Raw genomic sequence first — 94,589 nt, 5'->3', positions numbered from 1 at the left:
CAGGTTATGCTGAACAATTTGTCCAAAAATTCGGATTAAATTTGCAATCTACCATTGAGCGAAAATAACTATTGATGTTATCTGGCCGCTGGCGATGCAGTATAATCAAACTTAAAGTGAGGTGGGAATCATGCGGGTCATTAAAACATTTATCGCGGCCTACTTACGGGGCGCGCTTATTTTTATCTTGAGCTTTTATGCGTTGACGGCTCAACCAAACGGCCACATGCTTTGGCGGTTGACGTGGGCTAATGGGTACTTGTTAGTGGCTTATTTATTGGCGTATCCGTTAATTTTATTATGGGCGCCGCGGTTTAGTAAAAATCCACTGGCAATTAAGTCGTGGACTAGTCAGTCGTTTGCTTATAAGGATGGGTTAGGCCACACGCTTGAAAAGCAGCAGTGGGCGGCGAATCATCAGGTGGCAACGCGTGATAGTTTAGCCAGTTATAGCGCCATGAATGATGATTTTCTCAATATGATTGGTAGTTTTCTCACCCAAAGTATTCTGATGTTATTGGCTGGGCCCGTGCTGATTGGGGTGCTCATCGGTCGTTGGTGGTTACGACGAAAATTATAATAGCGCATAAAAAAAGTTCTCGCTTAGGCGAGAACTTTTTAGTCCTACTGATTAACGATGATGCCGTTGCTGTTTACCAGCATTCCGACCTTTACCGTTGTTACGTGGTTGAGAAAGCTTGCCATCACTAGCAGGTTTTTCAGTCGCGTTAACTTTTTTAGCCCCGACCGCGGTTGGGGTTGGGGTCTTAATTGGATGTTTCTTTAATTCAGCTTCAACTTCGCGACGAATCCGTGGACGGAAGTAGTTGATAATCAACGTTTGCAAGCAGGCGAATAACCCACCAACGAAGAAGTACAACCCTAAACCAGCGGGCGCGGACATCGAAACGAATAAAATCATGACGGGGCTCATAATGAGCATCATTTGCATTTGTTTCTTTTGTTCCTTAGGAATCCCAATCATCGATAAGTAACCTTGTAACAAGTACGATAAGAAGGCCAAGATTGCTAAGAGCAAACTGGATTTCCCTAAGGCGATCCCCATGAACTTCGCACTGGAAAGTTCGGGTGAGTAACGGATGGCATAATACAACGCCGAGAAGATTGGTAATTGGATCAATAATGGTAAACAACCAATCCCACCAGTCATACTAATACCGTTGTCACGGTAGAGTTGCATCATTTCGTTACTGATAGCTGCTTTTTCTTCTTGGGTCGTGGCGGCTTTTTGCCGTTTTTGAATATCGTTTAATTGTGGCTTAACGGCTGCCATTTTTTCTTGTTGATACGTTGACTTACGTTGTTGACTGACCATCATTGGTAACAAGACTAACCGTACCAACACCGTCAAACCGATGATCGCCCAGCCGTAGTTATTGCCGAATAAATGTGACAACCACTGCATGACCGCTTGCCCAGGTTGGGCTAAGTACGTATAGACAAAGCCATATGGTTTACCAGACTTTGTCGTCTGAACACAGCCACTCAAGAATAACGCAAGCGTTGATAACGTCAGCGTCAGAGTGAGGCCTTTTTTACTTTTCACTGGTTAATAATCCCCTTTATATTAAATCATATAAACTAGATGATACTAAAGACGCCGGGGGATTTCAATTAGTTATCCGAAAATTATGGTAGTTTTGCGGCTCAACGTCTTTAACGATCAGCTTGTCAACGCGGCCAAAATCGGTCGGTGATTGCCGAATAACGTCGATAAATACTTGGACGCGTTGATCTTCGCCCTCGGCTTCAATGAAAACGGACCCATCCATCAAATTCCGAACGATACCATTGACGCCACATTTGTCAGCGGCGACTTTAGTAGCCCACCGAAAGCCCACGCCTTGGACGCGACCACTAGCTTGTAAGGTAACTGCGCGCATTTGCTCACTTCCTGTTCACTTAGATATAAGTAAGAGTTCGATTAATACTTATATAATATCACGAAAGCGGGGTGCGGTGATATGCTATACTATTCCTAAATATAGACGGGATAAGGTAGCGATTAGATGGAAAAAATTAACTCATTACAAAATGTGCACGTCAAGGCGTGGAAAAAGCTCCAAACTAAAAAAGGGCGTAAACAACAAAGCTTGTATTTGCTGGATGGTTGGCATTTGGTCAACGAAGCTGTAAAAGCCCATGTGAGTATCAAGACATTACTCATTACGGAAAAACAATTAGCCAGTCAGCCTGATTTAACCAAGTTCCCGGCCGTCATTGAGATTTCCGATGAAGTGGCTAACCATATTAGTGCCACAGTCACGCCACAAGGGGTCTTTGCGTTAGCCCAGTTACCTAAAGTTGACGATGATCCGTTGGCTAACCTTGATTTGAGTCGGCCCTGGTTACTCTTAGACAACGTGCAAGATCCTGGTAACATTGGGACAATGGTCCGGACAGCCGATGCGGCTGGTTTTGCCGGCGTGGCCTTTGGAACTGGGACCGTCGATATTCACCAACCCAAAGTTGAACGGTCGATGCAAGGCAGCCAATTCCACTTACAACTGATTAGTACGGATTTGACCGCCTTAGTGGCCCGGTTGCACGCGGAAAACTTACCGGTCTATGGGTCCGAATTGAATCCGGAAGCGGCGCAATATTTAGATATTGACGCGCCAGCGAGTTTCGGGTTAATTATGGGTAATGAAGGCAACGGGATGAGTGCAGAATTGTTAGCCCAAACGGATAAAAATCTTTATATTCCGATCAAAGGGCGCGCCGAATCACTGAACGTGGCGATTGCGGCGGGGATTTTGATGTTTGGCTTATACCGCTAAATGACGGGCCAGCGTCGCACTTTATTGGACAAAATACTTTCAAATTCACTTACTTTTTGGTAGGATAGCGTTAGATATTATAGTAAAGGGAGCTTTCAATGAAAACCAATGCATGGAAACAAGATTCTGAGTATGTGGCAATTGTGGCCGATTTATTAGCCCAACCAGCCGTTCAACGGTTAGCTGATTTTACCCAACATCACCATTCGAATCGATTGGATCACTCAATTGCAGTTTCTTATGACAGTTATGTGTTCGCGAAGAAGTGGCACTTAAACGCGACCGCGGTTGCCCGTGGTGGTCTTTTGCATGATTTGTTTTACTATGATTGGCGCGAAACTAAGTTTGACTTAGGGTCGCACGCCTTTATTCATCCGCGCGTTGCTTTACGGAATGCTGAAAAGCTGACCAAGTTAACGCCGATGGAAAAAGATATCATTTTAAAGCACATGTTTGGCGCAACGTTAGCCCTGCCCAAGTATCGTGAAAGTTTGTTAGTCTCTTTAGTCGATGATTATGAAGCAGAACATGAATTTTTTGGACCATTACGTAATAAAGTGGCCAAGCAATTAGATCGGATCCGGGGCAACAAGGTCTCCGCCGGTTAATAGGACTTATGGAGGTCATGCTTATGTCAGAAATGATGCTAGATACGGTTGATAACACGACCGTGGATTCCCAATTCGAACTGTGTCCCAAATTTGAAAAGACATTCTCAATCTTAGGTAAGAAGTGGAACGGCCTAATTATTGACGTCTTACTTGAAGATGGCCCGCAACGCTTTAAAAACTTAGCGCGTCGGATTCCTAAATGCAGTGACCGCGTGTTAGTGGTGCGTTTGAAGGAATTGGAAGCTAATGGCATCGTGAGCCGCGTGACCCACTGTGATTCCGCGTTGATCGAATATCGCTTAACCGATAAAGGTGCGGACTTGCGTCAAGTTATGACGACCGTTCACAACTGGTCGGATAAGTGGTACAGTCCTAGTCAATCTTGCTAATAAAGCTTGACGGTGTGCTTAGTTTGCCCTAAACTAAAAAAGTAGACAAAGGCATAGACGAGAACTAGTAATTAGTAGCGGCGTCCCAGGAACGAGTGTCAGCGACTGGAAGCACTCCGACGACTTAAACTAATGAATTCACTCTCCGAGCTGAAATTGGGCGTTTAGATAACAAATAATTTTCCGGTACCCGGCCGTTATCCGGTGAAAGTGCGTTGACACCTAGACTTGCTAGGTTCAACGAACAAGGGTGGTACCGCGATGACCTCGTCCCTTTTTAGGACGAGGTCTTTTTGTGTCTAAAAGTGTTCAAAACGATGGTTAGTCACCAGTAAAAAATGGAGGAATATTAATGAGCTTACAAGATCGGTTAACTGAATTACGCGATCAAGGCTTGGCTGACATTAAATCAGCCGACGTCTTGAAAAAAGTCAATCAAGTTAAAGTTGATTTGCTTGGTAAAAAAGGCCCCATCACGGAAGTCTTGCGCGGTATGCGCGATTTAACGCCAGAAGAACGGCCCAAAGTTGGGGCCTATGCTAACGAAGTCCGGGATCGCTTGCAAGGCGCGATTGACGAACGGCGCGAAGAATTGGAACAAGCGGCGGTCAACAAACAATTAGTCGCCGAAAAATTAGACGTGACCTTACCGGGTCGTGAAGTCCCTCAAGGCCAACCCCATGTGATTACCCAAATTATCACCGAACTCGAAGATTTATTTATCGGGATGGGTTATCAAATCGTCGATGGGGATGAAGTTGAAGAAGATTACTACAACTTCGAACGTTTGAACTTACCCAAAGACCATCCCGCCCGTGATATGCAAGATACGTTCTATATCACCAAGGATGTCTTGTTGCGGACGCAAACTTCCGCGGACCAACCACGCTCATTGGAAAATCATGATTTCTCCAAAGGCCCATTAAAAGTGTTATCACCTGGCCGTGTTTATCGTCGGGATACTGATGATGCGACCCATTCACATCAATTCCATCAAATCGAAGGGCTAGTCGTCGACAAGCACATTACGATGGCCGATTTGAAAGGGACCTTAACGTTAGTTGCCAACGAATTATTCGGCGACCAATTCGAAGTCCGGTTACGGCCAAGTTACTTCCCATTTACGGAACCATCCGTGGAAGCTGACGTTACTTGCTTTAACTGTAATGGTAAAGGTTGCGCCATTTGTAAGCAAACCGGCTGGATTGAAGTTTTAGGGGCCGGCATGGTGCATCCGCACGTCTTAGAAATGTCAGGGATTGACCCCGAAGAATACGGTGGCTTTGCCTTTGGTTTAGGGCCGGACCGGTTTGCAATGTTGAAATACGGTGTGGATGATATCCGGAACTTCTACTTAAACGATGTCCGGTTCTTATCACAGTTTTACAAGAAAGGTTAGGCGGATCGAATGAAAATTTCTTATGCATGGTTACGCGATTATTTGAAGCTGGACCTGCCAGCCGATGAATTAGCAGAAAAAATTGAACGCACGGCCGTCGAAGTTGACGGCGTGATTCGGCCCAGTGAAGGGTTGAAAAAAGTCGTCGTCGGGGATGTTTTAGAATGCGTTGAACATCCTGATTCAGACCATTTACACATTTGCCAAGTAGATGTTGGCGAAGAAGACCCGATTCAAATCGTTTGTGGCGCGCCGAACGTGGCGGCCGGCGAAAAAGTAATCGTTGCTTTACCAAACTCTTGGATTGGTGATCACACTAAAATCAAGCGTAGTAAGATGCGCGGCGTGGTTTCAAACGGGATGTTATGTGCCTTAGACGAATTAGGCTTCGACGAAAAACTCGTACCTAAAGAAGTCGCCGATGGTATTTTCATCTTACCAGCCGATGCTAAACCCGGTGAACCGGTCTTCTCATACATCGGAATGGACGATGAAATTATCGACATGTCCGTGACACCGAACCGTGGCGACATGTTGAGCATGAACGGCACCGCCCATGAATTAGCCGCTATTTATGACCAAACGCCGACGATGCCCACGGTTGATTTACATGAAGCAACTGATGATTTAGCCGACGATGACTTAGATGTCACCGTAGAAGCTGACGAACAAGCCGTTCCGCAATACAAGATGCGCTTAATCAAAAACGTAACGGTGGCACCAAGTCCATTGTGGTTACAAATTCGCTTATGGAACGCGGGCATGCGGCCCATCAATAACGTGGTCGATGCGACGAACTACATCTTGATGCAATATGGTCAACCGCTACATGCATTTGACTATGATTCATTAACGGCGGGCAAAGTTAACGTGCGTTTTGCCAAGGCGGGCGAAACGTTGACGACCTTAGATGGTGAAGAACGCGATTTACTTGATTCTGACTTGTTGATTTGTAGCAACGACCAACCAATTTGTTTGGCCGGCACGATGGGTGGCTTAGACAGTGAAGTCACTGATATGACCACGTCGATTGCCTTAGAAGGCGCGGTCTTTGATGCGGTCAAGATTCGCAAAACGGCGCATAACCATAACTTGCACAGTGAAGCATCGATGCGTTATGAACGTGGCATCGATCATGGCGCCACTCAAACGGCGTTAGATGCTGCCGCCGCCATGATTGCCGAATTAGGCAACGGGACTGTTGCTAACGGGACCGTGATTGGTCGTGATGAAGACGTCGAACCAGTAACGGTTAAAATCACGTTATCACGAATCAACCACGTCTTAGGGACGGAATTAAGCGCTGAGACGGTCGCTGATATCTTCCGGCGGTTGGACTTCCCAACCACGGTTTCGACCGACAACGAATATACGGTAACGATTCCTTCGCGCCGTTGGGATATTCACATTCCGGCTGACTTGATTGAAGAAGTCGCTCGTTTATATGGTTACGATAACTTGCCATCGACGTTACCAACCGGGCAACCAACGATTGGTAAGTTAAACGAAACGCAACAAATCATTCGCGATTCCCGGAAGTTAATGGAAAGTGCCGGCTTAACCCAAGCCATCAGTTATTCCTTAACGACGGAAACCAAGGCGCGGGCCTTTGCGTTACATGCCAGTGATGTCACGAAGTTAGACTTCCCAATGAGTTCAGAACGGACGACGTTGCGTTTAAGCTTAATCTCTGGGTTATTAGATGACTTAGCTTATAACAATGCCCGTAAAGAACATAATGTGGCCTTATACGAAGAAGGCCGCGTCTTCTTCAGCCAACCGGAACAAGTTCGCCCTAAAGAAGTCGAACATATTGCCGGCGCGATTACTGGTTCAATGGTTGAAAAGACTTGGGGTACCGCTGAAAATCCCGTTGATTTTTATCAAATCAAAGGGATTGTCGAAGGCTATTTGAAGAGCTTGGCTTTAGCCGAACCAGTTCGGTATGAAGCGACGACGGACCATCCCGAAATGCACCCTGGGCGGACGGCTAACATTTACGTTGGCGACGACTTAGTTGGGTTCGTCGGGCAAGTTCATCCAACAACCGCGAAAGCTTACAAGATTCGTGAAACTTATGTTTTCGAATTAGACTTAGCTGCATTGATTGCCGCACCAAAAGCGCATCAACAATATCAACCAATCTCGAAGTTCCCAAGCATTACTCGCGATGTGGCGATGTTAATTGATGACCAAGTGTCAAACGCCGCTATCGTGGCCTTGATCAATGATAAGGGTGGGGCCCATTTACAAAAAGTCCAACTTTTTGACGTCTACAATGGCAAGAACGTGCCAACTGGTAAGAAGTCCTTAGCTTATACGTTGACGTATCAAGACCAAAACGCGACCTTGGTTGACGATGATGTGACCAAAGCCTTTGAAAAGGTCTTAACGGCCTTGACGGATGACTTAGGCGCTGAAATTCGCTAATTTGTGCGGTGCCGCCGGTCGCAACTAGCTGGAATGCCCAAGCGATAGTTGAGCGGTTTTAACGGTTTATCGGATAATGTCCATGGCGGTTTGATGGCGTGAAACTTTCGGTAGACCTATTTTGAACGATTAATTAGTGATATACGCGCAATAAAACCCCGGGCTTTGGTACCGGGGTTTTGTGCGTGATGAGTTTGATAGGCAAAATGAGTGTTGATTGGAAGGCTGACGTTTTTGTAGGTAACAAAAATTATTGACGATAATTGGCTAAATACTAAATTAAATTGGTGTAAAATCCGGTAATCATCAATAATTGTAATTACCAATCATTTGTAAATCGCCTGATTCCTATTTTTCATAAAACTTACTAATAAAGCATAATTAGTCGGCGGTATTTGTGAGTTCGGGTTCTAATCGACTGAAAACGGTAAGTTTGGTCGTGGGACTGAACTTAAAAAAGCCTAAAACTATGCTCAAACTAGTGCAAACTAGGCTTGATTTTTGTATAATTGGTAGGATTAATCAATAAATGGAGGGGCGAAAATTGAATAACGACCAAGATAACCAAGATCCAAAGGACCAAAAAGACCATCGGACGGCCACTGAGCCAAGTCCCGTGGTACAAAAAGAACGTAAGAAGTTTTCTAAGCGCGTCATTGGTGGCGTGATTGGGATTTTGGTAGCTTTGCTTGTCATTATTGGGGTACTCGGTTATCGTTACTTTGATAACGCGACGCAGCCATATAACAAGAACGACACCCAGGTCGTACAAGTAGATATTCCTTATGGCTCGAATGTCAAAAAGATTGCGGAGATTTTACAATCTAAGAAGATTATCAAGAGCGGTTTTGTCTTTGAATATTGGACAAAAGCCCATAACTTGTCGAACTTCCATGCGGGCTATTATCAATTGAAGCCATCGATGAGCTTGTCGCAGATTGCCAAAGCCTTGAATAAAGGTGGGTCATCTGAGCCAGTTCAAAGTAAGAGTGGCCGAGTATTAGTCGTTGAAGGTAGTCAGATTAAGACAATTGCCACGACGATTCAAAAACAAACGGACTTTACGTCGAAAGAATTTTTGACGTTGATGAAAGATAAAACATTCATTAACTCCTTAGCCAAGAAGTATCCAGAACTGTTAGGTTCAGCGATGAAGGCCAAAAATGTGCGCTATCGCTTAGAAGGTTACTTGTTCCCAGCAACTTATGAAGTTGGTAAGAAGACGACCTTGAAGCAATTAGTCACGCAAATGGTTCAAAAGACCGACCAAGAGTTGCAACCATACTACACGACCATCAAGAAAAAGAATTTGACGGTGCAACACATGTTGACGTTAGCTTCGTTAGTTGAACGTGAAGGTAGCACCACGAAAGATCGCCGGATTATTGCGGGGGTCTTTGAAAACCGGATTGCCGACCAATGGCGTTTAGATTCGGATATTTCGGTGCTTTATGCCATTAATTCAACGAAGACCACGTTGACGGCCAAAGACTTACAAAACAAGTCACCATATAACTTACGGTTACATTTAGGCTATGGTCCAGGACCGTTTAACAGTCCGAGCTTGATTTCCATCAAGTCCGTCTTGAAACCATCCGAACGTAGCAAAGGTTACATGTACTTCGTCGCTGATTTGAAGACCGGTGATGTGTACTATGCGAAGACCGCAGCGCAACATGCGGCGAATATCCAGAAAGTTTCCAAGCACAACGAAGCAGCGGAAAAATAAACGAGGCTACCTTTTAAATGAGTGAACAACAACATCGACGGCCCATCGTCATCGGCGTAACCGGTGGCTCAGGCAGTGGTAAGACGACCGTTAGTAAAGCCATTTACAATCAGTTGTCTGGCCAGTCATTATTAATTTTGCAACAAGATTCGTATTACAATGATCAAAGTGAGATGACCATGGCGGAACGCCGAGAAGTCAATTACGATCATCCCTTGGCATTTGATACGGACTTGATGATTCAACAAATCAAGCAATTGATTAACTACGAAGCGATTGAAAAGCCGGTTTATGACTATGAACAATCGACGCGGAGTACGAAAACGATTCATCAAGAACCACGCGACGTCATTATTGTCGAAGGGGTGTTGATTTTAGACGACCAACGCTTACGCGACTTGATGGACATTAAAGTGTTCGTTGATACCGATGACGATATTCGGATTATTCGCCGCATTCAGCGCGATATCAAAGAACGTGGGCGGACCTTAGATTGGGTCATTGAACAATATTTAGCGACCGTCAAACCGATGTACCACCAATTCGTTGAACCGACCAAGCGTTATGCGGACATCATTGTGCCCGAGGGTGGCGAAAACGAAGTCGCGATTGACTTGTTAACGACCAAAGTACGATCGATTTTATAAACTAACTTAAAGGACAGCCTATTTTTCGGATTTGACAGTTTACAAAAAAAATCCGACATGGTAGGCTGTTCTCTGTTAACTATTACTAGCAATAGAGGAGTGGAAACATTGGCTGAAGAAAAAACTTATCCAATGACGCAAGCCGGCAAAGAAAAGCTGGAACGCGAAATCGAAGATTTAAAATTAAACAAACGTCCGGAAATTATTAACCGAATTAAGATTGCCCGTAGTTACGGGGACTTATCTGAAAATTCTGAATACGAATCAGCAAAAAATGAACAAAGCTTATTGGAAAACGACATCAAGTCGAAAGAACACATGTTGCAATACGCTGAAATCATTGATAGCGAACAAATTGATGATTCTGAAGTTTCCGTTGGTAAAATTGTGACGTTCCAAGAATTACCTGATGAAGAACCAGAAAGCTATACCATTGTTGGGGCGGCTGAAGCGGATCCGATGAGCGGTAAGATTTCTAACGATTCACCAATCGCCAAAGGCTTAATCGGTCACAAGGTGAATGAAGAAGTCAGCATCAACATTCCGGCTGGCTCGATGAAAGTTAAGATTTTAAAGGTTGAAAACGCTGAATAATTTTTGCGTTTTAAGTGCGAGTCCTAAATTAGGGCTCGCTTTTTTTATTCAGGTGAAGATTGCTAGTAGCAGCTGGTTATTGGCACAGTTGGCTGACTATAATTCCATCGTTTTTGGACCTCGCTTTTGGGCACTCAAGTCTCAAAAGGCGTCCGTGGTGTAAACGGTCAATAAATGTCCGTTAACGCCACTTTCAATACACAGTGAGTTAATAAGTACAATTACTGTGATACCTTCATAACGGGATAAGGCGGCGTTTTCGGTAGGTTTTTAACTCAAATATCAGGGTTACGGTTATTGCGACTTACACGTTGGTATCTAAATAAACCACCTAATGAATTAAGCTCATCAGGTGGTTTATCGATGTTTAAGTGGCAAAATTTCTCAATAGCATCAATTTATCCGAAAAACGATAAATATCTAATATTTGCCATTACACACATCAACGTTCTTGGTAGCGGAATGCTTGGAACGTGCTTAAATATAAATAATCGTTAATTCACCAAGCGAGACACTTCCAATCAAAGTAACCGCTGGACCAGCACTTTCGGCGTGGCCGGTTTCGGTGATATGGCCGAGATTGTTGTTGAGTTGGCAGTCGAGTTGCCAAGTCTTGGGGACATATAGTTCCACGCCGCTTAATGAGACGTCGATGTTAAAGGTTGCTTGTTGATTGTGCAATTGGACATCGTCGAAGTACAATTTAGCACCAGCCATATTAACGTGAATATTAGCGGTTTGTAAGTCATTACTGTGGATATAGCGAATACTATTGGCCATGGATAAGTCTAAGTTGACGTTGGCATCATCAACGGTGGCGGTGTTAGTTTCTTCAAAGCCATCGCCGCGCCAATGTTCGTGAAAATGATGGTGTCGATAGCGCCGTTCCCAATTGCGATGACGGGGGTGAATCAATAAGCCTAGTCCCATGCTGAGCAGGACCGCCGCCCCGAGAATCGTCCACGGCACTAGTGCGGTAATGTGGAGTGGTCGCGCGTAGATAATGGCCATAAACGCCACGCTAAAGACGACGCCTGGCATGTTTAATTCGCGAAGACTGCCTAGTAAAGCAGCGACTAACGCAATCGTCATAATCAAGGTGAAGAAGCCAATCCGATATTCGAAAATACCGAGGGCGTTTGTTACTAAGATGACGGCGCTTAAAATAAAGAAGCCGCCCCAAAACCAACGTGTTTTCATAAATGATGATCCCTTTCGAGTGCTAATTTTAATGGTTGCACATAACGTCTGGAGACGTACAACTGTTTATGCGATTGATTGAATGTCAACAAGTTGCCAGTTAAGGTCTTACTCAATGCGTAAATCGCAGTGCGGTTAACGATAGCTGATTTGGAAATCCGCGAGAAGTTGGCCGGTAACGTCTCACTTAAACTTGTCAGTGATTGATTAATCCGATACGCTTGGTCGATTGTATGGACCATCACTAAGTGGCCCGCAGCTTCAATAAATATCACCGCGGTTAACGGCAGCTGAATGGTCTGGTCTTGCTGGGTGACCGTCAAACCAGTCGGGGTCACACTGAGCGCTTGTAGCGCGGCTACCAGGGCGTCGCGGTCCGGATAATCGACTGGTACGGTTAAGTTAATAATGGGTTCCGCTAGCTGAGCGTCCGTGTGGATCTCGACCTCCAAATTTCCCAACTCCTTTCATCAATGTTTACAGTAGACCATACTTAACCGGTGCTTGTAAATCAGAATCGCCTAAGTGGTCATGAGCGCAACCTAAGTGGTTAGCTGGTTTGTTCAGTGAGTTGCAATGTTGATTTTTGCCAAAGAAACGGGCACAATGAGTTGTAATCGATTACAACAACGAGGTGAAACGTGATGAAAATTATAATTACGGATGCGGCTAGTAAGTGGTTCCATGACGACATGGGTGTGACAGCTGGCAATGGTGTGCGCTTTTTTGGTAAGACCTATGGCAAGACGGCCGTTCACAGTGGTTTTTCCATCGGCTTAATGCGTGATGACGAACCCCATAAACCGATTGCCACGACGGAAAAGGATGGCGTTAACTATTACGTCAACGACCGTGATGAATGGTTCTTCAAAGGCTACGACTTGACTGTAGACTTCGATGCAGAAAATGACGGGCCTAAATATGAGTATTTACCTAATCAAGAATAAACATGGCGTTGCCGTTGGACGTCAGCGATAATTCCAATTGCCGCAGTTGGCTGACCGTAATTCCATCGTGCTGGGACCGGTCCAAGCCTGAGAAGCGGTCTTGGACCTCGCTTTTGAGCCTGAAAAGCAAGTCTCAAAAGGCGTCCGTGGTGTAAACGGCCAAAAAACGCCCGTTAACACCACTTTCAGGACGATTCCATTACGGTTAGCACTGCTAATCTTAGCTCGGTTTCAAAATAACGTAAGTATATTAAAATGTGGTTGAACATTTTTGATGGTGGTTGTTCGCATCAAAAATTAGCCATTAATAACCAGAACCTTCAAAGATGTCGGTGGCGTAAGCTCGGCCAAACGGGGACTTCCATTATTGCTGACGTCCAACTGAATGAGTTCTTGACTAAAAATGGCAGGGGTAGTCATCATTTGAATTGAAAAGTAATTTTGTGGTAGTAACTAACTTAAAGAAAGCACTCAAGTAAGTGTTGTAGGGTGTTTGGGTTGATTATTAGCTGACCGACACTCATTAGCTAGTGGACCAAAATCTGATTGGCACTCGTAAGTTTGCAAGTTTAATAGCGCGCAGTACTCAAATAACACAAAAAACGGTCATCACCAAGAAAAAATTGGTGATGACCGTTTTGCTTATTGCAATGATAGAACCATTCGTGCGGCTAATTAAGCATCTTGACGGCGTCGGCGTTTAACGACAAACCAGCCAACTGTTCCAAGCGCGGCGACACCAGTAATAATGGAACCGGTGACCATGAATGGTGGGCGATACGTTAACGTAACCGTATGCTTGCCTTTGCTGAGTGGGACGGCCACGAAAGTATTGATGACTTTCTTAGTGGATACAGCCTTACCATCAACGGTGGCATGCCAGCCCTTTGAGTACGGAATCGTCGTCATTAAGACTTGGTGCTTTTGCTTAATGTTGATGGTCCCCGTAATCTTCCGGCTGGAATGTTTCGTAATGTTCCAAGGTGATTGTTGTAACTTCGTCGCCGACTTCTTAAATTGCGTGTTATTCAATTTATAGAGGGTGAAGTTTTGCAACCACAAGGACGTTTTCTTCATTTGAATCCCAAAAGTAATCGTCTTACCTTTAGCGTGACTGGCAACGTTAACCGCAATCGTATGGCGATAAGTTGGGTATTGCTTCAGCTCTTTACCATTGATGTAGTAACTCGCGTTGGCGGACGATAAGTTGGCGCCTAAGGTAATGTAATATGAATCATTCGTCTTAGGCGTGAACTTAAAGTAAATCGACCCCGTTTTCGCTAAGTTTTGCTTGTTAACGACCGATCCCGTCAAAGTAGTGACTTTTTTAACATTTTGGAAAATAACTTCATCAAAGTTTTGCGCGGAAATCAAACCCGAAGTTGACCGATTAGCTAACGTTTGGTAAATCAATTCTTGACGCGCAATCGGATCACCGGTGGTTTTAGAAACTTTGAGTTTGGTAATCTTATCCGAAGCCGCAAAACCTAAACCAAGCGCGTACGGATTCTTGTACGTGGTAACTTTGCTATTGCTGAGCTTCGAAGACTTCTTATAGTTCACCAAGTCTGTCCGAGTACTCGTAACAGGAATATAACTATTATAGTTGGCATTGTTTTGTTGGGCGGTTGGGACTTTCTTATCCATGAAATATTGCATATCTAAGAGGGAATCCGTAATTAGCGTCCCATTCGTATAAGTGACGACCCCGTCACCATCCGGTTGGCCAATTGACCCAAAGAAGTTTGGAATAATACTTTCAAAGGTCGAACTGAAGTGGTCCGCACCATTGTAGGAGGCTTGCATCGGATCATCTTTAGTTCGCGTGAAGGTCTTACCGATACGATAAAAGCCACTGTTGCTACTTTGAATCTTCTTAACAGTTTTGTCTAAAATACTGGTGTAGTTACCAAATTCGCTTTGCGACACGTAGGAGATATTATTTAAAGAAGATACAGCATACGTGGTCATATCGACAGCGACGAGTAAGAGGGCGATGATTTGATAAATCAATGCGTTACGTTTTGGTACTAACAATAAGACGAGTGACACACCGGCTAAACCAATTGTAATGGCCAAGTTGGCGGTCGTCACGTAACTGACGTGTTTCAAGTTAAGATAAACGGTGCCGAAGATACCCGTTAAAATGACGAGCATGACGACGCCTTGCCACCACTTGATGGTCAGTTTCTCAGTTAAAGCTTGCGCGCCAATCCAGACAATCCAGAAGCAGAAGACAAACGAGAAACGGTACGGGTACCAGACTGGAAATTGGCCCGCGTGCCAAAGTAAGTCCAAAGGTTCGTAACAAAATGACAGTAACAAGACGCCGGTGACAATTAAAGCACTCACCTTAACTGGCCATTTTGGCCGGCGACGCAAGAAGAATAAGATGAACCCTAAAATGGCAATCCAAGCAATGTAGAAGTTCGGTTGCCCAGAAGGCATCTGGTTAAAGTTAAAGGTGCCAGTAACGAATTTCGCCAACATTTTCCACGGCGCGTATTCAAGCTTCCAGTGAATTTTTGTGACATTATACTGGGCTTTACTTTGCGATAACGCCCAGATGGTTGGGAGTAGCAACCAAGCAGAGAGGCAAAAGGCTAAGAAGCCGCCCCAAGCAAATTTGCCAACGTGAATCCAGAAAGTCTTGAAATTTTCCCAATACTTGGTAGCACCATAGACCCAATATAAGCAGGCGAATATGACCACCATATAACCCATGTAGTAGTTATCAATCAGCATGACAGCTAACCAGCCGGCGAACCAACGCACTTTACCGGTCGTGAAGAGGCGTTCAAGTCCTAAAATCACTAACGGTAAAATGGCAGTGGTGTCTAACCAAATCATGTTTAATTGGTTGGCAATCATCCACCCCATCATGGCATAAGCGGTACTGAAGACTGGCACGAGCCAGCCTGATTGAGTCTTTGTTTTGGTGAGTAACCACCCGAAAGCCCAGCCCGCACAACCATATTTTAAAACGGTGACGATGAAAATACCGGTTGTAATCGACGTGCCTGGAAACAGCAAGTAAATTAAGTTGAATGGACTCATTAAGTAGTAAGCCCAGACCCCGACCATTTCACCACCAATGGTTTTAGAAAAGGAATAGAAGAATGCACTTGGATCATGCAGCAAGGTATGCCGGAAATAGGCGAATAAATCAACATATTGTTGGCCTAGATCGACCGTCAGCAAACTGCTGGAACCAAACGGCGCCATGTGACGATAAATAAAGTAGCCAGTCATTATTAATAATGGTAGCCAAAAACTTATCCATAGCGGCCAAGTTTGTTTGTCAAAAATACGACGGATTTTCAAAAATGCCACCTCAATCTCTATTGAATTACTAACGGTTAGCCGCTTAAAACTAATCGCTGAAATTTTATGTCTATCGTCTAGGATAGCATAAGTAGTGCAACACTTGTATTAAACCTTTTTTATGAAAAATTTAAGGCCGGCTTTCCACTGGAATCGGTTGGCCAAGTATGATTGTCGCTGAACTAATCGGGATGGAGTAATGCCGATGACAATTTGATCAAAAGGTTATTTGCCAATTGAGTTGATCTTAATGGTAGTTATTTGACCGACAACGATGATTACCGCAATTAATCGCAAGCTAACGAATTGGGCATTTTAAACTTCAATAAAAATTTAAAATTGCGGCTAAAGCGTGACCTAACGCGTAAAAAAGTCGCATAAACACCCCACAAAAGGCCTGCTAAATACAAATATTCTTAAAGATGCTTATAAATTCGTTTCGTCAAGAATGCGAAAACGCTTGAATTATAGTAGACTATTGATTGGTAAATGCACGTAGGCTAAAATAGCATAAGTAGCGCAATTATCTAGGATTGTTAGTAACGTCTGGCAAAACTTGTAAAAGGTTTGCCAAATTAAGAACGGGAGCCTGAGATTTGAAACTGTTTAAGAAAATAGATGTGAAAAGTGACACCAATAAGTCACACATTCCATTTCGATTAAATTTTTTGTTTTTCATCGTTTTTTTGCTGTTTGCGGCACTGATCGCGCAGTTAGCTTATTTACAAGTTGACTATGGTGGCAAATTTGCTTCCACGGTTAACTCGGCTAACAACACGACGGCGACAGCGAACGTGCAACGGGGGTCCATCTATGATTCTAAGGGCCGGGTCCTCGTCGGGAATAAATCCCATCAAGCGATTCAATATACAAAAGGTTTGAGTGTAGCTTCTTCAAAGATGTACTCCGTTGCAACGAAGTTGAGTGATTACATGACCATTTCAACTTCGACGTTGACTGATCGTAATATGGCTGATTATTACTTGGCAAGTGCTAGTAATTTGAAGGCTGTTGCTAAAAAGGTCAAGACGTCTACCGATTCTGATGTATTGTATGCGCGTGAAGTTGCTTATACGGAAAAGCACTTAATTAGTGACTTTACCGATCAGCAAAAAGTGGCTGCAGCCATCTACTATAAGATGAGTTCAGCTTATTCGTTATCAACCGTCAACTTGAAGTCGACGGGGGTCACGAGTACCGAATTAGCGGAAATTGGTGAACACCAATCCGAAATGCCAGGTGTTAAAGTCGGGACTGCGTGGACGCGGAGTTATCCTAACGGGACGAGTATGAGTAGTGTGCTCGGGACCGTTACGACTGAAAAGGCTGGGTTACCTAGTGATTACATTAAGACGTATTTGGCAGAAGGCTATTCACGGAATGATTCCGTCGGGTCTAGTCAAATTGAAAAGCAATACGAAAACGTCTTAAAGGGAACAAAGTCACAAACCGAAGTTAAAACTCAAGATGGCGTCATCAAAAAAGAAGTTAAGAAGTATGGTGGCCAAAAGGGTGATAACGTCGATTTGACGATCAACTCCAAGTTCCAAGCGAAAGTTCAAAGTATTATGAAGTCCGTTGTTAATTCTAATGCCAGTTCGAACCCTTACATGCCCGGAGCCTACGCCGTGGTCATGAATCCTAATACGGGGGCGGTTTACGCCTTAGCCGGTGTTTCGCGGAACATTAGTACCGGGAAAATCACCGAAAACGCCTTAGGGACCATCAACCAAACCTTCGTTATGGGGTCGGTTGTTAAGGGTGCCACGGTTATGGGGGCCTTGCAAGATGGGGTCATCACGCCAACGAACAGTACTTTGACCGACCAACCAATCAAGTTAGCCGGGACGGCTTCTAAGACGTCATGGTTCAATAAGACTGGTTCCGCCAATTTGTCACTGAATGCCTCAACTGCGATGGAAGTTTCTTCTAACTCGTACATGATGCAATTAGCGATGAAGGAAGGTAACTTCAACTATGCTTCGGGGAAAGCGTTGACGATGTCGACGTCTGTCTTCTCGAAGTTACGGGGTTACTTCAACGAATTCGGGCTCGGGGTTAAGACCGGGATTGACTTGCCAGGTGAAGCGTCCGGGTATCAAGGTTCTTCTACCCAGACTGATATTGGTAAAGCGTTAGACTTGTCCTTCGGTAACTACGACTCGTATACGACGTTGCAAGTTGCTCAATACATGTCGACGATGGCCAATGGTGGTCGTCGGATCGCGCCGCACGTGGTGTCCGCTATTACGGGGACCAACGCGGACGGTTCGCAAGGTAAAGTCAAGACGAATGTTACTTCACGTGTGTTAAATACAGTTTCGGTACCATCATCATACTGGGATGTCGTGCACACTGGTTATTGGGATGTGGTCCATGGGACGAGTAGTTATAAGACTGGTTCTGAATTAGCCAGCTTAACGCCATCCGTGGCGGCTAAGTCTGGGACTGCCCAAACTTACCATGGGACGACGGAAACCGAAACGATGAGTTTAGCAATGTATGGACCTTACAAGAATCCGAAGGTCGTCATCGCGATTGCCTTTCCTGGGATGAGTACGACGGCAAGTTCAACTGCCAACTACACTGCCGGTAAGGAAATTTACAACGCCTTTTGGAAGTACTACTCGAAATAATAAGATTTGTTATCAAAATGCCAGTATCTTAATTGATACTGGTATTTTTTTACAGTTAATGGTATAGTAGTTCAAGTTAAGGGCTTTGGCCCTGTATTATGCGAATGAGTTTGGAGGGTCAACACCATGCGGGTACACATTACACTTGAATGTACAGAATGCCATGAACGTAACTACTTATCTTCAAAAAACCGTCGGAACAATCCTGATCGCGTTGAATTTAAGAAGTACTGTCCACGGGAACACAAAGTAACTTTACATCGTGAAACCAAATAACAACGGGGTTACCTGTTGTTATTTGTCACATTGTCATCTATGGACAATGGGTATCTCATTTGTTGGCAACAGCATGATTTTTTTATCATGCCTGTTAATGAATGAGATTTTTTTATTACTCAGTAAATGAGAGTGGGACGAAAGGCGGGTTGCTACCGAGCATAGCCTAGAAAGATGAATGATTGTGGGCTTTCAATCGTTTGTCTTTCGTAGCTAAGCGGAGGGAGCAGCCTTTTGTCCCACGTTTCGGCCATAAATATTCGGAGACACAAAAAGAGTTTGGGGTTTTGCCCCAAACTCACTTAGCAAGTTATTTTGGCATCAAAAAGGGAGGGCGTCCCGTGGAGAAGAAAGCATTTCGACAACAACAGCTGGCACGGTTGCAACAAATGACACCGGCTAGTCGGCAAGTCCAGACGGCGAACTTATTAGCGCAATTAACGCAACCGTCGGCTTGGCAGCAAGCTCAAACGATTGCGGTGACTATCAGTAGTCCGATTGAAGTCAACACGCAACCGATTATGGCCGCGGCCTGGGCGGCGGGGAAAAACGTTGTGATTCCGCAAACCTTGCCGCACCGACAGATGGCCTTTTTGCCACATACGGCCACGAGTCCGTTGGCGCGGACCAAGTTTGGTATCTTGGAACCAACGACGGGGACGCCAGTGGATAAATCAAAAATTGATTTGATACTCGTGCCGGGTCTTGGTTATAGTCTAGACCGGCACGCCCGGATTGGTTTTGGTGGCGGGTATTACGACCGCTACTTAGCCGACTTCACCGGGACTAAACTGACGTTGGCCTACCGCGAGATGGCCTTTAAAACGGCGCAGTGGCCGGTGGATGACTATGATATTTTATTAGACACACTATTAGTAGCAGAGGATGGTGTTGATGACAAAGATTAAACGATGGTGGCAAATGGAACCGGCGATTACCCAAATTTTATTGGGTATCACGGTCATCATCTTCTTATTAGAGTGGTTATTGGGTGGCGATACCTTAGTCGCCATTGTCAACTTTTATGGGGCTAAAAATAATGCCGCCATTGTTGCTGGTCAGTGGTGGCGGCTAATCACCCCTATGTTTTTGCACACGAACTTGTCACATATCGCGTTAAATGCGGTTGTGATTTATTTCATGGGGATTCAGATTGAAGCCTTATACGGCCATTGGCGGATGCTAGCCATCTATTTGTTGGGTGGTATCAGCGGGAACTTAATGAGTTTTGCACTATCTAGCAGTCAGTCGGTCGGGGCCAGTACCGCGTGTTTTGCGTTATTTGGCGCGTTTTTAACGGTTGGCGAGTCTTTCTGGGAAAATCCCGTGATTCGGCAATTAACGAGCCGATTCTTACTGTTAACGGTGATGAATCTGGTCTTTGATATGTTCGGCAGTGGCATTGATATTTGGGGCCATGTCGGCGGCTTATTGGGCGGGTTTTTAATCGGTTACATCGTTGGGGTACCACGCATCGGTAAGATTTCAACGGCTAAACGGATTGTGGCGGCCATTACGCTAGTTATTGTCTGGGTGGCGTTTGCAAAAATGGGTTTTACAAATGTTAAATAAACTGTATAATTAATCGAGGATATGCACATGAAAACACTTTACGACGTACAACAATTACTTAAAAAGTTTGGTGTTTACGTTTACGTGGGCAAGCGCATTTGGGATATCGAATTGATGGCCATTGAGGTCGATCATCTTTATCAGGCGGGGGTTTTAGACGCTAAAATGTATGCCCGCGTAAAACTCGTATTGGCTCATGAGCACCGGCTAGAAGCAGAACATGCAAGTGCAACGCACACGCATGATTAATGGAGGGATTTCGCAACATGGATCGCAAATTAATTGGTGTCGACCTTGGTGGGACGACGACTAAATTCGCCATTTTAACTGAAAATGGTGACATTCAACAAAAGTGGAGTATTGAAACGACGATTTTAGACGAAGGTGCGCACATCGTACCTAATATCATCGACTCAATTAACCACCATTTGGACTTATACAAGATGGAAGCTTCCCAATTCGTTGGTATCGGGATGGGAACTCCTGGGACCGTTGATTTGGACAAAGGTACCGTTATTGGTGCTTACAACTTAAACTGGAAGACCTTACAACCAGTTAAGCAACAAATCGAAGCTGGTACGGGTATCAAGTTCATCTTGGATAACGACGCCAACGTCGCTGCTTTAGGCGAACGCTGGAAGGGTGCCGGTGAAAACGGTAAAGACGTGGTCTTCGTTACATTAGGTACTGGTGTTGGTGGCGGGGTCATCGCTGATGGCCGCCTCTTACATGGTGCTGCGGGTGCCGCTGGTGAAATTGGTCACGTGACTGTTAAGCCAGATGGTTACATGTGTACTTGTGGCAAGCGCGGTTGTTTGGAACAATACGCTTCTGCTACGGGTGTCGTTCACGTGGCTCGCGACATGGCTGAAGAATTCTCTGGTTCTTCTAAGTTAAAGGAACTCTTAGACAACGGTGAAGAAATCAGTTCTAAGATTACGTTCGACTTGGCCAAAGAAGGCGATGCCTTAGCTAAGAGCGTCGTTGACCGCGTGTCATTCTACCTTGGTTTAGCTTTAGCTAACGTTGGTAACACGATGAACCCTTCATCAATCATTATTGGTGGTGGCGTTTCAGCAGCCGGCGACTTCTTATTGAAGCAAGTTGAACACTACTTCAAACAAAACACGTTCCCAACTGTTCGGAACTCGACTAAGTTGAAGTTAGCTGTGTTAGGTAACGATGCCGGTGTCATTGGTGCCGCATCATTAGCGCAAAGCTTCATCTAACGTAAATTAAGATAATTATATTTGGAAGCTGCCATTTTGGCGGCTTCTTTTTTGGTCTTGATGCTTGCCGCAATTGGCCGACCGTAATTCCATCGTCCTGGGACCGGTCCAAGCCTGAGGAACGTCTTGAACCTCGCTTTTGAGCCCAAACACCAGGTCTCAAAAGACGTCCGTGGTGTAAACGGCCAAAAAACGTCCGTTAACGCCACTTTCAGGACGATTCCATTACGGCCAGCCAATTGCTAGTCTCGGCTAGGTTTCAAAATAGCGTTAAACATGTTCGATGGTGGTTGTCCTAATCAAAAATATAGCCGTTAATAACCTACTTTAAGAAAAAACCAGACTAGTTTTACAGCGCCGTTCCAACTGACTGGCGGCTAGATGGTGTTACCGTTTGCTGAGTGCAAAGTTTATTATTAGTGGCTGGATTGTGCTTGGATTTAGTATGCAGTTATGGCGATTTGAGTGATTGGCTAATTATCGCAGGTTGTTAGGATGACTTAATCTATGCCTGAACTTGATAGAAATATTCTGATAACGTGCTAACCTAACCTGTCATTGAAGCATTAACTTGGTCATGATAAGTTATGCGATATAGTATATTGCGCAACTGTGGGGATATTCGGAATTTGCTGTTACTTTGGTAATATTCTTAATGGATTAAGTTGTGGAATCTAGCTGAATTTTTGATGTGTAAGCGTGCTAATAAACGGTTTATATATAACTGTGATGAGGAATTAGCCGGAAGTCAGTGGCAACGTCGTCGTGAAAATGTTCTTAGCGCGCGTTTTTGGCACGCTTAGAACATGGGTCGTGCTAGGAGACTTGCGGGGTTTGCAAGGCTCCTAACCGCCTGACAAGACCGCTTTTTGGCTTGGCAGGGTTGCCCCACGACGATGCTGCCACTGGCTGGAGGCGGAAAACTTCCTACAAATCACGAAACAAGCGAAACCAGCACTAGTCAAAGTAAGCGGTTTTGTGTAGAATATAGAAGTAGAAATTAGGAGGGATAGCGTGGTTTTAGGTGCGATGACGGTTTGGAATTATATTAACATTGTGTTGATTATTCTGATCGCGGCTTATTTTATTTACGAGTTTTATTGTTACATTCGGCGCAAACAAGTGTCGACCATGTTGGAAGAAGAAGATTTTCAAGCTGGCATGCGGAAGGCGCAATTGATTGATTTGCGTGAAAAGAAGGATTTTGATGCGGGTCATATTTTAGGGGCTCGCAATATTCCGTACAATTCATTAAAACCCCGTATGGGCGAATTGCGGACAGATATGCCAGTTTACGTTTATGACCAAACGCATACCTTAAGTGTGCGCGCTGTGATGACGTTATACAAAAACGGGTTTAAAGATCTTTACATTCTCAAGACGGGTTATGCCAAATGGGAAGGTAAGACCAAAAAAGCGAAGTATTAAAAAAATGGTGGCCGCAACAAAAGTTATTTTGTGCGAACCACCATTTTTTAATTATTAACCGTTATGAGCAGAACGGCTCTTACGTAAAGCCTTTTTACGGCTTTCTTCGAACTTGTTTTCTTGATCTTCGATTGGATCAACGACTTGTTTCTTGAATGATAAAACGGAACCAATCACGGCTCCAGCCGTTGCAACGACTCCGAATAAGAAGCCACGTGTAAATGATTTCATGTTTTGACCCTCCTAGTAACTTGATTAAGTTCATTATGATTGTTTTCGCACGAGATATCAATATTAAAAGCTTATAATTATTATGAAGTGAGGTGGTTGACATGTTAACGCAAATTATTGCGCATCGTGGCAGTAAAGGGACGCGACCGGAAAATACGTTACCGGCGTTTTTGGCCGCGTTACAAGATGGGGCGGATGGCATCGAAACGGATGTCCATTTATCAAAAGATGGCCAACTAATTATTATGCACGACGAACGCGTCGACCGGACAACGGATGGGACGGGTCGCATCGTGGATTTGACGTTAGCGGAACTCAAGCAGCTGGATGCGGGCGCCAAGTTTGACCCCGTGTATGCTGGTACCCGTGTCCCGACTTTAGATGAAGTCGTCCAATTACTGATTGATCAAAAGTTTACCGGTATTTTTAATTTAGAAATTAAGACCAATAAAATTCATTATGATGGCATTGAGACGTTGGTGGCGGATTATTTCAATCATCACCATGTGCCGTTTAAACTAGTGTATTCGAGTTTTTATGGCAAATCCATTGAGCGCCTGCACGCGTTACAACCAGAAGCGGAATTTGACAGCTTATTTCAAGCGAAGTTCCAGACGGCCAAACGCTTACATGCTGAACACGTGATTATCGGCTACCATCCGGATATTCGCTGGGTCCGGCGGCACTGGTTGTTGTTACCGAAAGTGCAGTTGCGACCATGGACGGTCAATACGGAACGCGATATGAAATTTTGCTTTCGGCACCGGTTTGCGGGACTGATTACGGATTATCCCGGATTAGCGCACCGCTTGCGCTTGAAAATGCAAGGAGGGTAATATTTTTTGAGCACCAAAAAAGTATTATTGATTGCGGGTCCGACCGCCGTTGGCAAAACGGCGTTGTCGATTGAACTCGCGCAACAACTAAATGGGGAGATCATTTCTGGTGATTCGATGCAAGTTTATCGGCATTTAGACATTGGTACCGCCAAAGTCTTGCCGGTTGAACGCCAAGGGATTCCCCATTATTTAATTGATATTAAAGATGTGCAGCAACGGTTTACGGTCGCCGAATTCGTGACCCGGGCGACGGCGTTAATTAACGAGATTCAAAGTCACGGCAAGTTGCCAATCATTGCTGGGGGGACCGGCTTTTATTTGCAGTCGCTCTTAGCGGGCTTCCAGTTTGGCCCCACGGACGCGGACCCCGATTTGGCTTATCGCCAACAGTGGTTTGATTTGGCGGCTGAAAAGGGCGCTCAGGCCGTCTGGGACGAACTGAGTCACATCGACCCCCAAGCGGCCCGTACCATCGAGCCACAAAATACGGTGCGGGTCGTGCGGGCGTTGGAATATTGGCATACGAGCGGCGAATTGTTTTCCGACCAAGCGGACCAAGCGCAGTCGGCTTTAGATGCCTACACGATTTGTTTGACGGCTGACCGTCCGTTGTTATATGACCGTATTAATCAGCGGGTCGACTTGATGTTAAAGGCCGGCCTGGTTGACGAAGCACAATGGCTGTATGACCAAGGTGGCCTAAGTCTCTCAGCCGGTAAGGGGATTGGCTACCATGAACTTTTCCCATACTTTGAACAACAAACCGAACTCGCGACAGCGGTGGAACTCATCAAACGCGATTCGCGCCGGTATGCCAAACGCCAACTGACGTGGTTCCGCAACAAGATGCAAGTCAATTGGTTTGAACTATTGGAACACCCCGACCAACGGGGCGCTATCGACGACCAGTTGGCTAGTTGGCTAAACTAAAATATAAATTGGTATACCTTTATAAATGATGTGATATTTTCTTACATGAATTGTTGACATTCGCTAATGAGATTGCTAATATTAAGTCTGTATTAAAGAGGAGGGTCGTTATGAAAGAGAAGGAATTACGTCGTTCGTTAGCCGTACTGCCGATTGGTACAGTTATGAAGCTGACGAATTTGTCTGCCCGACAGATTCGCTACTACGAGGAACAAGATTTGATTCATCCGGAACGCAACGCTGGTAACCGGCGCATGTTTTCGTTAAATGATGTGGATCGCCTCTTGGAAATCAAAGATTATTTAGCTGATGGGATTAATATGGCCGGCATCAAAGCCATTTATGCGCAACAAGCGCAGGAAGCCCAGCAAAAAGAAGCTGACCGCGCTCGGCCGTTGACTGACAACGATGTTCGCCGAATCTTGCATGACGAGTTCCTCAATCTCGGGGGCTTAACGTCCAATCAAGGACCGCAGTATCCGACTCATTAATGCAACAGCATCCATTAGTCAATCAATTTAAGGAGCGATTCGCATGGCAAAACAGCAGTATACGAAAGACGATATTCGCAACATCGTCAAGGAAGAAAACGTTAATTTCTTACGTTTAATGTTCACTGATTTATTTGGGACCATCAAGAACGTGGAAGTACCAGTTTCACAATTGGACAAGTTATTAGATAACAAGTTGATGTTTGACGGTTCTTCAATTGACGGTTTTGTGCGGATTGAAGAAAGTGACATGTACTTATACCCAGACTTATCAACTTGGTTGATCATGCCTTGGAATACGGAACATGGTAAGATTGCTCGGATCATTTGTGAAGTTTACACCTCGGACCGTAAACCATTCGAAGGCGATCCCCGTAACAACTTGATTCGCGTCTTGAGTGATATGCGTGATGCTGGCTATACCGCCTTTAATATTGGGACGGAACCAGAATTCTTCTTATTCAAGATGAATGAAAAAGGCGAACCAACGACTGAATTAAATGATAAAGGGAGCTACTTTGACTTAGCTCCAATGGACTTAGGTGAAAACTGCCGTCGTGATATTGCGCTCGAACTCGAACGCTTAGGCTTCAACGTTGAAGCGAGTCACCACGAAGTTGCCCCTGGCCAACACGAAATTGACTTTAAGTATGCTGATGCATTAACTGCTGCGGACCACATCCAAACGTTCAAATTAGTCGTTAAGACGATTGCGCGTAAATATAACTTATGGGCAACCTTCATGCCAAAACCACTCAATGGGGTTAACGGCTCAGGGATGCACGTGAACATGTCCTTGTTCCATGATCAAGGTAACGCGTTCTACGACCAAAGTGAAAAAGATGAATTACAATTATCAACGGACGCTTATCATTTCTTAGGCGGCTTAATGAAACATGCTCGCAGTTACACTGCTGTTACGAATCCAACGGTTAACTCATACAAACGTTTAGTCCCTGGCTACGAAGCCCCAGTTTATGTGGCTTGGTCTGGTTCTAACCGCTCACCAATGATTCGGATTCCAAGTGCGCGGGGCTTATCAACGCGTTTGGAATTACGGAGTGTGGATGCATCTGCTAACCCATACTTGGCCTTTGCTGCTGTATTGGAAGCTGGGCTTGATGGGATTAAGAATGGCATCGAACCACCAAAGAGTGTCGACCGGAATATTTACGTGATGGACGAAGACGAACGCCGCGAAGCCGGTATCGCCGACTTACCATCAACGTTACACAACGCCTTGAAGGAATTCCAAACTGATCCAACGATGAAGAAGGCGTTAGGGCCACATATTTATCAAAGTTTCTTGGAAGCTAAACGACTTGAATGGGCTTCATACCGTCAACAAGTTAGCGAATGGGAACGCGAACAGTATATGGAACTCTACTAAAACTTAAAGATTACAACGAAATAAGCCGGTTAGGACGCCAAATGGTCGTGCTAATCGGCTTATTTGTTTAAAAATTGGAAAATTGGTAACAGAAACCTTTATTAATCGTTTAATTTTCGGTAACATTAACAACAGAAGTGCAATGCACTAATTTGCCAATTATATCAATGATTGCAAGGAGATTATCATGGAAAAACAAAATCAGCCTGATCTTGAAAACCAGGATCAACCTACGCGCGAGCTAACGGATAGCTTACAGCAAAAACTGGACTATTTAACCACGCTGCGCCAAGCAATTACGGCTGGTGACGACCGTTTGATCTACGAATTGATCGATGGCGACCACTATCATCAAGCCTTATTAAATGAAGATCCCAACCCAACGCGGAATGCCCAAGTTGGCTTAATTACGGATGTTCATCCCGCTGTCAGTCATTACCTTAGTACAAAATTGATTGATTATTTGGCGCATGAATACCCATTCTTCTACTACGAAGAAACCCAACCCGGCGAATTCCAAATTTACTTTGGGAATTGGTGGGACCGCCGTAAATTCGGGAAACTTAACGTGTTAGACGTCAAGTTTGAATTTAGCGCGGAAGAATTTAACAAATTACAAAAAACTTTTGAACTCGCGCATGCGCATAAACGTTTTAACACGGACGCGATTCAAAAAATCTCCGCTGCTAGTGATCAATTACAAAAATTAATTGATGCGCAAGACGACCGTGATGCCCAAAAAGACGATTTGCGGCAACAATTAAAAGAAAACGGCCAACGCAACTCCTTATTCGACTCCGGTCGTATCAAGGAAGAACGTCAACAAATCATCGACGAATTATCCAAACTCGCCGATGAAGATGAACAAGCCAATAATGCCCATGCCACGATGAAAGATAACGAAGCCAAGATTTTAACGTTATCCAAAGAAGACACTATTTTAGCTTACGAAAAACAAGCAATTGAAAACGCCTTTAAGAGCTTTGAGAATTTTAATGAGCGTAATCGGAGTCTATATGTCGACTACTTGACCACGCTTATTGGAAAGGCGCAGGTAGCCTCAGATGACGAATGATAATAAAAAAATTGACTCCGCAACGTTGAGTACCCACGGCAAGTTGTCAATGTTTAACGAAGGCCTTAAAAGTGGCTTAGCCAATGGGCAAAAGTTCACCGCTTTGATGGATGAATTAATTGACACGAGTGATGGGGAAGTCTTATTAAGCGCGGCCCAAAAGTTAGCCGACTTTAAACTCGACTCGGCCTACGTGACGTTCCCCCACCAATATAAAAACGCCGATTATTATTTGATTTTTATGAGTCGCTTACTGAGCATGCATCAAGATGAAAAGGCCATTTTAAATTCGCGGGCGCATAGTGAATCGTTGTATCACGTGTTTGACGCAATTACCGATGACTATACGTTCTTATATCAAGTCGTAACGAACGATAACGGCGGGGCCTACTATACGGAACAAACGACTGGTGAAAGCTTGTTTTATATTCATCTCGAACGGCGGTTGTTGCGTTTCAATAGTCGCGCATTTACCAACTTGTTCATTAACAAGTTATTGTTAAAAGGGACCGGCGTTGACCAAATCAATAGCGTCTTAGCGACTTTGATTGCGTTTGGCCATTATTTACGCGATGATTTCGGTTTTAATGTCGACTTCAATATCTTAGACGTTGATAATGCCGCTAAATACGAATTACGTGAAGCTAACTTAAACGGGGAAGTCGTTGATAAGCTATTCGTGACGGCGGCTCAAAACAACCACATGTTGCGTAATTCACCGAAAGGCCATGGTGCGGAAATCGAATTACAAAGTGGTTTAATCGTTGATATTTTTGATGCTGGTAAACCCGGCAGCGCCAAGTGGGTCTTAACGGTCCGCGACCAAGGTCAACGGGTGTCATGGTTTGATGTCTTATTACACTTCGACTTTATGCGCAATTGGTATTTAGCTAATATTGATGCCTTAGAAATCAAAGCCGATCCATTAGTCTTTGCATAGGGGGCTACAATGTTAGATTTAACGAAGTTATTACAACAATCGATTCGGTTGGACCAAGATATTACTACGCGCCAACAAATTCATTGGCAACAACCCGAACGATTACAAAACGCGATGGTGTCATTGGATGTTGAACTGGCCGAAATGGCGAATACGTCGGAATGGTTCAAAGTCTGGAAGATTCACAAAGGTAAAGCCGATGCCGGTAAGACCAAGCGGGAAACGTTATTGAACGAATACGTCGATGCGATGGACTTTTTCTTCTTAGTGAGTGCCATTCAACAGTGGACGCATCTGATTCCACTAACACCTGTGCAACTGACGGATTTGAGCGAAAAAAAGCCGACTGATTTGAATAAGCAATATTTAGCAATTAAGCACTTATTGTATAATGCTTATTTTGACCATCAACAGGAAGCTTATCGCCATGCTTGGCATGTCTTCCTGAAGATTGGGTTAGTCGACTTCGGTTTCAGTCAAGACGAGATTCAAAATGCCTTCACGGCCAAGAATCAAGTCAATGAAACGCGTCAAGAAAATAATTATTAAGCTGTAATGCGACTGGTGTGGGGACTAGTTGCATTTTTTATTGCGCTAAAATAGTGACTGAATATTTTCGATGGCAGCTGATTAGTTTTATTGCTCATCGGGAGTCGCATTGATGAAAAGTCAGAGTGCTATTTGATACGGTTCATCCGGATTATAGGGGTTAGTCGATTTGATAATCATCTGATTAGCAGCAAGTGGGGATTATCAAATATTGGTGGGCATTGTTTTTGGTAACTATTCATAACGACTGTGCACGAATTGCATAAGTTTTGCATGACTTCTACAGGTTATGAATTGAGAGATGATGATTACAACAAGGTTGATGACATGCAAATATCGTGCAATACACTGCAACTGAATGATGTTGGCCGGTCATTGTTTGTATAATAGACTAATTATGATAACGTTAACATTCATTTACCTATTGCGAATATGAAAGCGCTTGCATTATGCTGTGATTAACGAAACTAGTTTTTGAGGCTAGTGACAAGTTTTTGAGGGGGATCAACAAATGCAAACAAAAGAAGTAGTTCAAAAAAATTGGCGGATGTGGAAACATGGCAAACAGTGGCTTTTTAGCGCTAGTGCAATGCTGGGATTAGCGGTTGGCGCTGGCCTTTCGGGGATGGTGGCCAATGCGGATACGACGGTTACTGCGGCTAATACGCCGACAAGCTCCGTTGTTGAAAATGTGTCGGTTAAACCTGCCACGGCGCAGCCAACAATGGCCCCAACCGTTGCACCAACGACCGCTCGAACCGCAGCGCCAACTGTTGCGCCAACGACTGCGCCGACCGCTACACCCACAACGGCGCCAACTGCGGCTCCAACTGTTGCACCGACAACCGCGCCAACTGTAACCAGAACTGCCAAGATACAAGCAACGGCCGTAGTTGCTGCGGTACCAACCGCCAAAGTGACCACGACGTCAACTAGTGTGGCACCAGTTAAGGATAGTACCAAAGTTGTAATTCACTATGCCGGTGATGGCACGAAATGGGTCCCCTATGTTTGGGGTGCTAAGCCGAACGGTAACGGCCAACAATATAGTTGGACTGGGACCGATAGTTACGGCAACTATGCCGATATTGATTTAGACCAAAATTATCAACAAGTTGGAATTTTGTTGAAAGGGGCCGACAGTTGGGATAAAGATGGGGCTGGTGAGAATCGGATGGCAACCGTGGATGATAGTGGTAAAGCCGAAGTGTGGTATCAAGCGGGTAGCGATGATGCCCAGACGGTAACCCCGACTTTTGATAATGCGACCGTCAATGTCCATTATCACAGTAAAGTTGCCAACGGCGTTACCGCTTATCAAGTCTGGACGGATCAAACGGCTAAACAAACGGTTAATTTAGACCAAACCGATGTGTATGGCAACCAATTAGGGACCGCTGCTTTGACGGGCAAGGCGTTTTCGAAAGTTTACGTGCAACCTGTGGGGGCCGATGCGACGGTCCGGGAGTTTACGCCGTTACCAGATAATCAAGGCACCGATATTTATTTGGTAGCCGATGATGACCAAGCTTACTACACACCCAGTTTTGCGTTAGCCACGGAAACCGTGACGTCGGCGGCAATGAATACGGACCATGAATTAACGGTTACAGTTGGGAAAAAGCTCACAACGGCGGAAGCCCAACAACAAATCACGGTTGGAAATAATCAAGTGGCTAGTTTAACAGCGGTCGCCCCGGACAGTGCTGGCCTTAGCAAGACCTTTACGGTGACGACCACGAATCCGATTGATATTTTGCAAAACAATACGGTCGCTTTTGATGGAAATACCAAAGCCGTTGATATCGGCAATTATGTGCGTTCACAAGCTTTTGATGATAAATATTATTATGCCGGCGATGATTCAGGCGCCACGTATACTGAAAATCGGACGCAAATTAAATTATGGGCGCCGACTGCTAACAAAGTTACGTTACGGTTGTATGCGTCGACGGCCAATGATGCCTCCGCAACTAGTGTGATGACGATGACTCGTGGGGATAAAGGCGTCTGGACGAGCGTTTTAGATGGCAATTATCAAGGCTGGGCTTATGATTATGCGCTGCAATTTGGTAATGGCACCACGACCACGACGGATGATCCATATTCCAAAGCGGTCACGGTCAATGGTAATCGCAGTGTGATTGAAGATGTCAACGCGGTTCAACCAACCGACTTTAACCGGATGCCGACGTTCAGTAATCCGACTGATGCGGTGATTTATGAAACGAGTGTCCGTGATTTTACGAAAGATGCTAATTCGGGCGTCACGGATAAAGGTAAATTCTTAGGAATGGTCGAAAGTGGGACGCAGACTGCCAGTGGTCAAGTTACCGGGCTCGACTACTTGAAAGACTTAGGCGTCACCCACGTTCAACTGATGCCGATGTATGATTTTAGTAGCATCGATGAAACGAGCAGTGACCCGAGTTATAACTGGGGTTATGATCCGAAAAACTATGACGTTCCCGAAGGCAGTTATTCAACTGATGCCACTAATCCGACGACGCGGATTATGGAAATGAAAGAAATGATCAATGGGTTCCATAAGGCGGGGATTCGAGTCATTATGGATGTCGTTTACAATCATGTGTACTCGATGGATGAACAGGCGTTTCAAAAAGTCGTGCCAGGGTACTATTTCCAATACGATGCGGACGGTCATGCCACTAACGGCACGGGTGTCGGTAACGATATTGCCAGTGAACGCAAGATGGTGCGCAAATATATTTTAGACTCCGTCAAATATTGGGCAACTGAATACAATTTGGATGGCTTCCGCTTTGATTTAATGGGCATCTTGGACGTGGACACGATGAACGCCATTCGTGCCGAACTCAACGCAATTGATCCCGGTATTTTAGTTTACGGTGAAGGTTGGGATATGCGTGCCACCGATAAAGAAATCGGGGCGGCCCAATATAACGCGGATAAGGTCGACAAAAACGTGGGCTTTTTCAGTGATGATATTCGCAATGCGATTAAAGGGAGCGAATTCGGTGGTATTAATCCGGGATTAGTTGAAGGCAATACTAAAGAAACGACTTATGACAATGATGCGCAAGCCTTTGTGGCAGGTTTCTTAGGTGGTCAAGGTTATGCAGATGCAACGACTTCCCATCCGTATCAGGCCCCATCACAAACGATTAATTATGTGGCTTGTCATGATAATCGGACGCTTTACGACATGTTAAAAGCCTTAATGCCCGATGAATCTGAAGCCAACTTAATCAAGCGTGATAAATTAGCAACGTCGATGGCAATTTTAGCGCAAGGGGTCCCATTTATTAACGCCGGACAAGAGGCTTTACGGACGAAGGATGGTAATGATAATAGCTATAATTCATCCGATGCGATTAACGATATTGATTGGAATCGCGTCCAAGCTAATGCGGAACTCGTCAATTATTTCAAGTCGTTGCTGAACTTGCGTAAATCGGAAAATGTCTTCCGGTTAAACGATTATGACCAAATCAAACAAACGATTAAAGTCTTGAAATCCGGTGAAAATGGCATTTTTGCTTTCGAATACGCAGCCGGTGGTCATAAGTTGTACGTCTTATTCAACGTCAATGATCAAGCGGTGAATTTCGATGCGGTTAACTTAGGGTTAGGTCGCATCCTGTTATCTAGTGATACTGCCACAAAGCTTGGTAGTATGACGAGTTTAGCCGGTTTGAGTACCTTGGTAGTTCGCGAAGACTTGCCACAAACAGTGACGATTAATTATTGTGATGCGCAAGGTCAAATCGTCAAAACAACCACGGTAACGTTAATCAAGTTTGGTGACCAAGTGGTATTGAGTGCGCCAACGGACTATCGAATGATTGGTGGTGAAAGTGCGGTCACATATGACGATGACAGTACCGCAACGACTTGGACTTTGAATGTGCCAGTTGAAAAGGTTGCGACGAGTAATCCTGATGATAATGGCAATACGACAAATCCGGAAAATGGTGGTAGTACAACCAATCCAGATAATAACGGCACTTCGACGAATCCGGACAACGGTGGTAGCACGACCAATCCAGATAACAATGGAAATACAACGAATTCGGATAATGGTGGCGCCACGACTGATCCAGATAGTAATGGCAACACAACGAATTCGGACAACGGTGGCAGTACCACGAATCCAGATAGTAACGAGAATAATGTTACAAATTTGGATAACGGTGGCAATACTACCGATTCAACGGGCAAGGCCGTGACTACTCCGGTTGAATCAACTAAGGTCACGCCAACGCCGGCAAATGGTCAAGCTGCAGTATCAACTAAGTCAGTAAATGGTCACCGAGCCGCTACAACGACTGGTTCAATAGCTAATGGTGATCAGGTGACGACACCAGCAACTGCTAAGACAACGGTTAAGGCCGCAACGACGGTGGCACCAGCCAAAGCTGCTATCGGAAACCACGCTTTGCCACAGACCGATGAAACGCCTGCTCAATCCGCGACGTTGCTAGGTGGGTTATTATTGATGGCTGCCGGGGTACTCGGAGCCGTCGCACCAAAACGGAAACGTCATTGATAAATTAAATTAAAATATTTAGGTGACTAAAAAGTCCGCTCACGATAATGATAATTGTGGGCGGATTTTTTGTCTTAACTTTGACAAGAATGATCATTAACCACAAATTGATGCCTGGCGTCGCGATTTAGTGAACCAGTTTTGCATGACCCACGTAATGATAACTGATGGCGACTCAGTTAGATAGTCTATGAATGATGTTGGCCGGTCATCAAAGTTAATAGGCAGGCCGGCGCTGACCCGGTATGCTAGTAGTATAAATGAATTATGAACGCAGGGGGGCACCGACTTTGAAAACACAATCGGACTGGTCAGCCACCAATTTAACCCGCACGTGGTCGGGGCCAATAGTTTCTGCCAAACGATTATTTGGGCAATTATTTACGCCGGATGCGCGCTGTTTGCGAGGGGATTATTGGTGGTTCACTTTAGAAGTGACCATTTTGGCGTTAATTGTCGACTTGGGTTTGTTATTAAGCCCGGTTAGCTGGGGAACGTGGCCGTGGACAATCGTTTTAATTGTCCCGTTATTTGGGTGGCTAATAGCGACGATACAACGGTTGCACGATGTCGGGCATACCGGCTTCTATCTAGTTTGGTTGCTAGTCCCAATCTTCGGCTGGATATTGGTGATTCGCCAGCTAGCCCGGCCGGCAACGTACGCGCCGACGCCGACTAAAAAACGGTCATCTTCATTGGCGTTAATCGCATTGATAGTTGTTTTAATATCGCCAATCAATCAGGCGTTAACTTGGCAACAAGCCTGGTTAAAAGTCGCCGACAACGTGCTTGCTCATGGGGGGAAATCAAAGGTGACAGTTCAAACGCCAACATTAACCTTTTCTGAGCTGAAGTTGGCGGATGATACCATCAGGATTCGGCAGCAAGCTGACTATCCGGTAACCGTTAATAAAACGAGTGCTCACACCCGGGTGGCCGTCAGTAAGGTAACCATCTATCAAACGGCTAAAACATACGGTAAGGACGTTTTAAGTGACCATGACAAACGATTTAACGGTGTCATTGAAATCGCTGTTAAAATCACAGCTAAACAGCCATTGGAGATGTATCCGACTCAAGGGGTCTTAACAACTGATCAAGGCACTAAGGTTACCGCTGATATTATTAACAGCGCGTTACTTGATGGTAAGTACCGTAAGAATCAGACGAAACAGGGCAATTTAGTCTTTCTATTGCCGAAACTGACGGATGTACGGTCATTTAAGACGCTGAAACTGGTATGGGACATGTGGTCGAGTGCCGATACGGCCAATAGCTTTGAACAAAAATTGACGATTCCGTTAACAAAATAATGATTGACCTCGCTGATACGGATATATATTCAGGAGGTCTTTTTTTACGGAAAAATATTTGGCAATCAAAGCTGGGTGACAAACATTGGGGGATGTTAATCGCATGAGTGATAAGTGGCCGCATTTCGCGCAATTGAATGACGGTGAAGAAGCGCTAGATCATGTAGAAACACAGGAACAGGTGAAGATTACTAAAAAACTTTGAGTAATAGTTATTCCGTCAATTGCATCTCAGTAAATTCTAAAAGGTATCATGACAAATTTTTGGCATTATCGTTGCCCAAGCCGGTCAAAGAATCGTTATATTTGCATGCACTGCAAATGCTTAAACATCGTGATGGCACCAACTATGAAGATTGGTACGTTATTGATCAACGGACGGGGGCGTTAGTTGTCTCACAAATTACTTCAACCCAAATTGGACCGGACTGGGTTAATCTACGCTCAGTATCAAGCGGTGCAGGCTTATCCAGGAGCAGGGGTACTGTTGCACAATCATCCGAATAATTCGCGACCTTCGATTGCTGATGTTTTGACGTTGTGCCAACATTCAAAGACTACACAGAGTATTGTTGTCGGTCATGATGATAGGATTACTTCAATTCAGCGTAGTTCACGAATCATTAATGTGGGCGAAGTGTTTCGTTACTGATATAATCGCTACATTAGCAAGGGTAATTCTAAGTTAGAAGCTAATTTATTGGCAACAGACAAAGTGTATGCATCTGGGGTGATTGCGTATGTTCGAAACTAGCGATGATGAATTTTATATGTTAATTGATGATAGTAATAATCGGCCATTAACTGATGAAGAGAAAGAACATATGAAATGGGTCGAGAGTCAGCCGGGATACAAGGAAAGTATGGCCGAAGCCGAAGCGAAAGCTAAAAGATTATTTGGACTTTAAAACTAGTCATATACTGGGTGTGAGCACTGCGCTTAGTGTATGATTTTTATTTGTTTTGAGGACTGTTTTGCAAAATGCTTGTAAGTCTAAACGGTTTATAGATATCATGCACTCACGTGGCTAAAGCGAAGCAGGCTAAAACTCATAGCTTTTTCAGCAACTGATAAAACTTGTGTGTTAGGAGCGATTATCTATGTTTGAAACTAGTGATGAAGAGTTTTACTTGTTAATCGACGATACTAATAATGAGCCATTAACTGAAGCGGAACGGAAAACAAAAGCGGAGTTTGGGTTATATGCATATAAAGATGGTTTGTTATTGTGTCATGAACACCGGAATTCGGCTGATGACAGCAAAAAGGCAAGATTCAATTAACTGAATCTTGCCTTTTTGGATCTGATGAATAAATTATGTCACGAGTGAGACTTGAACTCACAACCCTCCGCTTAGAAGGCGGATGCTCTATCCAGTTGAGCTACCATGACAACAACAAGAAATATTATAGTTAATAAAAACCGGTGTGTCAATGCCTTAAGTAGTGTTGGCATCAGGATTACAAATCTTGAAGTGGTTAATAATTATGACAAAACTCCTTGTGTCGTTGAATAGCACGTAAAAAAACTAGTTAGCAGTTGTAAATAACTGGACGAAACTGTCAGCAATAATCAGGGCAGTCAAAAAATTAATGCCAAGCACGTATAACCAGGTTTTTTTCGCGCTGATACTGTCCAGCAATCTTTTGGCCGTATCTTGACGGAGCATTAAACGGGCGTTACCCATCGTCAGTAACAGGCACACAACCGCTAAAATGCTTAATAGCCATGAACCGCCATTTGGCCAGAGCACGAATAGAATCAACGTCAAGTTGCTGATGCTATCCATGATATAGGATTTGATGGCTAAGTTAGGTTGCGCTTCTGCCAGTGCTTGTTTATGTAAAGATCTGGCGAAGAATGAACCGACGATGAAAATGAGAACTAATAAAATTTGCATCTAAAATAACACCTTTCAGATTTGCTCAGTGTGTTGAGCGGAGTTGTTTGATAATTATGTGATTGTTCAGTGTTGTTTGACTAGAAAACGGCAGGCGTCCGAATGATTAGTCTTGAAGGTGAAGCGAGTCAGCCAAGTATTCAAGCTTAAGTCGCTGCCGTAAATATTTGAATAAAACTCTTCGTAACAATGAGAACGGCGATAAAGTTAATCCCAATCACAGCGCATAAAGTTTTCTTAGCAGCAGCGGTGTCCAACAAGCTATTGAACGAGTCCACCATGAGTATCGACCAAGTGCTGGCTAAGTTCAATAGGATACAAAGAATGGCTAAAAAGCTCATTGCCAAGGTATTATGGCCCGGCCAAAGGATTCCTAAGACTAAGGTTAACGTGCTGATGCTATCGGTGATGTACGATTTGACAGCCAAGGAAATCTGTTTTTCCGATAAGACATGTTTGTGCAGATGTCGAGCAAAAAGGTTACTAAAGATTGCAACGACTAAGACTAAGAGTTGCATAAAAAACACCTTTCGAATGAATTATTAGTTAACTAACAGAGTTAATTATACTGGAGTAACGCTCAGAAAACAGACGAAAATTAGTTAAATGGGTTGCATATATTAAGAAAGTTTAAAGAAGCACCTTAATTTTGATAATTTCGAACATTTCACTTGAAATATTTCTGTAACCTTACGATAATGTAATTGTAACAGGGAAGGAGAAACGCTTATGGGTCCAGTATTAGCTATTGTTGGTATCCTCGCAATTGCCGGGGGCGTTCAGTATTATTCAAATTTTGTTGCCAAGGAGAATGCAGCCAGTAAACACTTTACTGCATCCCGTGACAACCGTTAGTTAACGGGTTTCTTGCAACTCAACCAACACGTATTATACAATCAAACAATCAAAAAAAGCGTTTGACCGCCAAGTGCAGTCAAACGCTTTTTTTTACAGCTTTGTAACAATCATGATACAAAAAAAGAACTGACCAGTACTGGCAAGTTCCTCTTTATAAATTACTTGATTTTTGGTGTGGCTTCGATCGTTTCAGTCTTGCCAGCGGCCCAACGTTGGATAGCTGCGGTTTGCTTTTCGCGACGAACGCGTTTTTGCTTACCAGCAACTGGACGACGTGATGCCCATGTATTGTAAGGTTTTGCTACAACAGTCATGAGAGTATTCCCTCCTTTGATTAGTCCAATAACAACTATAATAAACCTAGGATAGCATATTTCGCAACCAATTTTAATGAAAACGACGATTTTTTTGTCATTAATTGTTTTTTTATATACGTTTAACTACAAAACGTCTTGATTATCTCGATAATTAGACAGCTTTCGGAATTGATGTTATATTAATTCCAGAAAGTAGGGAAGATAAATGAGCCACGAAGTTGACCCCCGGGTAGACAAAACCCGTCGGCGTTTACGCCAAGCATTAATAACATTACTACAAAGTGAGACGGTTGAAAACATTTCCGTGCAAGAACTTACTGCCACGGCTGATGTGACCCGCGGCACTTTTTATTTGCACTATAAAGACAAACCGGCCTTTGTGGATCAGGCTTTAGAGGATTTAGTAACGGAACTGTTTGAACAAGCTATCGTGACGGTAGCGATTGGCGATGTCATTACGAATCCGGCTGATCCGTTGAAACGGGTGCAAGTGTTGTCTTTATCTAAGGCGCTCGGTTACATTGACCAGCACGCCGAAGCCTTTAAGACGTTGCTCTTAAATCAACGTCAATTAGCCGTTAATGGCCGCATCAACCAACAATTAACCGATTGGATGCAACGCTTTTACCACGATTTCGAAGACCAGTTTGCGGATTTAGAAGTCCCCGTCAGTATCCAAATTGCGTACTATGTGTCTGCAACTGTGGGCTTGATTACCGATTGGCTTGAAAACGACATGATTTACACGCCACGGTACTTAACCAAGTGTATCAAAAAAATGCACCACTTAATGACTGCTGGCAACATCACTTTTACGGACTTTTTCGTTCAATAGTTGATTATTGCCGCAGTTGGCTGACTGTAATGCCATCGTCCTGGGACTGGTCCAAGCCTGAGAAGCGGTCTTGGACCTCGCTTTTGAGCCTGAAGCCCAAGTCTCAAAAGGCGTCCGTGGCGTAAACGGCCAAAAAACGCCCGTTAACGCCACCTGCAGGACGATTCCATCACGACCAGCCGACTGCTAATCTCAGCTCAGTTTCAAAGCAATGTAGAGTATATGAACATTGTTGCTGGCTGTTGGTCCAATTAAGGTTCAGCTGTCGCCAGTTGACGATTGGACATGGTGAACAGATATGTCGGCCGCAAAAGTTAAACTGGTGGTTGTTGGCTATTCATATGGTAAGAATGCGATTTTATAATAGTAATAATAAGCGTGAAGTTTGGCGAAGCTTGCCAAACTTTTTCTGCTTTTAGGAGTGAGTCCAACGCAGTTAGTGGATGAATGGTTGTCCGTAGTCGCAATAATGACAGTTTAATCAAAATTATTCAAAATCTATGAAATTAACGGTGGCGAGTCGGATTAGAAAAAATAATGATTAATATACTGCCAATTGGTGAGTTGTATGATGACAATAAAAAATGTTAGTACAGTCTAGCCGGTTGGTCACGGAAATGACGCCGTGTCGATGTACTTAGCGGGTGTTTTTTGGCCGCTTAGTACATGCGCCGAGTTTGGTGACTGACGAACTTTGTCGGGCACCAAACCGCTCGCAAGACCGCTTTTTGGCTTACGAGGTTGCGCCACCGCGTCAATTTCCGTGACCAACCGGCGGCCCCCAACACCCAATATAAAGAATTATTACTTGACGCAACCAAGCTAATTTGATATTATTTTCCTGTTGTATTTGTGGACTTCTACAGCTACAACCGCACGAGTTGAGTATTAAGTTCTGCAAGGGCGCTTAACTTGGCGAGTCTAAGTGATTCATAATTTAAGGAGGTGCACAAACGTGTACGCAATTATTGTAACTGGTGGTAAACAATATAAAGTTGAAGCAGGCCAAGCTATTTATGTTGAAAAGCTTGATGCTGCTGCAGGTGACAAGGTTACTTTTGATCAAGTAATTTTTGTTGGTGGCGACTCAACTAAGATCGGTACCCCTACTGTTGATGGTGCGACGGTTGAAGGTACTGTTGAAAAACAAGGCCGTGACCGTAAAGTGGTTACTTTCAAGTACAAGGCTAAGAAGGGCCAACATACTAAGAAAGGTCATCGCCAACCATATACTAAGGTAACGATTGACTCAATTAACGCATAATTAGAAAGTAGGCATTAACATGATTCAGGCAACGATTTCGCGCAATGGGGCTGGCTTAATTACTGGTTTTAAATTGACGGGACATGCCGATTCAGGTGCTTATGGACAAGACATCGTTTGTGCGGCGGTCTCGGTGTTGGCAATTAGTACAATCAATGGGATTGAACAAGTTGCCCATCTCCAACCGGCTATCCAAAGTGATGAAACTAACGGCGGTTTGTTAATTGCTGATTTTACTAAGCTCGACTTAGCAAATGACCAATTACAGACGTTGTTAGCCAGTTTCACCCTTGGTTTAAACGATGTTGCCGCGAATTACGGATCTTATATCCGGGTTCACGAACAAACAAAATAACCACATTTCGGAGGTGGACTTACTATGAAAATGGATTTACAATTCTTCTCTCACCATAAAGGTGGCGGTTCTACTGCCAACGGTCGTGACTCAGCTGGTCGTCGTTTAGGCGCAAAGCGGGCTGACGGTCAAACTGTTAAGAGTGGTAACATTCTTTATCGTCAACGCGGGACTCATATTTACCCAGGGGTTAACGTTCGTCGTGGTGGTGACGATACATTATTTGCTGTTGCTGATGGTGTTGTTCGTTTCGAACGCAAAGGTCGCGACAAGCGCCAAGTATCAGTTTACCCTGCAGCTAAATAATAATTAATTAGCTCAAAAAGAGTCTCTTCGCGAGGCTCTTTTTTTAAGCACGTAAGTCGTTTTTTATAAAATTTGGTATAATGGGACTCAAGGAACGATGGGAGTGACAATATGCCAAGTCGAATTGAACGGTTACAACAAACATTTGATCAGTTAAAAATTGATGCGTTTTTAGTTTCTAGCGAAGGTAATTTGCATTATTTGACCGGAATGGCGGATATGGCCGGGGATGGGTATTTACTCGTGTTAACCAACACGGTGTATTTAATTACCGACGCCCGTTACCAAACTGCTTTTGCCAATCAATATGATGCTGACCATTTAATCATTACGCGCGATTATTTAGGGGCGGTTTGTGACCTCGTGGCCCAAACTAAAACCACGGTATTAGGCTTTGAAGATGAAATCCCGTATACCGCATATAGCTACCTCGATGAAAACCTCGTTAGTGATTTAGTGGCATTACCAGCAGTAGTGGAACAAATTCGTATCGAAAAAAGCAGTGACGAACTCGCCAAGCTCAAAGCATCCGCTAGCTTAGCCGATGCGGGCTTTGAATACGTGACGAGTATCGTGCGTCCCGGGATGCGTGAAATTGATGTCAGCAACTTGCTAGATGCCTTTATGCGCACCCATGGCGCCAGTGGACAATCGTTTACCACGATTGTCTTAGGGGGCGCACGGGCGGCCTTACCTCACGGAACTGCTTCGGCCGCATTACTGAGTGCCGGTCAAATGGTAACTTTAGATTTTGGCTACTTCTTGAATGGGTACACGTCTGATATGACGCGGACCTTTGCCTTGGGGCAACCGGATGAAAAACTCGTCAACGCTTATCAAGCGGTGCAAGCCGCGCAACAAGCCGTGGTCGACCACGTTAAAGCTGGGGCCAATACCGCTGACTTAGATGCGGTTGGCCGTGATTTGTTGACGGACGCTGGCTATGGTGAAGCGTTCAATCATGGCATGGGTCATGGTATCGGGCTGGAAATCCACGAAGGGCCCTTGATTTCTAAAAATACGACTGGTCAATTAGTTGAAAATAGCGTCGTAACCGTGGAACCCGGGGTTTATTTCCCGGATTTAGGCGGGATGCGGATTGAAGATGATGTCTTGGTCACTAAGACTGGTCATCAACGCTTGACGCAAGCGACGCGTGATTTACTTATTTTATAGTTAAGACAGTTGCCACCGCGGCGCCGTCTTGGTATAGTTATAAAGATATCTTCATAGGAGGACTTTACATGATTTCTACAGCAGATTTTAAAAATGGATTAACAATTGAAGTTGACAACGCAATTTGGCGCATCGTGGAATTCCAGCACGTTAAGCCAGGTAAGGGTGGCGCATTCGTCCGTTCAAAGCTTAAGAACTTGCGGACTGGTGCCGTTCAAGACAAGACTTTCCGTGCCGGCGCCCGGATGGAACAAGCTAACATCGTTAAGAGTACGATGCAATACCTTTACGAAGATGGTGGCAACTACGTCTTCATGAACACAGACACTTACGAACAAATCGAAATTCCTGGCGAAAACATTCAAAACGAATTGAAGTTTTTGAAGGAAAACATGGAAGTTCAAGTAACCATGTTCGATGCTGAAGTCTTAGGGATTGAATTACCTAACACCGTTACTTTGGAAGTTACGGAAACAGAACCAGGCATCAAGGGCGACACTGCTTCTGGTGGCTCAAAACCAGCAACGTTAGAAACTGGTGCGATTATCCAAGTACCATTCTTCGTTAAAGCGGGCGACAAATTGATCGTTAACACCGTCGACAGCACTTACGTTTCGCGGGCTTAATTAGTTAACCGACCAACATGGAATTGGAGGAATGTCAAAATGGCTGAAAGTAGCAACATTACGTTACAAAGTAAAGAACCCAGCTTAGGGCAAATTCAAATTGCACCCGAAGTGCTTGAAATAATCGTGGGTATCGCGGTAAGTCAAATCGAGGGCGTTAACCGGATGCGCGGGACGATTTCTTCCAGTGTCAATGAGTTGTTCGGTCGTAAGAAGAGTCTCGGTAAAGGGGTCAAGTTGACCATCGTTGACGACCAAATCAGTGTTGATATTTATGCTTACTTGGATTACGGCGTGGCCGTACCTAAAGTAGCGTTAGCGATTCAAGACAAAGTTAAACAACAAATTTTGTTTATGACTGATTTAGCGTTAAGCGAAGTTAACGTCCACATTACCGGGATTGTGACTGAAAAGACGGAAAGTGCAATCGATCCGAATAATCTTTTTGGTGACGAAGACCCTGAAACCGATGAAAATGAAGATGGTGAAGAATCTTGAGTTTAACGCGGCATGAAATTCGGGAAAAAGCCTTCCAAGCATTATTTGCTTTGAATGCCAATCCGGAAGCTGATGAAAATGAATTATACCAACAGTTACTAAATCCTGACGAAACCGCGGAAGTTGAAATTCCTAGTTACCTCAGCACGTTAGTTACGGGGGTATTAGAACATCAGACTGAATTAGACGAGATGATTCAACCATATTTGAGTAGCACTTGGTCGTTGGATCGGTTAGCCAAAACTGATTTGATTATCTTGCGTATCGCTTTTTATGAATTGAATTATGTCGATGACGTACCGTCAAAAGTCGCCGTCAACGAAGCCATCGAATTAGCGAAAGCTTTCAGCGATGACCGTTCTCGTAAATTCGTCAGTGGGGTCTTAGGTAAGGCCGTCACGAACGAAGCATAATAATGAATATCCGAACATTAAAATGTTCAATTGAAAAGCCTAGCGGTCGCTAGGCTTTTTTTTAGAACTTCTTAGGAATCCCGCTACTTATCCGCGCACGTTATATGCTAAAATGAAAAAAGACAACTAAAGGAGCGTGGCATAAGTGACAACGATTATTGATGGGAAAGCAGTCGCCAAAAAAGTTAATGCAGCAATACAAATCGCAGTGGCCCAATTAGTTGAACAAGGTGTTCAACCGGGTATTGCGGTGATCATTGTTGGGGAAGATCCTGCTAGCAAAATTTATGTGCGTAATAAGAATCGCAAAGCCGAAAAATTGGGGATGCATTCAGTGGTTCGCCAATTACCGGCAACCACCACGCAAGCCGAACTACTAGCCATTATTGCCGAATATAATGCGGATAAAAGTATTCATGGTATTTTAGTCCAGTCACCATTGCCCGAACAAATCAATGAGCCACTGATTACCATGGCCATTGATCCGAAAAAAGATGTGGATGGTTTTCATCCGACCAATGTTGGGAAGTTGATTACGAATTTCCCAGGTAAGTATCCGGTTGCCAATACCCCCCGGGGGATTATGACGATGTTGCATGAATATGGCATCAACCCGGCTGGTAAGACGGCGGTAGTCATCGGCCGTAGCACGATTGTTGGGAAACCGATGGCGGCGTTGTTAACCAATGCCAATGCCACGGTCACGGTCGCCCACAGTCGTACGAAGCATTTGAAGGCGTTAGCCAAAACAGCCGATATCTTAGTCGTGGCGACCGGGATTCCGCACTTAATTGATGGCAATGATATCAAACTGGGTGCCACCGTCATTGACGTTGGGATGGACCGCGACGAAAATGGCAAGTTAGTCGGCGATGTCGACTTTGATTCTGCTCAAGAGGTGGCGGGCTTCATTACGCCGGTTCCGGGTGGCGTTGGCCCAATGACGATTGCCACTTTAATGCAAACGACAGTGGAATTAGCAAAATGGAGTGATTTAGGTGAGTGACAGTCAACAATATTTGACCGTTTCCGCATTAACGCAATATATTAAGCGTAAATTTGAAGTTGATCCGTATTTAGGCAAGGTTTATTTAACCGGCGAAATTTCTAACTACCGGCCGCGGCCAAATACGCATCAATATTTCAGTTTAAAAGATGACCATGCTAAGATTTCGGCGATTATGTTCAAATCCGCCTTCGCTAAGGTGAAATTTCAACCCGAAGTGGGGATGAAAGTTTTGGTGGTAGGCCGGATTAGTTTATATGAACCAACTGGCAGTTACCAAATTTATGTGGAACGCATGGAACCCGATGGTATCGGGGCCTTATATCAAGCATATGAACAATTAAAAGAAAAATTAGCGACAGAAGGGCTCTTCAGTGCGCCGAAAAAACCACTACCACGGTTTCCGAAGCGGATTGCAGTCGTTACTTCTCGCAGTGGAGCGGTTATTCGTGATATTATCACGACGGCACGCCGGCGCTTTCCGATTGCGCAAATCGTTTTATTCCCGGCACAAGTCCAAGGTGATGCCGCAGCGCCCGAGATTGCGCGCCAAATTGAACGCGCCAATGCGACGGGCAATTTTGACACGTTAATTATCGGGCGTGGGGGCGGTTCGATTGAAGATTTGTGGCCGTTTAACGAAGAAGTCGTGGCACGCGCGATTGCCGCGAGTGACTTACCAGTAATTTCTTCGGTTGGTCACGAAACGGATACCACGATTGCCGATTTAGTCGCCGATGTGCGGGCCGCGACACCAACGGCTGCCGCGGAATTAGCCGTACCAGTCTACAACGACGTCTTATTACAACTGAATCAAGACCGTACCCGGGTATTTAACGCCTTTCAAAATTACGTTCAACGCGACCGGCAACGGTTGAACAAATTGAGTGGGTCGTACGTGTTTACCCAACCCAATCGCTTATATGAAGGCTACTTGCAAAAGTTAGACTTTTTGAATGAGCGCTTACGGCAAGCGGGCCAAAATAATGTGAATGCGGCGAGCCAGCAACTCTTGCAATTGAATCAACGGCTGCAACAACAAACGCCGATTCACCGCGTCCGCCAAGCCCAGACCCAAGTGGCAAACTTGCAACAGCGGCTTGTGCGTAACACGCAGTTAGTCTATCAAAATAAGCAGCAGCAGTTAGCACGAACGGTGCAATCGTTAGACTTATTAAGCCCGTTAAAAATCATGAGTCGCGGGTACGCGTTCGTGACGGCCGATGAGCAGATTGTCCACGGCACCAAGCAATTAAAACCAGATCAGACTGTGGCCATCCATTTTAGTGATGGAGAAGCTACGGCTCAAATTACAAAGATCGATGGAGGCAAGCAAAATGGCTGACCAACCAACTTTTGAAGATAACTTAAATAATTTAGAAACAATCGTAAATCAACTGGAACAAGGCGATGTTCCGTTAGAACAAGCTTTGGATCAATTCCAAAAAGGGGTCGCTTTGAGTAAGCAACTCCAAGCAACTTTAGAAGGGGCCGAAAAGACCTTAACTAAAATGATGGACGAAAATGGCAATGAAGTGCCATTTGAACAAGCTCCTGATGCTAATGAATAAGGATTTATTAACTGACTTTGAAGCGCAATGGGTCCCACAAATTAATACCTATTTGGACGAAAATATGCAAACGGTTAGTAACCAAGCGCAACTGACCGCCGCCATGCGGTATTCCGTGTTGGCGGGTGGTAAGCGGCTGCGCCCGATACTCTCACTGGCGGTACTGACAGTTTTTGGTTGCGAAATTACGCCAGCCAATTTGCGGGCTAGTGTTGCGTTAGAGCTGATGCATACTTATTCGCTGATTCACGACGATTTACCAGCCATGGACAATGATAACTTGCGCCGCGGCCAGCCAACGAGCCACGTTAAATTTGGTGAAGACTTGGCGATTTTAGCAGGAGATGCCTTGCAACCACTCGCGTTTCAATGGCTAGCTGACAGTGACTTGCCAGCCGACCAAGTCGCGGCGATGACGCTGGGCTTGGCGCAAGCCGCCGGACCCACAGGCATGGTTGCCGGGCAAGTAGCTGACGTTAAAGGTGCCGGGCACCAATTACCGCTAGCCGCCTTGCAACAGTTACATCGTGAGAAGACCGGCGCTTTGATTCACTATGCGGTGTTATCCGGGTTGATTCAAGCGCAAGTCCCAACAAACCAACGGGCGGCATATTTGGAATTTGCGGATGCGTTTGGATTGGCGTTTCAAATATATGATGATATTTTAGACGTCACCAGCACGCCGGCACAACTTGGGAAACAGACGCACAAAGATGCTGGTGAGCATAAGAACACCTATCCGGGATTGTTGGGATTAGATGGTGCTAACGCCGCCTTAACCGCTGCGGTGACCCATGCCCAACAGGCGCTAGCGCAAGCAGCTGGTCCGGATAACACGTTGTTAGCCGCATTTTTAACGTATTTTACGAATTAGAGGAATTAATTAGATGGAAAAAGAACGGGTGGACGTTTTATTAGTCCAACAAGGATTATTTGATACACGTGAAAAAGCCAAGCGGGCCGTCATGGCCGGTGAAATTTTAGGTGTCAATGAAGAACGGTTGGATAAACCCGGGATGAAGATTCCCGTTACCACTGAGTTGCACTTGAAAGGCAAGCCGATGCCTTACGTCTCGCGGGGCGGTTTGAAATTGGAAAAAGCTTTAAAGAGCTTTGATATTGATGTCACCGATAAAACGGTGTTAGATATTGGGTCGTCCACGGGTGGCTTTACCGACGTGATGTTACAAAGTGGCGCCAAAATGAGTTATGCCTTGGATGTTGGGAGTAATCAGCTTGTCTGGAAGCTCCGGAGTGATCCACGGGTAGAAGTGATGGAACATACGAATTTCCGTTACAGCAAGTTAGCGGACTTCAAACGCGGCCAACCGAGCTTTGCCTCGATTGATGTCTCGTTTATCTCATTACATTTGATTTTGCCACCATTACATGGCATCATCGCTGACGGCGGCGAAGTCGTGGCGTTAATTAAGCCGCAATTCGAAGCTGGTCGGGAAAATGTCGGCAAGCACGGTATCGTGCGTGAACCGAGTGTGCATACGGAAGTGTTGACTGATATTGTCAATTTTGCGCAAAGTGCCGGTTTTAACGTCTTGGGGTTGGATTATTCACCAATCAAAGGTGGCGAAGGCAACATTGAATTCTTAGTACACTTGCAAGCCACGGCCGCCGAAGCCACGATTGCACCCACCGTATCGATTGAAAAAACACAACAAGCCGCGTATGATCAATTGAATAAGTAATAGATTTCAAATCCAGTCTTTCATATTTATGCAAAATAGCTTATGATGTGTTTAAATAGATATGACTAAGACGCCGGGGGTGATCGGGTGAAAAAGCAAGAACGCCAACGCTACATTAAACGATTATTAAGTTCAAACGAAATTGAACGACAAGAAGACTTTGTCAGATTATTACGTGCCGAAGAGATTGATGTGACCCAAGCCACGATTTCTCGTGATATTAAGGACATGCAACTGGTAAAAGTTCCCTCGGCAACGGGTGGTTATCATTACAGTATGCCGGTCCAAAAACAAATGGATACGGAAAAGAAACTGAAACGTACCTTAAAAGACGCTTATGTGTCCTATGCGACACAAGATAAGTTCGTATTGATCAAAGTACTCCCCGGTAATGGACCGGCGCTCGCTAGTTTGATTGAAACGATGCACTACGATAATGTCTTTGGCACGCTCGGTGACGATAGCACCGTACTCATTATTTGTAAGTCGTTAGATGCGACACTTGAATTACAACAAATGATTCAACGACTACTAAGCGATAACTAGGTGACTAGTTATTTTCGACCTGGGCACCTCGTGTGACAGGTCGCTTTTTTTAGGGAGGAATTTAGCGGTGCTACAAGAATTATCAATCACCAACTTTGCGATTATTGAACATTTAGATATTGCCTTTGAAAAGGGCATGACGGTGCTCACCGGGGAGACCGGCGCTGGGAAATCCATCATCATCGACGCGGTCGGCTTACTTGCCGGTGGTCGCGGATCGCAGGAATTTATCCGAACGGGCGCCGACAAAGCGGTGCTGCAAGGCATGTTTATTTTGCCAGCGGATGGCGTGACGGCCCAATTGCTAGATGAAGTAGGCATTGAGCATGCGGATAATACGGTTATTTTGCAGCGGGAGATTGCGAAAAGTGGTCGGAATACGTGTCGGATTAATGGTATGTTAGTCAACACGACGACTTTGAAGCAAATTGGCGAAACCATTGTTGATATTCATGGTCAAAACGAACATCAAGAATTAATGCAACCGGAAAAGCACTTAGGTTTACTCGATGAATTCGCCACGCGTAAAATTCACAAGCTCAAAAAGCAATATACGACGCAATATGAAGCTTATCAGCAGTTAAACCAGGAACTCCGGCAAAAAAATGCCAATGAAAAAGAATGGGCCCAGCGCTTGGATATGCTGAATTTCCAAGTCGAAGAAATCGCCGCCGCCCAAGTGCGGGTCGGTGAAGAAGCAGAACTGGCGGCCGAGCGTGACCGCTTGGATAACTATCAGACTATCAGTCAAGCATTGCAACAAAGTTATACGTTGTTGGCGGCTGGTGAAGATACGACCGGGGCCGTGGATATGGTCGGCACCGCGATGAATGCGCTGGAACCGATCGCCAATTTGGACCCGGCGTTCAATGAAATTACGATGAATGTCAAAAATGCCTTTTATGGTTTACAAGATGCTGCCGGTCAAATTTCTAATCAATTGGATTTACAAGAATTCGATGAAGGCCGGCTCGATGAGATTGAACAACGGCTAGAAGTATTGAGTCAATTAAAACGTAAATATGGTGATTCGGAACAACAAATATTGGATTACTACGCTAAAATTTCCGCTGAACTGGCGAAAATGACCGATTCGGAAGAAAATAGTGAAGATTTAGCCGACCGGGTCGCTGCTAAAAAAGCCGACTTATTGCAGACTGGTGAAGCGTTATCCGACAAGCGCCGGGCGAGTGCCAAGACGTTGCAACGGCAAATTCATCAGGAATTGAAAGACTTGTATATGGACAAAGCGGTCTTTGAAGTGCGTTTCAAACCAACCAATGGGCAAATCTTCCGTTCAGGCTTAGATAGTGTCGAATTTTATATCCAGACGAACCCGGGCGAACGCATGCGGCCGTTAGCCAAGATCGCTTCGGGTGGGGAATTGTCGCGGATGATGCTTGCGCTCAAGACGATTTTTTCAGAGTCGCAAGGCATCACCAGCATCATTTTTGACGAAGTTGATACTGGGGTTAGTGGTCGGGTCGCCCAAGCGATTGCCGAAAAAATCAGTGGCATTGCCCAATTCTCGCAAGTCTTATGTATCACGCATTTGCCACAAGTGGCGGCGATGAGTGATCACCATTACTTTATTGCCAAAAAGATTACTGGCAAACGGACGAAGACGAGTGTCACGAAATTAGCGCCAGAAGATCGCGCGCAAGAATTAGCGCGGATGTTAGCGGGGACTAAAGTGACGAAATTATCGTTGGAACATGCCGAAGAACTATTGCGGTTAGCCCGTGAAGCGAAAGACGAATAATTATTCAAGAGCTTGGGTTTTATATCTAAGCTCTTTTTTGGCGATAAACGCCGGTAAATCAAGAAATAACGGCAATTTTTTACTGAGTAAACGATGAGTTAGATTGCGTGTTGTTTGCAATTAGGTTTCAAAGTAAGTTATCATTTATTGTGTACTGCTTTAAAATGAATTAAATGAACACTAAAAAATGATAGGAGTGATGAGCTTGTTTCTGACAATGGAACATTTGAATAAAACTTATCCCGGGGGCAAGGTTGCCGTCGAAGATTTCAATCTGGAAATCGAGAAAGGTGAATTTGTCTGCTTTATCGGGACGTCTGGGTCTGGTAAAACGACGACCATGCGGATGATTAATCGGATGTTGAGTCAGACTTCAGGGACAATTAAGTTGAATGGGGAAGACATCGGTAAGATGGATCCCGTCAAATTACGCCGTCAAATCGGTTATGTCATTCAAAATATTGGCTTGATGCCACACATGACGATTCGTGACAATATCACCTTAGTACCGAAACTATTAAAATGGCCGCAAGATAAGATGAACGAACGGGCTAAAGAAATGATCAAGTTAGTTGAATTACCCGAAGATTACTTGGACCGTTATCCATCCGAACTTTCTGGTGGGCAACAACAACGGATTGGGGTCGTCCGGGCCTTAGCTGCCAACCAAGATTTGGTCTTGATGGATGAACCTTTTGGGGCCTTAGACCCGATTACCCGTGAAGCTTTGCAAGACTTAGTTAAAGATTTGCAAGAACGGTTGGGTAAGACCTTCGTCTTCGTAACCCATGATATGGATGAAGCGTTGAAGTTAGCGACCCGGATCGTCGTCATGGATGGCGGTAAGATTATGCAAATCGACACGCCTGATGGTATCTTACGCCATCCCGCTAATGAATTCGTTGAGAACTTGATTGGTAAGGAACGGTTGATTCAAGCCCGGCCAAGTATCACCACCGTTGGCCAAGTCATGTTGAAAAATCCGATTGCAACGACGCCCGGCAAGTCTTTGACCGATGCGTTGCGGTTAATGCATGACAAACGGGTCGATTCGCTATTAGTGACGGACGAAGCCGGCATCCTAAAAGGGATGATTGGTATTGAAGATGTCGATTACAGCTTCAACTCGGCAACGAGTGTCGATGACATTATGAAACGAGATATTTTCTACGTTCAATCGAACTCTTTGATTCGCGATACCGTTGAACGGATTTTGAAACGGGGCTTCAAAAATATTCCGGTCGTCGATGACCAGCATCGGTTAGTCGGGATTGTTACCCGGGCGACCTTGGTCGATATCGTGTACGATGCCCTCTGGGGTGATGAAGAAGAAGACGAAGAAACTAACAACATTCACCATGAAAACCCCAATGCAGCGGCATCAGCAGCTACTAAGGGTGGTGAATAAGTATGATTGCGTTCTTACAAACATACGGCGCGCAACTCATCCTAAAGACGTGGCAACATTTATACATCTCCGCCATTTCCTTAGCGTTGGGGGTCTTGGTCGCCGTCCCGCTCGGTATTTTACTGACGCGGGTTAAAAAGATTGCTAATGTCGTCATGGCGATTGCTAGTATGTTACAAACGATTCCGGCGATGGCGTTATTAGCGTTAATGATTCCGTTTTTCGGGATTGGGGCCATTCCCGCGATTATTGCCCTCTTCATCTATTCGTTACTGCCAATTTTACGTAATACGTACTTAGGGATGGAAGATGTTAATCCATCCTTGATTGATGCGGCTAAAGGGATGGGGATGACGGGCTGGCAATCCATCATTAAAGTTGAAGTGCCGATGGCGGCGCCGGTAATTATGGCCGGGATTCGCTTGTCAGCGACTTACGTCATTGCTTGGGCGGCCTTAGCGTCATACATTGGTGCTGGTGGCCTAGGGGACTTCATCTTCAATGGGTTGAACTTGTATCGAACTGACTTGATTTTAGGCGGGTCGATTCCTGTAATTATCTTAGCTTTAATTGTCGATTGGTTGTTAGGGAAGCTCGAAGCTGCCGTCACACCAAAGACGACCAACGCGTAAGGAGGGAAACGACATGCGAAAATTTAAAAAATGGTTACTTGGGTTAGTCGCCGCCGCTTCCAGTGCATTACTGTTGGCCGGCTGCGGGTTCCCTGGGTTGTCAGGGACGAGTTCGGATACGATTCGAATTGCGTCACAAAATACGACGGAACAACAAATCATGGCTTATGTGATTCAAGACATGATTCAACATTACTCGAATTTAAACACGACGATTATTAATAACTTAGGGTCGGGGACGGTTAGTTTCAATGCGTTGAAAAATGACCAAGCTGATATTTCAGCGATTCGGTATACCGGGACGGATTTGTCCACGATTTTGGGTGAAAAGGTTGACCGGAACAACGTGAAAGCCACCGATGCTAAAGTTAAACGTCAATTTAACTCGAAGTATAATATGCATTACTTCCCATCATATGGGTTTGCCGATACGTACGCCTTCATGGTGACGCAACAAACGGCGAAGAAGTATAACTTGAAAACGGTTAGCGATATGAAAAAGGTCTCGTCGAAGTTGACGGTCGGGTTAGACCAAACCTGGATGGAACGTAAAGGTGATGGGTACAGCGCCTTCACTAAGATTTACGGGTTCTCATTTGGGAAGACTTATCCGATGCAAATTGGGCTAGTCTATGATGCCTTGGAAAAGGGTTCAATGGACGCTATTTTAGGGTATTCCACTGATGGTCGAATCAGCAGTTATAATTTGAAGATTTTGAAGGATGACAAGAATTTCTTCCCGCCATATAACGCGAGTGCGGTGGCGACGAATAAAGTCTTGAAACAACATCCACAATTGAAATCAATTTTGTCTCGGCTGAACGGCAAAATCAGTTTGAAGACCATGCAAAAATTGAATTACCAAGTGGATAACAATTTAGTTGAACCGGAAGTAGTGGCTAAACAATTCCTTGAGAAAAATAATTACTTTGAAGGGAGTGGCAAATAATGGCTAATATGAATATGATGCAACAGTTGATTTATTACTATCAACAAAATGGCGCTTACGTGTTAAGCCAGTTTACGCGTCACTTCTTGATTTCGATTTATGGGGTCTTGTTTGCGGCGTTGATTGGGATTCCAATTGGGATCTTTATTGCCCATCATAGTAAGTTGAGCAGTACCGTCATTGCGATTGCGAACGTGATTCAAACCGTGCCATCGCTGGCGATGCTGTCGATTATTATGATTGGTCTCGGTTTAGGGGTTAATACGGTCATTGTGACCGTGTTCTTATACGCCTTACTCCCAATTATTAAAAACACGTATACTGGGATGCTCAATGTTGATCCGAGTGTGCTTGATTCTGGTAAAGGAATGGGGATGACGCGGCTACAAGTTTTACGGATGGTCGAATTACCACTCTCCTTATCGGTGATTATGGCTGGGTTACGGAACGCTTTAGTCTTAGCGATTGGGATTACCGCGATTGGGACTTTCGTGGGTGCCGGTGGTTTAGGTGATATCATTATCCGGGGGACCAATGCGACGGATGGTGGCGCCATTATTTTAGCGGGGGCCTTGCCAACCGCGTTAATGGCAATCATCTCCGATACAGTCTTAGCTTGGATTGAAAAGAAAGCTGATCCAACGCAGAAATAAGCTAACAACTTGAATAGAATTAGCACTAATGGATTCGTGTATGCAAATATGCGAATCCATTTTTTAGGTCAAGGGAGTGAAAAAATGGAAAACAAAAAGATTGATTCACCGGTATCAAGCACTGCGCATTCAGGGACGTAGGTTGAACGATAACATCAATCTTTTTAAATTGCGTTAACAACACTCCGGGGATATGCAAGGTTTTATAGCCCGGAATTTCATCTGCTAACGCAAGAATTCAATTTTTATAAGTTAGACACGTTTAATATAACGAATATGATTTTGGTCGATTAAGTGGGTGACATGTTGGTAACGATTGACTAAGGTCAACTGCCCACTCGGTAACAACTTAAGGAAACCCGTAATATTATACGGATGGGATTCTGTCAGGCTCGGTTGCATTTGCAACGTTACGGTGTAGTGGTTAGCCTGGGCTTGGTTTAAAAACAAATCGATTTGAAAGGCCGGCATCTGCGGCAACAACGGTGCGACAACTTGCACTTCAGCCGTAAAGTCATCCATAAATTGACGGTACGATGCGTGTAAGCTTTGAGAAATATATTTTAAATTGGATTGCTTGTTTTGCATGATAGCCACCTCGAACATTTGTTTGTGTTTATATTATACGAACAGGCGTTCTGAAATGCAAGCAATATTTTCGAATTCTTTGTTGAAAAAAATGAGCATTGTATGAAAATCCGCGCTACCATTGCGATAAAACTTGCAATCTAGGCGTAAAAAGTGCAGAATAATTGTTAAAACATATTTAATAAGGGGAATTTGCGATCATGGCGAAACAAGGCATGTTAATCGTCTTATCAGGTCCTTCGGGCGTCGGCAAGGGTACCGTCCGCAAGGAAATCTTTGACTCAGATGATAACGATTTTCAATATTCAGTCTCAATGACCACGCGGACCATGCGGCCGGGTGAAGTTAATGGGAAGGATTACTATTTTGTAACCAAAGATGAATTTGAGGCGGAAATCAAGAGCGGCGGTATGCTTGAATATGCTAAGTATGTTGACAACTACTATGGAACGCCCTTAAAATATATTAAGCAATCATTAGCCGCGGGCAAAGATGTTTTCTTGGAAATCGAAGTTAACGGGGCGATGCAAGTGCGCGAAAAGATGCCCGATGGGGTCTTTATCTTCTTGACACCGCCTGACTTGATGGAATTAAAGCACCGCATTATTGGTCGCGGAACCGACGATATGGCTGTTATTAATAAACGAATGGCCAAAGCGGTCGATGAAATCAAGATGATGCGTAACTATGATTACGCCGTTGTCAATGATGAAGTACCGTTAGCAGCTGAACGGATCAAAGCGATTATTCGTAGCGAACGTTTTAGCGTTAAACGGGTGATGCCAGAGTATGAAGAAATGTTAGGAGATGCGGAATCTTGATCTTATATCCATCAGTTGATGATTTATTAAAACAAGTTAATTCACGTTACTCATTGATTATGTTAGCTAGCAAGCGCGCCCATGAATTAGATGCCGGCGCAGCACCAATGCTTAGCGACTACAAATCAGTTAAAACGATTGGTCGGGCGTTAGAAGAAATTGCTGCTGGCGATTTGATGATCGACCCTGACGAAACTGACGAAGACTAATTCGTTAAATTGTGTTGAGCCACTCGGGCTTGGCACTTTTTTTTTGCCATAGTCGCAGACCGCGTGCTTCACGTTGTCAATTATTCTTGATACAATTAGAACATTAATGTAAACGTAAAGGGCGTGAAAATGTGAGTATTTGGAAGCACCGCCATGTCACGGTAGTGGTTAGTGGTGGAATTGCCAGTTATAAGGCGGCTATGTTGATTCGGTTATTGATGAAACAAGGGGCCACGGTACGCGTCGTGATGACCGTTCATGCGACTGAGTTTGTCACGCCGTTAACGTTTCAAACGTTGACCCAACAACCGGTTGTGACCGATGAATTTACAATGACCGACCCGCAACACGTGGTTCACGTGGAATTGGCGGATTGGACGGAGCTAATGTTGGTCGTACCAGCAACGGCCAACCTCATTGCCAAAATGGCCCAAGGTCTCGCAGATGATGTCGCCACGACGACGATTTTAGCGACGACCGCGCCGAAGTTAGTGGTCCCAGCGATGAATTCCCACATGTTTGCTAATCCGGCGACGCAACGCAATTTAGCGCAACTAACTGCGGATGGGGTCCGGGTTTTAGACCCCGCCACCGGGATGTTAGCAGAAGGCTACGCTGGTAAAGGGCGGATGCCCGAACCTGATGAAATTTTAAACTGGGCGACAACGGTATTTTTAGCGCAGCAAACGGACTTGCCACTACATGGTGAGCGGGTCTTAGTGACGGCTGGTGGAACGCGTGAACCGATTGATCCAGTGCGCTATATCTCGAATCGTTCCTCGGGCAAGATGGGCTATGCGATTGCTGAAGCCGCTCGTAATCTCGGGGCAACGGTCACGTTGATTAGTGCGCCCAGTGCGTTAGCGACACCGGCGGGGGTGACGCGAATTGATGTCACGACCGCCCAGGATTTATTAACCGCAGTCGAAGCTGAGTTTAAAACGACGGACATGTTAGTGATGGCCGCCGCAGTTTCGGACTACCGACCAGCGACAACTGCTATGCAAAAAATTAAGAAGCAAGCTGACCATGAACCGTTAACGTTACACTTGACGGAAACGGCCGATATCTTAAAAACGCTGGCTACAGTCAAACAGCATCAATTTGTCATTGGTTTTGCAGCGGAAACGCAGGCGTTGTTAGCTAATGCCAATCGCAAGCTGGCGGCTAAAAAGCTCGATATGATTGTTGCAAATGATGTTTCCAAGCCGGGCGTCGGCTTTAATGGTGATACGAATCAAGTCACCATGTTGCGCCCCGAGCATGAACCAGTAACGACGCCTTTATTATCAAAGGCGGCCGTGGCTGAACAAATTTTGTTGACCGCCTTACAAACGAGAGAGGAAGAGTAGCGTGGCGCAAATTGCCCAAGTTTTAGTGGATGTACCGACGATGCAAACGAATCGCCCGTACAGTTATCAAATTCCAACAGCGTGGCAATCGCAAGTGACCCCTGGAATGCGGGTCGTGGTCCCGTTTGGTCGCGGTAAGCGGCGCGTGCAAGGCTTTGTCTTAAAGACAAGTGATGTGACGAATTTTGATGGCGACTTAAAAGCCATCGATGCGGTCGTTGATTTGGCCCCCGTGTTAAATACGGAAGCCTTAAAGATGACTGCTTGGCTGGCCGCCAGTACGTTCTCGTTTCAAATTACATGTGCCCAAACGATGTTGCCAGCTGTGATGCGGGCCAAGTATGAAAAGCAGTTACGGCGTACGGCCACGACCTCACCGACCGTGGCTGAACAACTCTTTCACGGGGCGGCTAGCGTTGATTTTGACAGTGTTGCGACCACCCCGCAACAAGTCAGTGAGCTATTGCGGTTACAAGCCGCGGGTGAAGTTGAAGTTTATTATCAAGTAAAAAATCAGGCTCGTCATAAGACCCAATTAGGCGTTAAGACGACTTTAACGGCGGCCGAACTTACCTCTGCCACCGAAACAGTGCGTGGTGGTGCTAAAAAGCAGTTGGCACTATTGAAAGGCTTGGCGACTTTAAACGGTGAAACGATGACGCAAAAAGCCTTTTGCGATGAGTTTGATGTCAGTGAAGCGGTTATTCGCACGGGTGAGCAAAAAGGCTGGCTTCAAAAAGTGGCCTTAGAAGTTTACCGTGATCCGTATGCGACCAGTGACATCGAAGCCACTAAGCCATTGAAATTGAATGCTGAACAGCAAGTCGCCACGGATCGCATCACCCAAGCGGTCAATGGCAGTGAAACTAAGACGTTCTTATTAGAAGGTGTCACTGGTTCGGGCAAGACCGAAGTCTATTTGCAGTCGATTGCGGCGGCGTTAGCCCAAGGTAAGACCGCCTTGATGCTTGTGCCTGAAATTTCATTGACCCCGCAAATGGTCCGGCGGGTTAAAGGGCGCTTTGGGAAGGCAGTTGCCGTCTTACACAGTGGCTTGTCCAATGGTGAAAAATATGATGAGTGGCGCCGCATCAAACGGCAAGAAGCCCAAGTCGTCGTTGGCGCCCGCTCAGCCGTCTTTGCACCGTTAGATAAAATCGGTTTGATTATTATGGACGAAGAACATGAAAGTAGTTACAAACAAGACGATGCGCCGCGCTATCATGCGCGACAAGTAGCCTTGTGGCGTAGTCAGTATCATGATTGCCCAGTTGTTTTAGGTTCGGCGACCCCGTCATTAGAAACGCGGGCCCGCGCTGAAAAGGGCGTTTATGAACGGCTCGTGTTAGCGGACCGGGTCAATCGCCGCCCGCTACCGGAAGTTTCGATTATTGATATGAAGACCGAATTACAAAAACACGCCGAAAGTAACTTTTCGGCCCCCCTGTTAGTTGCCTTACAAGATCGGTTGGACCGGCATGAACAAAGCGTATTGATGTTGAATCGCCGTGGTTATTCATCATTTGTCTTGTGTCGCGATTGTGGGTTCGTGTTGAAGTGCCCCAACTGTGATATTTCGCTAACATTGCATATGGATACGCATACGATGAAATGTCACTATTGTGGTCATGAAGAACCGATTCCGCGGACTTGTCCGAATTGCCATAGTCGCCAAATTCGGTATTATGGAACGGGAACCGAAAAAGTCGAAGAAGAGCTGCAAGACTTAATGCCTGACGCGCGCATTATTCGCATGGATAATGATACGACCCGTAAGAAGGGCGCCCATGCGAAATTATTGGCCAAATTTGGCAGTGGTGAAGCCGATATTTTGATTGGAACGCAAATGATTGCTAAAGGGCTGGACTTTCCGAATGTGACCTTAGTTGGGGTTTTGAATGCCGACACGGCGTTGGGACTGCCGGACTTTCGAGCTAGTGAGCGCACCTTTCAATTGCTGACCCAAGTTAGTGGTCGCGCCGGACGTGCGGAAAAGACGGGTCACGTTTACATTCAAACGTTTAACCCGGATCATTACGCGATTCGCTTTGCCAAGCATCATGACTACGAAGGCTTTTTTAAGTATGAAATGGCGATGCGTCATCAAGGTGGTTATCCACCGTATTATTTTACGGTCCAAATAACTGCCAGTGATCTCGACGAAGGAATCGCTGCCAAACGCATGTACCAACTGTTACAATGGTTACGGCCGCGTTTGGACCCGCAGACGATTTTGCTCGGGCCGACGCCTAAACCAATCGCGCGCGTCAATCGCCGCTATTATTATCAAATTGTTATTAAATATAAACGAGAACCCAACTTGGAAAAAACGTTAACCACGTTATTACACGAAACCCAAGCACAGCAACGCCAAGGCTTACAAATTGGGATTGATGTGGAACCATTGCACTTTATGTAAACCAAGTGGGTTAGGAGGAATTTTTTAGATGACATCAATTGTTTTTATGGGGACGCCGCAATTTGCTGCGCCGATTTTAGCTAGTTTAATCGATACCGGTTACGATGTATTAGCCGTCGTGACCCAGCCCGACCGCCGTGTGGGTCGTAAGCACGTTTTGACGGCTTCTCCCGTCAAACAAGTTGCAGTCGAACATGGTATTGAGGTGTTACAACCAGAAAAAATCGGTGGCAGTGCCGAAATGCAACGCATCATCGACTTACAACCGGATTTGATCGTGACGGCCGCCTTCGGTCAATTTTTACCAACGAAGTTACTCAAAGCCGCTAAGTTGGCAGCCGTGAACGTGCATGGCTCGCTATTGCCTAAATATCGTGGCGGGGCACCAGTCCAATATTCCATCATTAACGGTGAAAAAGAAACTGGGATTACCATTATTTATATGGTCAAGAAGATGGACGCCGGGGATATGTTGGCGCAACAAGCAATCCCGATTGAAAAAGATGATGATACTGGGACCATGTTTGACAAGTTGAGCGTGGTTGGTCGCGATTTACTCTTAGCAACCTTGCCTAAATTAATTGCGGGCGAAATTACCGCGACGCCACAACCGGAAGATGAAGTGACCTTTGCACCAAATATCCAACCGGAACAAGAAGTCTTGGATTTCTTCAACAAGACCGCTGAACAGATCGATAACCAAGTTCGCGGTATGCGGCCAGCGCCGATTGCCTACGCCATGATGGACGGCAAACGGACCAAGTTCTGGGAAGTAACGCCATTGACGGAAACAGTCAGTCAAGCTGCCGGACAAGTGGTTCGCAAAGCGAAACACGAATTAGTGATTGCCGCTGCAAATGGGACCGCCTTAGCTGTTAAAACTTTACAACCCGCCGGTAAACCGAAAATGACGATTACCGACTATTTAAATGGGGCTGCTGATAAATTTGCGACCGGAGAGCAGGTAATTACGAAATGAGTTCAGTAGACAACACCCCCCGCTGGTTAGCGGTCGCCGCGTTAGCGAAAATTAAAGATGGCGCTTATTCTAATTTACAATTGAATCAAATTATTAACCAACATTCGATGGACCGCCGTGACATTAACTTATTAACGAATATGGTCTATGGGGTCATTCAACATCGGTTGACCTTGGAATATTGGCTCAAACCATTTGTGCGCCATCCTCATCAGTTAGATCCATGGGTGCACGAACTGTTATTAAGTGCGGTTTATCAGTGGCAATTTTTGGATAAAATTCCCCAACGGGCCGTTTTTAATGAAACGATTGAAATTGCCAAAGTCAAAGGACACCCCGGCATTCGGCGTTTTGTAACTGGCGTCTTGCATCAAATGGACCGTAGTGGGTTGCCAAGTTTTGACGCGATTGAAGATGCTGATGAACGCTTAAGTGTGATGTTCAGTATTCCAGTTTGGCTTATTCAAACGTTACGGGACCAAGTGGGCGATGCAAAGATGCAAAGTATCATTGCCTCATTGAACCAACCCGCCAAGCAATCCTTACGGGTCAATACGGCGGTTTCCGACTTAGCTGATGTGACGTCCGCGTTGACTAATGAAGGCTTAACGGTTGAACCAAGTGAAATTTCACCATTAGGGTTAGTGGTTACTGAAGGCCAAGCGGTGACGACTGAAGCGATGAAGTACGGGATGTTCACTATTCAAGACGAAAGTGCCCAACTGGCCGTGGCTGCCATGGATCCGCAACAAGGTGACCAAGTGCTCGATGCGTGTGCGGCACCGGGGGGCAAAACAACGCAGATTGCGGCGATGCTAGATGCCGATGATGGTGGCGAAGTTGTGGCATTAGATATTCATGCTAATAAAGTCCGTTTAATCGGGCAAAATGCAGCCCGGATGCATGTGGCTGACCGGGTCGCGGCGACTGAATTGGATGCTAGAAAAGTTGGCGAAGAATTTGGTGATCAGCATTTTGACCGCATTTTAGTCGATGCCCCGTGTTCTGGATTAGGTTTGATTCGCCGCAAACCAGAAATTCGTTATGAAAAGCAACTATCTGATAGCGAGAATTTACAACGGATTCAGTTGGCGATTTTAACGGCCACTGCCCCAACCTTGAAAAAAGGTGGTATCATGACGTATAGCACTTGTACGATTTTGCAACAAGAAAACCAGGACGTCGTCGATCAATTCTTAGCGGCCCATCCTGAGTTTGAATTGATTAAAACGGCAACTAAACAAAATTTAAAAGCCGACCGTACGACCGACACCTTATCGATCTATCCGGATGATTACTTATCAGATGGCTTTTTCATTGCTTGTTTACGAAAAAAATAACAGTGGAGTGGTGAACGGTGGATTTTGCATATCGGTCGGATATTGGCCAACAACGCAAAGAAAATGAGGACTATGTCGGCGTCTTTAAAAATGCGGCGGGCATTAACTTTGCCATTGTCGCTGACGGTATCGGTGGCCATCAAGGTGGCGACGTGGCGTCGGAAATGGCAGTCTCTCACATGGGATATCGCTTTGAAAACACGACGTTTAGTGAACCAACCGACGCGGTGAAATGGTTAGCTGCCGAAGTTCAAGATGAAAATCAACATATTATTGATAAAGCGCGTGAATTTTCGGATTTAAACGGGATGGGAACGACGATGGTCGCGGCCTTAATGTTTAATGACGAATTTTTGATGGCTAATATTGGTGACAGTCGCGGCTATTTATTCCGCGACGGCCAGTTGCAACAGTTGACCGAGGACCATTCGTTAGTCAACGAGTTAGTTAAGCGCGGCGAAATTTCTACGGAACAAGCACGGCAACACCCGCAAAAAAATATTATCACCCGGACTTTAGGTATCTCACCGGATGCGGATATTGATACGAACTTGTATCACATGCAACCGGGCGACCAATTATTATTGTGTTCCGATGGTTTGACGAATATGGTCACGGATGAACAATTGTCCCAAGTTTTGCAAGCCGATGATTTAACGGCGACGCAAAAATGTGAACAGTTAATTAAGCTTGCCAATGCGGCGGGTGGTTTCGATAATATCACGGCCTTAATTGTCGCCGTTGATGGCGAGGTGGCCAGTAAATGACACCCAACTACACACTTAGCGGACGGTATCGGATCGTCCGGTCCTTAGGTGAAGGTGGGATGGCCAATGTTTACTTGGCGCATGACTTAATATTGGATCGCGATGTTGCGGTCAAATTATTGCGATTGGATTTGCGCGATGATCCTAAAACCATCAAACGATTTCAACGTGAGGCTTTAGCCACAACCGAATTAGTGCACCCGCACATCGTTAGTTTGTACGATGTCGGTGAAGAAAACGGGATGCAATACTTGGTGATGGAATACGTCAAAGGGATGGACTTAAAGAACTACATTAAGAAGAACTTCCCGTTGCCGCTCCAACAAGTGATTGACATCATGGAACAAATATTAAGTGCCGTGGCAACGGCGCATGCGCATAACATCATTCATCGGGACTTAAAACCGCAAAATATTTTAATAGATGAACAAGGCAATGCTAAAATTACGGACTTTGGGATTGCGGTGGCCTTATCCGAACACTCGATGACCCAGACGAATACTATCTTGGGTTCGGTCCATTACTTGTCGCCGGAACAAGCGCGCGGCAGTATGGCGACCAAGCAGTCGGATATTTATTCGTTAGGAATCATATTGTACGAAATGTTGACGGGCTCCGTACCTTTCAAAGGTGAAACGGCGGTTTCGATTGCGTTAAAACATTTCCAAAATGAAATTCCGTCGGTCCGCGACTTTGACAGTGCCATTCCACAAGCGTTAGAAAACGTCGTCTTACAAGCAACGGCTAAAGATCCGCGCGACCGTTATGCAACGGTTGAGGATATGGCCAATGATTTGTTGACGACATTGTCGAGTACCCGCGTCGGTGAAAAACGGTTCGTCCCCGACGACCTCGGCAATGACGAAACGAAAATCATGCCGAGTGCGGAAATTGCCGCCGCCATTGACGCTCACCGTGATTTAGAAAAAACTCAAGCGATGCCCAAGTCACAACCGGCACCAGCGACGAGCACTGCCACGCAACCAACAACGGCACCAACGAGTGCGCCGGACCCGGAACCATTACCAACGCGGTCGTGGTCCAAGCGCCATCCGCTGCGGCGGCGACTGATTATCATTGGGGCGATTGTTGTCTTGTTCTTAATCGCAATTGCGGTTGGCTGGGAACTCAGTCGACCACAATCCACGACCGTCCCCAAAGTAACGGGACTGAGCCAAGTGGTGGCAACGACCCAACTGGCTAAGAAACACTTGTCAGTGGGGACCATCAAGCGTGAAAAAAGCAATAGTGTGGCTAAGAACCACGTGATTAAAAGTACGCCGGGTGCCAAAACGACGGTTCAAGAACGTTCACGCATTAACTTAGTCGTCAGTAGTGGGGCCAAAGCGATTAGTTTTGGCAACTATGTCAACGAAAGCTATACTGGGGTCGCTAAGTCCCTCAAAGCGGCGGGGTTTACCGTCAAAAAAAAGTATAGTACTTCGGCCGTGACGGAAGGCCAAATTATTAGCCAAGATGTCTTAGCTGGCAGTCAAGTTTTACCGACGAATACGACGGTGACGTTGACGGTCAGTGCCGGTAGTCGTTACGTCGACTTAAAGGATTTGACGGGCGAAAGCAAAGCCGATATTTTGGATTATGGTAATGCCAACGGTTTGAATATTACTTTCAAACAAGGGTATTCGGACGAGCAGAAGGCCGGTTACTCGTACGATCAAGATCCGGAAGGCGGTGGCGCCGTTCGGGCGGGCTCAACGGTCACAGTTTACATGTCTCGTGGGAGCCAGCCTAGTTCAGCGACGACCCAGAACTTTTATGTTAAGATAAAAGTGCCCTATAAGTCGATGACTTCGGTAGCGGGTCAAGCAAATGACGTGAAAGTTTATCTCCAAGATGACACGCATGTCTTTGACTCGGTCTATCGCGACATCGGGATTACTCACGACACGACGGTTAGCATTCCAGTGCAACTTACCGGGAAGGGCGATGCGAAATATCGAATCGTGCGCAACGGCGTGGTGTGGAAAGAAAACTTAAAAGTAACGAATAACGATGCAGCAAAATAAAAAAAGAAGTCATGCGCACACATGACTTCTTTTTGGTACAATGGACTTGTTAACACAAGTGGACCGTACCAAATTAAAAATAAGGTGGTGCTAATTTGAAAATTGGACAAATTCGACAATCGCTGAGTGGTTTTTACGATATTTACGCTGACGGCCAACTCTATCGAACCCGCGCGCGGGGAAATTTCCGTAAACGTAAAATTACGCCGTTAGTCGGTGACCAAGTAGAGTTTGAAAGTACGACGCCGCAAGAAGGTTATTTATTAAAAATTTTGGATCGGGAAAATGAATTGGTGCGCCCACCAGTTGCCAATGTTGATTTGGCAATTGTGGTCACCGCAACCACTGAACAAGAATTTTCGACGAACTTGTTGGATCGTCAGTTGGTGGCCCTAGAAGTTGCCGGCGTTCATTCGGTCATTTATATGACCAAAACCGACTTACTGTCAGATGAAATCTACGCTGAGCGGCAAAAATTGGCAGCGGCCTATGAAAAAATCGGTTATCAAGTGATTATGGGTCGTCACGCCTTTGAAGCGGATACGCTAACGGCGGTCAAGCAAGCGCTCGCTGGTCACGTGGCAGTTGTCATGGGGCAAACTGGGGCTGGCAAGTCGACGTTGTTAAATCATTTGCAACCAGGCTTGGATTTGGCGACTGGTGAAATTTCACAAGCTTTAAATCGTGGGAAACATACGACGCGTAAAGTGAGCTTAATTGAAGTGGCTGACGGCCTAGTTGCTGATACGCCGGGCTTTTCTTCGTACGAAGTCTTTGATATTCCGGCGACTGATTTGACCCATTATTTTCCGGAGTTCGTCCGCTTGAGTGTTGACTGTAAGTACCGCGGTTGCGTGCATATCAATGAACCACATTGTGCCGTCAAGGAAGCTTTAGCTGCTGGCGAAGTTTTAGCCAGTCGCTACGACAATTACTTACAATTTTATGAAACGATTAAAAATAAAAAAGTCATCTATAATAAGAAAAAGTGAGTGAATAAAAATGATTAAAGTGGCGCCTTCAATTTTGAGTGCAGATTTTGCAAATTTACAACGCGATGTTCAAATGGTTGAACAAGCTTGTGCGGACAGCTTGCATATTGATGTCATGGATGGGCAATTTGTGCCGAACTTGTCCTTTGGGATGAGCACCGTGGCAGCATTACGGCCGTTAACTTCATTGACCTTAGATTGTCATTTAATGATTGTGGATCCGGAACGGTTTGTGGAACAATTTGCGCAGGCCGGCGCGGATTTAATTGGGGTCCATGTGGAAAGTACGCAACATATTTATCACGCGCTTCAATTAATCAAACAAGCCGGTGCTAAAGCGGAAGTAGTCGTCAACCCCGGGACCCCGTTGAACATGATTGAAGGGTTATTGCCATTAGTTGATCAAGTCTTAATCATGACCGTTAACCCTGGTTTTGGTGGGCAACATTTCTTAGATGCGATGGTCACCAAAATTGCCGCCCTCGATGCCTTGAAGCAAAAAAACGGTTATGACTTTGATATTGAAGTTGACGGTGGCGTTAACGATGTCACGGTTAAAAAATGTTATGATGCGGGGGCAACGGTCGCGGTTGCTGGCTCATATATTTATGACAGCGATGATCCGGCGCAACGGATTGAAGACTTGAAGGTGGCGACTAACTAATGACCACGATAAATTTACTTGTGGGGGGACCAACCGAAAATTGGCCAGTAGATTTAATGCAAATTCCCGGGCCGTGGGTCGGCGCTGACCGCGGCGCGTTGCGGCTCGTTAAAGGTGGCATCAAACCAGTGATGGTCGTGGGGGACTTTGACTCGATTGATGCTGCGGAGTTGGCGCTCGTTAAAGACTCGTTAGACGGCGCGGTTATCGTGAAGCCGGACCAGGACCATACCGATACGCAATTAGCGGTTAAATCAATTTTTGAAACGTATGCGCCGGACGAATTACACCTTTATGGGGCGACGGGTGGCCGGTTAGACCACTTGTTAGCCAATTTGTGGCTCGTCTTAGACCCGTTTTTCCGGCAGTTGGCGCCGAAAATTAAAATTATTGACCGGCAAAATACGGTCCAATACTTTTTACCCGGGACGTACACGCTCGCTAAGGAAGCGGACAAACGTTATTTGGCGTTTGTGCCGTTGATGCCGATGCACCTGACATTACCCGACGAAAAGTATCAACTACAAGCCGCGCACAATGACTATCCCATTTCATGGGCGTCAAACGAATTTGTCGGGACGAGCGGGCAGTTTAGCTTTGATACGGGCGTTTTAGCGGTGATTCAAAGCCGCGATGCTTGAAATCCCATAAAATCATCGGCCGGGTGGCAACTGGGCAACAACTGCCGGTGATGCCACTTTTAGAACGAGTCAACCAGATAAAACATTGATCAAAACATACTAAGATTAGCTCTGTAAGATCAAGTGGTCTTCGAATGTTGACCTCCAGCAAGTTAACCTGTTTCCGGGATGTTTTTCTTAACGGCACATATTTTTTGAACAGTATAACTAAGGAGTCACCACTATTTTATGTGCTAGTGGTGACTCCTTAGTTGTGTCTAAACGATAGTCGTAATTTAGCTGTAGGTCAGCGGCAATTGACCAGTATCCGAAAGTTTTTCCCAGAATCTTGCTTACCAATGAAGTGCTGCAATGATGTTGGGTGTTTAGCCATTAATATGCGGTTCGTTAATGTAGTTGGAACATATCGGTAATGTGATCATTCTTGAATTCGAAGCCCACTTCCCAAGAATCTGCTTGTTGTTCATTTTGATATAGAAATTTCAGGGTGCGGGTGGTGTTGCCGTTTGGTTGAAGAGTAATTTGTTCGGCACTCGCCATCCCGAACTTGGCCAACACCGCCTGAGCCGTGTCGCCCTTTTTGAAGCTCCGCGCTTTATCTTTAAGCACTTGCGGGTCGTTTTTGATGGTCAGCGTTTCATAGCCTTTGGCAACCACACGATTGTTGTGCACGATTAGGCCGACATCGACGAAATGACCGCCCATTTTGATGTTTTTCCAATGATAATCGGTTTCAGCGGATTGGTCATCGGCTGGTAGCGTTTGACTGAGCGTGGGTGCGCCGTATTTGGCTTTGACCTCTGCCAAGGTAGTTTGGTTCAGCTTGATTTGATGATAAGTATCTAGTGGTTCGGTTGGGTCGGGTGATTTAGTCGGATGCTGGGCAACTTTGGTCACGGTGGCTTTTTTCGTGGTAACTGGTGACTGTTTGGTAGTGGTGCCACAGCCGGCGAGAGTTAGGGCCGTGAAACTTGTGAGGGTGGTTAGTGTTAGTAAGGCTTTCAAAAGAGTTCCTCCAAAAAATGAATTTAGGTCACACTTATTAAGTACGGTAAAATGGCCGGTTTTCATTTTTTTTGAGAAAATTCTGATCTGATTTTGGTGGAGATTTGGGTCGGGCCTAGCTTGATTGTCGAAGCGTGGTCCCAAGGGCAGTTTGTTCCGCTTAACCCGGAATCAGCAACCATGCCCAAAAACCGGGCATAATTGCCGATTCCACGTTAATGCTCGCAAACTAACCGCCCTTGGGACCACCCTTGTTTTATAAACTTTATAAAAAAAGCACCAGTTTTTATAAAAAAAGGCAACAAAAAACGCCACCCGCAAAATAAATTTTGTGGTGACGATTTGCTGCGCTAAACGCGCGTTACTTTACCTGATTTCAAAGTCCGAGCTGAAACCCAAACCTTCTTTGGTTTACCATCAACTAAAATGCGAACTTTTTGCAAGTTAGCTTTCCAGCTGCGGCGGCTGTGGTTTAAAGCGTGTGAACGCGTGTTACCAAAATGCGTCCGCTTGCCTGTAACGTAGTCTTTTGCCATGTTGATCTGCCTCCTTCGGTAATCATTGATAAAAGGTCGTTGCTTTATCATTCACTAGAATAATTTATCATAGATTAATAAAGGTTGCAATACATTTCTATCAAGTAATTTTACTTTACTGCTGAATTCCGTCAGCGTGGGCTTCGTTAAGGGCAGTCGTGTAATTTTTCTTTCATGATACGTTGTGCTATGATAAACTATCGTAAATGAGCGCGTTAAAACAAGGAGGCTATTTTCATGGCTGTCAAAATCAAAACGCAATTTGGAACGATTGATATTGATAATGATGTCATTGCGACCGTCGTTGGCGGTGCCGCAACTGATAATTATGGGGTTGTCGGCATGGCTAGTCGCAACCAAATTCGCGATAACTTAAATGAAATTTTACGCCGCGAAAACTATGCGCGGGGTGTGGTTGTCCGCCAAGAAGATAATGGGGTGGCGATCGAAGTCAACATTATCGTTAGTTATGGAACTAAAATCTCAGAAGTATCACGGAATGTCCAAGCCAAGGTCAAATATAATTTACAAAACATGCTTGGCGTTGCAGCCAATTCAGTCAACGTCATTGTCCAAGGTGTTCGGGTAATGAACGACTAAGCAAATTGGCGGTCAGCCAAGGAGGAATTTTGAAATTGAAAATCACCACGATTACTAATCTCGAATTCGGCAAAATGGTGCAAGCCGCTTCACAAAAGCTGAACCAACGTGCTGAATTCATTAATTCTTTGAACGTTTTCCCAGTACCAGATGGTGATACCGGGACCAATATGAGTTTATCCATGGCCAGTGGTGCCAAATACGAACGTGAAGAAACGAGCGAAAAGGTTGGCGACTTAGCGTCCGCTTTAGCAAAAGGCTTATTAATGGGCGCGCGGGGTAACTCCGGCGTTATTTTGTCCCAAATTTTTCGGGGCTTCTCTAAAAACGTGGCCGATAAAGACACGTTAGATGCCAAAGATTTGGCTGAAGCGTTCGCTGCCGGTGCTCAAACGGCGTATAAGGCCGTTATGAAGCCCACAGAAGGGACGATTTTAACGGTTGTGCGTAAAGCTGCCGGTGCGGGTAAAGAAGCCGTTAAATCGACGAATGATATCAATGAAGTAATGGCCCAAATCGTCACCGCGGCCGAAGCTGCTTTAAAATCAACGCCAGATTTGTTACCCGTTTTGAAACAAGTCGGGGTCGTTGATTCTGGTGGTCAAGGGTTGACCTTTGTTTTGGAAGCCTTTAGTGACGCCTTAAGTGGTAAAGTCGACGAATCTGAAGACTACAAACCAGACGATGCGGAAATGGATTCGATGATCGATGCCGCCCATCACCAAAGTGTCCAAGGTAAACTGGACCCCAATGATATCAAGTACGGTTACTGTACTGAAATCATGGTCCGGATTGGTGACGGTAAGTTAGTTGATCAAAAGTTCGACTACGATAAGTTTTATGACTATTTAGCTAAACTTGGCGACTCCTTACTTGTGATCAATGATGATGAAATCGTTAAAGTGCATGTTCATACGGAACATCCAGGCGATGTCATGACTTGGGGGCAACGCTTCGGGGCTTTGATTAAAGTCAAAGTCGACAATATGCGTTTGCAACAAGAAACGATTATGGAACATGACGAAGAAGCCCAAGATGCACCCGTTGCCGTGGCCCAAGCCGATGCCCAACCGAAACCAGATATGAAGGGTTATGCAATTATTTCAGTGGCTTCTGGTGACGGGATTGGCAAGTTATTCACTGGTTTAGGAGTCACCAACATCATTGCGGGTGGTCAAACGATGAATCCAAGTACCGCGGATATCGTGAAAGCCGTCAATGAAAGTGGCGCCGACAAGGCTTTAGTTTTACCAAATAATAAAAACATCTTTTTAGCAGCGGAACAAGCCGCTGATGTGGCTGATATTCCGGTAAAAATCGTGCATAGCAAGACGATTTCTCAAGGGATGACCGCGATGTTAGCGTTCAATCCAGATGCTGATTTGGAAGAAAACCAAAGTGCGATGGAAGACACGTTAGATACGGTTATCAGTGGTCAAGTGACGCATGCGGTGCGTGATACCACGATTGACGGCATGGCCATCAAAAAAGATGACTACATGGGCTTAGTTGACGGCGATATCGTGGTCACTAACCCTGACCGTGAACAAGCAACTATTGAAATGGTCAAGCACATGCTTGACGATGACAGCGAATTAGTGACGATTATTTATGGGACGGACGCTACCCAAGCCGATGCCGATAAATTATCTGACCAAATCCAAGCGTTAGACGACGAATTAGAAATTGAAATTCACGAAGGTGACCAACCAGTCTACCCATTCTTGATTTCAGTGGAATAATCGGGTCTAATGCCGCTGGCGGTTTGGCCTAATTCCAGTTGCCGTGGCGAACGGCCTGAGCCTGAAAAGCGGTCTCAGGCCTCGCTTTGATGCTCAGCAAAGTGCGCTAATCATCAAAGGCGTCGGTGGCGTAAATGCGGGAAATCACCACATTTACGCCACTTTCACGGTAACTTCCATTAGGCCAAACCGCCTGCTAAATTTGATTTCAATGTTAAAGGATCTACGACAATAGTTTCATGTCGTGGATTTTTTATTTTAAAGATATTTGATTGCTATCAGGCGGTGACCTTTTATTTTGTGTTTTTCCAAAATAGCCAGACCGATACAGTTACAGTCGAGTACATGCGGCCAAGCGATAGGTCTTTCTTAAAGTCGGTTATTAACAACCAATTTTTGATTGTAACAACCACTATCGAAAATGTTCAATTACCATTTCATATACTTAAAGTTCTTTTGAAATTGAGCTGAGATTAGCAGTTGGCTGACCGTAATGGAGTCGTCCTGAAGGTGGTGTTAAAGGGCGTTTTTTGGCCGTTTACACCACGGACGTCTTTTGAGACTTGTTTTTTAGGCTCAAAAGCGAGGTCCAAGACCGCTTCTCAGGCTTGGACCGGTCCCAGAACGATGAAATTACGGTCAGCCGACTGCGGCAATAACTAGCTTCAAGAAAGAACGGTACTGTATCCCAGCGCTTTTTGGGCAGTTCAGGGATTGTTTGGTATAATTAGACTATTAATGATTGGAAAGGGGTGGCGAGATGGTGCAACAATTATCGGATGCAGTTGGTGAATTAGCTGGGGTTGGACCGGCGCGGCAAAAAGCGTTGGCGGAGCTTGGTATTAATACGGTCGCCGACTTATTAACGTATTACCCCTTTCGCTATGATGATTTACAAGTCAAGGATGTCAATGAGATTGCCGACCAAGAAAAAGTGACGTTGAAAGGGACCGTGGCGTCGGAACCGGTCTTAGCGCGCTTTGGTCGTAAGAAGAGTCGGCTAAATTTTCGGTTATTAATCGATCATGATGTTTACATGGTGACTTTTTTTAACCAACCATATTTGATGAAACAAATTGAAACGGGCCAACCAATTGCCGTTTATGGCCGCTGGGATGCCAAGCGTAGCAGTATTTCCGGGATGAAAATTATTAACCCGAATAATAAAGAAGCCGCGTTTGGTTCGATTTATCCGGCTAGCAAGTCGATTAAACAGCCGACGATTCGCAAACTCATTAAACAAGCGTATGATGAGTACGGCGATGCCATCGTCAATATCGTGCCACCGACGTTAATGGCCAAGTATCGGCTGTTGTCACGGCGGCAAATGATTCACGATATGCATTTTCCGGCGAGTCAGGATGCCTCGACGGCGGCGCGACGTTCGGCAACGTATGAGGAATTTTTACTTTTCCAAATGCAGATGCAACAATTAAAGCAAACCGATGCGACGACTGATGGGATTGCGATTCATTACGACAATGACCGTCTCAAAGCGTTTATCAAGACGTTACCGTTTGAATTGACGAAAGCACAGAAACGCGTCGTTAATGAAATCTGTCTCGATTTGAAGTCGGGCAAACACATGAATCGCCTGTTGCAAGGGGACGTTGGTTCTGGGAAAACGATTGTGGCCGCCATTGTGATGTATGCCGCCATTACGGCTGGCTATCAAGCAGCGTTAATGGCGCCTACTGAAATTTTGGCGGAACAACATGCCAACAACTTGGCACAAGTCTTTGCGGATACAGACGTCAACGTGGCCTTGTTGACCGGTTCAACGAAGCCAGCCGCCCGTAAAACATTGTTGGCGGCTTTGGCGAAGGGTGATATCAATTTATTGATTGGGACGCATGCGCTGATTCAAGATGGTGTCGACTATGCTAATTTAGGCTTAGTCATCACCGATGAACAACATCGTTTTGGCGTCAATCAACGGGCTGCTTTCCGTCAAAAAGGTGGTCAACCGGATGCGCTTGCGATGACGGCCACCCCGATTCCACGGACGTTAGCGATTACGGCTTATGGTGAAATGGATGTTTCTGAAATCGACGAACTACCGGCCGGCCGGCAACCGATTCAAACGACATGGGTCCGTAGCAACCAAGCCAACTCCGCGTTACAATTTGTGCGCAAACAGTTGGCGAGTGGGTCGCAAGCCTATGTGGTAACGCCGTTGATTGAAGAATCCGAAACGCTCGACGTTAAAAACGCCGAAGCTTTGTCGGCGAATTTACAAGAATATTTTGCGCCGGATTATACGGTTGGATTATTGCACGGCCGGATGAAACCGGAAGAAAAAGAAGCCGTGATGGCTGACTTTAAAGCTAACAAGACTCAATTATTGGTCTCGACGACCGTCATTGAAGTCGGGGTCGATGTAAAAAATGCCACGATTATGATGATTTATAACGCCGACCGTTTTGGCTTAGCCCAACTGCATCAGTTGCGGGGCCGTGTTGGCCGGGGCAGCAAGGCGTCGTATTGTATCTTAGTCGCTGACCCCAAGAATCAACAAGGCATTGAACGCATGCAAATCATGACGGAAACGACAAACGGCTTTGTTTTGGCACAAAAAGACTTGGAACTGCGTGGTTCTGGGGAAGTCTTAGGGGTCAAACAATCTGGGATGCCGTCATTTAAAGTCGGTGATCCGATTGCGGACTTGAACGTATTACAAGTGGCACAACAAGATGCGCACGCGCTCGTCCAACAGCCGGATTGGCAAAGCCAACCGGATAACGTGGCGTTAGCACAATATTTAAAACAGAAACTGGCAGCGATAGGCACGCTCGATTAAGCCCGCTGACGAGAGGATGGTACAAACTAATGGTTAAAATTGCAATTGATGCCATGGGTGGCGATTATGCCCCCACCGCAGTTATTGAAGGGGTCGAACAAGCCCGCGATTTATTTGAAGATACGGTCTTTTTACTATATGGCCAACGCGATGTTATCAACCAACATTTAAAAAATCGTGATCGTATTCAAGTGATTAATGCAGATGAAGTCATCACCATGGAAGACGAACCAGTCCGGGCCGTGCGACGTAAAAAGCACTCTTCAATCGTGATGGCGGCTCAAGCCGTTAAAGACGGGCAAGCCGACGCCTTTTTCTCAGCCGGTAACTCGGGCGCAGTTTTAGCGGCGGGGTTATTTATCGTTGGTCGGATTAAAGGTATCGACCGGCCGGGATTAGTGACGACTTTACCCGTCGTGCGTAATGCCAACCAATCGAACTTTGTCATGATGGATATTGGCGCCAATGCCGATAGCAAGCCGTTGAACTTGCAACAATATGCCGTTTTAGGAACGTATTACGCAGAACGCATGATGCAAGCTAAACAACCACGGGTCGCATTGTTAAACAATGGGACGGAAGATGACAAAGGCAACAAAGTCCACAAAGCCGCGTTTGAATTATTACAACAAACCGCTGATATTAACTTTGTTGGTAACGTGGAATCCCGGGACTTATTAAAAGGGGTCGCGGATGTGGTCGTGACGGATGGCTTCACTGGTAATGCGGTTTTGAAGAGTATCGAAGGCACGGCGCGGGCGATGTTAGGCTTAGTTAAGGATGCCGTTTATAATACGGGTGTCAGTGGTAAATTAGGTGGCTTATTGTTGAAGAATGGCTTCAATCAAATCCGGTCACAAATGGATTATTCACAATACGGCGGGGCGGTCTTATTAGGCTTACAAGCACCGGTTGTCAAGACGCATGGTTCCAGCAAAGCACCAACTATCGTCAACACGATTCGCCAGATTCGTCAAATGGTCAACACTGATTTAGTGCCGGGGGTGGCGGATTACTTTGCCAACCAGCAAGCAAATCAACAAGCAAGTGTAGACAAGCCCGCTGAAAACGATTAGAATACTTTAGTGAATTCAAGTTAGTGAGGGATATTTTACATGACGAAAGAAGAAATTTTCAATAAGATTGCGGCCATTATTGCGGACCGTTTCGAAGTTGAACAAAGTACAGTAACCAATGAAATGAACTTACAAACCGATTTAGATGCTGATTCAATTGATTTCGTTGAATTTGTTTTGGAATTGGAAGACACCTTCGGCAGTGAAATCTCTGACGAAGATGCCGAAAAGCTAAACACGGTCGGCGAAGTTGTGGACTATGTTGCCGAACATCAAGCTAAATAATTTAATCGGACGCTTTGTCTGATTTAAATCAACGATGATCATATGATGATGGTCATCGTTTTTTTTCGGCTTTTTTAACGGTTTATGAATATGGACTTGCCGCTGGCGGCTGATCGTAATTCCATCCGCAATGAGGACCGGTCCAAGCCTGGGGAGCGGTCTTGGACCTCGCTTTTGAGCCTATACCCCAAGTCTCAAAAGACGTCCGTGGTGTAAACGGGATGAAAAACAATCCCGTTAACGCCACCCGCATGGCGGATTACATAACGGTTAGCCGCCAGCTAGATTGATTTTTGAATAATGACGATGGTTTGACCATGATTTGTGGTTGCACCGTGTATGCTAGTCGCATTTTTTTGTTGTGATGGCAAAAAGTGACTTCGGGGAATATACAACTTTGAAAGGATTTAGGGATGAAATTATATATAGCTATTTTGATTTCGGTGGCACTTGTCTGGGGTGTGTTTGCATTCTTGATGTTAGTTGCACAATTCCGAGTTGCATTGGGCAATTCAGTTAGTAAGGCAACGGTCGCAGAAATTACGGCGGCGGAAGCAGCATACTACGAGCAGCACCAATCGGCACGTCGGGTTAAGACACGGGCACAAGTGTGGTATCGGATGTTTCGATATTTATCAGCCCTTACCATTGGTAGGATGAATTTTTGGTTTGCAATCGGGGTTCAATATACGCAAATTAAATTATTCGTGGCTGTGGTGGCCGTTTTAGTTGGGCTGACAACGATTAGTTTTGTGAGGGTTCAACAAACTGATCGCCAATTTAAGAAAGTTTTGGCCGCAGCGGAACTTAAACTGACTTTGCCAGAGAGCACCCGTCTGGATGTTTATTCGACATGGCTAGCTTGGATGACTATGGCGCTAATGGTTGTCTCCATGAGTGGCATCGTGTACGTGTTGATGGTTTTGGGGTAATCATCAGAAATTAGGGAAAATGATTGGCTTTAGGGGTGTGAGAATGAGATTATATGTAGCAGTGATTTTTTCGACAGATATTGTGTTTCTTCTTTTTGCAGTTTTATATTTGGTTGCAAACGTGCGTGCTTTGATGGGGAAATCAATCAGTAAAACTGAGATGGGAGCAATCCTAAAAGCCCAAAAATCATTTATTAAGAGCGATTCGGTTGGTGCACGGTTACGTAAAAAAAGCCGATTTTGGCTTAACTTATGTATGTGGCTAAGCGCGTTAATCATTGCCAGCATTTTTGGATGGTTCTTTTTCCCGGATGTTTTTGGGACAAACTTTGAGAATGCATTATTACTGGCGATAGTTGCCGTGATTGGAACGATAATTGTCACCGCGGCCTTTATCTGGTCATTAAAATTAGCTGCCAAAGCCATCGGTTATATGGCAGCGGCGCAGGCCTTAATCCCGGCTAAAACACATATTCCACTTTATTTGAACTGGTTATATTATATTGGCCTATTACTGCTTTATGAAGTTGTATTTGGACTATGTTGGTTGGTTTATCTGGGTATATAAAAAATAAACATCCTAAAATTTGTTAGAAAATTGGTGCCTGATGAAAGTTTACTTTCATCAGGCACCAATTTAGTTTTTTACTATTTTGATGGTCGAAACGTGTGAAAAAAGGCAGTTTGTTCCGCTTAACCCGGAAGCGGCAACCATACCCAAAGCCCGGGCATAATTGCCACTTCCACGTTAATGCTCGCAAACTAACCGCCTTTTTTCACACTCTTTATGGTTGGACAAGTTGCTGTAACACATCAGTAAACGCCATATCGGCATTTAACGCCGGAATAGTCGTAAAAGTGGTACCGCCGCTTTCCGTGAAGTAACCGCGGTTTTCGATGGCTAATTCATAATTGGTTTCTAAACAGTCGGCGACGAAACTAGGCGCGATTACTAAAACTTTTTTGATCCCTTGTGCTGGGAACTGTTGCAAGACATCACTTGTAGCTGGCTTCAGCCATTCTTGGGGGCCAAATTTGGACTGGAAACTTTCCGTATAAGGAATATCTGGCAACGCTTGGGTGATTAATTTGGTCGTGAGCTGGCAACGTTGTAAGTACGGGTCGCCTTTTTTAACATAACTAGTTGGGATACCGTGATATGAAAATAATAATTGGTCGTAATCACCGGCGTCCCAAGCGGCTTTAATCTTAGTGGCCATGGTTTGAATATAGGCGGGGTGCTCACAAAAATCAGTGATGATATGTAAGTTCGGCACTTGCGCCCGCCGGTAGTAAAAACGATTAATATCATCGACGACCGAACCGACTGTCGTAGTGGAGTATTGCGGATACATTGGAATAATAGTCAAGTCGGTGATGCCGGCCGTTTCAAAGGCCGTCAATTGGGTCGCAATGTCGGGATCACTGTAACTCATCGCGAACTTGACGGCGTAATCGGCACCGAGTTTGGCTTGTAACTGCGCGGTTTGTTGTTGCGTGTAGTGCAACAAGGGTGAGCCATACTCATCCGACCAAATTTTTGCGTATAGTTGCGCTGATTTTTGGGGCCGTTTTGGTAAAATCATTAAATTTAAAATCGGTAACCATTGCCAGCGGGGCATGTCAATGACGCGCGGGTCACTTAAAAAGCGGTGCAAGTATGTGCGCACGTCCGCGACGGCTAGACTGTTGGGGGTACCGAGGTTAATAAGTAAAACACCTTTGGACATGGTAAAAAACAACTCCTAATCATAAAAAGTAAGGGGACTAAGTGGGCATTGATTGTCAATGCTTTTAACAATTGATGTGGCTAAAAATGCCTTAACCACAGCATTTGTTAAAGGTTAACGGTAGCATAGCATAACATTTATAAATGTTCTAATATTATTTTTATTGGTGTTTCAGAGTGATGATTGCGAGAGAAGCCTACCGTACCGGGATTAAGACGCTATTTTGGTGGGATATTGGGCGAATTTATAGTATAATGTTGTATTGTATCGATATTTTAAAACCAGAAAGGATTGCACAAATGATAACTGAATTAGCAGCGATGTTGAAGGAACGTTTTGGGATTGTCTTTAATAACGAAGATTTATTAGCGGAAGCCTTTACCCAAGCCTCTTACGTCAACGAACATCAAGAACAAAATTTAAAATTTTATGAACGGGTCGAATTTTTGGGAGATGCCGTCTTGGAATTAGCCGTTTCCGAGTATTTATACAAACGCTATAAAGACATGCCCCAAGGTAAGTTGACTCGCCTCAGAGCAGCGATGGTCTGTGAAGACAGCTTCGCTAGCTTTGCCCGCGAGTGTGACTTTCCCAAATATATTCGTTTAGGTAAAGGGGAACAAAAAGCTAAGGCTTGGGAGCGTGATTCCTTACTGTGTGATATTTTTGAATCCTTTGTCGGCGCTTTATATTTAGACCAAGGTCGCGAGCCCGTATTGAAGTTCGTCCATCAAGTGATCTTTCCTAAGTTGGACGAAGGCCGTTTTGACGGGGTTTTTGATTATAAGACGACTTTACAAGAATACTTACAACGTGATGGCGACGTGCAAATTGATTACAACTTGATCGAACAAGACGGTCCCGCCAACGAACGTTCGTATGAGATTGCCGTGTTAGCCGATGGGCAAAAAATCGGTGAAGGTTGGGGTCATTCGAAAAAAGAAGCGGAACAAAGTGCGGCGCGCCAAGCGTACAGCAAATTGCAACAAAAGCAAGATTAAACTAGTTTAACGGACTAAGACTATTTACAGGAAGTTTGTGTCGAATGCAACTTAAATCATTAGAAATCAGCGGCTTTAAATCATTTGCCGATAAAACGAAAATTGATTTTCAAGCCGGTATGACTGGCATTGTCGGCCCAAACGGTAGTGGTAAGAGTAACATTATCGAAGCGATTCGCTGGGTTTTGGGTGAACAAGCCGTCAAAAGCTTACGGGGGACAAAAATGTCCGATGTCATCTTTGCCGGTTCGGCGCACCGTAAGCCGTTAAATATGGCGAAAGTGACGATTACGTTTGATAACAGTGATCACTTTTTACCACTCGACTATGCCGAAGTCAGTATTACGCGGAAACTATTCCGCAATGGCGACAGTGAATATTTGATTAATAATCAAGCTTGTCGTTTAAAAGATATTACGAATTTAATGGTCGATACCGGTTTAGGTAAAGATTCATTTTCCGTAATCTCGCAAGGCCGGGTTGAAGCGGTGTTTAACGCCAAGCCGGAAGATCGCCGTAGCATCATTGAAGATGTTGCCGGCGTTTTGAAGTATAAAAAAGATAAAATCACGACGGAAAATAAATTAGTGGAAACGACGGACTATTTGGACCGGGTCAACGATATTATCGCCGAACTCGAACAACAAAAAGGCCCGCTGGAAGAACAAGCTAGTTTGGCACGTGATTATCAAGACCAAAAGCAAAAATTTGATTATTTAGACCGCTCGCGCCTAGTCAAAAAAGTCACGATTGCGCATGACCAATTAGTGACCGTTAACGAAAAGTTGGCGCAGGCGAAGACGTTAGTCCAGCAATATCAAACGGCGGCTGATGCCGATGCGACCAAGATGGCCGAGCTCAAAAAAGCGCAAGCGGAACAGCTCCGCCTAAAAGATGAGTTAGCCACTAAAAACTTGGCGTTGACCAAGACGATTGAAAATACGCAAGGTCAACAAGGGGTCGATGCGGAACGCCAGCAAAATCAGCAAGCAACCCAAAAACGGCTGCAAGCGGAGCTAGCGGCCGCCGAACAACGCTTAGTGGAACTGGCCGACCAAAAGGCTCAGTTAACCAAACAGTTGGCGGACCAAAAAGCGCAAGTTGCGGCGTTACAAACGTCGGTTGATGACTTGACCACGGCGACCAGTGAAGCCGGTCGCCAACAATTGGCCGACCAGTTGACTAAACTGCGTAATGCATTTATTGATGAAAAGCAAACGCAGGCCTCGTTAAATAACGAAGCGAAAAACTTAGTCAAACAGCAGCAACAAACTGGCTCACAAACAGATGCTTTAGCCCAACGCTTGGCGACGGCGCAAGCCAGTTTGAAACAAGCTGAAACGCAAGTTGATGTGCAAAATCATGACCAAAGCGAACTCAGCAATCAAGTGGCGCACCAACAAGCCGTTTTACAGCAACAACGCCAACAGCTAAAAACAACTGCCAAAAATATCGATACCCAACAACAACGGTGGTTCGATGCGGCTGGCATGATGCAAAAAGCCAAATCGCAACTGGAAAGTATTCAGGCGGTCCAAGAACGTTACACGAATTTCTATGCTGGTGTCCGGATGATTTTGCAGCACCGCAGTCAGTTGCCTGGAATTGCCGGGGCCGTCTCAGAATTACTGACGGTACCAGCTGACTACACTAAAGCCATTGAAGTTGCTTTAGGTGGCCAGTTGCAAAACATTGTCTGTGATACGCAAGCGTCGGCGAAGGCCGGCGTCAACTTCTTGAAGCAAAACCATGCGGGTCGGGCGACATTTTTACCGGTTGAACGGATTCAGTCCCGCCAACTGGCAGTTAATACTGAACAGGATTTGCAACAACAAGCTGGGTTTCTCGGGATTGCCAGTGAACTTGTGAACTGTGACCAACAATTTGTTGGTATCAAACGTTACTTGCTGGGGACGACTGTGGTGGTGGATACCTTGGACCACGCCATGGCCATTTCACGGACGCGGCGTTTCCGGTGTAAATTAGTCACGGTCGGCGGTGAAACGATTGCCGCTAGCGGGGCCATTACCGGTGGGGCGACTCGCCATGATGACAATGGCTTATTGCAACAGCAACAGCAAGCCGAAAAGTTGGCGGCCGACATTGAACAAATGCAAGCCGCGTTAGTCACGAGCGAACAAGCCTTAGAGAAGTCCAAACAAGCTAGCCAAGATTTAACGGCGCAAATTGAGACGAGCCAACAGCGTTTGAATACGCTCAATGGTGACTTGAGTCAGGCCCAGGCGGAACTAAAGGCGGCGCAGAGTGAACAGCAACGTTTGGCCCGCCAAGTTAAAGCCTTGGGTTACGAGCAACAACAACGCCAAAATGCTGACGATAGTTATGACGATCAAGTGGCTGCCAACCAAAAGGCTCTGGCCGCCAATGCTAAAAAGCTCGCAGATTATCAACAGCAGATGACGGAAATCGAGCAGCAACAACAAGACTATGAGCGCTACCAACAAACCCAAGCGGGTAAGTTGCAGACGCAGCGTGAACAGTTAGTCACCTTAAAAGAACGTTGTAAGCAAGCTCAACAGCAGTTAGCCCAATGTGACGCGGAAATTAAGCAACAACAAACGACGCAGACGACGGCAACGGCTAGTTTAGCGGAAGTCAAAACGAACCTTGCGAGTCAACAATTGTCGGTGCAAGAACGGACGACTATCTTGACGAAAGCGCGCGCGGAACAACAAAGTGTGGAAGCTAAGCAAGCGGATGCGCAGGATCAATTGGCGGACTTAAATGACGCCATTGAAGACTTCACGGATAAGCAAAAGCGGACGCAACAACTCGCTGCGGCGGCGACTGATGATTATCGCCGTTTAGAATTGAGTCAAACGAAGCTGACCGGTGAAGTGGACCATGCGACAGCCGACTTAGCTGAAAAGTATAGCTTGACCTTAGCGGCGGCTGAGACGGATGTCAGTGAGTTAGACTTGCCAGCCATTACTGAACAATTGAAGCTCTTGAAACGGGGCTTAGATGAGATTGGGACAGTCAATTTGGGCGCTATTGAAGAATTTGACCGCGTTTCGGAACGGTATAATTTCTTGAATGACCAAGCCGTGGACTTGAAAGCCTCCAAAGAACATCTGTTACAAACGATGGCTGACTTGGATACAACAGTTGCTAGCCGCTTTAAGACGGCTTTTGACCAAGTTGCGGAACAGTTTAGCGGTATCTTTAGCCAAATGTTTGGTGGGGGTCAAGCGCAATTAATTTTGACTGACCCAGAACACTTACTTACGAGTGGGGTCGATATTATGGCACAGCCACCGGGCAAGAAGTTCCAACGGTTGAGTTTGTTATCCGGCGGTGAACGCGCGTTAACGGCAATTACGTTGTTATTTGCCATTTTAGCCGTCCGACCAGTACCGTTTAGTATTTTAGATGAAGCCGAAGCGGCCTTAGATGACGCTAACGTTGACCGTTTTAGCCAATATTTGCACGATTTCCAGACGGGCACCCAGTTCGTCATCATTACGCACCGTAAAGGGACGATGATGCATGCGAATGTCTTATATGGTGTTACGATGGAAGAGTCTGGGGTCTCCAAGATGGTTTCGGTTTCCTTAGACGATTTAAAAGCTGATCAAAATATTGAACCATAAATAAAGGAGTGGAACCTATGGGATTATTTAGTCGCCTCAAAAAAGCCTTTAGTCTCCCTGAGTCCGACGAATCCGCAGCTGCTGACACGAGTCAAGCCGCGGAAAGTACGGCTAGTCAAGCCGAAGCTGGTACTAGTGATAGTACGGCGACTGCGACGACTAGTGAACAACCAGTCGAAAGTACCGCACCCGCGGCTGAAAGTGACGCACCCGTTGAATCGGCCGCAACTAGCACAGCCGTTGAAAGCAGCGCCAGTGAAACGGTGGCTGCCAGTGAACCAGCCATTAGTGAAGCGACGGCCAGTGAAGCCGCAGTGAGTGCGGCTGCCGATTCTGAAGTTGATGCGGTCGCTTCAGAAGCGCCAGTCACCAGCGAAGCACCGGTAGCCGAATCTGAGACTACCAGTGAAGCGCCTGAAACTGTAACTAAAGAAGCAGCCTCCGTGGCTGAAAGTGAAGCTCCCGCGGCGGAATCAACTGCGACGACGGACGATGCGGCAACGACTGATGACGAACCAACTGAAGCTGAACGTTATGACCAAGGCTTGAAGAAGTCACGGAAAACGTTTGGCGATCGCATCAATGCGTTTTTAGCGAACTTCCGCCATGTCGATGAAAACTTTTTCGACGAACTGGAAGATACGCTAATTGAATCCGATGTCGGTTACGAAACGGCGATGCGTATCAGTGATGAGCTACGCGACGAAGTTAAACTTAAAAATGCGAAGAGTAAAAAAGAGATTTCGAGTGTCATTGTTGAAAAATTAGTTGATATGTATGGTGAAGCTGGTGAAGGCGAAGATAATTCGATTCATATGGCGAAGTCTGGTCCGACTGTGATTTTATTTGTCGGCGTCAATGGTGCCGGTAAAACGACCACGATTGGTAAAATGGCGAATATGTACAAGCAACAAGGCAAGAAGGTCTTGTTAGCGGCGTGTGATACCTTTAGAGCCGGCGCCATTCAACAATTACAAGTTTGGGGTCAACGTGACGGCGTGGACGTCGTGGCGGGTCCTGAAAAGAGTGATCCAGCCTCAGTTTGTTTTGATGCCGTTAAGAAGGCGAAAGCCGAAGATTACGATATCTTGTTTGTTGATACCGCCGGACGCTTACAAAATAAGGTTAACTTGATGAACGAACTTGAAAAAATCAAGCGGGTCATCACGCGTGAAATTCCGGATGCCCCACAAGAAGTCTTGTTAGTCTTGGATGCGACCACCGGGCAAAACGCCTTGAATCAAGCTAAAATCTTTAACCAATCGACCGATGTGACGGGGATTGTGTTAACGAAGCTTGATGGGACAGCCCGTGGTGGGATCGTATTAGCCATTCGTAACGAATTACACTTAGTAGTGAAGTATGTGGGTCTCGGTGAAAAAGTGACCGATTTACGGCCATTCAACGCCAACGACTTCGTTTACGGCTTATTCAAAGATATTATCGCCGGCTAGTCAGGTTTGAAACGTTGAGACGATGCTATTGATTAGCAAATAATTGCCGCAGTTGGCTGACCGTAATTCCATCGGTCCTAGGACCGGTCCAAGCCTGAGGAGCGTCTTGAACCTCGCTTTTGAGCCCAAAAGGCAGGTCTCAAAAGACGCCCGTGGTGTAGACGGCCAAAAGACGGCCGTCAACGCCACCTTCAGGACGGATTCCATTACGGTCAACCAACTGCTAAATTCAGCTTAATGAAAGAAAACGCTCAGCACACATTGTTGCCGGGCGTTTTTGCTTATTTTTGATGAGCATTGACTAGCTTAAATGAGAACAAAAACGGGTTCTTTCTTGAAGCTGGTTATTGTCGCTGCCAGCAAGTTTGATTCTGGGATGATAATGGCGTTAGGCTAATTCAGTTTGATGGTCGGTACCATTCTGTTTGTTTGCTATCGTGAAATACGGTTAACTCACAGTCATAATAACCACTTTTGAAAAAGAACCCCAAAACGTCTTAGCGATGTAAGATGCGCTCAAAAACGAAGTCAGCGTTTACCATTTGGCATCGGCTGATTTCAGCACGAGCGCACTTATTCATTGGATGACGGCTAACATTCGACGATTATCGTAAACTCTTTCATTTTTTACCTGAAAATGGCGGCTGAGAGTTGACGTATCAAGAAAAAATCGGTACTCTAAATTAGTATGTAGTCAAACCGTTAGCGTAAGGAGCTACCACATGGAAATCGAAAAAAATTATCGCATTAATTCGTTATTTGAGTTTTATGAACCATTATTAACGAATAAGCAAAAAGCTTATATTCAATTATATTATGGGGACGATTACTCATTGGGCGAAATCGCGGAAGAGTTTTCGGTTTCCCGCCAAGCCGTCTACGATAACATTAAACGGACTGAAAAAATTTTAGAAGGCTATGAGAGCAAGCTGAAATTATATCAGGCGTTTGTGGCGCGCAATGAACAAGTCGACGCCATTTCTGACTATATTAAGACCCATTATCATGGCGATGCAGCATTAATAAAAATGATTCAACAACTAGTCAACTTAGAAGCTGACTCAGAATAATATAAAGGTTAGGTGAAACTAATGGCATTTGAAGGCCTAACGGAACGTTTACAAAAAGCAATGACGAATCTCCGACGGAAAGGGAAAGTTTCCGAAAGTGATTTGCGGGACACGATGCGCGAAATTCGCTTGGCATTACTGGAAGCCGACGTTAACTTTACGGTCGTTAAAGACTTCGTTAAAACCGTACGGGAACGTGCTTTGGGGGCCAAAGTCCTCGAAGGATTAAATCCGGCCCAACAAATCGTTAAGATTGTTAATGAAGAATTAACTAAGACGATGGGTGAAAAAGCGGTACCGCTCAATAAATCCGACAAGATTCCAACCGTCATTATGATGGCTGGGTTACAAGGGGCCGGGAAAACGACCACTGTTGGGAAATTGGCATTAAAGCTCAAAAACGAAGAAAACGCGCGGCCATTAATGATTGCGGCCGACGTTTATCGGCCCGCCGCTATCCAACAATTACAACAAGTTGGTGAACAAATCGATGTGCCCGTTTTCCAAATGGGGACCGATGTTGACCCCGTTGAAATTGTGCGTCAAGGGATGGCGGAAGCTAAAGCTAATCATAATGACTATGTCTTTATTGATACGGCTGGGCGGTTGCAAATCGATGAACAATTAATGGATGAATTGGCTAATATTAAAGATTTAGTCCACCCGGATGAAATCTTGTTAGTCATTGATGCCATGACCGGGCAAAACGCCGTCAACACCGCTGAAGGGTTTGACCAACGGCTCGATGTGAACGGGGTTGTTTTGACCAAGTTAGATGGGGATACCCGTGGTGGGGCCGCGTTATCAATTCGCGCCGTCACTGGCAAACCAATCAAGTTCGTTGGTCAAGGTGAAAAGATGACCGATCTCGATGTCTTCCATCCGGACCGCATGGCGGATCGCATCTTAGGCATGGGTGACATGTTGACCTTGATTGAAAAGGCTCAACAACAATACGACGAAAAACAAGCTGAAGAAATGAACATGAAGATTCGTGAAAACACGTTCGACTTCAATGACTTCATTGACCAACTTGACCAAGTCGATAAGATGGGGAATATGGAAGATATCATGAAGATGATTCCCGGGATGGCGAACAACCCGGCGATGAAGAACTTCAATATGGACCCGAAAGATATTGCTCATATCCGTGCCATTGTGTATTCAATGACCAAGCAAGAAAAAGAAGATCCGGATATTTTGAATCCTTCGCGACGCCGGCGGATTGCGGCCGGTTCTGGTCGCCCAATACACGAAGTTAACCGCATGATCAAACAATTCAACCAAACGAAAAAGATGATGAATCAAATGTCGAAAGGCAATTTCGCTGGGATGGAAGGTTTGATGGGCGGTGCTGGCAACGGTGGTGGCGGTATCGGTGGCAAGATGCAACAGATGGCCATGAAACGCATGGTTCGCCAGACCCAAAAGAAGAAAAAGAAGCGCTTAGCCCAAGCTATGCGCCGGCGGAAACGCTAATTTTAAACATTTTTTAGCCTGTCAAGAAAAAGTCCTTTACAAGCTATTGAATTACTGGTATATTATTATCTGTTAAAGAATTCGGGAGGTGTTTAAATGTCAGTCAAGATTCGTTTAAAGCGGATGGGTTCAAAGAAAAATCCATTTTACCGGATTGTTGTTGCGGATTCACGTTCACCACGTGATGGTCGTTTTATCGCCCAAGTCGGCACATACAACCCACTTACAGAACCAGCCCAAGTTAAACTTGAAGAGGAAGATATCCTCGGTTGGTTAAACAATGGTGCCCAACCTTCAGATACGGTTAAGAATATCTTATCTAAAGCCGGTATCATGAAGAAGTACCACGAAGCTAAGTTCACTAAATAATAAAGCGGTAATAGATCATGGCAGATATTAAAGCTTTAATCACCACGGTCGTCACCCCATTAGTTCAATATCCGGACGATATCACGATTGATTTCAAAGAAACCAATCGATACTTGGAATATAACTTAACGGTTAATCCCGAAGATATCGGTCGTGTTATTGGGCGACAAGGACGAGTTGCTTCGGCAATTCGGACGATCGTGTATAGTGTCCGAGTTTCAGGACCTAAACGTGTTCGTCTTACGATCGAAGATGGACAATCAAAAAACTCTTGAGCGAAGCAGTGATGTTTTGTTCGAGAGTTTTTTATTAGACTTAAAAGTTGTGTATTTGTGGTGGTTGGCTGATAATTAAACCCAACTAAAAAAGTTAATTAAAGTTAAATTGCAATTTGAGGAGGTACCAATGGATTACTATCGAGTCGGAACCTTAGTGAACACCCACGGCATTCGCGGTGAAGTGAAAGTGGTGGTGGTGACGGACTTTCCTGAGAAGCGTTTTGTAAAGGGCCAAGAATTGGTCTTGTTCAAAGATATTAATGCGACAACCGGGGGCGTACCTGTCACGATTGAAAAGGCCCGTGCCAATAAGGGGTTAGTTTTTCTGACCTTTAAAGGGCTCAATAACATTAATGATGTTGAAAAGTATAAAACTTGGACGATTAAAGTGCCGGCAGAAGCTTTGCAAGACTTACCTGAAGGCGAATATTACTACCATCAAATCATCGGTTTAACCGTGGTAACGACTGACGGTGAAACTTTGGGCACGATTAAAGAAATCATGTCACCGGGCGCTAATGACGTTTGGGTTGTCCAACGTGACCATGGTCAAAGTGATGTCTTGTTGCCCAAAATTCCGCAAGTTATCAAGACGGTTGATTTAGCGGCTGGTCAAGTGACGGTCGAATTGATGGAAGGGTTGATCGACTAATGCGGATTGATATTTTAAGTTTGTTCCCGCAGATGTTTGAGGGCCCGTTGCATGAATCAATGATTGGGAATGCCGTTGAAAATAACGTGATTGACGTTGGCGTGACCAACTTCCGCGATTTTACGACTGATAAGCATAATCACGTTGATGATTATCCTTATGGTGGTGGTGCCGGGATGTTACTGCAACCACAACCGATTTTTGACGCGTTAGCGGATGTTAATGCCAAACATCCCGAACCGGGACGGGTTATTTTACTCGATCCGGCCGGCTATCAGTTCAATCAAAAGGTCGCTGAAGACTTTGCTAAAGAAGACCACTTAACGTTTATCTGTGGCCATTATGAGGGCTATGACGAACGTATCCGGTCACTCGTGACTGATGAAGTGTCCTTGGGCGACTATGTCTTGACCGGGGGCGAATTAGGGGCGATGGTGATGATTGATGCGACCGTCCGTTTGATTCCAGGGGTGTTAGGCAATTCAGAATCGGCGCCCGGCGATTCATTTTCATCGGGATTATTAGAGTATCCCCAATACACCCGTCCGGCCGATTTTCGTGGCATGACCGTGCCAGACATCTTATTGAGCGGGGACCATGGTAAAATCGATGACTGGCGCTTAGAACAAGCTTTAAAGCGGACCTATGAACGTCGACCAGATATGTTAGCCAAAATGCAGTTATCTGGCAAAGAAAAACAAATGTTAGCGGATATTAAATCGGACGCTGAAGGCTACTAAGGTTTTAATTAAAAAATTCTTGCATCTGTCGTGGCGGATGTGGTATTCTATTTATTGGCTATTATGCCCATTAACGACATTCCGCTGACCAAGCTGTCACGAATATCGGCGAAAGGAAGAAACATATTATGCGTCAAAACTCATTGATCGAAAAGATCACTAATGAACAACTCCGGACAGATATCCCTGATTTCCGTGCCGGTGATACGATCCGCGTTCACGCCCGTGTCGTTGAAGGTACTCGCGAACGGATCCAATTATTTGAAGGTGTCGTTATTAAGCGTCACGGTTCTGGTATCAGCGAAACTTATACTGTTCGTAAGATCAGTAACGGTGTCGGTGTTGAACGGACTTTCCCATTACACACTCCTCGGGTTGCAGCGATTGATATCGTTCGCCAAGGTCGTGTACGTCGCGCTAAGTTATACTACTTACGTGAATTACATGGTAAAGCTGCTCGTATCCCAGAACGTCGTCGCGGCTAAATCAACGCAATTTAAACTTAATCAGGTGGCTTAGGTCATTGATTGAGTTATGGCAGTCAACCGATTTTTCGGTTGGCTTTTTTTTTCACGGCTGAAAGAGAAAGTGAGTGCTTAAATGACTGATAAACTAGATTTACGGCAAACGGCGTTAGTGATCGTTGATTTGCAAGATAATATTTTGGATGCCCAACCATTATATCCCCGCGATGCGCAACAAGTGTTGGCGGCTAATAATCAATTGGTAGCGGCGTTAAAGAACACCCCAGCTTTAATTGCCTTAGTTGGTGTTAAGATGGCTACATTTCGACAATTGTATCCGTTTGTGAGTGGACCAGATGAACGGGACTTGGACCATGCCGGGGATGATGGCAAATTAGCGCTGGAGATTGCCAATGACGCTGATGCGACTAATGTGGTCAAGATTACTAAGCACAATCCGGGGGCATTCTTTGGCACCGACTTGGACTTACAGTTACGCCGCCACGGCATTCAAAATATTATTTTAACGGGCGTCTCTACGTCCAATGGGGTATATGCGACCGCGTTGGATGCGTTTCAAAATGCCTATCAGTTAATTGTTGTCGAAGATGCATGTGCGGACCGTAAATTAGTTCGGCATCAATTTTTCTTTGATGAAATGTTTGACCGGTTAGGAACGGTGACGACGCTGGCGGAATTGTTGCCGCGGTTGCAATGATTTGGAAAGTGCTAATCGACGCTATTGATAAGCGATTGTTGCTATACTAGTGGCAAGAGGTGGCGTTATGATTAACGATGAACACAAGTATCCTGACATCTGGAATGATGATCCTGAACAAATTGCTGCTTTTAATCGTGAGATTGGCTCACAAGATGACGGTGCTGACTATGGACGCGAAGCTGCTGATGCGATGGATGAGCAAATTACCGACAAAAACTAAGCAACGTTGACCGCTGGCCATGTTGCTTAGTTTTTTTGTTGCAATGAATCGTAACGTTGAACTTGTTTGATGAATTTTAATGCAATTGGGGCGGGATGGTCGGCTAAGGTGGCGATGCCATAAGCGAGTGGCGTGGTCACGTTGAGGGGAACAATCTTGAAGCTGGCTTGACTGGCACAAGTAATAAAGTTGGGCATGACGCAGCTCCCCAGACCCGCGGCTACCATGGTTGTAGCGGTCGTGACATTATCAGCGTAAGTCAAATCGGCATCCGGACAAGCTTTTTTTAGTTGGTCTTGCATTTGTAATTGTAATGGTGGACACCAATCATTAGTCAACATGATTAGGTTTTGCTGGTCAAGATTGTACAAATCAAGTTGTTGCGCAGCACTTAATGGGTTTGATTGAGGAATTAACGCACAAAAGTAACCTGTGACTAGCGGGGTGAAATGAATCTGCGGTGTATCGGCGACGTCATCTTGAGTCGTAAAGATCAAATCACATTCTTGGTTAAGTAGATGTTGCTTGAGTTGGTTGTGATTAAAAGTCTCCAAGTAAAGTTTAATTTGGTCATCAGTATCACAAAAGTTACGAATAATTAGCGGCAGTAGGTGGGCTTCAAAAGTCGTGCCGGTTGTACCAATCGTGAGATTGCTGCGTTCACGTTGATAAATTTCCCGGCTGTCAATGACTGCTTTGTCGAAGTTGGCAAGGACGGCTTCGATGCGTTGTTCAAACGCGGCGCCACTTCTAGTGAGACTAACTTGCCGTTTCGTACGATTAAATAATGTGAATCCAAGTTCGTTTTCAATTGACTTGATTGCTTGGGAAACGGCAGACTGAGAAATGTTCATTGTTTTGGCCGTCAATGAAAAATTCAAAGTTTGTGCCAAATTGGTAAAGATTTTTAAGTGATCAATATTCAAAAAAGTCACCTTCAATTTAGTTATCAGTTTTCCTTATTAATAATAACATTTTTGCGTTTCACGGGCGCTTTTTATCGTGATAACATGAACAATGTAAACGATAACAATCTAGCCTTGACTAATCAGAGATGACTAAGTAAGGATTAGTCAAAGTCAGATGATTGATTTATTTAATTAAGTGTTCACAAATTGGAGGGTTAATTATGAGTAATCAATGGAACGTTGATCATTTTGATTTTGACGGTACGGTCAGTGCAACCGTCACGACTGATGTGCTAGTGGTTGGAGCGGGAAATGCCGGTATGATGGCGGCCGCGGCTGCGGCAGAAAAACACGCGCAAGTCATGGTGATTGAAAAAGAAGCCACCATTAATTTGTTGCGCTTAGGCTTAGGTGCGGTTGGGACAAATGCGCAAAAGCGCGCCGGCTTAACGATTAACAAGTATGATTTAGTGGAATATTTGGCGGCGTTTGCGCAACATAACGTTGACGAAGGGTTGCTCTACCATTGGGCGAACCATAGTGCGGAAGCCGTTAATTGGGTCGAAGATAATATTTTGAAGCCACACGGGGCCCATTTACGTTCTGAACCGGATGCAATGGTCACTAGTAGCGCTTATGAAGGCTTTCCAACTGAAAATGATCCGACTATTGATGATCAGACCTTTGCCTCTTACGGTGACTGGTTCCAAGAAAAAGTTACCGATATGGGTGTTGACTTGAAGTTTAACACAGCGTTAGTTGAATTAGTCAAGACGGATGATGTCGTGACCGGAGCAATTGTTAAAGATTTGACGACGGGGGCCTATTTGCAAGTTAATGCTAGCAAAGGTGTTATCTTATGTACGGGCGGTTATTCGGCCAATAAAGACTTGTTGAAGGCTTGGAATCCGTTAGCATTAAAGAAGAATGTTTATAATGATAGCCCACGCAATAACGGTGCCGGGATTACGTCGGCGTTAAACGTGGGTGCTATTAAGGATGAAGAACCGGCAGAATGTATTTTTGACCGCGGCTTAGTTCCCGTTGGCACTAAAACTGATGATATGTTTGTTCAAACGGCGACCTATCAAGATTGGCTCTGGCTGGGAAGTCATCCGTTACTGAAAGTCAACTTACGTGGGCAACGCTTCGCCAATGAATCCGTCCCATATCAATTCATTGTTAATGCGGCCAGCAAACAACCAGGCTACTTATATGCCATGATTTGGGATGCCAATTACGGTGAGTATGCGAAACAATTCCACACATTAGGTTGTGCGCGGGTCGGTTTTCCAGGGTACATGGCCAGTGCTGAAAAACTGGAAGCCGATACGCAACAATACGTTGATAAAGGTTTAGTCGTTAAAGCCGATACGATTGAAGAACTCGCCGAAAAGTTGCAGCTACCAGTTGATGCGTTGAAGACAACCGTGGCCCGGAACAATGAACTTGTTAAAGACAACATTGACCAAGACTTTGGTAAAGAAGCTTATCGCTTAACGCCAGTGGAGCAAAAGCCTTATTATGGCTGTATTCTTGGCGGCCGAATCTTGTGTACTTCCGATGGCTTACGGGTCAATAAGCAAATGGCTGTCATTAATGAAAAGTATGAACCAATCAAGCATTTGTACGCTGCCGGTAACGATAGTGGGGGCTTCTTCTTTGGCAGTTATCCTGACCGAGTACCGGGCTTGGCGGCAAGCCACGCGCAGACGTTTGGTCGTTTAGCGGGTCAACAAGCTGCAGCAAATTAAAAAAATGAATAAGCTAATCACACAAATTCAAAAAGGCTGCGGTATCTCTTCGATATCGAAGCTTTTTTGTAACGAATTAGTTTTTTTGCCGAAGTATTAAAAATAAATGGCATTCAACACATCTTTTTTTAATAATATACTAATATTTAGCGTGAATCTCATCCATTATGAAGAGGACTATTATTGATTTTTGCGGAATGCGGTGTAAATTCGAACGAGACGACTGCCTGCGTGGGTTAATAAATTAAGAACGAAGGTAGTCGTCGGTATACATTCGGTAACAATGGTTCAATATATTGTATCCGAGCACTATGTACTATTCGGTGAGCTTTAAGTATGTTGGTGAGGGCCGGCAAGCAGTGAAAAAGCATTCCATGGTAGCTCAGACGGCCTGAAAATTATATTTTAATTTGGAAGTGGTTTTGATGTTAGTGGCATTTGAAGGTATTGATGGTGCATGTAAGACAACTGTCATGAAGTTATTGAAGCAAAGAAAAAATGTTTCTCAGTATGAATTTTGTGAAATGTTTGAATCTCCGTTAGGTGGAGCATTACATGAAATATTAGAAAATAAGGGCGCAAACTTAGCAAAAAAATATTCTCTTGCAGCGGATTGGGCTTGGATATACGAAAATAAAACCATCCCGGCACTTAAGGCGAATAAGATTGTTATTTGGAACCACTATGCTGACTATGCATTAGCTTATCGTTATGCAGAAGAAAACTCCGAAGACAGTGATACTCATGACTTTGTTCATAAAATCAATATTCCCTTTAAAAAGCCTGATTTGACTTTTTACTTTCATATAGATGAACAAACTTCTAGGAAGCGCACTTCGTCACAGAATCGTAAATGCTTACATACCACCGAATTTCTTAGGCGAGTTAACAAGTTTTATGAAAACAAAGTTCAAGTAGATTCTACATATATTGAAATTGATGCTTCTCAACCCATCGAACAGGTCTATGAGTTTGTGAATAGCATTCTGCAGACTTTTGAATTTCATAAGAGTAGTCTTTTGAAAATCAATCACGCACGAGCAGATATGTTAGTTAGACTACTAAATAAGCAGTACTATAATGATTCATTCTTCTTAGGAGCTCAGGCTAATTTAATCGGCAATCAGGTCCCCAAAGGTGTCGAAAAAGGTTCAAAATTTCATGCTCGTTTTTTGTATTACATCGCTTGTAACGATCATGGGTTAAAATCCAATAATATGTATGAGAAAGCTAAACGATTGTATGAAGAACACTCAGAATACTTTGACCCAAACACGATTATTAATTTAAGCGAAGATGATATCTTTAATGCTATCGTTAAAAGGTTAGGTGCCAGGTATCCCAATGCGCTACTACGCTCATGGATAGAAAACACAAACTTCATCATTCAGAACTATGGCGGTGAACCAATTAATTTATTTACCAGTACTAATGATGCCTATGAGCTACTGAAAAACATTAAGAAATTAAGAGGGTATGGCCCGAAAATCAGTGGGATGCTGGTGCGGGCTATTCATGGTTTGAAATTTAACCCGGCGTTGAAAAATATGGCGGCAGTTCTAGTTCCAGTGGATATACATGATGCTAGAATTCTGTTCAAAACCGGTGTATTTTCTGTACCGGAGTCCCCAAAATTTGATTATTACGATTATGTCTTACCGGCCCAAAAAGAACTTTTATCGGCATGCAATCGGAACAGATTGGACTGGACGATTGTTGACAAGGCCCTGTGGCTAATCGGGTCTCATAATAAAACTGACAGCTTAGTAAGGGCAGTTATGAAAGCCAATGGATAGTTACTTAAATGTGCGTTACTATGTTTTACAATGATGCAGTGTATAATTATGTGTTCCATAATTTTATTCATTAAGAATCTAGTGGATTTCGGCACACCAATCTGAGAATTATTATTGATTGCGGTTCTTGGCAACACTATTTTTTAATTCGAGTACTGGGCAACAAAATTCGTTGGTTCAAAATATGATTAATTCTCATGAAAAAAATACCGAATACCAATATTTAGTAACAAGGTAGATTGTAAAATTAATCCGAACGCTGTTCGGACAAAAAAGATCAGCT

The 94,589-nt window shown here is 45.0% G+C and carries 94 protein-coding genes, 1 tRNA gene and 1 other annotated feature; of the genes, 80 read left to right on the top strand and 15 right to left on the bottom strand.

The genetic code is table 11. The features are described from left to right. Positions 1-130: 130 nt before the first annotated feature. Positions 131-580, top strand: coding sequence for a hypothetical protein (locus DY78_RS06135; RefSeq protein ID WP_024625539.1), 450 nt, complete (start codon positions 131-133; stop codon positions 578-580). Between the two features lie 51 nt (positions 581-631). On the opposite strand, the gene yidC is transcribed toward DY78_RS06135, so the two are convergent. Further along, a complete protein-coding gene (yidC, locus tag DY78_RS06130; RefSeq protein WP_024625540.1) occupies positions 632-1,567 on the bottom strand; it encodes a membrane protein insertase YidC in 936 nt (311 codons plus the stop codon). A 64-nt stretch (positions 1,568-1,631) separates the two neighbouring features. Continuing rightward, positions 1,632-1,904, bottom strand: coding sequence for an acylphosphatase (locus DY78_RS06125; protein ID WP_024625541.1), 273 nt, complete (start codon positions 1,902-1,904; stop codon positions 1,632-1,634). A gap of 126 nt (positions 1,905-2,030) precedes the next feature. Here DY78_RS06125 and DY78_RS06120 point away from each other — a divergent pair, with 126 nt between their 5' ends. From DY78_RS06120 to greA, 8 genes are all read left to right on the top strand, one after another. Then, entirely contained in the window at positions 2,031-2,801 is a 771-nt protein-coding gene (locus DY78_RS06120) for a TrmH family RNA methyltransferase (protein ID WP_024625542.1), read from the top strand. A 98-nt stretch (positions 2,802-2,899) separates the two neighbouring features. Then, positions 2,900-3,409, top strand: coding sequence for an HD domain-containing protein (locus tag DY78_RS06115; protein WP_024625543.1), 510 nt, complete (start codon positions 2,900-2,902; stop codon positions 3,407-3,409). 23 nt (positions 3,410-3,432) lie between these two features. Beyond that, positions 3,433-3,801, top strand: a complete 369-nt coding sequence (locus DY78_RS06110; RefSeq protein WP_024625544.1) for a winged helix-turn-helix transcriptional regulator — start codon at positions 3,433-3,435, stop codon at positions 3,799-3,801. A 352-nt stretch (positions 3,802-4,153) separates the two neighbouring features. Then, complete coding sequence (gene pheS, locus DY78_RS06105; protein WP_024625545.1) at positions 4,154-5,200, top strand: phenylalanine--tRNA ligase subunit alpha; 1,047 nt, start codon at positions 4,154-4,156, stop codon at positions 5,198-5,200. A 9-nt stretch (positions 5,201-5,209) separates the two neighbouring features. Beyond that, complete coding sequence (gene pheT / locus DY78_RS06100) at positions 5,210-7,630, top strand: phenylalanine--tRNA ligase subunit beta (protein ID WP_024625546.1); 2,421 nt, start codon at positions 5,210-5,212, stop codon at positions 7,628-7,630. A 529-nt stretch (positions 7,631-8,159) separates the two neighbouring features. After that, positions 8,160-9,359: an endolytic transglycosylase MltG gene (gene mltG / locus DY78_RS06095; protein WP_029779087.1), complete on the top strand. Its 1,200-nt coding sequence runs from the start codon at positions 8,160-8,162 to the stop codon at positions 9,357-9,359. A gap of 17 nt (positions 9,360-9,376) precedes the next feature. Beyond that, positions 9,377-10,006 carry a uridine kinase gene (gene udk / locus DY78_RS06090; RefSeq protein WP_024625548.1) on the top strand — a complete coding sequence of 210 codons (630 nt, stop codon included), beginning with the start codon at positions 9,377-9,379 and terminating at the stop codon, positions 10,004-10,006. A gap of 108 nt (positions 10,007-10,114) precedes the next feature. After that, complete coding sequence (greA, locus tag DY78_RS06085; RefSeq protein ID WP_024625549.1) at positions 10,115-10,600, top strand: transcription elongation factor GreA; 486 nt, start codon at positions 10,115-10,117, stop codon at positions 10,598-10,600. 477 nt (positions 10,601-11,077) lie between these two features. On the opposite strand, the gene DY78_RS06080 is transcribed toward greA, so the two are convergent. Both DY78_RS06080 and DY78_RS06075 read right to left on the bottom strand, forming a co-directional pair. After that, the gene (locus tag DY78_RS06080) at positions 11,078-11,800 is read right to left on the bottom strand and encodes a LiaF transmembrane domain-containing protein (RefSeq protein WP_024625550.1); all 723 of its coding nucleotides are present in this window, start codon (positions 11,798-11,800) and stop codon (positions 11,078-11,080) included. Beyond that, entirely contained in the window at positions 11,797-12,252 is a 456-nt protein-coding gene (locus DY78_RS06075) for a LytTR family DNA-binding domain-containing protein (RefSeq protein ID WP_024625551.1), read from the bottom strand. Before DY78_RS06075 ends, DY78_RS06080 begins: the two co-directional genes overlap by 4 nt. A 192-nt stretch (positions 12,253-12,444) precedes the next feature. On the opposite strand from DY78_RS06075, the gene DY78_RS06070 reads away from it, so the two are divergent. Then, entirely contained in the window at positions 12,445-12,747 is a 303-nt protein-coding gene (locus tag DY78_RS06070) for a HesB/YadR/YfhF family protein (protein ID WP_024625552.1), read from the top strand. 675 nt (positions 12,748-13,422) lie between these two features. Here DY78_RS06070 and DY78_RS06065 read toward each other — a convergent pair. Continuing rightward, positions 13,423-16,071: a YfhO family protein gene (locus DY78_RS06065; protein WP_024625553.1), complete on the bottom strand. Its 2,649-nt coding sequence runs from the start codon at positions 16,069-16,071 to the stop codon at positions 13,423-13,425. Positions 16,072-16,667: 596 nt separating this feature from the next. Here DY78_RS06065 and DY78_RS06060 point away from each other — a divergent pair. The 7 genes from DY78_RS06060 (at position 16,668) to DY78_RS06035 (ending at position 23,212) form a co-directional block, all read left to right on the top strand. After that, positions 16,668-18,707 carry a peptidoglycan D,D-transpeptidase FtsI family protein gene (locus DY78_RS06060; protein ID WP_024625554.1) on the top strand — a complete coding sequence of 680 codons (2,040 nt, stop codon included), beginning with the start codon at positions 16,668-16,670 and terminating at the stop codon, positions 18,705-18,707. 126 nt (positions 18,708-18,833) lie between these two features. Then, on the top strand, positions 18,834-18,983 hold the full coding sequence (rpmG, locus tag DY78_RS15760; protein WP_003638573.1) for a 50S ribosomal protein L33: 150 nt from the start codon (positions 18,834-18,836) through the stop codon (positions 18,981-18,983). A 341-nt stretch (positions 18,984-19,324) separates the two neighbouring features. Further along, positions 19,325-19,891: a 5-formyltetrahydrofolate cyclo-ligase gene (locus DY78_RS06055; protein WP_024625555.1), complete on the top strand. Its 567-nt coding sequence runs from the start codon at positions 19,325-19,327 to the stop codon at positions 19,889-19,891. Next, a complete protein-coding gene (locus tag DY78_RS06050; protein ID WP_029779089.1) occupies positions 19,878-20,555 on the top strand; it encodes a rhomboid family intramembrane serine protease in 678 nt (225 codons plus the stop codon). The genes DY78_RS06055 and DY78_RS06050 overlap by 14 nt, the downstream gene beginning before the upstream one ends. A gap of 27 nt (positions 20,556-20,582) precedes the next feature. Next, a complete protein-coding gene (locus DY78_RS06045) occupies positions 20,583-20,804 on the top strand; it encodes a YqgQ family protein (protein ID WP_024625556.1) in 222 nt (73 codons plus the stop codon). Between the two features lie 17 nt (positions 20,805-20,821). Beyond that, positions 20,822-21,784 carry an ROK family glucokinase gene (locus tag DY78_RS06040; protein WP_024625557.1) on the top strand — a complete coding sequence of 321 codons (963 nt, stop codon included), beginning with the start codon at positions 20,822-20,824 and terminating at the stop codon, positions 21,782-21,784. Positions 21,785-22,798: 1,014 nt separating this feature from the next. After that, positions 22,799-23,212 (top strand): rhodanese-like domain-containing protein, encoded by a 414-nt coding sequence (locus DY78_RS06035; RefSeq protein WP_024625558.1) that lies wholly within the window; start codon positions 22,799-22,801, stop codon positions 23,210-23,212. Between the two features lie 54 nt (positions 23,213-23,266). On the opposite strand, the gene DY78_RS15755 is transcribed toward DY78_RS06035, so the two are convergent. After that, complete coding sequence (locus DY78_RS15755; RefSeq protein WP_024625559.1) at positions 23,267-23,443, bottom strand: DUF3042 family protein; 177 nt, start codon at positions 23,441-23,443, stop codon at positions 23,267-23,269. A 101-nt stretch (positions 23,444-23,544) separates the two neighbouring features. On the opposite strand from DY78_RS15755, the gene DY78_RS06030 reads away from it, so the two are divergent. The 11 genes from DY78_RS06030 (at position 23,545) to DY78_RS05985 (ending at position 36,785) form a co-directional block, all read left to right on the top strand. Continuing rightward, positions 23,545-24,279: a glycerophosphodiester phosphodiesterase gene (locus DY78_RS06030; protein ID WP_024625560.1), complete on the top strand. Its 735-nt coding sequence runs from the start codon at positions 23,545-23,547 to the stop codon at positions 24,277-24,279. 6 nt (positions 24,280-24,285) lie between these two features. After that, entirely contained in the window at positions 24,286-25,212 is a 927-nt protein-coding gene (gene miaA / locus DY78_RS06025; RefSeq protein WP_024625561.1) for a tRNA (adenosine(37)-N6)-dimethylallyltransferase MiaA, read from the top strand. A gap of 110 nt (positions 25,213-25,322) precedes the next feature. Continuing rightward, a complete protein-coding gene (locus DY78_RS06020; RefSeq protein WP_024625562.1) occupies positions 25,323-25,703 on the top strand; it encodes a MerR family transcriptional regulator in 381 nt (126 codons plus the stop codon). A 43-nt stretch (positions 25,704-25,746) separates the two neighbouring features. Next, positions 25,747-27,093, top strand: a complete 1,347-nt coding sequence (glnA, locus tag DY78_RS06015) for a type I glutamate--ammonia ligase (protein WP_024625563.1) — start codon at positions 25,747-25,749, stop codon at positions 27,091-27,093. Between the two features lie 187 nt (positions 27,094-27,280). Then, entirely contained in the window at positions 27,281-28,168 is an 888-nt protein-coding gene (locus DY78_RS06010; RefSeq protein WP_024625564.1) for a hypothetical protein, read from the top strand. Continuing rightward, positions 28,158-29,108 carry a hypothetical protein gene (locus tag DY78_RS06005; RefSeq protein WP_024625565.1) on the top strand — a complete coding sequence of 317 codons (951 nt, stop codon included), beginning with the start codon at positions 28,158-28,160 and terminating at the stop codon, positions 29,106-29,108. The genes DY78_RS06010 and DY78_RS06005 overlap by 11 nt, the downstream gene beginning before the upstream one ends. A gap of 9 nt (positions 29,109-29,117) precedes the next feature. Beyond that, positions 29,118-29,657 (top strand): dUTP diphosphatase, encoded by a 540-nt coding sequence (locus DY78_RS06000; RefSeq protein ID WP_024625566.1) that lies wholly within the window; start codon positions 29,118-29,120, stop codon positions 29,655-29,657. Between the two features lie 511 nt (positions 29,658-30,168). After that, positions 30,169-34,188: a type I pullulanase gene (pulA, locus tag DY78_RS15750; protein WP_024625567.1), complete on the top strand. Its 4,020-nt coding sequence runs from the start codon at positions 30,169-30,171 to the stop codon at positions 34,186-34,188. Positions 34,189-34,478: 290 nt separating this feature from the next. Further along, complete coding sequence (locus DY78_RS05990; protein WP_024625568.1) at positions 34,479-35,501, top strand: DUF805 domain-containing protein; 1,023 nt, start codon at positions 34,479-34,481, stop codon at positions 35,499-35,501. Positions 35,502-36,241: 740 nt separating this feature from the next. Beyond that, entirely contained in the window at positions 36,242-36,409 is a 168-nt protein-coding gene (locus DY78_RS16400) for a hypothetical protein (protein WP_169817070.1), read from the top strand. 193 nt (positions 36,410-36,602) lie between these two features. Further along, positions 36,603-36,785, top strand: coding sequence for a hypothetical protein (locus tag DY78_RS05985; protein ID WP_024625569.1), 183 nt, complete (start codon positions 36,603-36,605; stop codon positions 36,783-36,785). A 36-nt stretch (positions 36,786-36,821) separates the two neighbouring features. Here DY78_RS05985 and DY78_RS05980 read toward each other — a convergent pair. From DY78_RS05980 to DY78_RS05970, 3 genes are all read right to left on the bottom strand, one after another. Next, positions 36,822-36,895, bottom strand: a tRNA-Arg gene (locus DY78_RS05980). A gap of 136 nt (positions 36,896-37,031) precedes the next feature. Beyond that, the gene (locus DY78_RS05975) at positions 37,032-37,403 is read right to left on the bottom strand and encodes a hypothetical protein (protein WP_024625570.1); all 372 of its coding nucleotides are present in this window, start codon (positions 37,401-37,403) and stop codon (positions 37,032-37,034) included. A gap of 146 nt (positions 37,404-37,549) precedes the next feature. After that, positions 37,550-37,921 carry a hypothetical protein gene (locus tag DY78_RS05970; RefSeq protein WP_024625571.1) on the bottom strand — a complete coding sequence of 124 codons (372 nt, stop codon included), beginning with the start codon at positions 37,919-37,921 and terminating at the stop codon, positions 37,550-37,552. Positions 37,922-38,132: 211 nt separating this feature from the next. On the opposite strand from DY78_RS05970, the gene DY78_RS16790 reads away from it, so the two are divergent. Next, on the top strand, positions 38,133-38,258 hold the full coding sequence (locus tag DY78_RS16790; protein ID WP_268872500.1) for a hypothetical protein: 126 nt from the start codon (positions 38,133-38,135) through the stop codon (positions 38,256-38,258). A gap of 161 nt (positions 38,259-38,419) precedes the next feature. Here DY78_RS16790 and DY78_RS16105 read toward each other — a convergent pair whose 3' ends face one another. After that, positions 38,420-38,575 (bottom strand): hypothetical protein, encoded by a 156-nt coding sequence (locus tag DY78_RS16105; RefSeq protein WP_156093432.1) that lies wholly within the window; start codon positions 38,573-38,575, stop codon positions 38,420-38,422. A gap of 208 nt (positions 38,576-38,783) precedes the next feature. Here DY78_RS16105 and DY78_RS05965 point away from each other — a divergent pair, with 208 nt between their 5' ends. From DY78_RS05965 to DY78_RS05875, 19 genes are all read left to right on the top strand, one after another. After that, entirely contained in the window at positions 38,784-39,413 is a 630-nt protein-coding gene (locus tag DY78_RS05965; RefSeq protein ID WP_024625572.1) for a TetR/AcrR family transcriptional regulator, read from the top strand. A gap of 860 nt (positions 39,414-40,273) precedes the next feature. Beyond that, positions 40,274-40,346 (top strand) — a sequence feature (ribosomal protein L21 leader region). Between the two features lie 22 nt (positions 40,347-40,368). After that, positions 40,369-40,677, top strand: coding sequence for a 50S ribosomal protein L21 (rplU, locus tag DY78_RS05960; protein ID WP_024625573.1), 309 nt, complete (start codon positions 40,369-40,371; stop codon positions 40,675-40,677). A 19-nt stretch (positions 40,678-40,696) separates the two neighbouring features. Further along, on the top strand, positions 40,697-41,032 hold the full coding sequence (locus tag DY78_RS05955; RefSeq protein ID WP_024625574.1) for a ribosomal-processing cysteine protease Prp: 336 nt from the start codon (positions 40,697-40,699) through the stop codon (positions 41,030-41,032). Between the two features lie 24 nt (positions 41,033-41,056). Beyond that, positions 41,057-41,338 (top strand): 50S ribosomal protein L27, encoded by a 282-nt coding sequence (gene rpmA / locus DY78_RS05950; protein ID WP_024625575.1) that lies wholly within the window; start codon positions 41,057-41,059, stop codon positions 41,336-41,338. 111 nt (positions 41,339-41,449) lie between these two features. Next, positions 41,450-42,514 (top strand): aminopeptidase P family protein, encoded by a 1,065-nt coding sequence (locus DY78_RS05945; RefSeq protein ID WP_024625576.1) that lies wholly within the window; start codon positions 41,450-41,452, stop codon positions 42,512-42,514. A gap of 68 nt (positions 42,515-42,582) precedes the next feature. Beyond that, the gene (gene efp / locus DY78_RS05940; protein WP_024625577.1) at positions 42,583-43,140 is read left to right on the top strand and encodes an elongation factor P; all 558 of its coding nucleotides are present in this window, start codon (positions 42,583-42,585) and stop codon (positions 43,138-43,140) included. Between the two features lie 39 nt (positions 43,141-43,179). After that, positions 43,180-43,638: an Asp23/Gls24 family envelope stress response protein gene (locus DY78_RS05935; protein WP_024625578.1), complete on the top strand. Its 459-nt coding sequence runs from the start codon at positions 43,180-43,182 to the stop codon at positions 43,636-43,638. Next, positions 43,635-44,051: a transcription antitermination factor NusB gene (nusB, locus tag DY78_RS05930; RefSeq protein WP_024625579.1), complete on the top strand. Its 417-nt coding sequence runs from the start codon at positions 43,635-43,637 to the stop codon at positions 44,049-44,051. The genes DY78_RS05935 and nusB overlap by 4 nt, the downstream gene beginning before the upstream one ends. Before the next feature lie 145 nt (positions 44,052-44,196). Next, positions 44,197-45,057, top strand: a complete 861-nt coding sequence (locus tag DY78_RS05925; protein WP_024625580.1) for a bifunctional 5,10-methylenetetrahydrofolate dehydrogenase/5,10-methenyltetrahydrofolate cyclohydrolase — start codon at positions 44,197-44,199, stop codon at positions 45,055-45,057. Then, positions 45,050-46,402 carry an exodeoxyribonuclease VII large subunit gene (gene xseA, locus DY78_RS05920; protein WP_024625581.1) on the top strand — a complete coding sequence of 451 codons (1,353 nt, stop codon included), beginning with the start codon at positions 45,050-45,052 and terminating at the stop codon, positions 46,400-46,402. Before DY78_RS05925 ends, xseA begins: the two co-directional genes overlap by 8 nt. Then, positions 46,395-46,628 carry an exodeoxyribonuclease VII small subunit gene (locus DY78_RS05915; RefSeq protein ID WP_024625582.1) on the top strand — a complete coding sequence of 78 codons (234 nt, stop codon included), beginning with the start codon at positions 46,395-46,397 and terminating at the stop codon, positions 46,626-46,628. The genes xseA and DY78_RS05915 overlap by 8 nt, the downstream gene beginning before the upstream one ends. Further along, positions 46,621-47,502 (top strand): polyprenyl synthetase family protein, encoded by an 882-nt coding sequence (locus DY78_RS05910; RefSeq protein WP_024625583.1) that lies wholly within the window; start codon positions 46,621-46,623, stop codon positions 47,500-47,502. The genes DY78_RS05915 and DY78_RS05910 overlap by 8 nt, the downstream gene beginning before the upstream one ends. A gap of 13 nt (positions 47,503-47,515) precedes the next feature. After that, the gene (locus DY78_RS05905) at positions 47,516-48,331 is read left to right on the top strand and encodes a TlyA family RNA methyltransferase (protein WP_024625584.1); all 816 of its coding nucleotides are present in this window, start codon (positions 47,516-47,518) and stop codon (positions 48,329-48,331) included. A gap of 87 nt (positions 48,332-48,418) precedes the next feature. Next, complete coding sequence (locus DY78_RS05900) at positions 48,419-48,877, top strand: arginine repressor (protein WP_024625585.1); 459 nt, start codon at positions 48,419-48,421, stop codon at positions 48,875-48,877. Positions 48,878-48,944: 67 nt separating this feature from the next. Further along, positions 48,945-50,639 (top strand): DNA repair protein RecN, encoded by a 1,695-nt coding sequence (gene recN / locus DY78_RS05895; protein ID WP_024625586.1) that lies wholly within the window; start codon positions 48,945-48,947, stop codon positions 50,637-50,639. 217 nt (positions 50,640-50,856) lie between these two features. Continuing rightward, positions 50,857-52,047, top strand: coding sequence for a betaine/proline/choline family ABC transporter ATP-binding protein (locus DY78_RS05890; RefSeq protein ID WP_029779091.1), 1,191 nt, complete (start codon positions 50,857-50,859; stop codon positions 52,045-52,047). A gap of 2 nt (positions 52,048-52,049) precedes the next feature. Beyond that, positions 52,050-52,679, top strand: a complete 630-nt coding sequence (locus DY78_RS05885) for an ABC transporter permease (RefSeq protein ID WP_024625588.1) — start codon at positions 52,050-52,052, stop codon at positions 52,677-52,679. Between the two features lie 13 nt (positions 52,680-52,692). Beyond that, positions 52,693-53,628 carry an osmoprotectant ABC transporter substrate-binding protein gene (locus DY78_RS05880; protein ID WP_024625589.1) on the top strand — a complete coding sequence of 312 codons (936 nt, stop codon included), beginning with the start codon at positions 52,693-52,695 and terminating at the stop codon, positions 53,626-53,628. Then, complete coding sequence (locus tag DY78_RS05875; protein WP_024625590.1) at positions 53,628-54,281, top strand: ABC transporter permease; 654 nt, start codon at positions 53,628-53,630, stop codon at positions 54,279-54,281. The genes DY78_RS05880 and DY78_RS05875 overlap by 1 nt, the downstream gene beginning before the upstream one ends. A 252-nt stretch (positions 54,282-54,533) precedes the next feature. On the opposite strand, the gene DY78_RS05870 is transcribed toward DY78_RS05875, so the two are convergent. Next, entirely contained in the window at positions 54,534-54,869 is a 336-nt protein-coding gene (locus tag DY78_RS05870; protein ID WP_024625591.1) for a hypothetical protein, read from the bottom strand. 200 nt (positions 54,870-55,069) lie between these two features. Here DY78_RS05870 and gmk point away from each other — a divergent pair, with 200 nt between their 5' ends. The 11 genes from gmk to DY78_RS05815 all read left to right on the top strand — a co-directional run bounded on the left by gmk (position 55,070) and on the right by DY78_RS05815 (position 67,080). Next, a complete protein-coding gene (gmk, locus tag DY78_RS05865) occupies positions 55,070-55,690 on the top strand; it encodes a guanylate kinase (RefSeq protein ID WP_024625592.1) in 621 nt (206 codons plus the stop codon). Next, on the top strand, positions 55,687-55,899 hold the full coding sequence (rpoZ, locus tag DY78_RS05860) for a DNA-directed RNA polymerase subunit omega (protein WP_024625593.1): 213 nt from the start codon (positions 55,687-55,689) through the stop codon (positions 55,897-55,899). The genes gmk and rpoZ overlap by 4 nt, the downstream gene beginning before the upstream one ends. Before the next feature lie 131 nt (positions 55,900-56,030). Beyond that, complete coding sequence (coaBC, locus tag DY78_RS05855) at positions 56,031-57,251, top strand: bifunctional phosphopantothenoylcysteine decarboxylase/phosphopantothenate--cysteine ligase CoaBC (RefSeq protein WP_024625594.1); 1,221 nt, start codon at positions 56,031-56,033, stop codon at positions 57,249-57,251. A 1-nt stretch (position 57,252) separates the two neighbouring features. Beyond that, a complete protein-coding gene (gene priA / locus DY78_RS05850) occupies positions 57,253-59,670 on the top strand; it encodes a primosomal protein N' (protein WP_024625595.1) in 2,418 nt (805 codons plus the stop codon). Between the two features lie 28 nt (positions 59,671-59,698). After that, a complete protein-coding gene (gene fmt, locus DY78_RS05845) occupies positions 59,699-60,649 on the top strand; it encodes a methionyl-tRNA formyltransferase (RefSeq protein WP_024625596.1) in 951 nt (316 codons plus the stop codon). Then, entirely contained in the window at positions 60,646-61,989 is a 1,344-nt protein-coding gene (gene rsmB / locus DY78_RS05840) for a 16S rRNA (cytosine(967)-C(5))-methyltransferase RsmB (RefSeq protein ID WP_024625597.1), read from the top strand. Before fmt ends, rsmB begins: the two co-directional genes overlap by 4 nt. A gap of 17 nt (positions 61,990-62,006) precedes the next feature. Further along, positions 62,007-62,756, top strand: a complete 750-nt coding sequence (locus tag DY78_RS05835) for a Stp1/IreP family PP2C-type Ser/Thr phosphatase (RefSeq protein ID WP_024625598.1) — start codon at positions 62,007-62,009, stop codon at positions 62,754-62,756. Beyond that, the gene (pknB, locus tag DY78_RS05830; RefSeq protein WP_024625599.1) at positions 62,753-64,783 is read left to right on the top strand and encodes a Stk1 family PASTA domain-containing Ser/Thr kinase; all 2,031 of its coding nucleotides are present in this window, start codon (positions 62,753-62,755) and stop codon (positions 64,781-64,783) included. Before DY78_RS05835 ends, pknB begins: the two co-directional genes overlap by 4 nt. 95 nt (positions 64,784-64,878) lie before the next feature. Then, positions 64,879-65,775 carry a ribosome small subunit-dependent GTPase A gene (gene rsgA / locus DY78_RS05825; protein ID WP_024625600.1) on the top strand — a complete coding sequence of 299 codons (897 nt, stop codon included), beginning with the start codon at positions 64,879-64,881 and terminating at the stop codon, positions 65,773-65,775. A 10-nt stretch (positions 65,776-65,785) separates the two neighbouring features. Further along, positions 65,786-66,439, top strand: coding sequence for a ribulose-phosphate 3-epimerase (gene rpe, locus DY78_RS05820; protein WP_024625601.1), 654 nt, complete (start codon positions 65,786-65,788; stop codon positions 66,437-66,439). Next, a complete protein-coding gene (locus tag DY78_RS05815; protein WP_024625602.1) occupies positions 66,439-67,080 on the top strand; it encodes a thiamine diphosphokinase in 642 nt (213 codons plus the stop codon). The genes rpe and DY78_RS05815 overlap by 1 nt, the downstream gene beginning before the upstream one ends. A 387-nt stretch (positions 67,081-67,467) precedes the next feature. Here DY78_RS05815 and DY78_RS05810 read toward each other — a convergent pair whose 3' ends face one another. Then, a complete protein-coding gene (locus DY78_RS05810) occupies positions 67,468-68,085 on the bottom strand; it encodes a hypothetical protein (RefSeq protein ID WP_024625603.1) in 618 nt (205 codons plus the stop codon). A 350-nt stretch (positions 68,086-68,435) separates the two neighbouring features. Beyond that, positions 68,436-68,621, bottom strand: a complete 186-nt coding sequence (gene rpmB / locus DY78_RS05805) for a 50S ribosomal protein L28 (RefSeq protein WP_003638622.1) — start codon at positions 68,619-68,621, stop codon at positions 68,436-68,438. A 237-nt stretch (positions 68,622-68,858) separates the two neighbouring features. Here rpmB and DY78_RS05800 point away from each other — a divergent pair, with 237 nt between their 5' ends. The 7 genes from DY78_RS05800 (at position 68,859) to DY78_RS05770 (ending at position 76,624) form a co-directional block, all read left to right on the top strand. Then, positions 68,859-69,221, top strand: a complete 363-nt coding sequence (locus DY78_RS05800) for an Asp23/Gls24 family envelope stress response protein (protein ID WP_024625604.1) — start codon at positions 68,859-68,861, stop codon at positions 69,219-69,221. 35 nt (positions 69,222-69,256) lie between these two features. Beyond that, positions 69,257-70,963, top strand: coding sequence for a DAK2 domain-containing protein (locus DY78_RS05795; RefSeq protein ID WP_024625605.1), 1,707 nt, complete (start codon positions 69,257-69,259; stop codon positions 70,961-70,963). Between the two features lie 760 nt (positions 70,964-71,723). Continuing rightward, positions 71,724-73,763, top strand: a complete 2,040-nt coding sequence (gene recG, locus DY78_RS05790; RefSeq protein ID WP_024625606.1) for an ATP-dependent DNA helicase RecG — start codon at positions 71,724-71,726, stop codon at positions 73,761-73,763. Positions 73,764-73,792: 29 nt separating this feature from the next. After that, positions 73,793-74,839: a phosphate acyltransferase PlsX gene (gene plsX, locus DY78_RS05785; protein ID WP_024625607.1), complete on the top strand. Its 1,047-nt coding sequence runs from the start codon at positions 73,793-73,795 to the stop codon at positions 74,837-74,839. A gap of 39 nt (positions 74,840-74,878) precedes the next feature. Then, positions 74,879-75,124 (top strand): acyl carrier protein, encoded by a 246-nt coding sequence (acpP, locus tag DY78_RS05780; RefSeq protein ID WP_024625608.1) that lies wholly within the window; start codon positions 74,879-74,881, stop codon positions 75,122-75,124. A 413-nt stretch (positions 75,125-75,537) separates the two neighbouring features. Continuing rightward, positions 75,538-76,056, top strand: coding sequence for a hypothetical protein (locus DY78_RS05775; protein ID WP_024625609.1), 519 nt, complete (start codon positions 75,538-75,540; stop codon positions 76,054-76,056). Between the two features lie 43 nt (positions 76,057-76,099). Beyond that, on the top strand, positions 76,100-76,624 hold the full coding sequence (locus DY78_RS05770; RefSeq protein ID WP_024625610.1) for a hypothetical protein: 525 nt from the start codon (positions 76,100-76,102) through the stop codon (positions 76,622-76,624). Positions 76,625-76,841: 217 nt separating this feature from the next. Here DY78_RS05770 and hemH read toward each other — a convergent pair whose 3' ends face one another. Then, a complete protein-coding gene (gene hemH / locus DY78_RS05765; protein ID WP_024625611.1) occupies positions 76,842-77,786 on the bottom strand; it encodes a ferrochelatase in 945 nt (314 codons plus the stop codon). 299 nt (positions 77,787-78,085) lie between these two features. Here hemH and rnc point away from each other — a divergent pair, with 299 nt between their 5' ends. From rnc to DY78_RS16100, 12 genes are all read left to right on the top strand, one after another. Beyond that, positions 78,086-78,787, top strand: a complete 702-nt coding sequence (gene rnc / locus DY78_RS05760; RefSeq protein ID WP_024625612.1) for a ribonuclease III — start codon at positions 78,086-78,088, stop codon at positions 78,785-78,787. Positions 78,788-78,831: 44 nt separating this feature from the next. After that, the gene (smc, locus tag DY78_RS05755) at positions 78,832-82,401 is read left to right on the top strand and encodes a chromosome segregation protein SMC (protein ID WP_024625613.1); all 3,570 of its coding nucleotides are present in this window, start codon (positions 78,832-78,834) and stop codon (positions 82,399-82,401) included. 17 nt (positions 82,402-82,418) lie between these two features. After that, a complete protein-coding gene (gene ftsY / locus DY78_RS05750) occupies positions 82,419-83,855 on the top strand; it encodes a signal recognition particle-docking protein FtsY (protein ID WP_024625614.1) in 1,437 nt (478 codons plus the stop codon). 722 nt (positions 83,856-84,577) lie between these two features. Beyond that, complete coding sequence (locus DY78_RS05745) at positions 84,578-84,925, top strand: putative DNA-binding protein (RefSeq protein ID WP_024625615.1); 348 nt, start codon at positions 84,578-84,580, stop codon at positions 84,923-84,925. A gap of 21 nt (positions 84,926-84,946) precedes the next feature. After that, positions 84,947-86,404 carry a signal recognition particle protein gene (gene ffh, locus DY78_RS05740; RefSeq protein WP_024625616.1) on the top strand — a complete coding sequence of 486 codons (1,458 nt, stop codon included), beginning with the start codon at positions 84,947-84,949 and terminating at the stop codon, positions 86,402-86,404. Positions 86,405-86,500: 96 nt separating this feature from the next. Further along, positions 86,501-86,773, top strand: coding sequence for a 30S ribosomal protein S16 (rpsP, locus tag DY78_RS05735; protein ID WP_003638633.1), 273 nt, complete (start codon positions 86,501-86,503; stop codon positions 86,771-86,773). Positions 86,774-86,790: 17 nt separating this feature from the next. Beyond that, entirely contained in the window at positions 86,791-87,048 is a 258-nt protein-coding gene (gene khpA / locus DY78_RS05730; RefSeq protein ID WP_024625617.1) for an RNA-binding protein KhpA, read from the top strand. A gap of 130 nt (positions 87,049-87,178) precedes the next feature. After that, positions 87,179-87,703: a ribosome maturation factor RimM gene (gene rimM / locus DY78_RS05725; protein ID WP_024625618.1), complete on the top strand. Its 525-nt coding sequence runs from the start codon at positions 87,179-87,181 to the stop codon at positions 87,701-87,703. Next, positions 87,703-88,443: a tRNA (guanosine(37)-N1)-methyltransferase TrmD gene (gene trmD, locus DY78_RS05720; RefSeq protein WP_024625619.1), complete on the top strand. Its 741-nt coding sequence runs from the start codon at positions 87,703-87,705 to the stop codon at positions 88,441-88,443. Before rimM ends, trmD begins: the two co-directional genes overlap by 1 nt. A 128-nt stretch (positions 88,444-88,571) precedes the next feature. Continuing rightward, positions 88,572-88,928 (top strand): 50S ribosomal protein L19, encoded by a 357-nt coding sequence (rplS, locus tag DY78_RS05715; protein ID WP_024625620.1) that lies wholly within the window; start codon positions 88,572-88,574, stop codon positions 88,926-88,928. 115 nt (positions 88,929-89,043) lie between these two features. Continuing rightward, a complete protein-coding gene (locus DY78_RS05710; RefSeq protein WP_024625621.1) occupies positions 89,044-89,625 on the top strand; it encodes a cysteine hydrolase family protein in 582 nt (193 codons plus the stop codon). Between the two features lie 67 nt (positions 89,626-89,692). Next, positions 89,693-89,848, top strand: a complete 156-nt coding sequence (locus DY78_RS16100; protein WP_156093433.1) for a hypothetical protein — start codon at positions 89,693-89,695, stop codon at positions 89,846-89,848. 26 nt (positions 89,849-89,874) lie between these two features. Here the strand turns inward: DY78_RS16100 and DY78_RS05705 are convergent, their stop codons facing one another. Then, positions 89,875-90,774: a LysR family transcriptional regulator gene (locus tag DY78_RS05705; protein WP_024625622.1), complete on the bottom strand. Its 900-nt coding sequence runs from the start codon at positions 90,772-90,774 to the stop codon at positions 89,875-89,877. 203 nt (positions 90,775-90,977) lie between these two features. On the opposite strand from DY78_RS05705, the gene DY78_RS05700 reads away from it, so the two are divergent. Together DY78_RS05700 and DY78_RS05695 are read left to right on the top strand one after the other, a co-directional pair. Further along, positions 90,978-92,510, top strand: coding sequence for an FAD-dependent oxidoreductase (locus DY78_RS05700; protein WP_024625623.1), 1,533 nt, complete (start codon positions 90,978-90,980; stop codon positions 92,508-92,510). 425 nt (positions 92,511-92,935) lie between these two features. After that, on the top strand, positions 92,936-94,306 hold the full coding sequence (locus DY78_RS05695) for a dTMP kinase (RefSeq protein WP_024625624.1): 1,371 nt from the start codon (positions 92,936-92,938) through the stop codon (positions 94,304-94,306). Positions 94,307-94,589 lie beyond the last annotated feature (283 nt).

Origin of the sequence: Lactiplantibacillus fabifermentans DSM 21115, assembly GCF_000498955.2 — a bacterium.
Lineage (GTDB): Bacteria > Bacillota > Bacilli > Lactobacillales > Lactobacillaceae > Lactiplantibacillus > Lactiplantibacillus fabifermentans.
This window is presented reverse-complemented; position numbering and strand designations above follow the sequence as displayed.

Coding starts and splice junctions, on each gene's coding strand:
- rpmB (WP_003638622.1), bottom strand. CDS start 68,621: ATGGCAAAAGACTACGTTACAGGCAAGCGGACGCATTTTGGTAACACG.
- DY78_RS06050 (WP_029779089.1), top strand. CDS start 19,878: ATGACAAAGATTAAACGATGGTGGCAAATGGAACCGGCGATTACCCAA.
- DY78_RS16100 (WP_156093433.1), top strand. CDS start 89,693: ATGATTAACGATGAACACAAGTATCCTGACATCTGGAATGATGATCCT.
- DY78_RS05955 (WP_024625574.1), top strand. CDS start 40,697: ATGATTCAGGCAACGATTTCGCGCAATGGGGCTGGCTTAATTACTGGT.
- DY78_RS05695 (WP_024625624.1), top strand. CDS start 92,936: ATGTTAGTGGCATTTGAAGGTATTGATGGTGCATGTAAGACAACTGTC.
- DY78_RS05945 (WP_024625576.1), top strand. CDS start 41,450: ATGCCAAGTCGAATTGAACGGTTACAACAAACATTTGATCAGTTAAAA.
- pknB (WP_024625599.1), top strand. CDS start 62,753: ATGACACCCAACTACACACTTAGCGGACGGTATCGGATCGTCCGGTCC.
- smc (WP_024625613.1), top strand. CDS start 78,832: ATGCAACTTAAATCATTAGAAATCAGCGGCTTTAAATCATTTGCCGAT.
- trmD (WP_024625619.1), top strand. CDS start 87,703: ATGCGGATTGATATTTTAAGTTTGTTCCCGCAGATGTTTGAGGGCCCG.
- DY78_RS05710 (WP_024625621.1), top strand. CDS start 89,044: ATGACTGATAAACTAGATTTACGGCAAACGGCGTTAGTGATCGTTGAT.
- DY78_RS05770 (WP_024625610.1), top strand. CDS start 76,100: ATGAGATTATATGTAGCAGTGATTTTTTCGACAGATATTGTGTTTCTT.
- DY78_RS05800 (WP_024625604.1), top strand. CDS start 68,859: ATGGCTGTCAAAATCAAAACGCAATTTGGAACGATTGATATTGATAAT.
- DY78_RS05875 (WP_024625590.1), top strand. CDS start 53,628: ATGGCTAATATGAATATGATGCAACAGTTGATTTATTACTATCAACAA.
- mltG (WP_029779087.1), top strand. CDS start 8,160: ATGGAGGGGCGAAAATTGAATAACGACCAAGATAACCAAGATCCAAAG.
- khpA (WP_024625617.1), top strand. CDS start 86,791: ATGGCAGATATTAAAGCTTTAATCACCACGGTCGTCACCCCATTAGTT.
- DY78_RS06010 (WP_024625564.1), top strand. CDS start 27,281: ATGGAAAAACAAAATCAGCCTGATCTTGAAAACCAGGATCAACCTACG.
- DY78_RS06120 (WP_024625542.1), top strand. CDS start 2,031: ATGGAAAAAATTAACTCATTACAAAATGTGCACGTCAAGGCGTGGAAA.
- rplS (WP_024625620.1), top strand. CDS start 88,572: ATGCGTCAAAACTCATTGATCGAAAAGATCACTAATGAACAACTCCGG.
- DY78_RS05985 (WP_024625569.1), top strand. CDS start 36,603: ATGTTTGAAACTAGTGATGAAGAGTTTTACTTGTTAATCGACGATACT.
- DY78_RS16790 (WP_268872500.1), top strand. CDS start 38,133: ATGGGTCCAGTATTAGCTATTGTTGGTATCCTCGCAATTGCCGGGGGC.
- acpP (WP_024625608.1), top strand. CDS start 74,879: ATGACGAAAGAAGAAATTTTCAATAAGATTGCGGCCATTATTGCGGAC.
- DY78_RS06020 (WP_024625562.1), top strand. CDS start 25,323: ATGAAAGAGAAGGAATTACGTCGTTCGTTAGCCGTACTGCCGATTGGT.
- DY78_RS06115 (WP_024625543.1), top strand. CDS start 2,900: ATGAAAACCAATGCATGGAAACAAGATTCTGAGTATGTGGCAATTGTG.
- pheT (WP_024625546.1), top strand. CDS start 5,210: ATGAAAATTTCTTATGCATGGTTACGCGATTATTTGAAGCTGGACCTG.
- DY78_RS06080 (WP_024625550.1), bottom strand. CDS start 11,800: ATGAAAACACGTTGGTTTTGGGGCGGCTTCTTTATTTTAAGCGCCGTC.
- DY78_RS16105 (WP_156093432.1), bottom strand. CDS start 38,575: ATGACTGTTGTAGCAAAACCTTACAATACATGGGCATCACGTCGTCCA.
- DY78_RS16400 (WP_169817070.1), top strand. CDS start 36,242: ATGTTCGAAACTAGCGATGATGAATTTTATATGTTAATTGATGATAGT.
- gmk (WP_024625592.1), top strand. CDS start 55,070: ATGGCGAAACAAGGCATGTTAATCGTCTTATCAGGTCCTTCGGGCGTC.
- hemH (WP_024625611.1), bottom strand. CDS start 77,786: ATGTCCAAAGGTGTTTTACTTATTAACCTCGGTACCCCCAACAGTCTA.
- rpe (WP_024625601.1), top strand. CDS start 65,786: ATGATTAAAGTGGCGCCTTCAATTTTGAGTGCAGATTTTGCAAATTTA.
- DY78_RS06110 (WP_024625544.1), top strand. CDS start 3,433: ATGTCAGAAATGATGCTAGATACGGTTGATAACACGACCGTGGATTCC.
- DY78_RS05880 (WP_024625589.1), top strand. CDS start 52,693: ATGCGAAAATTTAAAAAATGGTTACTTGGGTTAGTCGCCGCCGCTTCC.
- efp (WP_024625577.1), top strand. CDS start 42,583: ATGATTTCTACAGCAGATTTTAAAAATGGATTAACAATTGAAGTTGAC.
- DY78_RS05815 (WP_024625602.1), top strand. CDS start 66,439: ATGACCACGATAAATTTACTTGTGGGGGGACCAACCGAAAATTGGCCA.
- ftsY (WP_024625614.1), top strand. CDS start 82,419: ATGGGATTATTTAGTCGCCTCAAAAAAGCCTTTAGTCTCCCTGAGTCC.
- glnA (WP_024625563.1), top strand. CDS start 25,747: ATGGCAAAACAGCAGTATACGAAAGACGATATTCGCAACATCGTCAAG.
- rpmG (WP_003638573.1), top strand. CDS start 18,834: ATGCGGGTACACATTACACTTGAATGTACAGAATGCCATGAACGTAAC.
- DY78_RS05975 (WP_024625570.1), bottom strand. CDS start 37,403: ATGCAAATTTTATTAGTTCTCATTTTCATCGTCGGTTCATTCTTCGCC.
- DY78_RS05910 (WP_024625583.1), top strand. CDS start 46,621: ATGAATAAGGATTTATTAACTGACTTTGAAGCGCAATGGGTCCCACAA.
- fmt (WP_024625596.1), top strand. CDS start 59,699: ATGACATCAATTGTTTTTATGGGGACGCCGCAATTTGCTGCGCCGATT.
- rsmB (WP_024625597.1), top strand. CDS start 60,646: ATGAGTTCAGTAGACAACACCCCCCGCTGGTTAGCGGTCGCCGCGTTA.
- rpmA (WP_024625575.1), top strand. CDS start 41,057: ATGAAAATGGATTTACAATTCTTCTCTCACCATAAAGGTGGCGGTTCT.
- DY78_RS05965 (WP_024625572.1), top strand. CDS start 38,784: ATGAGCCACGAAGTTGACCCCCGGGTAGACAAAACCCGTCGGCGTTTA.
- DY78_RS05890 (WP_029779091.1), top strand. CDS start 50,857: ATGGAACATTTGAATAAAACTTATCCCGGGGGCAAGGTTGCCGTCGAA.
- plsX (WP_024625607.1), top strand. CDS start 73,793: ATGGTTAAAATTGCAATTGATGCCATGGGTGGCGATTATGCCCCCACC.
- recG (WP_024625606.1), top strand. CDS start 71,724: ATGGTGCAACAATTATCGGATGCAGTTGGTGAATTAGCTGGGGTTGGA.
- DY78_RS06045 (WP_024625556.1), top strand. CDS start 20,583: ATGAAAACACTTTACGACGTACAACAATTACTTAAAAAGTTTGGTGTT.
- ffh (WP_024625616.1), top strand. CDS start 84,947: ATGGCATTTGAAGGCCTAACGGAACGTTTACAAAAAGCAATGACGAAT.
- DY78_RS05870 (WP_024625591.1), bottom strand. CDS start 54,869: ATGCAAAACAAGCAATCCAATTTAAAATATATTTCTCAAAGCTTACAC.
- DY78_RS06005 (WP_024625565.1), top strand. CDS start 28,158: ATGACGAATGATAATAAAAAAATTGACTCCGCAACGTTGAGTACCCAC.
- rnc (WP_024625612.1), top strand. CDS start 78,086: ATGATAACTGAATTAGCAGCGATGTTGAAGGAACGTTTTGGGATTGTC.
- rimM (WP_024625618.1), top strand. CDS start 87,179: ATGGATTACTATCGAGTCGGAACCTTAGTGAACACCCACGGCATTCGC.
- DY78_RS06000 (WP_024625566.1), top strand. CDS start 29,118: ATGTTAGATTTAACGAAGTTATTACAACAATCGATTCGGTTGGACCAA.
- rpsP (WP_003638633.1), top strand. CDS start 86,501: ATGTCAGTCAAGATTCGTTTAAAGCGGATGGGTTCAAAGAAAAATCCA.
- DY78_RS05970 (WP_024625571.1), bottom strand. CDS start 37,921: ATGCAACTCTTAGTCTTAGTCGTTGCAATCTTTAGTAACCTTTTTGCT.
- pheS (WP_024625545.1), top strand. CDS start 4,154: ATGAGCTTACAAGATCGGTTAACTGAATTACGCGATCAAGGCTTGGCT.
- DY78_RS05935 (WP_024625578.1), top strand. CDS start 43,180: ATGGCTGAAAGTAGCAACATTACGTTACAAAGTAAAGAACCCAGCTTA.
- pulA (WP_024625567.1), top strand. CDS start 30,169: ATGCAAACAAAAGAAGTAGTTCAAAAAAATTGGCGGATGTGGAAACAT.
- DY78_RS06040 (WP_024625557.1), top strand. CDS start 20,822: ATGGATCGCAAATTAATTGGTGTCGACCTTGGTGGGACGACGACTAAA.
- DY78_RS05905 (WP_024625584.1), top strand. CDS start 47,516: ATGGAAAAAGAACGGGTGGACGTTTTATTAGTCCAACAAGGATTATTT.
- DY78_RS06135 (WP_024625539.1), top strand. CDS start 131: ATGCGGGTCATTAAAACATTTATCGCGGCCTACTTACGGGGCGCGCTT.
- DY78_RS05915 (WP_024625582.1), top strand. CDS start 46,395: ATGGCTGACCAACCAACTTTTGAAGATAACTTAAATAATTTAGAAACA.
- udk (WP_024625548.1), top strand. CDS start 9,377: ATGAGTGAACAACAACATCGACGGCCCATCGTCATCGGCGTAACCGGT.
- DY78_RS06030 (WP_024625560.1), top strand. CDS start 23,545: ATGTTAACGCAAATTATTGCGCATCGTGGCAGTAAAGGGACGCGACCG.
- DY78_RS05700 (WP_024625623.1), top strand. CDS start 90,978: ATGAGTAATCAATGGAACGTTGATCATTTTGATTTTGACGGTACGGTC.
- DY78_RS06125 (WP_024625541.1), bottom strand. CDS start 1,904: ATGCGCGCAGTTACCTTACAAGCTAGTGGTCGCGTCCAAGGCGTGGGC.
- DY78_RS05885 (WP_024625588.1), top strand. CDS start 52,050: ATGATTGCGTTCTTACAAACATACGGCGCGCAACTCATCCTAAAGACG.
- DY78_RS06070 (WP_024625552.1), top strand. CDS start 12,445: ATGAAAATTATAATTACGGATGCGGCTAGTAAGTGGTTCCATGACGAC.
- DY78_RS05745 (WP_024625615.1), top strand. CDS start 84,578: ATGGAAATCGAAAAAAATTATCGCATTAATTCGTTATTTGAGTTTTAT.
- DY78_RS15755 (WP_024625559.1), bottom strand. CDS start 23,443: ATGAAATCATTTACACGTGGCTTCTTATTCGGAGTCGTTGCAACGGCT.
- DY78_RS05775 (WP_024625609.1), top strand. CDS start 75,538: ATGAAATTATATATAGCTATTTTGATTTCGGTGGCACTTGTCTGGGGT.